The organism is Phreatobacter sp. GW821-FHT04C01 (genome assembly GCF_059420385.1).
Window position 1 is genome coordinate 225,076 of record NZ_JBWKTP010000001.1, and the last position, 113,156, is coordinate 338,231.

At 67.5% G+C, this 113,156-nt stretch carries 101 protein-coding genes and 1 tRNA gene (1 of these 102 running past the window's edge); 52 read left to right on the top strand and 50 right to left on the bottom strand.

The genetic code is table 11. The features are described from left to right. The first annotated feature begins 167 nt into the window (after nt 1-167). The 11 genes from AC07WJ_RS01110 to AC07WJ_RS01160 all read left to right on the top strand — a co-directional run bounded on the left by AC07WJ_RS01110 (nt 168) and on the right by AC07WJ_RS01160 (nt 9,118). Nucleotides 168-335, top strand: a complete 168-nt coding sequence (locus tag AC07WJ_RS01110; protein ID WP_494932686.1) for a Flp family type IVb pilin — start codon at nt 168-170, stop codon at nt 333-335. Nucleotides 336-415: 80 nt separating this feature from the next. Next, nucleotides 416-580: a Flp family type IVb pilin gene (locus AC07WJ_RS01115; protein WP_494932687.1), complete on the top strand. Its 165-nt coding sequence runs from the start codon at nt 416-418 to the stop codon at nt 578-580. Between the two features lie 75 nt (nt 581-655). Then, nucleotides 656-832, top strand: coding sequence for a hypothetical protein (locus tag AC07WJ_RS01120; protein ID WP_494932688.1), 177 nt, complete (start codon nt 656-658; stop codon nt 830-832). 64 nt (nt 833-896) lie between these two features. Beyond that, nucleotides 897-1,403 carry an A24 family peptidase gene (locus AC07WJ_RS01125; protein WP_494932689.1) on the top strand — a complete coding sequence of 169 codons (507 nt, stop codon included), beginning with the start codon at nt 897-899 and terminating at the stop codon, nt 1,401-1,403. 143 nt (nt 1,404-1,546) lie between these two features. After that, complete coding sequence (cpaB, locus tag AC07WJ_RS01130) at nt 1,547-2,404, top strand: Flp pilus assembly protein CpaB (RefSeq protein WP_494932690.1); 858 nt, start codon at nt 1,547-1,549, stop codon at nt 2,402-2,404. A gap of 80 nt (nt 2,405-2,484) precedes the next feature. Beyond that, the gene (locus AC07WJ_RS01135; RefSeq protein ID WP_494932691.1) at nt 2,485-3,894 is read left to right on the top strand and encodes a type II and III secretion system protein family protein; all 1,410 of its coding nucleotides are present in this window, start codon (nt 2,485-2,487) and stop codon (nt 3,892-3,894) included. A gap of 20 nt (nt 3,895-3,914) precedes the next feature. Then, nucleotides 3,915-4,376: a CpaD family pilus assembly lipoprotein gene (locus AC07WJ_RS01140; RefSeq protein ID WP_494932692.1), complete on the top strand. Its 462-nt coding sequence runs from the start codon at nt 3,915-3,917 to the stop codon at nt 4,374-4,376. After that, nucleotides 4,373-5,647: a CpaE/TadZ family protein gene (locus tag AC07WJ_RS01145; RefSeq protein ID WP_494933803.1), complete on the top strand. Its 1,275-nt coding sequence runs from the start codon at nt 4,373-4,375 to the stop codon at nt 5,645-5,647. Before AC07WJ_RS01140 ends, AC07WJ_RS01145 begins: the two co-directional genes overlap by 4 nt. 21 nt (nt 5,648-5,668) lie before the next feature. Then, on the top strand, nt 5,669-7,150 hold the full coding sequence (locus AC07WJ_RS01150) for a TadA family conjugal transfer-associated ATPase (RefSeq protein WP_494932693.1): 1,482 nt from the start codon (nt 5,669-5,671) through the stop codon (nt 7,148-7,150). 4 nt (nt 7,151-7,154) lie between these two features. Further along, nucleotides 7,155-8,132: a type II secretion system F family protein gene (locus AC07WJ_RS01155; protein ID WP_494932694.1), complete on the top strand. Its 978-nt coding sequence runs from the start codon at nt 7,155-7,157 to the stop codon at nt 8,130-8,132. Between the two features lie 14 nt (nt 8,133-8,146). Next, nucleotides 8,147-9,118 carry a type II secretion system F family protein gene (locus AC07WJ_RS01160; RefSeq protein WP_494932695.1) on the top strand — a complete coding sequence of 324 codons (972 nt, stop codon included), beginning with the start codon at nt 8,147-8,149 and terminating at the stop codon, nt 9,116-9,118. Here the strand turns inward: AC07WJ_RS01160 and AC07WJ_RS01165 are convergent. From AC07WJ_RS01165 to AC07WJ_RS01175, 3 genes are all read right to left on the bottom strand, one after another. Continuing rightward, a complete protein-coding gene (locus tag AC07WJ_RS01165; protein ID WP_494932696.1) occupies nt 9,081-9,674 on the bottom strand; it encodes a hypothetical protein in 594 nt (197 codons plus the stop codon). The genes AC07WJ_RS01160 and AC07WJ_RS01165 overlap by 38 nt on opposite strands. Nucleotides 9,675-9,762: 88 nt before the next feature. Continuing rightward, nucleotides 9,763-11,001 carry an MFS transporter gene (locus AC07WJ_RS01170; protein WP_494933804.1) on the bottom strand — a complete coding sequence of 413 codons (1,239 nt, stop codon included), beginning with the start codon at nt 10,999-11,001 and terminating at the stop codon, nt 9,763-9,765. A 136-nt stretch (nt 11,002-11,137) separates the two neighbouring features. Then, nucleotides 11,138-12,223 (bottom strand): citrate synthase/methylcitrate synthase, encoded by a 1,086-nt coding sequence (locus AC07WJ_RS01175; RefSeq protein WP_494932697.1) that lies wholly within the window; start codon nt 12,221-12,223, stop codon nt 11,138-11,140. Nucleotides 12,224-12,309: 86 nt separating this feature from the next. Here AC07WJ_RS01175 and AC07WJ_RS01180 point away from each other — a divergent pair, with 86 nt between their 5' ends. Continuing rightward, nucleotides 12,310-13,482, top strand: coding sequence for a citrate/2-methylcitrate synthase (locus AC07WJ_RS01180; protein ID WP_494932698.1), 1,173 nt, complete (start codon nt 12,310-12,312; stop codon nt 13,480-13,482). Nucleotides 13,483-13,488: 6 nt separating this feature from the next. Here the strand turns inward: AC07WJ_RS01180 and AC07WJ_RS01185 are convergent, their stop codons facing one another. Then, nucleotides 13,489-13,863 carry a DUF423 domain-containing protein gene (locus AC07WJ_RS01185; RefSeq protein WP_494932699.1) on the bottom strand — a complete coding sequence of 125 codons (375 nt, stop codon included), beginning with the start codon at nt 13,861-13,863 and terminating at the stop codon, nt 13,489-13,491. 162 nt (nt 13,864-14,025) lie between these two features. Here AC07WJ_RS01185 and AC07WJ_RS01190 point away from each other — a divergent pair, with 162 nt between their 5' ends. Both AC07WJ_RS01190 and pdeM read left to right on the top strand, forming a co-directional pair. Beyond that, nucleotides 14,026-16,554 carry a ligase-associated DNA damage response DEXH box helicase gene (locus AC07WJ_RS01190; protein ID WP_494932700.1) on the top strand — a complete coding sequence of 843 codons (2,529 nt, stop codon included), beginning with the start codon at nt 14,026-14,028 and terminating at the stop codon, nt 16,552-16,554. A 1-nt stretch (nt 16,555) separates the two neighbouring features. Beyond that, nucleotides 16,556-17,263 (top strand): ligase-associated DNA damage response endonuclease PdeM, encoded by a 708-nt coding sequence (gene pdeM / locus AC07WJ_RS01195; RefSeq protein WP_494932701.1) that lies wholly within the window; start codon nt 16,556-16,558, stop codon nt 17,261-17,263. A 295-nt stretch (nt 17,264-17,558) separates the two neighbouring features. Here the strand turns inward: pdeM and AC07WJ_RS01200 are convergent, their stop codons facing one another. From AC07WJ_RS01200 to AC07WJ_RS01225, 6 genes are all read right to left on the bottom strand, one after another. Continuing rightward, a complete protein-coding gene (locus AC07WJ_RS01200) occupies nt 17,559-18,179 on the bottom strand; it encodes a class I SAM-dependent methyltransferase (RefSeq protein WP_494932702.1) in 621 nt (206 codons plus the stop codon). A 101-nt stretch (nt 18,180-18,280) separates the two neighbouring features. Continuing rightward, nucleotides 18,281-18,988 carry a DNA polymerase III subunit epsilon gene (gene dnaQ / locus AC07WJ_RS01205; protein WP_494932703.1) on the bottom strand — a complete coding sequence of 236 codons (708 nt, stop codon included), beginning with the start codon at nt 18,986-18,988 and terminating at the stop codon, nt 18,281-18,283. After that, nucleotides 18,988-19,584 (bottom strand): dephospho-CoA kinase, encoded by a 597-nt coding sequence (gene coaE, locus AC07WJ_RS01210; protein WP_494932704.1) that lies wholly within the window; start codon nt 19,582-19,584, stop codon nt 18,988-18,990. Before coaE ends, dnaQ begins: the two co-directional genes overlap by 1 nt. A 1-nt stretch (nt 19,585) precedes the next feature. Beyond that, nucleotides 19,586-20,416, bottom strand: coding sequence for a shikimate dehydrogenase (locus AC07WJ_RS01215; protein ID WP_494932705.1), 831 nt, complete (start codon nt 20,414-20,416; stop codon nt 19,586-19,588). Then, on the bottom strand, nt 20,413-21,003 hold the full coding sequence (locus AC07WJ_RS01220; protein WP_494932706.1) for a Maf family protein: 591 nt from the start codon (nt 21,001-21,003) through the stop codon (nt 20,413-20,415). Before AC07WJ_RS01220 ends, AC07WJ_RS01215 begins: the two co-directional genes overlap by 4 nt. A gap of 2 nt (nt 21,004-21,005) precedes the next feature. After that, complete coding sequence (locus tag AC07WJ_RS01225; RefSeq protein ID WP_494932707.1) at nt 21,006-21,857, bottom strand: pyruvate, water dikinase regulatory protein; 852 nt, start codon at nt 21,855-21,857, stop codon at nt 21,006-21,008. Nucleotides 21,858-22,247: 390 nt separating this feature from the next. On the opposite strand from AC07WJ_RS01225, the gene hemE reads away from it, so the two are divergent. The 8 genes from hemE to AC07WJ_RS01265 all read left to right on the top strand — a co-directional run bounded on the left by hemE (nt 22,248) and on the right by AC07WJ_RS01265 (nt 31,304). Next, nucleotides 22,248-23,279 (top strand): uroporphyrinogen decarboxylase, encoded by a 1,032-nt coding sequence (gene hemE / locus AC07WJ_RS01230; protein ID WP_494932708.1) that lies wholly within the window; start codon nt 22,248-22,250, stop codon nt 23,277-23,279. After that, nucleotides 23,279-23,809 carry a protoporphyrinogen oxidase HemJ gene (gene hemJ, locus AC07WJ_RS01235; protein WP_494932709.1) on the top strand — a complete coding sequence of 177 codons (531 nt, stop codon included), beginning with the start codon at nt 23,279-23,281 and terminating at the stop codon, nt 23,807-23,809. The genes hemE and hemJ overlap by 1 nt, the downstream gene beginning before the upstream one ends. A gap of 270 nt (nt 23,810-24,079) precedes the next feature. Beyond that, nucleotides 24,080-25,345 carry a transcription termination factor Rho gene (gene rho, locus AC07WJ_RS01240; RefSeq protein ID WP_494932710.1) on the top strand — a complete coding sequence of 422 codons (1,266 nt, stop codon included), beginning with the start codon at nt 24,080-24,082 and terminating at the stop codon, nt 25,343-25,345. A 128-nt stretch (nt 25,346-25,473) separates the two neighbouring features. After that, nucleotides 25,474-26,805: a tRNA uridine-5-carboxymethylaminomethyl(34) synthesis GTPase MnmE gene (gene mnmE / locus AC07WJ_RS01245; RefSeq protein ID WP_494932711.1), complete on the top strand. Its 1,332-nt coding sequence runs from the start codon at nt 25,474-25,476 to the stop codon at nt 26,803-26,805. Between the two features lie 150 nt (nt 26,806-26,955). Then, entirely contained in the window at nt 26,956-28,845 is a 1,890-nt protein-coding gene (mnmG, locus tag AC07WJ_RS01250; protein ID WP_494932712.1) for a tRNA uridine-5-carboxymethylaminomethyl(34) synthesis enzyme MnmG, read from the top strand. Between the two features lie 8 nt (nt 28,846-28,853). Beyond that, the gene (rsmG, locus tag AC07WJ_RS01255) at nt 28,854-29,513 is read left to right on the top strand and encodes a 16S rRNA (guanine(527)-N(7))-methyltransferase RsmG (protein ID WP_494932713.1); all 660 of its coding nucleotides are present in this window, start codon (nt 28,854-28,856) and stop codon (nt 29,511-29,513) included. A gap of 26 nt (nt 29,514-29,539) precedes the next feature. Continuing rightward, the gene (locus tag AC07WJ_RS01260) at nt 29,540-30,352 is read left to right on the top strand and encodes a ParA family protein (protein WP_494932714.1); all 813 of its coding nucleotides are present in this window, start codon (nt 29,540-29,542) and stop codon (nt 30,350-30,352) included. A gap of 76 nt (nt 30,353-30,428) precedes the next feature. After that, a complete protein-coding gene (locus AC07WJ_RS01265; RefSeq protein ID WP_494933805.1) occupies nt 30,429-31,304 on the top strand; it encodes a ParB/RepB/Spo0J family partition protein in 876 nt (291 codons plus the stop codon). A 320-nt stretch (nt 31,305-31,624) separates the two neighbouring features. On the opposite strand, the gene holA is transcribed toward AC07WJ_RS01265, so the two are convergent. From holA to leuS, 3 genes are read right to left on the bottom strand one after another with little or no spacing between them, the layout of a single operon-like run. After that, complete coding sequence (holA, locus tag AC07WJ_RS01270; RefSeq protein WP_494932715.1) at nt 31,625-32,656, bottom strand: DNA polymerase III subunit delta; 1,032 nt, start codon at nt 32,654-32,656, stop codon at nt 31,625-31,627. A gap of 4 nt (nt 32,657-32,660) precedes the next feature. Next, nucleotides 32,661-33,203 carry a hypothetical protein gene (locus AC07WJ_RS01275; RefSeq protein ID WP_494932716.1) on the bottom strand — a complete coding sequence of 181 codons (543 nt, stop codon included), beginning with the start codon at nt 33,201-33,203 and terminating at the stop codon, nt 32,661-32,663. Beyond that, entirely contained in the window at nt 33,190-35,814 is a 2,625-nt protein-coding gene (leuS, locus tag AC07WJ_RS01280) for a leucine--tRNA ligase (protein ID WP_494932717.1), read from the bottom strand. Before leuS ends, AC07WJ_RS01275 begins: the two co-directional genes overlap by 14 nt. Nucleotides 35,815-35,932: 118 nt before the next feature. On the opposite strand from leuS, the gene AC07WJ_RS01285 reads away from it, so the two are divergent. Then, nucleotides 35,933-36,595 carry a YggS family pyridoxal phosphate-dependent enzyme gene (locus tag AC07WJ_RS01285; protein WP_494932718.1) on the top strand — a complete coding sequence of 221 codons (663 nt, stop codon included), beginning with the start codon at nt 35,933-35,935 and terminating at the stop codon, nt 36,593-36,595. A 146-nt stretch (nt 36,596-36,741) separates the two neighbouring features. After that, nucleotides 36,742-36,963: a hypothetical protein gene (locus AC07WJ_RS01290; RefSeq protein WP_494932719.1), complete on the top strand. Its 222-nt coding sequence runs from the start codon at nt 36,742-36,744 to the stop codon at nt 36,961-36,963. An 85-nt stretch (nt 36,964-37,048) separates the two neighbouring features. On the opposite strand, the gene AC07WJ_RS01295 is transcribed toward AC07WJ_RS01290, so the two are convergent. From AC07WJ_RS01295 to hemC, 5 genes are all read right to left on the bottom strand, one after another. Then, nucleotides 37,049-37,125, bottom strand: a tRNA-Arg gene (locus tag AC07WJ_RS01295). A gap of 82 nt (nt 37,126-37,207) precedes the next feature. Then, complete coding sequence (locus tag AC07WJ_RS01300) at nt 37,208-38,878, bottom strand: heme biosynthesis HemY N-terminal domain-containing protein (RefSeq protein ID WP_494932720.1); 1,671 nt, start codon at nt 38,876-38,878, stop codon at nt 37,208-37,210. Between the two features lie 10 nt (nt 38,879-38,888). Then, the gene (locus AC07WJ_RS01305; protein WP_494932721.1) at nt 38,889-40,406 is read right to left on the bottom strand and encodes a COG4223 family protein; all 1,518 of its coding nucleotides are present in this window, start codon (nt 40,404-40,406) and stop codon (nt 38,889-38,891) included. 68 nt (nt 40,407-40,474) lie between these two features. Then, nucleotides 40,475-41,200 (bottom strand): uroporphyrinogen-III synthase, encoded by a 726-nt coding sequence (locus AC07WJ_RS01310; RefSeq protein WP_494932722.1) that lies wholly within the window; start codon nt 41,198-41,200, stop codon nt 40,475-40,477. After that, nucleotides 41,197-42,126 (bottom strand): hydroxymethylbilane synthase, encoded by a 930-nt coding sequence (gene hemC / locus AC07WJ_RS01315; protein ID WP_494933806.1) that lies wholly within the window; start codon nt 42,124-42,126, stop codon nt 41,197-41,199. Before hemC ends, AC07WJ_RS01310 begins: the two co-directional genes overlap by 4 nt. Before the next feature lie 97 nt (nt 42,127-42,223). Between hemC and tsaD the strand changes: the two genes are divergently transcribed. Genes tsaD through AC07WJ_RS01335 form a run of 4 tightly spaced genes read left to right on the top strand, consistent with a single transcriptional unit; the run spans nt 42,224 to nt 45,037 of the window. Beyond that, nucleotides 42,224-43,306, top strand: a complete 1,083-nt coding sequence (gene tsaD / locus AC07WJ_RS01320; protein ID WP_494932723.1) for a tRNA (adenosine(37)-N6)-threonylcarbamoyltransferase complex transferase subunit TsaD — start codon at nt 42,224-42,226, stop codon at nt 43,304-43,306. Beyond that, a complete protein-coding gene (locus AC07WJ_RS01325) occupies nt 43,303-44,301 on the top strand; it encodes an NAD(P)H-dependent glycerol-3-phosphate dehydrogenase (RefSeq protein ID WP_494932724.1) in 999 nt (332 codons plus the stop codon). The genes tsaD and AC07WJ_RS01325 overlap by 4 nt, the downstream gene beginning before the upstream one ends. A gap of 3 nt (nt 44,302-44,304) precedes the next feature. Next, the gene (locus tag AC07WJ_RS01330) at nt 44,305-44,592 is read left to right on the top strand and encodes a hypothetical protein (protein ID WP_494932725.1); all 288 of its coding nucleotides are present in this window, start codon (nt 44,305-44,307) and stop codon (nt 44,590-44,592) included. A gap of 1 nt (nt 44,593) precedes the next feature. Continuing rightward, nucleotides 44,594-45,037, top strand: coding sequence for an EVE domain-containing protein (locus AC07WJ_RS01335; protein ID WP_494932726.1), 444 nt, complete (start codon nt 44,594-44,596; stop codon nt 45,035-45,037). A 39-nt stretch (nt 45,038-45,076) separates the two neighbouring features. Here the strand turns inward: AC07WJ_RS01335 and AC07WJ_RS01340 are convergent, their stop codons facing one another. Together AC07WJ_RS01340 and AC07WJ_RS01345 are read right to left on the bottom strand one after the other, a co-directional pair. Continuing rightward, nucleotides 45,077-46,243 (bottom strand): serine hydrolase domain-containing protein, encoded by a 1,167-nt coding sequence (locus AC07WJ_RS01340; protein ID WP_494932727.1) that lies wholly within the window; start codon nt 46,241-46,243, stop codon nt 45,077-45,079. A gap of 95 nt (nt 46,244-46,338) precedes the next feature. Then, on the bottom strand, nt 46,339-47,505 hold the full coding sequence (locus AC07WJ_RS01345; RefSeq protein ID WP_494932728.1) for a serine hydrolase domain-containing protein: 1,167 nt from the start codon (nt 47,503-47,505) through the stop codon (nt 46,339-46,341). A 290-nt stretch (nt 47,506-47,795) separates the two neighbouring features. Between AC07WJ_RS01345 and acs the strand changes: the two genes are divergently transcribed. The 3 genes from acs to AC07WJ_RS01360 are packed head-to-tail and all read left to right on the top strand — an operon-like array spanning nt 47,796 to nt 51,961. Then, nucleotides 47,796-49,748 (top strand): acetate--CoA ligase, encoded by a 1,953-nt coding sequence (gene acs / locus AC07WJ_RS01350; RefSeq protein ID WP_494932729.1) that lies wholly within the window; start codon nt 47,796-47,798, stop codon nt 49,746-49,748. Nucleotides 49,749-49,753: 5 nt separating this feature from the next. Then, nucleotides 49,754-50,488, top strand: coding sequence for a hypothetical protein (locus tag AC07WJ_RS01355; RefSeq protein ID WP_494932730.1), 735 nt, complete (start codon nt 49,754-49,756; stop codon nt 50,486-50,488). A 39-nt stretch (nt 50,489-50,527) separates the two neighbouring features. Beyond that, nucleotides 50,528-51,961 carry a M48 family metalloprotease gene (locus AC07WJ_RS01360; protein ID WP_494932731.1) on the top strand — a complete coding sequence of 478 codons (1,434 nt, stop codon included), beginning with the start codon at nt 50,528-50,530 and terminating at the stop codon, nt 51,959-51,961. Nucleotides 51,962-51,992: 31 nt separating this feature from the next. On the opposite strand, the gene AC07WJ_RS01365 is transcribed toward AC07WJ_RS01360, so the two are convergent. After that, complete coding sequence (locus AC07WJ_RS01365; RefSeq protein ID WP_494932732.1) at nt 51,993-52,523, bottom strand: L,D-transpeptidase family protein; 531 nt, start codon at nt 52,521-52,523, stop codon at nt 51,993-51,995. Between the two features lie 133 nt (nt 52,524-52,656). On the opposite strand from AC07WJ_RS01365, the gene AC07WJ_RS01370 reads away from it, so the two are divergent. From AC07WJ_RS01370 to AC07WJ_RS01380, 3 genes are all read left to right on the top strand, one after another. Continuing rightward, nucleotides 52,657-53,343 carry a response regulator transcription factor gene (locus AC07WJ_RS01370; protein WP_494932733.1) on the top strand — a complete coding sequence of 229 codons (687 nt, stop codon included), beginning with the start codon at nt 52,657-52,659 and terminating at the stop codon, nt 53,341-53,343. 18 nt (nt 53,344-53,361) lie between these two features. Beyond that, entirely contained in the window at nt 53,362-53,820 is a 459-nt protein-coding gene (locus AC07WJ_RS01375) for a cyclic nucleotide-binding domain-containing protein (protein ID WP_494932734.1), read from the top strand. A 213-nt stretch (nt 53,821-54,033) separates the two neighbouring features. Next, nucleotides 54,034-56,286, top strand: coding sequence for a PAS domain-containing sensor histidine kinase (locus AC07WJ_RS01380; protein WP_494932735.1), 2,253 nt, complete (start codon nt 54,034-54,036; stop codon nt 56,284-56,286). Between the two features lie 3 nt (nt 56,287-56,289). On the opposite strand, the gene AC07WJ_RS01385 is transcribed toward AC07WJ_RS01380, so the two are convergent. Further along, complete coding sequence (locus AC07WJ_RS01385; RefSeq protein ID WP_494932736.1) at nt 56,290-56,721, bottom strand: globin domain-containing protein; 432 nt, start codon at nt 56,719-56,721, stop codon at nt 56,290-56,292. 276 nt (nt 56,722-56,997) lie between these two features. Then, nucleotides 56,998-57,720 carry a response regulator transcription factor gene (locus tag AC07WJ_RS01390; protein ID WP_494932737.1) on the bottom strand — a complete coding sequence of 241 codons (723 nt, stop codon included), beginning with the start codon at nt 57,718-57,720 and terminating at the stop codon, nt 56,998-57,000. Nucleotides 57,721-57,830: 110 nt separating this feature from the next. On the opposite strand from AC07WJ_RS01390, the gene AC07WJ_RS01395 reads away from it, so the two are divergent. The 6 genes from AC07WJ_RS01395 to metW all read left to right on the top strand — a co-directional run bounded on the left by AC07WJ_RS01395 (nt 57,831) and on the right by metW (nt 66,602). Then, nucleotides 57,831-58,556 carry a response regulator gene (locus AC07WJ_RS01395; RefSeq protein ID WP_494932738.1) on the top strand — a complete coding sequence of 242 codons (726 nt, stop codon included), beginning with the start codon at nt 57,831-57,833 and terminating at the stop codon, nt 58,554-58,556. Between the two features lie 2 nt (nt 58,557-58,558). Further along, on the top strand, nt 58,559-60,538 hold the full coding sequence (locus AC07WJ_RS01400) for a PAS domain S-box protein (RefSeq protein ID WP_494932739.1): 1,980 nt from the start codon (nt 58,559-58,561) through the stop codon (nt 60,536-60,538). 354 nt (nt 60,539-60,892) lie between these two features. Further along, complete coding sequence (locus AC07WJ_RS01405) at nt 60,893-64,264, top strand: helicase-related protein (RefSeq protein WP_494932740.1); 3,372 nt, start codon at nt 60,893-60,895, stop codon at nt 64,262-64,264. A 15-nt stretch (nt 64,265-64,279) separates the two neighbouring features. Beyond that, nucleotides 64,280-64,663, top strand: a complete 384-nt coding sequence (locus tag AC07WJ_RS01410) for an RNA-binding S4 domain-containing protein (protein ID WP_494932741.1) — start codon at nt 64,280-64,282, stop codon at nt 64,661-64,663. A 140-nt stretch (nt 64,664-64,803) separates the two neighbouring features. Next, entirely contained in the window at nt 64,804-65,964 is a 1,161-nt protein-coding gene (gene metX, locus AC07WJ_RS01415; protein WP_494932742.1) for a homoserine O-acetyltransferase MetX, read from the top strand. A 14-nt stretch (nt 65,965-65,978) separates the two neighbouring features. Then, the gene (gene metW / locus AC07WJ_RS01420) at nt 65,979-66,602 is read left to right on the top strand and encodes a methionine biosynthesis protein MetW (RefSeq protein ID WP_494933807.1); all 624 of its coding nucleotides are present in this window, start codon (nt 65,979-65,981) and stop codon (nt 66,600-66,602) included. A gap of 12 nt (nt 66,603-66,614) precedes the next feature. Here metW and AC07WJ_RS01425 read toward each other — a convergent pair whose 3' ends face one another. The 15 genes from AC07WJ_RS01425 to hutI form a co-directional block, all read right to left on the bottom strand. Beyond that, nucleotides 66,615-67,790 carry an aminotransferase class V-fold PLP-dependent enzyme gene (locus AC07WJ_RS01425; protein WP_494933808.1) on the bottom strand — a complete coding sequence of 392 codons (1,176 nt, stop codon included), beginning with the start codon at nt 67,788-67,790 and terminating at the stop codon, nt 66,615-66,617. 30 nt (nt 67,791-67,820) lie between these two features. Next, nucleotides 67,821-68,600, bottom strand: coding sequence for an SDR family oxidoreductase (locus tag AC07WJ_RS01430; RefSeq protein ID WP_494932743.1), 780 nt, complete (start codon nt 68,598-68,600; stop codon nt 67,821-67,823). 52 nt (nt 68,601-68,652) lie between these two features. Continuing rightward, nucleotides 68,653-71,340, bottom strand: coding sequence for a molybdopterin-dependent oxidoreductase (locus AC07WJ_RS01435; RefSeq protein ID WP_494932744.1), 2,688 nt, complete (start codon nt 71,338-71,340; stop codon nt 68,653-68,655). Nucleotide 71,341: 1 nt separating this feature from the next. Continuing rightward, complete coding sequence (locus AC07WJ_RS01440; RefSeq protein ID WP_494932745.1) at nt 71,342-72,550, bottom strand: NAD(P)/FAD-dependent oxidoreductase; 1,209 nt, start codon at nt 72,548-72,550, stop codon at nt 71,342-71,344. A 9-nt stretch (nt 72,551-72,559) separates the two neighbouring features. Beyond that, the gene (locus AC07WJ_RS01445) at nt 72,560-73,363 is read right to left on the bottom strand and encodes an ABC transporter ATP-binding protein (protein WP_494932746.1); all 804 of its coding nucleotides are present in this window, start codon (nt 73,361-73,363) and stop codon (nt 72,560-72,562) included. A gap of 11 nt (nt 73,364-73,374) precedes the next feature. Beyond that, nucleotides 73,375-74,295: a nitrate ABC transporter permease gene (gene ntrB, locus AC07WJ_RS01450; RefSeq protein WP_494932747.1), complete on the bottom strand. Its 921-nt coding sequence runs from the start codon at nt 74,293-74,295 to the stop codon at nt 73,375-73,377. Nucleotides 74,296-74,387: 92 nt separating this feature from the next. After that, the gene (locus tag AC07WJ_RS01455; protein ID WP_494932748.1) at nt 74,388-75,710 is read right to left on the bottom strand and encodes a CmpA/NrtA family ABC transporter substrate-binding protein; all 1,323 of its coding nucleotides are present in this window, start codon (nt 75,708-75,710) and stop codon (nt 74,388-74,390) included. A 391-nt stretch (nt 75,711-76,101) separates the two neighbouring features. Next, the gene (locus AC07WJ_RS01460) at nt 76,102-77,271 is read right to left on the bottom strand and encodes a CmpA/NrtA family ABC transporter substrate-binding protein (protein WP_494932749.1); all 1,170 of its coding nucleotides are present in this window, start codon (nt 77,269-77,271) and stop codon (nt 76,102-76,104) included. Next, nucleotides 77,268-77,855, bottom strand: a complete 588-nt coding sequence (locus AC07WJ_RS01465) for an ANTAR domain-containing response regulator (protein WP_494933809.1) — start codon at nt 77,853-77,855, stop codon at nt 77,268-77,270. Before AC07WJ_RS01465 ends, AC07WJ_RS01460 begins: the two co-directional genes overlap by 4 nt. Nucleotides 77,856-78,317: 462 nt before the next feature. Further along, nucleotides 78,318-79,085: an SDR family NAD(P)-dependent oxidoreductase gene (locus AC07WJ_RS01470; protein ID WP_494932750.1), complete on the bottom strand. Its 768-nt coding sequence runs from the start codon at nt 79,083-79,085 to the stop codon at nt 78,318-78,320. Nucleotides 79,086-79,143: 58 nt separating this feature from the next. Continuing rightward, nucleotides 79,144-79,917, bottom strand: a complete 774-nt coding sequence (gene tam / locus AC07WJ_RS01475) for a trans-aconitate 2-methyltransferase (RefSeq protein WP_494932751.1) — start codon at nt 79,915-79,917, stop codon at nt 79,144-79,146. 102 nt (nt 79,918-80,019) lie between these two features. Next, a complete protein-coding gene (hutU, locus tag AC07WJ_RS01480; protein ID WP_494932752.1) occupies nt 80,020-81,693 on the bottom strand; it encodes a urocanate hydratase in 1,674 nt (557 codons plus the stop codon). A 2-nt stretch (nt 81,694-81,695) separates the two neighbouring features. Next, a complete protein-coding gene (gene hutG, locus AC07WJ_RS01485; protein ID WP_494932753.1) occupies nt 81,696-82,496 on the bottom strand; it encodes an N-formylglutamate deformylase in 801 nt (266 codons plus the stop codon). Continuing rightward, complete coding sequence (gene hutH, locus AC07WJ_RS01490) at nt 82,493-84,031, bottom strand: histidine ammonia-lyase (RefSeq protein ID WP_494932754.1); 1,539 nt, start codon at nt 84,029-84,031, stop codon at nt 82,493-82,495. Before hutH ends, hutG begins: the two co-directional genes overlap by 4 nt. Next, a complete protein-coding gene (gene hutI / locus AC07WJ_RS01495) occupies nt 84,031-85,224 on the bottom strand; it encodes an imidazolonepropionase (RefSeq protein ID WP_494932755.1) in 1,194 nt (397 codons plus the stop codon). Before hutI ends, hutH begins: the two co-directional genes overlap by 1 nt. Nucleotides 85,225-85,295: 71 nt before the next feature. On the opposite strand from hutI, the gene AC07WJ_RS01500 reads away from it, so the two are divergent. Continuing rightward, nucleotides 85,296-86,657: a formimidoylglutamate deiminase gene (locus AC07WJ_RS01500; protein ID WP_494932756.1), complete on the top strand. Its 1,362-nt coding sequence runs from the start codon at nt 85,296-85,298 to the stop codon at nt 86,655-86,657. Between the two features lie 18 nt (nt 86,658-86,675). On the opposite strand, the gene AC07WJ_RS01505 is transcribed toward AC07WJ_RS01500, so the two are convergent. Next, entirely contained in the window at nt 86,676-87,212 is a 537-nt protein-coding gene (locus AC07WJ_RS01505) for an SH3 domain-containing protein (RefSeq protein ID WP_494932757.1), read from the bottom strand. 183 nt (nt 87,213-87,395) lie between these two features. On the opposite strand from AC07WJ_RS01505, the gene AC07WJ_RS01510 reads away from it, so the two are divergent. Further along, nucleotides 87,396-88,394, top strand: coding sequence for a 2-hydroxyacid dehydrogenase (locus AC07WJ_RS01510; RefSeq protein WP_494932758.1), 999 nt, complete (start codon nt 87,396-87,398; stop codon nt 88,392-88,394). Between the two features lie 149 nt (nt 88,395-88,543). Here the strand turns inward: AC07WJ_RS01510 and AC07WJ_RS01515 are convergent, their stop codons facing one another. Further along, entirely contained in the window at nt 88,544-89,194 is a 651-nt protein-coding gene (locus tag AC07WJ_RS01515) for a TetR/AcrR family transcriptional regulator (RefSeq protein WP_494932759.1), read from the bottom strand. A 319-nt stretch (nt 89,195-89,513) separates the two neighbouring features. On the opposite strand from AC07WJ_RS01515, the gene AC07WJ_RS01520 reads away from it, so the two are divergent. The 3 genes from AC07WJ_RS01520 to AC07WJ_RS01530 all read left to right on the top strand — a co-directional run bounded on the left by AC07WJ_RS01520 (nt 89,514) and on the right by AC07WJ_RS01530 (nt 93,389). Further along, nucleotides 89,514-90,113 carry a cupin domain-containing protein gene (locus tag AC07WJ_RS01520; protein WP_494932760.1) on the top strand — a complete coding sequence of 200 codons (600 nt, stop codon included), beginning with the start codon at nt 89,514-89,516 and terminating at the stop codon, nt 90,111-90,113. Then, nucleotides 90,059-91,186, top strand: a complete 1,128-nt coding sequence (locus AC07WJ_RS01525) for an alpha/beta fold hydrolase (RefSeq protein ID WP_494932761.1) — start codon at nt 90,059-90,061, stop codon at nt 91,184-91,186. The genes AC07WJ_RS01520 and AC07WJ_RS01525 overlap by 55 nt, the downstream gene beginning before the upstream one ends. 223 nt (nt 91,187-91,409) lie before the next feature. Next, on the top strand, nt 91,410-93,389 hold the full coding sequence (locus tag AC07WJ_RS01530; protein ID WP_494932762.1) for an acyl-CoA synthetase: 1,980 nt from the start codon (nt 91,410-91,412) through the stop codon (nt 93,387-93,389). A 113-nt stretch (nt 93,390-93,502) separates the two neighbouring features. On the opposite strand, the gene AC07WJ_RS01535 is transcribed toward AC07WJ_RS01530, so the two are convergent. From AC07WJ_RS01535 to AC07WJ_RS01545, 3 genes are read right to left on the bottom strand one after another with little or no spacing between them, the layout of a single operon-like run. Beyond that, a complete protein-coding gene (locus tag AC07WJ_RS01535) occupies nt 93,503-94,327 on the bottom strand; it encodes a HesA/MoeB/ThiF family protein (protein WP_494932763.1) in 825 nt (274 codons plus the stop codon). Then, entirely contained in the window at nt 94,327-94,923 is a 597-nt protein-coding gene (locus AC07WJ_RS01540; RefSeq protein WP_494932764.1) for a thiamine pyrophosphate-dependent enzyme, read from the bottom strand. The genes AC07WJ_RS01535 and AC07WJ_RS01540 overlap by 1 nt, the downstream gene beginning before the upstream one ends. Further along, a complete protein-coding gene (locus tag AC07WJ_RS01545) occupies nt 94,920-95,468 on the bottom strand; it encodes a phosphonopyruvate decarboxylase (protein ID WP_494932765.1) in 549 nt (182 codons plus the stop codon). Before AC07WJ_RS01545 ends, AC07WJ_RS01540 begins: the two co-directional genes overlap by 4 nt. 87 nt (nt 95,469-95,555) lie before the next feature. On the opposite strand from AC07WJ_RS01545, the gene AC07WJ_RS01550 reads away from it, so the two are divergent. From AC07WJ_RS01550 to addA, 3 genes are all read left to right on the top strand, one after another. Next, entirely contained in the window at nt 95,556-96,467 is a 912-nt protein-coding gene (locus AC07WJ_RS01550; RefSeq protein WP_494932766.1) for an NAD(P)-dependent oxidoreductase, read from the top strand. A gap of 240 nt (nt 96,468-96,707) precedes the next feature. Then, the gene (addB, locus tag AC07WJ_RS01555; protein WP_494932767.1) at nt 96,708-99,788 is read left to right on the top strand and encodes a double-strand break repair protein AddB; all 3,081 of its coding nucleotides are present in this window, start codon (nt 96,708-96,710) and stop codon (nt 99,786-99,788) included. Next, nucleotides 99,785-103,219, top strand: a complete 3,435-nt coding sequence (gene addA / locus AC07WJ_RS01560; protein ID WP_494932768.1) for a double-strand break repair helicase AddA — start codon at nt 99,785-99,787, stop codon at nt 103,217-103,219. The genes addB and addA overlap by 4 nt, the downstream gene beginning before the upstream one ends. Here the strand turns inward: addA and olsA are convergent, their stop codons facing one another. The 5 genes from olsA to acuI form a co-directional block, all read right to left on the bottom strand. After that, complete coding sequence (gene olsA, locus AC07WJ_RS01565) at nt 103,220-104,104, bottom strand: lyso-ornithine lipid O-acyltransferase (protein WP_494932769.1); 885 nt, start codon at nt 104,102-104,104, stop codon at nt 103,220-103,222. After that, nucleotides 104,091-104,531: a Fur family transcriptional regulator gene (locus tag AC07WJ_RS01570; RefSeq protein WP_494932770.1), complete on the bottom strand. Its 441-nt coding sequence runs from the start codon at nt 104,529-104,531 to the stop codon at nt 104,091-104,093. The genes olsA and AC07WJ_RS01570 overlap by 14 nt, the downstream gene beginning before the upstream one ends. A 53-nt stretch (nt 104,532-104,584) precedes the next feature. Beyond that, on the bottom strand, nt 104,585-105,952 hold the full coding sequence (locus AC07WJ_RS01575; protein ID WP_494932771.1) for a TAXI family TRAP transporter solute-binding subunit: 1,368 nt from the start codon (nt 105,950-105,952) through the stop codon (nt 104,585-104,587). A gap of 198 nt (nt 105,953-106,150) precedes the next feature. Beyond that, the gene (locus AC07WJ_RS01580; RefSeq protein WP_494932772.1) at nt 106,151-106,705 is read right to left on the bottom strand and encodes a hypothetical protein; all 555 of its coding nucleotides are present in this window, start codon (nt 106,703-106,705) and stop codon (nt 106,151-106,153) included. An 89-nt stretch (nt 106,706-106,794) separates the two neighbouring features. Continuing rightward, a complete protein-coding gene (acuI, locus tag AC07WJ_RS01585; protein ID WP_494932773.1) occupies nt 106,795-107,781 on the bottom strand; it encodes an acrylyl-CoA reductase (NADPH) in 987 nt (328 codons plus the stop codon). Between the two features lie 260 nt (nt 107,782-108,041). Between acuI and AC07WJ_RS01590 the strand changes: the two genes are divergently transcribed. The 3 genes from AC07WJ_RS01590 (at nt 108,042) to radC (ending at nt 110,840) form a co-directional block, all read left to right on the top strand. Beyond that, nucleotides 108,042-108,410: a VOC family protein gene (locus AC07WJ_RS01590; protein WP_494932774.1), complete on the top strand. Its 369-nt coding sequence runs from the start codon at nt 108,042-108,044 to the stop codon at nt 108,408-108,410. A gap of 180 nt (nt 108,411-108,590) precedes the next feature. Further along, nucleotides 108,591-110,045, top strand: coding sequence for an L-lactate permease (locus AC07WJ_RS01595; protein ID WP_494932775.1), 1,455 nt, complete (start codon nt 108,591-108,593; stop codon nt 110,043-110,045). Between the two features lie 81 nt (nt 110,046-110,126). Continuing rightward, nucleotides 110,127-110,840 (top strand): RadC family protein, encoded by a 714-nt coding sequence (gene radC, locus AC07WJ_RS01600; protein WP_494932776.1) that lies wholly within the window; start codon nt 110,127-110,129, stop codon nt 110,838-110,840. 62 nt (nt 110,841-110,902) lie between these two features. On the opposite strand, the gene megL is transcribed toward radC, so the two are convergent. Continuing rightward, nucleotides 110,903-112,102, bottom strand: coding sequence for a methionine gamma-lyase (megL, locus tag AC07WJ_RS01605; protein ID WP_494932777.1), 1,200 nt, complete (start codon nt 112,100-112,102; stop codon nt 110,903-110,905). A gap of 95 nt (nt 112,103-112,197) precedes the next feature. On the opposite strand from megL, the gene AC07WJ_RS01610 reads away from it, so the two are divergent. Then, on the top strand, nt 112,198-112,707 hold the full coding sequence (locus AC07WJ_RS01610) for an Lrp/AsnC family transcriptional regulator (RefSeq protein ID WP_494932778.1): 510 nt from the start codon (nt 112,198-112,200) through the stop codon (nt 112,705-112,707). A 186-nt stretch (nt 112,708-112,893) separates the two neighbouring features. Here the strand turns inward: AC07WJ_RS01610 and AC07WJ_RS01615 are convergent, their stop codons facing one another. Next, a protein-coding gene (locus AC07WJ_RS01615) for a YciI family protein (RefSeq protein ID WP_494932779.1) crosses the window boundary here: on the bottom strand, nt 112,894-113,156 show its 3' portion. It continues 97 nt past the right edge of the window; only the last 263 of its 360 coding nucleotides appear in the window; its start codon lies beyond the right edge, outside the window; its stop codon occupies nt 112,894-112,896.

Genomic DNA, 113,156 nt, shown 5'->3' on the forward strand with positions numbered 1-113,156 from the left:
CCACAATTAACCACGACATAAGCGTTGGGTCATTGGCAGAAATCGGATGTTTGTTTTAACTAAGCCGCAAGGCATCGCTGCTAGGGTCACAATCATTCGAACGGGTCACCAAAAGGCCTGCGAATAGCGCCCCCCTCGGCGCCCAACGTGGACACTAGGAGTCAGTCATGAAGAGCCTTCTCGCCCGCTTCGCCAAGGACCAGTCCGGTGCGACCGCCATCGAATACGGCCTGATCGCCGCCGGCATCGCCGCCGTCATCATCGGTGTCGTCAATGCCATCGGCACCAAAGTCTCGACCGCTTTCGGCAACGTCAACACCAACCTCGGCAAGTAATACACTTCGCCGCCGGAAGAACATCTGCGATCCGCCGGCTCTGGCGGATCGCGACGCCCCTCGATCGCGGAACCACTTCCATGCAAACGACGGTGGTTCGCTTCCTCAAGGACGAATCGGGGGCGACCGCGATGGAGTATGGCCTGCTCATCGCCGGCCTGGCCGGGGCGATCATCGCCCTCGTCAACGCGATCGGGCCGAAGGTCCTGGCCACCTTCAACCAGGCCAACGGCCTGAACAAATGACGGCCCGGGCATCGTCGCATGCCCACGGAATGGCGCGGGCCTGGATCGTCCGCCGCTCTGAGGATCACTTGCCGGATGCCCGCCCCCTACAGCAAGATTGATCTGCGAATGGATCGCCCGGGCGCCTCCGGCCAGGGCTGGGCGACGACCGTGTCGCCGAACGGGAGCGCTCCGATCGTCCCGCTGGTCGTTGCCGTGCTCGTCGCCGGCCTGATGTCCGGATTGCTCGTGATCTGGCGTTCACTGGTCTGAAACCGGCGACGTCCTAGAGATTATCCCGCCCTCGACCGGCGCGAACATGTGCGTGGAGCGAATGATGACCGAACTCGCGATCTTGCTGGTCTTTCCCGCGATGATGGCCTTCGCCGCCGCGAGCGATCTGTTCACCATGACGATTTCCAATCGGGTTTCGCTCATCCTGATCGCCGGCTTCATGGTGATGGCGCTGGTCACCGGCATGAGCTGGCAGGTCATCGGCCTGCATGCCCTGGCCGGCTTCGCCGTCCTGACCATCACTTTCACATTCTTCGCTTTCGGCTGGATCGGTGGCGGCGATGCCAAGCTCGCCGCGGCCACGGCGCTCTGGCTCGGCTGGTCGCAACTGATGGAATATGCGCTGCTGTCGTCGATGCTGGGCGGCGCGCTGACGATCGGCCTGCTGGTGCTGCGCGGCGCGCCGCTGCACCCGGCCTTCCTGATCCGCGAAGGCTGGTATGCGAAGATGACCGACGAGAAGACCGGCATTCCCTACGGCATCGCCCTTGCCACCGCCGGACTGCTGCTTTACCCGGCCAGCGTCTGGATGAGCGGCGCGATTCACTGAGGCTGCGGCCCGCGCTCGGGACGGTTACCTTCTGTTAGGGCAGATTGCTCACATAGAGTTAACCATAAGTTGACCTTTGCCTGATGAAATCCGCGATTGAGCGGGGATCTCAGGGTCCCTCGCCAAGCGTGGGGGTTCGTCTGATGCGTTTGAAGCCTGCCCAGATCGTCGTCATTGCAGTGGCGCTCGGTGCCGGTGGGCTGGCCGCCATGCTGATGGGCGGGCGCAAGGCGCCGGAGCCCGTGGTGCAGCAGGCGCCCACGCCGGCCCCCGAAATGCGCACCGTCGACGTGCTGGTCGCCGGTGCCGAGATCCCGATGGGCAAGGTCCTGTCGCCGGGCGATATCCAATGGCGCCGCTGGCCCGAGGAGGCCGGTTCCGACAATTTCGTCGTCCGACGCGCCGGCGATACCGGCCAGGCGGCGATGGACGAGGCCATCGGTTCGATCGCCCGGACCTCCTTCGCCCAGGGCGAGCCGATCCGGCCGGCCAAGCTGATCAAGGGCGGCCGCGGCTTCATGTCGGCCATCCTGTCGCCCGGCATGCGCGCCATCGCCGCACCGATCGACGACCCCTCGCGCGGCGCCGGCGCCTTCATCCTGCCCAATGACCGGGTCGACGTGATCCTCGCCCGCCGCACCAACAGCGCCGCCGGCCAGGGCGACGGCATGACGCACACGAGCTCGACGGTGCTGCGCAATGTCCGGGTGCTCGCGGTCGATCAGGTGGTGGAAGAGAAGAATGGCGAGAAGACCATTGTCGGCCGCACCGCCACCCTCGAACTGACCCCGGCGCAGGCCGAGACGCTGGCGCTGTCGCGCGAGCTCGGCACCCTGTCGCTGGCGCTGCGCAGCCTCGCCGATTCGATGTCGTCCAATCTCGCCGGCGAAACCGGCGACGATGGCGATCCGCTGTTTTCGTCGCGCCATGGCGGCCGCATGACGATCGTGCGCCACGGCACGGTTCAATCGGTGCCGACCAGCCCGCAGGGGAGCGAATGATGCGGCACGCCATGCGCCAAGCCTGTTCCGACCCGCAAGACAAGCCCTGCCTGCACGGCACATTCGCGAAAGAACTCCCGATGCGCGCCAACGCCGGCACACTGGCCCCGATCCGTCGCCGGCTCCCGGCGCTCCTGTTCGGCGCGCTGTTTGCAGCCACCACGCTCGCCCCGGCTTCGGCGCAGACCAGCACGGTGCCACGCCAACAGGCCGAGTCCTCCGCCAATCGCCCGGTCATGCTCGGTGTCGGCAAATCCTTGTCGATCGACCTGGCACGCGACGCGCGCGACGTCATCGTCGCCAATCCGGCGATCGCCAACGCGGTTGTCCGCTCGGCGCGCCGGGTCTTCCTGATCGGCGTCGCGGTCGGCCAGACCAATGTGTTCTTCCTCGACGCCGAGGGGCGGCAGATCGCCAGCTACGACATCGAGGTCGGCCGCGACCTCGGCGGGCTCAGGCAGACGCTGCGCAGCCTCCTGCCGGGCTCGCCGCTGGCGGTCCAGTCGGTCAACGATTCCGTCGTCGTCTCCGGCCAGGTCGCCAACGCGCTGGAGGCACAGCAGGCCATGGACGTCGCCACGCGCCTCGTCGGCGACGAAAAGAAGGTGGTCAACGCCATCACCATTCGCGGCCGCGACCAGGTGCTGCTGAAGGTCACCGTGTCCGAGGTGCAGCGCACCGTCATCAAGCAGCTCGGTGTCAACCTGCTGGGCACCGGTCTTGGCGGCGGCAGCGGCCTGTCGACCGCCGGCAATTTCAACGCCAATGGCGCGCAGCCGTTGAACAGCCTGACGCTCGGCACGCAAATGGGCGCCGCCGCCCTGTCCGCCACGTTCAGGGCCTATGAAGAACAGGGCCTCGTGCGGACCCTGGCCGAACCGACCCTGACGGCGGTATCGGGCGAACAGGCCCGTTTCCTCGCGGGCGGCGAATTTCCCGTGCCGACGGCCAAGGACATCATGGGCAACGTGACCATGGAGTTCAAACCGTTCGGCGTGGCGCTCGCCTTCACCCCGGTGGTGCTGTCGGAAGGCCGGATCAGCCTGCGCGTCGGTGTCGAGGTCAGCGAGATCGACAACCAGCTCACGGTTCAGGCGGCGGGCATCACCGTCCGCGGCCTGCAGACCCGGCGGGCGGATACCACCGTCGAACTGCCTTCCGGCGGCTCGATCGTCATGGCCGGCCTGCTCAAGGAGACCACCGCCCAGAACATCAACGGTGTTCCCGGCGCGGTCAATCTGCCGATCCTCGGCGCCCTGTTCCGTTCGCGCGACTATCGCCGCGGACAGACCGAACTGGTGATTTCCGTGACACCCTTCATCGCCCGGGCGGTTCCGGCCAATGCCATCGCCCGGCCCGACGACAATTACCAGGATGCATCCGATCCCGCGACCTACCTGATCGGCCGCTTCAACCGGATCTACGGCACCGGACCGGCGCCCGCCACGACCGGCCGCTTCAACGGACCCATCGGGTTCATCCGCGACTGACGCCTGAAAGGATTCGTCCCATGTACCGCGCGTTTCGTCGCTCCCGGGTGGTTCCCCTCGCCGTCATCGGCCTCGCGGCGCTGGCGCTCGGCGGCTGCCAGCGGTCGCGCATCACCGAGATCGAGCAGCAATTTCCCGCGGATTACCGCCAGCGCCACCCCATCATGGTGAGCCCGCAAGGCGCCTATGTCGCAACCCAATGCGGCCAGTGGCCGCACGATATCGGCGTCGCCGACGGCGTGATGGACGCCATGAACCGCCCCCACTGGAATCACGGCTGCGCCACCCAGCAGAATTTGGCCGCCATGGTCGCACAGCCGAGCGATCTTTTGCGCCCGCGCGCCGAAACCCCGGTCGACGCGGCCCGCCGCCAGACCAATCTCACCCGGTATCGCGCGGGTACCGGCCCCGGACCGCAGACCGTTCATCAGCCGATACAACCGCTCACTGACGTGAAAAATGCCGTCAGGGGGGGAGGATAACAGACGTGGAAGACACGCCGCATCAGGACAAGGATCCGAGCGAGCAGATCGCGCCGGTGCCGCGCATCTCGCTGCAGGCTTTCTGCGAGACCGCCGATCTCGCGGAGGTGATCGCCGAAGCCGCCGAGGACCGGCGCATGGACAAGGCGCATCTGCGCGTCCAGATGGGCGGGGCGCCGGCGGCGCTGGAAGCCTACAGGACCTCGCCGACACCGAACGTCGTCGTGCTCGAGACGATCGGCCGCCGCAACGAGATTCTCGACCAGCTGGACGAGCTGGCCGAGGTTTGCGACGCCACCACCAAGGTGATCGTCATCGGCCAGGTCAACGACATCGTGCTCTATCGCGAGCTGGTGGCGCGCGGGGTCAGCGACTACCTGATCGCGCCGATCGGCGTGCTCGACGTCATCCGGGCCGTGTCCTCGCTCTATGGCGCGCCAGGGGCCAAGCCGGTCGGCCGGGTCATCGCGGTGATCGGCGCCAAGGGCGGCGTCGGTGCCTCGACCATCGCGCATAATCTCGGCTGGGCGATCTCCAGGGATATTGGCGTCGACACCTGCATCGCCGACATGGATTTGCCGTTCGGCACCGGCGGCCTCGATTTCAACCAGGACCCGCCGCAGGGCATCGCCGACGCGGTGTTCTCGCCGGACCGTGTCGACACCGCCTTCGTCGACCGGCTGCTGTCGCGCTGCTCGGACAATCTCTCGCTGCTTGCCGCGCCGGCGACGCTGGAGCGTGTCTATGACCTCGGCCACGACGCTTTCGATCCGCTGATCGACATTCTGCGCGCCACCATTCCTTCGATCATCCTGGATCTGCCGCACGGCTGGACCGGCTGGTCGAAACGGGCGCTGACCAATGCCGACGAGATCCTGGTGGTGGCCACGCCGGATCTGGCCAATCTGCGCAACGCCAAGAACATGATGGATCTCTTGCGCGCCTCGCGGCCGAACGATTCGGCGCCACGCTATCTGCTGAACCAGACCGGTGTCGCCAAACGCCCGGAAATCAAGCCCGGCGATTTCGCCAAGGCGCTCGAGGCCGACCCGGTGTCGATCATCGGCTTCGAACCGCAGTTGTTCGGTGCAGCGGCCAATAACGGCCAGATGATCGCTGAGATGGAGCCCGGACATAAGATATCCGGCCAGTTCACCGAGCTCGCGCTGGCCATGACCGGCCGTCACGACACGCGCAAGGCCCGTCCGGGCCTGCTCGCACCGCTGACGCCACTGCTCGAGAAGCTGACGCAACGACGCAAGAAGGCCTGACGGCCGGGGATCTGACGCACCATGTTCGGAAAGCGCAGCACGACGGGATCGGGAAGCGGGCGGCCCCCCTCGCAGGGTACGGCTGCGCTCGAGCGCCCGTCGCCGTCCAGCGCTCCCCGTGGCGCGGAGCCGGCGCCGCGTTTTGCCCCGACCGTCGCCTCGCCGCCGCTCGCGCCGGCGGCCCCACCTCCCGTCATGGAAGACCGGCAGCGTTCGGCGAGCTTTTATGAGACCAAGGGCCAGGTTTTCGGCGCCTTGATCGAAGCGATCGACCTGTCCCAGCTCGCCAAGCTCGACGGCCAGTCGGCGCGCGAGGAAATTCGCGACATCGTCAACGAGATCATCACGATCAAGAACGTCGTGATGTCGATCGCCGAACAGGAAGACCTGCTCGAGGATATCTGCAACGACGTGCTCGGTTATGGGCCGCTCGAGCCGTTGCTGGCGCGCGACGACATTTCCGACGTCATGGTCAACGGTCCGAACACCGTCTATATCGAGGTCGCCGGCAAGATCCAGAGAACCGGGATACGGTTCCGCGACGCCTCGCAGCTGATGAACATCTGCCAGCGCATCGTCAGCCAGGTCGGCCGGCGTGTCGACGAATCCTCACCCATTTGCGACGCCCGCCTGCCCGACGGCTCACGCGTCAACGTCATCGCGCCGCCGCTCGCCATCGACGGCGCGGCGCTGACCATCCGCAAATTCAAGAAGGACAAGCTGACGCTCGAGCAGCTGGTCAAATTCGGCTCGATCTCGCCGGAAGGCGCCGAGGTTCTCAAGATCATCGGGCGCGTCCGCTGCAATATCGTGGTTTCCGGCGGCACCGGCTCGGGCAAGACGACGCTGCTCAACTGCCTGACACGCTATATCGACGCGGACGAACGGATCATCACCTGCGAAGATGCCGCCGAACTGCAATTGCAGCAGCCGCACGTGGTGCGCCTGGAAACCCGGCCGCCCAATCTCGAAGGCGAGGGCCAGGTGACCATGCGCGAGCTGGTCAAGAACTGCCTGCGCATGCGGCCCGAACGGATCATCGTCGGCGAGGTGCGCGGACCGGAGGTGTTCGACCTGCTACAGGCGATGAATACCGGCCATGACGGCTCGATGGGCACGATCCACGCCAACAGCCCGCGCGAATGCCTGAGCCGCATGGAATCGATGATCGCCATGGGCGGATATTCGCTGCCGGCCAAGACCGTGCGCGAGATCATCGTCGGCTCGGTCGACATCATTGTCCAGGCTTCGCGCCTGCGCGACGGTTCGCGGCGCATCACCCACATCACCGAGGTCATGGGCCTGGAAGGCGATACGCCGATCACCCAGGATCTGTTCGTTTATGAGATGCTCGGCGAGGACGAGCACGGCAAGATCAACGGCCGGCACCGGTCGACCGGCATCGGCCGGCCGCGCTTCTGGGACCGTGCGCGCTATTACGGCGAGGACAAGCGGCTCGCCGCCGCGCTCGACGCCTCCGACTATGATGAACCGATAAGGTAGCGCCATGTTCGAGATCGACACCCTCGCGATCGTCGGACTCGCGGTCCTTTGCGCCGGCGGCCTCGCCTATGCGCTGATCTATCCGTTCCTCTCCGGCGAGGTGAAGGCCGACGAGCGACGCCAGGCGGTTGCCGGCACCGTGGCGCGACCGGTGCGCAAGACCGAGGAGGCCTCGGTCAAGCGGCCGAGCATCGAGGAGACGCTGAAGGAGATCGACCGCAAGCGGCTCAACGTCAACCGGCCGCCGCTGTCGGTTCAAATCGCCCAGGCCGGGCTGACCTGGAGCAAGCAGAAGTTCCTGGTCATCTCGGGCGGTCTCGGAGCCGCCGGCTTCCTGGGCGCGATGATCTTCGGGGTCGAACCGCTTTGGGCACTGGCCGCGGGCCTCGCGCTCGGCCTCGGCCTGCCGCGCTGGATCCTCGGCTTCCTGAAGAAGCGGCGCCTGGCGGCCTTCCTCAACGAACTCGCCAACGCCGTCGACGTGATCGTTCGCGGCGTCAAGGCGGGCCTGCCGCTGGGCGACTGCCTGCGCATCGTCGCAACCGAGGCGCAGGAGCCGGTGCGCACCGAGTTCCGCCATATCATCGAACAGACGACGCTCGGCATTCCGCTCTATGAGGCCGTGCTGAAGCTCTATGAACGCATGCCGGTAGCGGAGGCGAATTTCTTCTGCATCGTCGTGTCGATCCAGCAGAAGGCCGGCGGCAACCTGGCGGAGAGCCTCGGCAACCTCTCGAAAGTCCTGCGCGATCGCAAGAAAATGAAATCGAAGATCGTCGCCATGTCCCAGGAAGCCAAATCGTCGGCGGCCATCATCGGCAGCCTGCCGCCGGCGGTGATGGTCTTCGTCTATCTGTCGACGCCGCATTACATCTCGCTGCTGTGGACGAGCGAAATGGGCCGGCTGCTTCTGGCCGGCTGCCTGGTCTGGATGTTCATCGGCGTCATGGTCATGCGCAAACTCATCAATTTCGACTTCTGAGGGGATGAGCAGAGATGCTGAACATCCTCATCGAGAAACTTCACGACCGGGATTTCATGATCCAGCTGCTCATCGCGATCGCGGTGTGCGCAACCGTCCTGACCTTCGCCATGCCATTGCTGGCCGGCGACGACCTCGGCCGGCGCATGAAGGCCGTCTCGGTCGAGCGCAACCGGATGCGCGAGCGTGAACGGGCGCGGCTGGCCAGCGGCGAACGGATCAATGTGCGGCCGACGCCGAAGGCCTGGATGCTGTCGGTCGTCGATACGCTGAAACTGACCAAGCACCTTGCCCAGGACGAGGCGCGCGACAAGCTGATGCAGGCCGGCCACCGCGGCCAGGGTCCCTATGTCGCCTTCCTGTTCTTCCGCCTGGTCGTGCCGATCGTCACCTTCCTCGCCGCGCTCCTTTATGTCTTCGTGCTCAACGACCTGGGGCAGCCGACCATCGTGCGGCTGCTGCTCGCCCTGTTCGCGGCTTATGTCGGCCTGCAATTGCCGATGCTGTTCCTGAAGAACCAGATCACGCGGCGCCAGACCTCGATCCGCCGGGCTTTTCCCGACGCGCTCGACCTGATGCTGATCTGCGTCGAAAGCGGCATGTCGATCGAGGTCGCGTTCAAGCGGGTCAGCGGCGAGATCGGCACCCAATCCGTGCCGCTGGCCGAGGAGCTGACCCTGACCACGGCCGAATTGAGCTACCTGCAGGATCGCCGGCTGGCTTACGAGAATCTGGCCAAACGAACCGACCTCGACGGCGTCCGGGCGGTCTGCATGGCACTGATCCAGTCGGAGCGCTACGGCACGCCGCTGGCCAATACGCTGCGCGTCATGGCCCAGGAAAACCGCGACATGCGCATGTCGGAAGCCGAAAAGAAGGCGGCCGCGCTGCCGCCGAAGCTGACCGTGCCGATGATCGTGTTCTTCCTGCCCTGCCTGTTCGTCGTCATCATGGGACCGGCCGCGATCCGTCTGATGTCGAACTGAGCGATGGTTCGGGCCTGAGCCGGGGCCCGCCGGCCGGCACCACCTCGGCCGCGGCCAGCCGGCGATAGAGGTTGCGCGACCGGCGCACCGGCCACCAGTCGTAGAACAGGATCTCGGCCGGCCGCCAATTGGCGACCCAGCCGAACACCGAAAGGCCGTCGCGCAGGCCTTCGCGCCAGCCGTCCCGGATCGGCGCGGCGTCGACCAGCTGGGCCAGCGCGGTACAGGCGGCCAGCACGCAGAGCCCGATGATCAGCGAGATGACGCCGCGTCGCAGCAGCCGCCGCAGATTCTGATGTTCCGTGGTGGCGAGCCGCCCGAAATGGACGTCGGTCACCTCTTCGAGCTTCATCGTCGCCGCCGGATCGGCCGGCTGGCCGTTCTCCGAGAGCTCGATGACGAAACGATCGCGGCGCGGCGCGTCCCAGGCCTGGGACACGATATATTGCCCGATCGGCCGGTTCAGATTGTGCTCGTGAAACGGCGAGGGATCGAACGTGGTGAACAGCTGTTCGATATGCGGGACGTCGATCCCGATCCGGGTGATGCCCTTCATGCCTGTCTCCCGGCTTCCACACGATCCAGGATGACCATATCGGCGGGCCGCCGTCGAGGCGGCGCGCCGAAGGTCGGGCCATCGACGGTCAGGCGGTCCTGGCGATCCGTTCGCGCCGGAACAGCAGCCAGCCGACGATCGCGACATTGAGCAGGTTCCACAGGATGCCGTTGATGAAGGCCGCCTGGTAGGACTGCGTCAGGTCGAAGATGACGCCCGACATCCAGCCGCCCAGCGCCATGCCGAGCAAGGTCGACATCAGCACCACGCCGACCCGCACCCCGGCCTCGCCCGCCGGGAAATATTCCCTGACGATAATGGCGTAACTCGGCACGATGCCACCCTGGAACAGGCCGAACAGGATCGAGAAGATATAGAGCGGGGTCAGGCCGTCGGAGGTCAGGAACAGCAGCAGGGCCGCGCCCTGCAGGACCGCGCTGAGCAGCAAGGTGGCGAGGCCGCCGATACGGTCGGCGACGAAACCGGAGGCAACCCGGCTGACGATGCCGAAGGCCAGCATCAGCGACAGCATTTCCGCGCCACGCGCCACGCCATAGCCGAGATCCGCGCAATAGGCGACGATATGGACCTGGGGCATGGCCATGGCGACGCAGCAAGCGACGCCGGCCACCGCGAGAAGCCACATCAGCGTGTTCGGGCTGACGCCGAGACCCGCCGCCTTGCGGTGTTGGGGCGAGGCGAGCGACGCCGCGGGTTCCGCCGGCGGGGCCTGGCGCAGCAGCAAGGCGAGCGGCGCCATGGTCAGCGCGACAAAAATGCCGATGGCGATATGGGTCATGCGCCAGCCGACCGATTCGAGCGCGAAACGAACAATCTGCGGCCAGACGGCGCCCGCGATATAGTTGCCGCAGGCGCAAAGCGCGACGGCGATGCCGCGGCGCTTGTTGAACCACAGCGAGATATGCGCCATCAGCGGCCCGAACACCGCCGCCGCGCCCAGCATGCCGATCAGCAGCCCATGGGCGGCGGCGAAAATCCAGACATTGGGCGCAAGTCCGGCGATCACATAACCGAGGCCCATGACCAGGCCACCACCCATGACCGGGAACATGATGCCGAAACGGTCGGTCAGCCGGCCCATCAGCACGCCGCCGACGGCGAAGCCGACCATGGTGAAGGTGTAGGGCAGGGAGGCCTCGCCACGCGCGATGCCGAAATCCGCCTGGACGGCAGGCAGCACCACCACGACCGACCACATGCCGACGCCGCCAATGGTGCCGAGCGCCAGCGCCACCAGAAGACGAATCCAGGCAGCCGGGCCGTCGATTGCCGACGACGCGGCCCGGTTGGGCTCAGGCGATGTGATTTGCAGCACGGTGTTGCCGTCCAATGACAGGGGCGCGGACGCTAACACTCTCCGTCTGCACAAAACAGCGGCAGTCCCGCGCAACGGCCGTGCACCGCCGGGCGGGCTCGGCGGCGCCTGGCCAGCCGATGACCGCTCAAGCCGCGTGGCGCTGGCCCGGCATCGGCCCGGTATAACGCGATTGCGGGCGGATCATCCGGCCGCTCTGTTCCTGCTCGAGCACGTGGGCGGTCCAGCCGGCGACACGGCCGGTCGCGAAGACATTGGTAAAGCTGTCGCGCGGCAGGTCGAGGGCTTCGAGCACCAGCGCGGTATAGAACTCGACATTGGTGTCGAGCGAGCGGCCGCTCTTGTGTTCGCGCAGCAGCGCCAGCGCGGCGGCCTCGACGGCCTCGGCGAAGCCGATCCGGTTGTCGCCGTGGCTGAGATCGGCCGCCACGCCCTTCAGCACGTCGGCGCGCGGATCGCGCACCCGGTAGATGCGGTGGCCGAAACCCATCAGGCGCTCGCCATCGGCCAGCGCCGCGGCGATCCACGGCCGGATATTGTCCGTCGTGCCGATGGCGTCCAGCATGTCGAGGACCGGGCCCGGCGCGCCGCCATGCAGCGGCCCCTTGAGCGCGCAGAGCGCCCCGACCACCGCCGAGAGAAGGCCGGCGCGCGTCGAGCCGATCACCCGTGCGGCAAAGGTCGAGGCGTTCAGGCCGTGATCGGCGACCGTGACGAGATAGGTCTCGAGAGCCCGGGCATGGGCGGCGGGCACGGCGCCGCCACGCATCATGCGGAGAAAATCCTCGGCCTGGCCGCGCTTGGCATCCGGCGCGACCGGCGCCAGGCCGCGCCGGCGCCGGGCAATCGCGGCGCTGAACACGGGCACGGCGGCCACCGCCAAGATATGGTGCGGTGTCGGAGCTGCGTCCGGCAGGGCCGCCAGGAGAAGGCGGAGAGCCTCGACGGCGGAAAGGCCGTCCGTCGTCGCGATCAGCGCGCCCACGGTTTCGAAAGCCGCGACGCGGGCCTGGCCGAGCGCGCTACGGATCGTCGCCTCATCCATCGATTCGGGCACGAAACCGTCCCAGAGCAGCGCCAGGACCGCTTCGAAGCTGCGCCGGCCAGCCAATTCGTCCAGATCGAAGCCGCGCACGATCAGGCGGCCGGCGGCGCCATCGACATGGCTCAGAACGGTTTCAGCGGCGATGACGTCATCGAGACCTGAAGACATGGCAATACCTCGTCATTTTCCCGTCGCCACCTTGCGCTTGAATTTCATGTCGTCAATATTGATTCATATAATCAATATTCGAGCCCATGACCCACGACCGCTTTCTCGACGCCAACACCGCCGCCGCCCAGCTCGGGATTTCCCGCGCCAGCCTCTATGCCTATGTCAGCCGCGGGCTGATTCAGGCCCGCGCCGATGCCGGCGATCCCAGGCGCAGCGTCTACCGGGCCGCCGATATCGAGCGGCTGGCGAAAACCAAGGCGCGCGGCCGCAAGCCCGAAGAGATCGCCGGCGCGACGCTCGACTGGGGACCGCCGGCGCTGTCGTCACGCATCACGCTGATCGACGACAACCGCCTGTTCTATCGCGGCCAGGACGCGGTCGAGCTTGCCGCGCAGGCGTCCGTCGAGGACACGGCCCGTCTGCTCTGGCAATGCGAAACGAACGACCCGTTCGCGGCTCCGGTCGATCTTGCCGGACCACTGGTGCCGACCGGGGCCTTGCCGATCGACCGCTGCCTCGGCCTGCTGGCGGAGCGCGGTGTCTATACGCGGATGATCTGGCAACGCGACGTCAGGCGGCTCTGGCCCGAGGCCGCCACGCTGTTGCGGCTGATGGCGGCAGGCGTCACCGGCGCGGCCCCGAGCCCGCGGCCGATTCACGAACAGGTGGCGCGCGCCTGGCATCTCGGCGCCGAGGGCGCCGAGATCATCCGGGCCGCCATGGTGCTCCTGGCCGATCACGAATCCAATGCTTCGGCCTTCGCCGTCCGGGTGATCGCCTCGACCGGCGCTTCCCTCGCCGCTTGCCTGCTCGGCGGCCTCGGCGCGCTGTCCGGGCCGCTCCATGGCGGCACGACCAGCCTGGTCGAAATCCTGTTCGAGGAAACCGAGCGGGTTGGCGATGCGGTGCGCGTCGTCGAAGAGCGGCTGAGGCGCGGCGACCGGCTGCCCGGCTTCGGCCATCCGCTTTATCCCGGCGGCGATCCCCGCGCCCGCGCGCTTCTGGCGCTTCTGCCCGAGGACCCGGTGCGCCAGGCCTTGCTCACCGCGATGGACGATATCGGGCAACGCGATCCGAACATCGATTTCGCCCTGGTCTCGGCCAGCCGGGCGCTGCGGCTCGCCGCCGGCGCATCTTTCGCGCTGTTCGCGCTCGGCCGCACCGTCGGCTGGATCGCCCATGCGCTGGAACAGCAACAGGACGGCACGTTGATCCGGCCGCGGGCTCGCTATGTCGGGCCGCAGCCCGTCGGCTAACCGGCTTCAGCTCCGGCTCGCCGAGCCAATCAGTCCCGACAGTGCGGCGCCAAGCCAGCCGACGATCAGCAGCACGCCGCCGGATGGCGCCGCCATGGGAAACAGCGCCACGCCGAAAAAGGCACGCCAGGCCAGGTCGCCGGAGAACAACAGGATGCCGGCGATCAGTCCCCAGGCGGCCATTTGGGCGATCCGACCGTTCAGCACGCCGGTCCGGCCGCCAATGGCAATGGCGAGAATGGCCGGCGCATGCAGCGACAGCATGCTGGCCGCGACATTCAGGCTGGTGCCGGCATAGGCATGGGTCGAAAGCGCGGCGAGCACCACGCCACCGGCGCCGATCAGGCCGGCGAGACAGGTGATCAGGCGAATGGCGGTCATGAACGGCTCCGGCGGGGTAACGGGGGCTGGGTCGCGGCGATCGTTCGTTCTCAGAGCACCTGGCACGGGCGGAGGCAAATCAATCCTCGCATGCGGGTTTCGCCGACACGGTCATGCGCCGCGCCTCTCGACCTCGCCGCTGTTCGCGTTTAGTTCTTGGCCATGTCCGCGCGCTCGACCGAGACCCTGAAGGACGCCAATGTGCTGCCGGAGCGTTTCGGCAGCTGGTTCGCCAGTCGCGGCTGGACGCCGCGCGCGCATCAGCTGGAGCTGCTGGCGCTCGGCCGGACCGGCCGCTCGGCGCTGCTGGTGGCACCGACCGGCGCCGGCAAGACGCTGGCCGGCTTCCTGCCGAGCCTTGTCGAGCTGAGCGCGATCAAGCCGCGCGAGCGCGCCGGCCTGCACACCCTCTATATTTCGCCCTTGAAGGCGCTGGCCGTCGACGTCGCCCGCAATCTCTACAAGCCGGTCGCCGAAATGGGCCTGGCGATGCGGATCGAAACACGTACCGGCGACACGCCGGCGGCCAAGCGGCTGCGCCAGCGCGCCGATCCGCCGCAGATCCTGCTGACCACGCCCGAGCAGTTGGCGCTGCTGATCGCCAGCGCCGACGCTCCCTTCCTGTTCGGCGGCCTCAAACGTATCGTGCTCGACGAACTTCATGCCCTGGTGACCTCCAAGCGCGGCGACCTGCTGTCGCTCGGCCTCGCCCGGCTGTTCGCGCTCGCGCCCGATCTGCAGATGGTCGGCCTGTCGGCGACCGTCGCCGATCCCGGCGATCTCGCGCGCTTCCTGGTGCCGCAGCATCAGGCCCGGCCGCCGGCCGAGATCGTCGTGGCGGAGGGCGGCGCGCGCGCCGAGGTCACGATGCTGGAGACACGCGCGCATCTGCCCTGGTCCGGCCATTCGGCCAAACATGCGATCAATGAGATCTACGAGGCGATCAAGACCCATCGCACCACGCTGATCTTCGTCAACACGCGTTCGCAGGCCGAACTGGTGTTTCAGTCGCTGTGGGCGATCAACGACGACGGCCTTGCCATTGCGCTCCATCACGGTTCGCTCGACGTCGCCCAGCGCCGGCGTGTCGAGGACGCCATGGCGGCGGGCCGGCTGAAGGCGGTGGTCTGCACCTCCTCGCTCGATCTGGGGGTCGACTGGGGCGACGTCGATCTGGTGCTGAATGTCGGCGCACCCAAAGGCGCCAGCCGCCTGATGCAGCGGATCGGCCGGGCCAATCACCGGCTCGACGAGGCCTCGCAAGCCGTGCTGGTGCCGGCGAACCGCTTCGAAGTGCTGGAGTGCCGGGCAGCACTCGAGGCCGTGCGCGACGGCGCGCAGGACACGCCGCCGCTGAGGACCGGCGCCTTCGACGTGCTGGCGCAGCATATTCTGGGCACCGCCTGCGCCGGCCCTTTCGCGGCGGCGGCGCTTTATGACGAAGTCCGCACGGCTGCGCCTTATGCCGATCTCGCCCAGGCCGATTTCGACGACGCCCTGGCCTTCGTCGCGACCGGCGGCTACGCGCTCAAGAGCTACGAGCGCTTCGCCAAGATCCGGCTCAACCGGAACGGCCTCTGGTCGATCGCCCATCCCAAGGTCGCCACCCAGTACCGGATGAATATCGGCACGATCGTCGAATCGACCATGCTGAAGGTGCGGCTGGTGCGGGCGGCGCGTCAGCCGAAACACGGCTATGCCGGACCGATCGCGCGGGGCGGCCGGGTTCTCGGCGAAATCGAGGAATATTTCATCGAAGGCCTGGTGCCGGGCGACACTTTCCTGTTCGCCGGCGAGGTCCTGCAATATGACGCGCTGGTCGAGGACGAGGTCTATGCATCGCGTTCGGCGGCGCGCGAACCGAAAATTCCGGCCTATTCCGGCGGCAAGTTCCCGCTCTCGACCTTCCTGGCCGAAGGCGTCCGGCGCATGCTGTCGGACCGGGCATCGTGGAAAGACTTGCCACGGCCGGTGGCCGACTGGCTGGAACTGCAGCGCCGGAGCTCGGTCATTCCCGCCAGGGACGAATTGCTGATCGAAACCTTTCCGCGCGGCGGCAAATATTATCTCGTGGCCTATCCCTTCGAAGGCAGGCTCGCCCACCAGACCCTGGGAATGCTGCTGACCCGCCGGCTCGAGCGGGCCGGCATGAAACCGATGGGTTTTGTCGCCACCGATTATTCGCTCTCGGTCTGGGGCCTTGTCGACCTCGGCGCCGCGATCGACCGCGGGAAGCTGTCGACGGCGGCTTTGTTCGACCAGGACATGCTGGGCGACGACCTGGAAGCCTGGCTCGCCGAAAGCCAGCTGATGAAGCGGATGTTCCGCGCCTGCGCGGTGATTTCCGGCCTGATCGAGCGACGCCACCCGGGCAAGGAGAAGACCGGCCGGCAGGTCACCTTGTCGACCGATCTCGTCTATGACGTGCTGCGCCGGCACGAGCCGGGCCATATCCTGCTCAGGGCGGCGCGCGCCGACGCGGCGACCGGGCTTCTCGACATCGCCCGCCTCGGCCAGATGCTCTCGCGCATCAAGGGGCGAATCGTGCACAAGCGTCTCGACCGGATCTCGCCGCTGGCCGTGCCGGTCATGCTGGAGATCGGCCGCGAACCAGTGCATGGCGAGGCGGCCGACGCGATCCTGGCCGAAGCGGAAGCCGGCATTCTGGCCGAAGCCGGCATCGGAGCATGAGATGACGACAGCCGCGCAGGCCCGGGTGACGACGGAAACCATTGTCGGCGTCGCCGGCCAGGCCTTCGTTGCCGACCGTTCGGGCGCGCTCTGGTGGGACGACACGCAGACGCTGGTCGTCTCCGACCTGCATCTGGAGAAGGGCTCGAGCTTCGCGGCGCGCGGGGTGCTGCTGCCGCCCTATGACACGGCGGCGACGCTCGCCATGCTGGATCTGGCTCTCGCCCGGTTCCGGCCGCGCCGGGTGATCGCGCTCGGCGACAGTTTCCACGACGGCGGGGCGCTGGAACGCATCGCCGAGAGCGATCGCGCGGCGCTGAGCGCCATGCAGCGCGGTCTCGCCTGGATCTGGATCGAAGGCAATCACGACGAGGCGCTGAGCGGCATCTTGCCGGGCGAACACGCGGCGAGGATCGAAGAGGCCGGGCTCACCTTTGTTCATGAGCCGGGCGCCATGCCGGCGGCGGGCGAGATCGCCGGTCATTTCCACCCTTGCGCCAAGGTGCGCGGACGCGGGCGGGGCATCAGGCGACGCGCCTTCGCCGGCGACGGGTCGCGCCTGGTGATGCCGGCCTTCGGTGCCTATACCGGCGGCCTGAATGTCCGGCATGCCGCGATCGAGGCCCTGTTTCCGCGCAGCTTTTCGGCCTTCGTGCTCGGCGACGAGCGCATCTACACGTTCCCGCAGGCCCATTGCTTGCCGGATTAGATCGGCGGCACGGTGATCATGGCCGGCTCATTTTGATCCAAACAATTCGTGGATATCAGGGACAAGCCCGGGCAGGACGATGTGTTGACCTCATTGTGCGCAGGGCCACGGCGGGGGTTCTGCGCTCGGTCGATCCAGCACCCGTCGCTCCAAGAGCAATTCTCGTCTTGGCCGGGCTTGTCCCGGCCATCCACGACTTGTTCGCGCTGAACGCGACCGATCAGACCACCCCGTGCAGCCGGACCCGCCGGCCGGCAAGCCGGGTCAAATCCCGAAGTGTTTCACGTGAATCAATTCACGAGCCGCCACGCCGATAGACCCAGACGCGCGCCGGCGGAATATTGCGCCAGACCCGGTCCGACGGCTCGGCGGCAAAATCGGCGCCCTTCAGCGGCACCGGCGACACCACGGCATAGGTGAACTGGATAAACGGTGCCGCGGCCTTCATCAGGCCGAAGGCCTCGTTCAGCAGTTTCAGCCGCACGGGCTCGGGCCGGGTGACCAGCGGCAGGCCCGATACGACGGCGTCGGCCGGCGCGGTGAGCCTGCCGGCAAGGGTCCGGCCGAGCGCATAGGCGTCGCCATGGACAACGGTCGCCTGCGGAAGGCGCTCCCGCAGCAAGCGGCAGAACTCGGCGGAATATTCGACCAGCACCAGGCGGGCCGGATTGACCCCGCGTTCGACCAGGGCAGCCGTCACCGGGCCCGTGCCGGGGCCAAGCTCGATGACCGGGCCGGTGCCGGCCGGATCGACATAACCGGCCATCCGGCGCGCAAGAACCGGGCCGGACGGCGTTACTGCGCCCATCCGAAGCGGATTCTTGAGCCAGTTTCGAAGAAAACGAGCTTCGTCATCGTGCCGCTGTTCCGAGCGGTTGCGCACGACGGCCCTGCTCGTGGGCGTGCGATCGACCATTGAAAGGTCCGACGAAAAAGGGTCCGTCGCGGACCCTGTCATGGTTCGGTCATTCGTATCGAGATGTCTCCGGAGGGTCAAGAACCGCTCCGCCATGCCGATCATCCTGGTTCAGGCTTCGCCAACGTGTCGTACCAGATCGCTTTTTCGCCCATTTCGGCAATAAAGGCGGCATGTCGCGCCACGGCATCCGCCGACAGGCGGGGGGCGAGAGGCTGTTCCCTTTGCCGGATCGTATTGTGTGCCGTGGTCGTACGCGTAGCCGCCCTGCGCGAATCAGCCAGCACGAGCGACCCCTGGCGGCCGCCGATGAGCTCGATATAGACCTCGGCCAGCAATTCGGCGTCGAGCAGCGCGCCGTGCTTGGTCCGCTTCGAATTGTCGATGCCGAAACGCGAGCAAAGCGCATCGAGACTGGCGGCGGCGCCGGGAAATTTGCGGCGCGCCATGGTCAGCGTGTCGAGCACACGGTCCATGCTGATCGCTTCGCGGCCGGTGCGCTTCAGTTCGGCATTGATGAAGCCCATGTCGAAGGAGGCATTGTGGATGACCAGCCGCGCACCCTCGGCGAAGGCGACGAACTCCTCGACGACATCGGCGAAGACAGGCTTTTCCTTCAGAAACTCAGCGGAGAGGCCGTGAACGCGAAACGCCTCTTCCGGCATGTCGCGCTCTGGATTGATATAGACGTGGAAGGTCCGGCCGGTCGGATATTGATTGACCATTTCGATGCCGCCGATCTCGACCAGCCGGTCGCCGCGCAGCGGGTCGAGCCCGGTGGTTTCGGTGTCGAGAATGATCTCGCGCATCAGGTTCTCCCACGGCTGCCGGCAAAGGCCCGGATGATCGCCTCGACCTGGCGGCGGGCCGCATCAAAGCCAAGCCCGGTATCGATCACCATATGGGCCCGCCGGCGCTTTTCGGCATCAGGCATCTGCCGGGCCAGGATGGCATCGAGCTTGTCCGGCGTCATCCCGGGGCGGGCGAGCACGCGCGCGCGCTGGGTCTCGGCCGGCGCCGACGTCACGATCACCGCATCGACCTGGGCCTGGCCTTCGGTTTCCAGCAGCAAGGGAATGTCGAGCACGACCAGCGAGCGGCCGTCGGTCCGGCATCGGGCGAGAAAGCCCTGCTTGGCCTGCTGCACCAGGGGATGGACGATGGCCTCGAGCTGGCGCAACGCCTCCGGCTTGCCGAGCACCGCCGCGCCGAGCTTCGCCCGGTCGACGATGCCGTCCACGACGACGCCCGGAAAGGCCGCCTCGATCAGCGGGGCTGCTTCACCGCGATAAAGCCGGTGGACGACGGCGTCGGCATCATGCACGGGGATCCCCGCCGCGCGGAAGAAGCCCGAGGTCGTCGATTTGCCCATGCCGATCGAGCCGGTCAGTCCGAGCACTAGCATTTCAGGATCCTCTGACGTCGGCGGCGATCAGATCATAGAGAGCAGGCGTCACTTCCGGCGCAACACCGAACCAGCGGGTGAAGCCGGGTATCGCCTGGTAGAGCAACATGCCGAGGCCGCCGACCGTGCGATGGCCGCGCGCCGCGGCCTGGACGATCAGATCGGTTTCCAGCGGCACGTAGACGATATCGCTGACGATCGCGGTCGCCTTGAGACCGTCGAGGTTCAGCTCCAGCGGGGGCTGGCCGGTCATGCCCAGCGCCGTCGTATTGATCAGGAGGTCGACCGAGGGCAGGGCCGATCCAATCTCGCCCAAGCCGGCGGCATGGACCCGCGCGCCGAATGCGGTGGCCATCGCCTCGGCCTTGCCCAGCGATCGATTCGCCACCGTAATCCTCGGCACTCCGCGCGACAGCAGGCCGTGAACGATGCCGCGCGCCGCGCCGCCGGCACCGAGCACCAGGCTATGATCCGTTTCCCCGGCCCAGCCGGGCTGTTCGGCGTCCAGGCTTGCCAGGAAACCCGCGACATCGCTGTTGGTGCCGTGCAGCCGGCCGCCGTCGAGCCAGATCGTATTGGCGGCGCCAAGTGCCGCGGCCGCCGGTTCGATCTCGTCCAGCAGCGCAAAGGCCATTTCCTTGTGGGGTAAGGTCACGTTGCAGCCGACATAACCGCGGTCGGCCAGGCCGCGCAGGAATCGTTCGAAATCGGCCGGCGCGACGCCCTCCTGGACGTAGTCGCCGGAAATGCCGTGCTGAGCCAGCCAATAGCGGTGAATCATCGGCGATCGGCTGTGCCGGACCGGCCAGCCGACAATGCAGGCGCGTTTCATGATGCGATGAGACCTTGCTTCCTGAGCGCCGCCAGGAGCGGCAGGAGCGGCATGCCCAGGATGGTGAAATAATTGCCCTCGACGCGATCGAACAGCTGAATGCCGAGGCCTTCATAGTGATAGCAGCCGACCGAGCTCAGGACCTGGTCGCCCATCGCGGCGAGGTAGCCGTCCAGGAAATCGTCGGAGAAATGGCGCACATGCATGGCGGCCGAAGCGACGGTCGCGAAGATCAGTTCACCATCGCGCGCCAGGGCCACGCCCGAATGGAGATGGTGGATTCGCCCGCGAAACGACGCGAGCTGGATCCGCGCCGCGGCGACCGTCTGCGGTTTCGAATAACGCTGATTGCCGAGCGCCAGGGTCTGGTCGGCACCGATCACCACCCGCCCGGGCATCAACAGGCTGACCGCTTTGGCCTTGGCCTCCGCCAGGAGCCGGGCCACCTCGGCCGGTCCATGGCCGGCGGCGCTCCAGGTTTCGTCGAGCCCGCGTTCGTCGATATCGGCGGGCACGAGTTCCGCCGTGATGCCGGCATCGGCCAGCATGGCACCTCGCGCCTTCGATTTCGAAGCCAGGACAAGCATGGTCAGTCGGCGCTCCGATCCGCCAGCGCGCGGCGGTGATCCTTCAGATAATTGATGATGGCGGCGGCGGTCTCTTCGATCGAGCGTCGCGTCACATCGATCATCGGCCAGCTCTTGGCGGCGAAAAGCCGACGCGACAGGGTGATCTCCTCGGCGACCGCAACACGATCGACATAGCTCGATTTGTCCTGGGTCGCGTTCAGGCTGAGAATCCTGTTCTCGCGGATCTGCACGATCCGCTCCGGGCTGGCGAACAGCCCGACCACGAGCGGCTTTTTCAGCGCCTCGATATTGGGGGGCAGGGGAATGCCCGGCACCATCGGAATATTCGCCGTCTTGACGCCACGGTTGGCGAGATAGATCGAGGTCGGTGTCTTCGAGGTCCTGGACACGCCGACCAGCAGCACGTCGGCCTCTTCCCAGTTCTCCGGCAATTGGCCGTCATCATGCATCATCGTGTAGTTCAAAGCGTCGATGCGCAGGAAATATTCGGCGTTGAGCACGTGCTGGGCGCCGACCCGCGGGGTCGAGGCCGCGCCGAGGTAGTTCTGGAACATGGCGAGCACCGGCGCCAGGACCGACATGCAGGGGCAGCCGAATTCGCGGCATTTTCCCTCGAGCCGGTCGGACAATTCGCGATCGACCAGGGTGTAGAGCACGATGCCCGGGTTGTTTTCGATCTCGGAAATGACCCGGTCGAGCTGCTTTTGCGAGCGGACCAGGGGATAGACGTGCTCGATCGCCGAAACGGTGGCGTATTGCACCGCTGCCGCCCGGCCGACGGTCATCAGCGTTTCGCCGGTCGCGTCCGAGACGAGGTGCAGGTGGAAGTAGCTTTCGTGTCGCTGGGTCATCAGCCTCGCCCGGGGACCCGCGTTGTATGCGGCTGTGGATGATTGCGGACAAGGCCATGCCGAACGGAAGACGGCAAGACTTTTCATGTGAAACAGCGCTCAGCCGTCCCCAGCTTGTCAAAACGGGATATCGAATCCGACCCGGTCCGGGATGACCGGGAGACCGACCGTGAAAGCCCGTCGGCGCGGCCGCGCAAAGCGCAGCGATGCCAGAGGCTTGAGGACCCCGCAGCGATCGCTTGGGCCGGCCCCGCCGGCCATCGCCGATGGCTGAACAGCCTTTGGATAGCTTGTGGACGACTTTGGCTTCCCCTAATCCAAGGCCAAGGAATCATAAAAGACTCTCTTTAAGAATAGTCTTGAAGGGAATGAAGGAAGACAGGCGCCCTGGTGACAAAGTCCCTCCTCTCCGTCCTGAAAGGCGACCGGCAGCCGAGCCCTCCCATCTGGATGATGCGTCAGGCCGGACGCTACCTGCCGGAATATCGCGCGGTCAGGGCCGAGGCGGGATCGTTCCTCAACCTCTGCTTCAACCCGGACAGGGCGGCCGAGGTCACCTTGCAGCCGATCCGCCGATTCGGCTTCGACGGAGCGATCCTGTTCTCCGATATTCTGGTCGTGCCGCACGCACTCGGACAACAGGTCACTTTCGAAGCCGGAGAAGGCCCCAGGCTCGATCCGATCGGCGACCGCGAGGGTTTGAAGAGGCTCTCCGATGATCTCGATCCGGCCGTGGTGGAGCCGGTCTACGAGACCGTCCGGCGGGTCAAGGCGAGCTTGCCCCAGGAGGTGACCTTTCTCGGCTTCTGCGGGGCGCCCTGGACGGTGGCGACCTATATGATCGCCGGTCGAGGCGGCGAGGATCAGGCCGCGGCGCGGCTGTTTGCCTATCGGGACCCGGACGGTTTCGGTTTGCTGATGGATCGGCTGGTCGAGGCTTCCATCGCTTATCTCGTCGGGCAGATCCGTGCGGGCGTCGATGCCGTGCAGATCTTCGATACCTGGGCCGGGATCCTGCCGGCGCCGGAATTTCGCCGCTGGTGCGTCGAGCCGGTCGCCCGCATCATCGCCGGCGTCCGGCAGGCGGTCCCTGGCGTGCCGGTTATCGTCTTCCCGAAAGGCGCGGGCTTCCGGCTGAAAATGACGGCCGAGCACAGCGGTGCCGATGCCGTCGGGCTGGACTGGACGGCGGATGCCGATTTCGTCCGGCGTGAGATCCAGCCGACCGTGGCGGTGCAGGGCAATATCGACCCGCTGGCGCTGCTTGCCGGCGGGGCCGCTCTCGACCGTGCCGTCGACCAGGCCCTGACCGACTATGCCGGCGGTCGATATGTGTTCAATCTCGGCCATGGCATCCTGCCGCCGACGCCGATCGGCCATGTCGAGCAAATGGTCGCGCGCGTCCGCGCCTGGAGGTCGTGATGGCGGGACCGCGCCTGTCCGGCGCCGACCGGGCGAGGCGGGCGGTGACCGCGCTCGCCATCACCGCGGCGCTGGTCGTGGCTCTCGGCTGGCTCGCGCCGGCGAGCGGCATGCTCTGGATCAAGGCGTTTCACGTGATCGCGGTGATCTCGTGGATGGCCGGCATGCTCTATCTGCCGCGCCTGTTCGTTTATCACTGCGCGGCGGCACCGGGCTCGGAAAGCTCCGAGACGTTCAAGGCAATGGAAGCCAGGCTGCTCGAATATATCATCAATCCCGCGATGATCGTGACCTGGGCTCTCGGTCTCTGGCTCGCCTGGACCAGCTTCCGCTTTCATGGCGGCTGGCTGCACGCCAAGATCGGCCTGGTTTTCCTGCTGTCTGGCGTTCACGGATATTTCGCCGGCGCGACCCGGGCTTTCGCGGAGGATCGAAACACCAGGAGCGCCCGGCACTGGCGGCTGATGAACGAGGTGCCGACGCTGATCATGATCGCCGTGGTGATCCTGGTCATCGTCAAGCCGTTCTAGGCCGGCCGCCGCGTCATCGGGACGCGCCGCGAACCGGCCCCGGCGGGGCTTGCAATTGCCGGGCGCAGCGCTTATTCCAAATGCGCCTCCCCAAACGCAGACAGGGTCATCTGCAGTAGCACCGTCGCGTGCCGCTCCTTGATCCGGATAGAGGCCTCCCCGGCCCCGCATTCCCTCGCGATCTGCGACTTTCATTCCCCCCTTGTTACGGTGCGGTTCCGGTTCATTTTTGTTCCGCGCCCTCGGCCGTCCCACACCTTTGCGGTTCCGATGCAGCAGATCAAACTCCAAGACATCAAATCTAAATCACCCACCGAACTCCTGGCTTTCGCAGAAGAGCTGCAGGTCGAAAACGCCTCGACGCTCCGCAAGCAGGAGATGATGTTCGCCTGCCTCAAGCAGCTGGCGGCGCAGGACATCGAAATCATCGGCGAGGGCGTCGTCGAAGTGCTGCAGGACGGCTTCGGTTTCCTGCGCTCGCCCGACGCCAATTATCTCGCCGGCCCCGACGATATCTACGTCTCGCCCTCGCAGATCCGCCGCTTCGGCCTGCGCACCGGCGACACGATCGAAGGCCAGATCCGGTCGCCTAAGGAAGGCGAGCGCTATTTCGCCCTGCTCAAGGTCAACCTCATCAATTTCGAGGAGCCGGAGAAGGCGCGCCATAAGGTCAATTTCGACAACCTGACGCCGCTCTATCAGAATCAGCGCATCAAGCTCGAAAACGAAGACCTGACCAAAAAGGACTTCTCGGCCCGCGTCATGGACGTGGTCGTGCCGATCGGCAAAGGCCAGCGCGCACTGATCGTCGCACCGCCGCGGACGGGTAAGACCGTGCTGCTGCAGAACATCGCCCAGTCGATCACCCGCAACCACCCGGAATGCTATCTGATCGTTCTGCTGATCGACGAACGGCCGGAAGAAGTCACCGACATGCAGCGCTCGGTGAATGGCGAGGTGATTTCCTCGACCTTCGACGAGCCGGCGACCCGCCACGTCCAGGTTGCGGAAATGGTCATCGAAAAGGCCAAGCGCCTGGTCGAGCACGGCCGCGACGTCGTCATCCTGCTCGATTCGATCACCCGTCTCGGCCGCGCCTACAACACGGTGGTGCCGTCTTCCGGCAAGGTGCTGACCGGTGGTGTCGACGCCAATGCGCTGCAGCGCCCGAAGCGCTTCTTCGGCGCCGCCCGCAATATCGAAGAGGGCGGCTCTCTGACCATCATCGCCACCGCGCTGATCGACACCGGCAGCCGCATGGACGAAGTGATCTTCGAAGAGTTCAAGGGCACCGGCAACTCGGAAATCATCCTGGACCGCAAGGTCGCCGACAAGCGCACCTTCCCCTCGATCGACATCACTCGCTCCGGCACCCGTAAGGAAGAGCTACTGGTGGCACCCGACATCCTCAAGAAGATGTATGTGCTGCGCCGGATCCTCAATCCGATGGGCACGGTCGACGCGATCGAGTTCTTGCTCGACAAGCTGCGCCAGACCAAGACCAATGGCGACTTCTTCGATTCGATGAACACGTAACGCCTTTCGATTCGCCGGCGTAACAACCTCCGCGAGTCCGATCGGTCCACCACAGCCATCGATTCGTATACGGAACGACCTCCACGGCGATGAACGCCGTGGGCGATTGCCACGGGAGATGACTTCCGGTGAAGACAATCGCGGCAATTTCGACCGCACCCGGTATGGCCGGCGTCGCGGTCCTGCGCATTTCCGGGCCTGCGGCCGGCGACGTCCTGCGCAAGCTTTCCGGCCGACTGCCGCGGCCGCGTTTTGCCACCTATTGCACGCTTCATCACCCACACGACGCCGAGCCGATCGATTCGGCCCTGGTCCTCTGGTTTCCGGCGCCGCATAGCTTTACCGGCGAAGACGTGGCCGAGCTGCAGGTTCACGGCGGCCGGGCGGTTACTGCGTCGGTCTTGCGTGCCGTTCTGGCTGTCGACGGCGTTCGCGCCGCGGAACCAGGAGAGTTTACCCGCCGGGCCTTCGAAAACGGCAAGCTCGACCTGGCCGCTGTGGAGGGCCTGGCGGATCTGATCGCCGCGGAGACCGAGGCGCAGCGCCGGCAGGCCTATGCGCAATATGGCGGCAAGATCGCCGACGTCGGCGAGAAGCTGCGCAGTGCGCTGGTCAATGCCTTGGCTTTGGTCGAGGCGACGATCGATTTTCCGGATGAGGACGACGTCGGCGCTTCTGCTTTGGCCGACGCGCGCGGGCAGGTGGAGGATCTGCACCGGCAGGTCCTGGAGCTTTTGAGCGATAGTGACCGCGGCGAGCGCATCCGCGATGGCCTCCGCATCGCAATCGCGGGGCCGCCGAATGCCGGCAAATCGACCTTGCTGAATACGCTGGCTGGCCGAGATGTCGCGATCGTTTCGCCCATTGCCGGAACGACCAGGGACGCCTTGGAGGTTCACCTCGATCTCGATGGCGTTGCCTTTGTCCTGACCGATACGGCGGGCCTGCGCAGCGGTGCCGATCCGATCGAGCTCGAGGGAATCAGGCGGGCGCGCTCGCGCATCCGTTCGTCGGATCTGGTCCTGTTTCTGCAATCGGCCGAAGCCGAAGCCGTTATCGATCCCGATTGGGACGCTGGCCAGGCGGTCAAGATCTGGCATGTCCAGACGCAGGTCGATCGATTCGGTGCCGATATGCCGCCCGATTCGTTTTTCCGGCACCGCATTTCGGCGGTGGAGGGCATTGGCATTCGCCAACTCCTGTCGGATCTGGCCCAGTATGGCCGGGATCACGCGGGCGGTGAGCCGGCGGTTCTGGTGCGCGAACGGCATCGTATGGTCTTTGGCGATCTTCACCGCGCTTTGGCGGAGAGCCTGGGCATCGCCAATTGGGCGAGCGAGACCGAGCTGGTGGCCGAAAGCCTGCGCGCAGGTTTGACGGCGTTGGGACGTGCGACCGGCCGGGTTGATGTCGAGGCCGTTCTCGACGTGGTCTTCTCGTCGTTCTGTATCGGTAAATGAAATGCCTCGCAGCTGTTTCACGTGAAACGACGCGATCCGATTCGGACCCGATCCGACTTGGGTTGACGCTTTTTTCGACAGAGACGGCCTTCGAACAACCTTTCTCTTTTGACCCGCCATGCCGGTCCAGATAGGAAGGCGACAGGATCAATGGACGTGCGCGATATGGCAGATCTTCGAGCCGAATTTGACGTCGTGGTGATCGGTGGCGGGCATGCCGGCTGCGAGGCCGCCGCGGCCGCGGCTCGCATGGGCGCCCGTACGGCCCTCGTCACCCATCGCTTTGAGACGGTCGGCGCCATGTCCTGCAATCCGGCGATCGGCGGCCTGGGCAAGGGCCACCTCGTGCGTGAGGTGGATGCGCTGGATGGCCTGATGGGTCGGGTGGCGGATGCCGGCGGCATTCAGTTTCGCCTCCTCAACCGACGGAAAGGACCCGCCGTTCGCGGGCCGCGCACGCAAGCCGATCGCGCGCTCTACGCGGCGGCCATGCAGGATGCCATTCGCAATCAACCCGGATTGGTGGTGATCGAAGGCGAAGCCAGTGTCATCGATGTCGAGGCAGGGCGGGTTACCGGCCTGCGGCTTGGCGATGGCCGGTCGTTGATTTGCGGTGCACTGGTCATCACCACCGGAACGTTTCTGCGCGGCATGATCCATATTGGCCAGAAACAGATCCCGGCCGGGCGCGCCGGCGAGGATCCGAGCCTGGGTCTTGCGGCTAGCTTGCTCGATCATGGCTTTGCCCTCGGGCGGCTGAAGACCGGGACGCCGGCACGCCTGGACGGCCGGACGATCGACTGGCAAAGCCTGGAGAGTCAGGAGGCCGATTCGGACCCGGAACCGTTTTCAGCTTTGACCGACCGGATCACCAACCCGCAGATCGCTTGCGGCATCACGCGAACCACCGACGCGACGCACCGCCTGATTCGTGACAACCTGGCGCGTTCCGCCATGTATGGCGGACGGATCGAGGGCGTTGGGCCACGCTATTGCCCGTCGATCGAGGACAAGGTCGTTCGCTTCGGCGATCGGGACGGCCATCAGATTTTCCTGGAACCGGAAGGGCTCAACGATCACACGGTCTATCCGAACGGTCTGTCGACCTCGCTTCCGGAAGATGTGCAGGAGGCCTTCCTGCGGACGATTCCAGGTCTGGAGCGGGTGGCGATTCAGCGGTTCGGTTACGCGATCGAGTATGACCATGTCGACCCGCGCGAACTTCATCCGACGCTTGAAGCGAGGCGCCTTCGCGGTCTGTTCCTGGCCGGACAGATCAACGGCACCACGGGTTATGAGGAGGCGGCCGGCCAGGGATTGGTGGCGGGCCTCAACGCGGCGCGGTCTGCTGGTGGCGGCGACGGCATTACCTTCGGGCGGGAGGAATCCTATCTGGGGGTGATGATCGACGATCTGACCACGCGGGGCGTCAGCGAGCCCTACCGCATGTTCACGTCACGAGCGGAGTTCCGGCTGACGTTGCGCGCCGACAATGCCGATCAGCGCCTGACGGGCAAGGGTCTGGCGATCGGCTGTGTCGGCCACGAGCGATCGATTCGGTTCCGGACCAAACAAGCCAAGCTCGACGGTCTGCGGGAGCAGGTTCGGGGCTTGAGCCTGACGCCGAATGAAGCTGCCAAACATGGCATTGCACTCAACCATGATGGCATCAGGCGCAGTGGTTTCGAGCTGCTGTCACGCCCGGATCTCGGCTGGACGGATCTCGCAAGGGTCTGGCCACAGCTGTCGACGGCCGACCCACGGCTGAGCGAGCAGGTCGAAACCGATGCGCGTTATGCGGTCTATCTGGACCGGCAGGCGGCGGAAGCGGAAATTTACCGCCGCGACGAGGAACTGGCGCTTCCGCAGGATTGGGACGTCGAAGCGATTCCGGGCCTGTCGAATGAGGTGCGAACCAAGCTGGCGCTGGTTCGGCCGAAAACGCTGGGCCAGGCGAGCCGCATGGATGGCATGACGCCGGCAGCGCTGACGCTCATTGCGGTATGGGCGCGCCGGGCACGCGCGCTGGACGCGGCGTGAAGGACTGAATGATGGCAGCGCAGCAAGAGATGGGTGAGGCCGAGCGGGCCGCGCAGACCGCTGGTGTCGCGGTTTCACGTGAAACGATGGAGCGGCTCGTCCTCTATGTCGAACTGCTGCGCCGGTGGAACCCCACCAAGAACCTGGTGGCGCCGGCCACCCTGGCGCAGGTCTGGACACGCCACATCGCCGACTGTCTTCAATTGGTGTCACTGGTTCCGCCTGGCCGCATCTGGGTCGATCTGGGATCCGGTGCCGGATTGCCGGGGCTTGTGATCGCGGCCGTGCTCGCGGAACAGCCGGGCGCCCGCATTCATTGCGTCGAGAGCAAGCTGGGCAAGGCCGCCTTTCTGCGCGAGGCGGCGCGAATCATGAACGTTCCGGCCACCATTCATGCGGCCCGTGTCGAGGATGTGGTCGCCGATTGGTCGGGTCCGGTCGACGTCGTCACCGCCCGCGCGCTCGCACCGCTCAGCCAGCTCGTCGCCATGAGCCATGACCTGTTGAAAACTGGAGCAATTGGACTCTTCCTCAAGGGACAAGATGTAGCGCGCGAATTGACGGAAGCCGCTAAATATTGGAAACTCGATCCGGTATTGACGCCCAGCGCGACGGATCCTCAGGCGCGTATCGTCACGCTCCGAAGCGCGGCTCCAGTTTCTTCCTGACCACATCCAACGTCGGACGGTTCGTCATGGCGACGCTTTCTTCGTCTCTTCCGTTGACCGGCCCCAGGGTCCTCGCGCTTGCCAATCAGAAGGGCGGGGTGGGCAAGACGACCACCGCGATCAATCTGGGCACGGCGCTTGCCGCCATTGGCGAGCGAGTCCTGATCGTCGATCTCGATCCGCAGGGCAATGCCTCCACCGGTCTCGGCATCGACCGGCGTGCACGCAACCGCTCGACCTATCATGTGCTGGTCGGCGAACTGACCTTGCTGCAGGCCGCGCAGGAAACCTCGGTGCCCAGGCTTTCGATCGCGCCGTCGACCATGGACCTGTCCGGCGTCGAGCTGGAGATTTCCAGGGAGAAGGACCGCGCCTACCGGCTCCGGCATGCGATCCAGAGCCTCGGCAACGAATATTCCTATGTGCTGATCGACTGCCCGCCGTCGCTGAATCTGCTGACCATCAACGCCATGTCGGCAGCCAATGCCATCCTGGTGCCGCTGCAATGCGAGTTTTTCGCGCTCGAGGGTTTGTCGCAGCTGATCAAGACGGTTGAACAGGTCAAGACCATGTTCAATCCCGGGCTGACCATCCATGGCATCGTGCTGACCATGTATGATGCGCGCAACAACCTGTCGGCCCAGGTGGTCGACGATGTCCGCCAGTTCATGGGCGACAAGGTTTACCAGACGATCATCCCGCGCAATGTGCGGGTGTCGGAAGCGCCGAGCTATGGCAAGCCGGTGCTGCTCTACGATTTGAAATGCGTCGGAAGCCAAGCCTATCTCAGGCTCGCCTCCGAGATCATCCAGCGCGAAAAGCATTTGCGCGCGGCCTGATCCGAGATCGATTCGGACCCGCATCGATTCATATGTGGCGCTTCGTTTCGAAGCCGAGTTGAAGGAGAGTAAGACCATGGCGGAAGAGGCGGCGAGATCGCGTCTGGGCCGGGGCCTGGCGGCCCTGATCGGCGATGTTGGCGAGGAAACCGCCGCCATCGACCGCGTCAGGGCGACCCGCAAGGTCCCGATCGAATTCATCCGGGCCAATCCGCGCAATCCGCGCCGGATGTTCAAGGATGAAGAGCTGCAGGAATTGGCGGATTCGATCCGCGAGCGCGGAATCATCCAGCCGATCGTCGTCCGATCGGTGGCCGGTACCGTGGATGCCTTCGAGATCGTCGCCGGCGAGCGCCGCTGGCGTGCGTCGCAATTGGCGGGTCTCCACGAAGTGCCGATCCACTTGGTCGAGGTCGGCGACCGCGAAGCGCTCGAACTGGCGATCATCGAGAACGTCCAGCGCGCCGATCTCAATCCGCTCGAAGAGGCGCTCGGCTACAACGAATTGATCGAGCAGTTCGGTTATAGCCAGACCGATATGGCCAAGGTGATCGGCAAGAGCCGCAGCCATGTGGCCAATACGCTCAGGCTGTTGAAGCTGTCGGACCGGGTGCAGAACTATCTGCGTGACGGCCAGCTCACCGCCGGCCACGCGCGCGCCTTGCTGGCGCATGACGACCCCGAGCGGGTGGCGGCCGACATCGTCGAGCAGGGCTTGAACGTCCGCCAGGTCGAAGCCCTGGCGCAGGAACAGGCCGAGCGATCGGGCCGGGCGCCGAAACAGCGCGAACGGGTCGAAAAGGACACCGACACCAAGGCGCTCGAAAAGGCATTGTCGGATGCCCTGGGCATGATCGTCACGGTCGATCATCGCGGTTCAGGCGGCGAATTGAAGATCCGCTACAAGTCGCTGGAACAGCTCGACGATATCTGCCGGCGCCTGCAGCGGTAGGGCGAGGTGAGCCCGGTCCGCGCTGTGTTGGCGGATTGGGGAGTGAACGGATTGAATTCGTGGATGGCCGGGACAAGCCCGGCCAAGACGACGTGTGGACCTTGCGGCGCGCTGCGCAACCGCGCCGGCGCGATCCCGTATCGAGGGAGACACCCTCGTCCTGCCCGGGCTTGTCCCGGCCATCCACGAATTGGTTACGCGGCAATCAACCAGCCGCGACGCTTGCGGGTTTGCCCCGAGCCGCCCGAAAAATCGGCCAGAATGCGCGGCTGAGGCGCCTTTCGATCGGCGGATCGGGAGGCTCTTTTGCTTGGGCCGGTTCAGTTCCGGCCGGCGCGGGCGGTCATGGCGATGGCCATCAGCGTCCGGTTGACGATGGCCTCCGCGAGCACCGCCTTGACGCGGGTTTCGAAGGTGGCCTCGGCGACGCGCGTCATCATGCGTTCGAGGCGGGCGCTGGTCCACAGACCGAGCTGACGCTCGACCACGGGCCGACGCCGAAAGAAGACCGGCGGCTCGAAGCGATCGGTGGCGGCGCTGATGGCGGTGCCCTTTTCGATCGCGACCCGTGCCTTGTGCAGGGATGACAGGTGTCGGCCCATGGCGATCATGATTTGCGGGACGGCGACGCCTGAGGCCGAGGCGCGCAACAGCAGCCGGTCGAGCGCGGCGGGGTCGCCCGAAGCCGCGGCATCGACGATCTCGTCGACCCCCAGGGCAAGGCTGTCGCCGGCGAGCGCTTCGATATCGGCGAGGGTAATGCGGCCCTGGCCGTGGGCATAAAGACAGATTTTCTGGATTTCGGCGCGCGAAGCCGCCCGGTCGCCGCCCAGAAACGACAAGAGCGCGGCTATGGCCGGCGGTTCCATGGTCAGGCCGGCGGCGGCGGTTTCCTCGGCGATCAGCCGCTTCAGATCGGCCTCGCCGTCGGAATAGCAGGGAATGACGGCGGCGTGGCCGGAGCGTTCGGCCTCGACGCGCAGGGCGGCGTTTTTCTTCAGGTCGCCGGCCTCGATCAGCACGAAGGCGCCGGTCGGCGGGTCGGCGAGCAGCGGGGTCAGGGCGGCGGCGATCGGCTTTTCGCCGGCGCGCACCCAGATCAGCCGCTTGGCGCCGAACAGGGCCATGGTATTGGCCTCGTCGGCGAGCCTGACGGGGTCGCCGGCCAGGACGTCGCCGTCCAGCCGGATGACGGCGAAGGGATCGTCGAGATCGGCGACGGTGGTTTTGGCGATGGCGCGCGCCCGCTCGGAAACCAGCCCCGAATCCGGCCCATAAACCAGGGCGATGGCGCGGCGGGATTCCGGGTTCTTCAGGAACCGGTCGATCTCGCCGCCCTTCAATACGGTCACGGCGTCACCGGGGCTGGGTGACGAACCATCCCGCCACCTGCGTGACGATCGTCTCGGCAAGCAATTTGGCGGCGCGCTCCTGTGCTTCGATGACGGCACGGTCGGAGGCAAGCCGCTGGGCGGTGCGGTCGAAGGAGGCGGTGGCAACCGCCTGGCCGCGGTGCAGCACCTGCTGGCTGCCGACCGGTGTGATCGTATAATTGCCGATCAGCGAGATCGACTGCGCCGAGGGGCGGCCGGCCGCGGTGTTGAGCAGCAGCGGCACGCTGTCGGTGGAGAGCGCGATGCGGAGCACATGGGTGGGCGCCTGCGCCCGGCCGCCGCCGCCCTGGGTCAGATAGATCAGCTCGTTGCGCAGGACGACACCCGAGCGCCCCGGGATCTCCGGGACTTCCAGGTTCTGCAGGTAGGCCTGCGCGCCACGCGCTCCGGGCACGACGGTGGGGTCGCCGTAAAGCGGGGTGAAGCAGCCGGCAAGCGCACCGGCGCCGGCGGTGACTGCAAGGGCGCGAATGATCGCGCGCCGCGAGATGTTAGCCGACGACATTCACGATCCTCTGCGGCACAACGATGATCTTTTTCACCGGCCGGCCCTCCAGCGCCTTGCTGACCTGCTCGAGCGCGAGCACGGCGGCCTCAATGTCTTTCTGGGCCGCGTCGCGCGCGATCGTCAAGTCCGCCCGCTTCTTGCCATTGACCTGCACCGGCAATGTGACGGTGTCGACGACCAGAACGGCGCGGTCGATGGCGGGCCATGATTTTTCCGCGACCAGGCCCTGATGGCCGAGGGCGGTCCAGCATTCCTCCGCCAGATGCGGCATCATCGGCGCGACGAGCTGCACCAGGATATCGCCGGCCTCGCGCAACGCCGCCGCAAGATCGGCCGGCGGCTGCTCGCCGCTCCTGACGCCGTCCAGGGCGCGGCCGAGCGCGTTGGCGAGCGTGTAGATATGGGCAACGCAGCGGTTGAAGGCGAGACGCTCGACATCGGTCTCGACCGCCGCCAGCGCGGTATGGGCAGCACGGCGCACGGCGGTCGCCGCCTCGCCGATCATGCCGTCGGCGGCGGGCTGGCTGGTCTTGTCGGTGATGTCGCCGACCAGGCGCCAGACGCGCTGGACGAAACGGCTGGCGCCTTCGACGCCGGCTTCGGTCCAGATCACGTCGCGCTCGGGCGGCGAGTCCGACAGCATGAACCAGCGTGCGGTATCGGCACCATAGGTGTCGATGATGTCGTCGGGGTCGACGACGTTCTTCTTCGACTTCGACATCTTCTCGATCGAGCCGATCTCGACCGGATTGTTGGTGCCGGTCAGCACCGCGCGGCGCTGGTCGCCCTCGCCCGAGATCGTGACCTCGGCCGGCGTGACATAGGCGCCGTCGAGGCCGCGATAGGTCTCGTGCACCACCATGCCCTGGGTGAACAGGCCGCGGAACGGCTCGTCCAGTCCGGCATGGCCGGTGGCCTTCATCGCGCGGGTGAAGAAGCGGCTGTAGAGCAGATGCAGGATCGCATGCTCGATGCCGCCGATATATTGGTCGACCGGCAGCCAGTCATTGACCACGGCGGGATCGGTCGGCGTATCGGTGCGCCAGGGATCGGTGAAGCGGGCGAAATACCAGGAACTGTCGACAAAGGTGTCCATGGTGTCGGTTTCGCGTCGCGCCGGCTGGCCGCAGCGCGGGCAGGCGACATGTTTCCAGGTCGGGTGCCGGTCCAGCGGATTGCCGGGCTTGGAGAAATCGGCGTCGTCGGGCAGCCGCACCGGCAGATCCGCGTCAGGCACGGCGACCGGCCCGCAGGCGTCGCAGTGAACCACCGGGATCGGACAGCCCCAGTAGCGTTGACGCGAGATCAGCCAGTCGCGCAGGCGGAAATTCACCTTGCGCGCGGCGACCGGCTTGTTGCCGAGCGCGGCGCTCTCCAGCCGCGAGGCGACCTCCTGGAAGGCGGCGGCGCTCGGCAGGCCGTTCAGAAAGCGCGAATTGATCATCACGCCGTCGCCGTCGAACGAGGTGTCGCCCACCTCGAAATCATCCGCCGCCTCGGCCGGACGGACCACGGTCACGACCGGCAGCTGGTATTTGCGGGCGAAGTCGAGATCGCGCTGGTCGCCGGAGGGGCAGCCGAAAATGGCGCCGGTGCCATAGTCCATCAGGACGAAATTGGCGACATAGACCGGCACTTCCCAATCGGGGTCGAAGGGATGCACGGCCTTGATGCCGGTATCGAAACCCAGTTTCTCGGCGGTCTCCAGCGCCGCGACCGACGTGCCCATGCGGCGGCATTCGTCGCTGAAGGCGGCGAGCTTCGGATTGGCCGCCGCTGCCGCCTTGGCCAGCGGATGATCGGGGGCGATCGCCATGAAGCTCGCGCCGAACAGCGTGTCCGGGCGGGTGGTGTAGATCTCGAGCTCGGTCTCGCCGGCCGGCGCGGTGCCGGCCTTCAGGGCCCAGCGCACCATCAGGCCCTCGGAGCGGCCGATCCAGTTCTTCTGCATCAGCCGGACCTTGTCCGGCCAGCGCTCGAGCCCGTCCAGGGCGTCGAGCAGGTCCTGGTTATAGGCGGTGATCTTGAGGAACCACTGGGTCAGCTCACGCTGCTCGACCAGCTCGCCCGAACGCCAGCCGCGGCCGTCGATGACCTGCTCGTTGGCCAGCACGGTCTGGTCGACCGGATCCCAGTTGACCCGCGCCGATCGGCGCTCGACCAGGCCGGCGCGCATGAAATCGTTGAACAATTTCTGCTGGTGGCGGTAGTAGCTGGGGTCGCAGGTCGCCAGCTCGCGCGACCAGTCGAGTGACAGGCCCATGTTCTTCAGCTGGGCCTTCATGGTCTCGATATTCTTGTAGGTCCATTCCTTCGGGTGGACCTTGGAGGCCATGGCGGCGTTCTCGGCCGGCAGGCCGAAGGCGTCCCAGCCCATCGGATGCAGCACGTTGAAGCCCTTGGCGCGCTTGTAGCGGGCCACCACGTCGCCCATGGTGTAGTTGCGCACATGGCCCATGTGGATGCGCCCGGACGGATAGGGGAACATCTCGAGCACGTAATATTTCGGCCGCGGATCCGCGTTCTTCGTTTCGAAGATCTTGTTCTGGTCCCAGATGCCGCGCCATTTCGGCTCGGCGACACGGGCATTGTAGCGTTCAATGGACATGATTGGCGGTTCGGCAGTCGAAAAAGTGAGCGAATAAGCGAGGCCGGACAACACACGAAAGGTCTGGACCGGTCAACCATTTACAGGTTAGCGCAAGGCCAACCTGCGGAGTGCCTCCATGTCTGACATCGTCGATCGCCTCGCCCATGTGAATGCCGCCATCGCCGCGGCGGCGACCGCGGCCAAGCGGCCGGCGGACGCGGTAACCCTGGTCGCCGTCTCGAAAACCTTTCCGGCCGAAGCGATCGAACCGGTGCTGGCGGCCGGCCAGCGTGTCTTCGGCGAGAATTATGTCCAGGAAGCCAAGGACAAATGGCCCGATCTGCGCGCCCGCTATCCCGATGCCGAGCTGCATATGATCGGGCCGCTGCAGTCCAACAAGGCCAAGGACGCGGTCCAATTGTTCGATGTGATCGAGAGCCTCGACCGGACATCGCTCGCCAAGGAACTGGCCAAGGAGATGGCGAAGCAAGGGCGCCGGCCGAAGCTGCTGGTCCAGGTCAATACCGGTGCCGAGCCGCAGAAGGGCGGGATTTTGCCCGAAGCGGTCGATGCCTTCCTGGCCGAATGCCGCGACGTGCACGGCCTGGCGATCGCTGGGCTGATGGCCATACCGCCGGCCGACGACCCGCCGGCGCCGCATTTCGCGCTGCTCGTCACGATCGCCCGGCGCAACCAGCTCGGCGTCGTCTCGATGGGCATGAGCGCCGACTATCCGGCAGCCATCGCCATGGGGGCCACCCATGTGCGGGTGGGCAGCGCCATTTTCGGGGCGCGCTGACGGCCAGCGAGTGCCGGCGCGGGCTGCCGGTGGCGCGGCAAGACCACAAATCCGGTCATCAAACCGATGCCGATCCTTCGCATGGCTGTCGCGGGCCGGGCCGATCCTTCGTCTCGCGCAAACCCGCGCAATGACGGGGATTTGTCATGGAACACGCCCACAAAGCCGCCGAGCATCACGAAAACGCTGCCAAGCACCACGAGGAAGCAGCGAAGCATCATCGCCATGCCGCCGAGGCCCACAAGGACGGCGAGCACGAAAAGGCGGCGCATCACGCTCACCTCGCCCATGCGCATCACACCCACGCCGAAGACCATCACGAAGAAGCCGCCAAGGCGCATGCCGACCATCACGCCGACGCGGCCTGACGGCGCCCGTCCCCCGACATTCGCCGGCGGGCCGCATCGGCCGGCCGGCGGACAATTCTTTAAGTCATTGATATTAAAAAGAAAATGGCGATCCCGAAGGGATTCGAACCCCTGACCTCCGGTTTAGGAAACCGCTGCTCTATCCTGCTGAGCTACGGGACCGACGCGTTCTCTATCTCACAGCCGGGTCCGGCCCGGCAAGTCATCGCCGCCAAGCCCTATGCGATTAAGTTCGGGCCCGGCCTCAGCCGCCGAAAAACGACATGCGCTTCTTCGGCTCGGCCGTGCCGTCCGGTCCCGGATCATCGGGGGCCCGGGCGATCGGGAACACCGTTTCGCCACGGACGGCCCGCGGCTTCGTGCCGTTTTCGGGAGCGGTTTCGGCCAGAGGCGCCGGGGGCGTCTCGACCCGCGGCGCGGTATCGGCTGCCGCCGGCAGCGTGATGGGCTGCGGTAGCTCGGGTTCGGGTTGCACGGCGGGCTCCGGCCTGGTTTCGGCCTCCGGTCCGGGCTCCGGCTGCGATTTGGCTTCGACCGCGACGAGCTCGACGAGCTCGACGATCGGTGCGGCCGGAACCACGGGTTCGGAGGCATCGGCGAGCACGTCGTCGACATGCAGCATGGGGCCGCCAAGTTCGGCCACCGGCACCTTCCATTGAAAGGCATCAAGCTTGCCGGTCACCGGGGACGCCGGCAGCCAGACATCGCTCGCTTGGCCGTCCGCGGTCCAGGCGGGGTCGCGCGGTGCGCGCAGCGCCCGCGCCATCCATTCGCGGGCCCGGCCCTGGTCATTGCTTTCCTTGGCGCTCAGCTCGGCCATCAGCAGACACAGGCGCTGGGTCGGCGCGCCGGCCGCCAGTTCGTCCAGGGCCCGGTGGGCGGCGGCAAAATCGCTGGCGTCGATCGCGGCGCGGCCGACGGCGAGAAGCGCCTCCGGATGCGACGGGGTCAGCCGCGCCAGCGTCTCGACCCGCTTCAGCTGGTCGCCGCGCGAATCGCCATGCCGGGCGTGGGCATAGGCTTCGGCGAGGTCCGGATGCGGCGAGATCTTCCAGGCCGCCTCGATCACCCGCGAGGCCTTCTTGATATCGCCATCGGCGGCGGCGAGGCGGCCGACAATGGCGGCCGCCGGCACCAGGTCGGGCGCTAGTCCGACCGCCTCGACGGCCAGGGCCTTGGCAGCGGCCGGATCGCGCTCCTCGAGCGCCGCCGCCTTGGCGGTCAACAGCACCGCCCGCTGGCGCCTGGCGGTGTCCTTGTCGATGACGCGCGCGGCATATTGCCGTTCGATGCTGGTCAGCGCGCCGTCCCAGTCGCCGGCGCTGCCTTGCTGCTCGAGCACGGCTTGCGCCGCCCAGGTCGCCGAGGGCGAGGCCTTGACCGCTTCCTCGGCAATGGCGCGCGCCGCCACGGCGTCGCTGCGGCGCTGGGCCTCGACATAGAGGCCGCGCAGGCCCAGCACCTTGGTGTCGGGCCGTTCGAGCATGGCGCGGAAGGCCTTTTCGGCCCCCGGGCGATCGCCAGCGAGCTGGGCGGCCTGGGCCTTCAACAGCAATGTCAGCGGTGCGTTGGGAACAAGGCGGTCGGCGTCATAGGCATGTTTCTCGGCGGCGCGGCGGTCACCGGCGCCGATCGCGACGATGCCGCGGGTGATCGCCTCCTGACCCTTTTCGATCTTGCGCCGCTGCATCACCCGGGCCGCGATGCGCGGGCTGGCGATCAGCCATTTGGCCAGCGCGATCAAGGCCATGACCGCGGCGGCGGCAACCAGCACGGCGATCAGGCCGGTCAGGACCTCGAATTCGATCTGACGCCCGAGCCAGACCACGGTGACCGTGCCGGGCTGGTCGGCGATCCAGGCGCCGCCGGTGGCGAGCGCTGCGAGCAGCAGCAGGAAGAGGATGACGCCGACCATGATCTTCTCCTCAACGCGTCGCGAGTGCGCCGATGGCTTCGTCCGCCATCCGCTTCAGCGCAGCTTCACTGGCCAGGCGGGCACGCGCATCCCGTTCCCAATCCTTCGCGACCACCTTGGCGGCCTCCGGAAGCCGGTCGAAATCGGCGAGCGCGCCGGAAAGATCGCCACGGTTGAGTTTTGCCTCGATACGGCCGACGACGATCGGCGTGTCGTCACCGGCCGCTTCGCCGACCGGCCGAATGCGAATCAGCGACTGGGCATTGGCGGCCAGCCGGTCGAACAGGCTGCCGTCGGTCGGCCGAGGCGCGGCCTTGACCAGGGTGGCGGCCATGTCGGTGAACCGCCGGGCGAGCAGCGCCGTCGGTGTGAGGCCGCGCTCGGAGCTGGCCTCCAGCGGCTGGAGCCCGGCCGCATTGGCGCCGAGCGCCTTCAGGGCGCGCAACTCGGTGGCGTATGGCGTGCCGCGATCGACCGCCGAGCGGAGCATTTCAATGCCGACCAGCAGGGCCGCCCGTTGTCCGGCGCCATTGGCCTGGGCGCGGGCGCTGTCGAGCGCGGTGATACGCGTCGCCAGGGTCTGGGTCGCCTCGACGGCTGTCTTGACCTCGGCGCCGAGGTTTTGCACCCGCGTCTCGACATCGCCGATCCGCCCCGTTTGCGGGGCGAGCAGGGACTGGATGCGGCTGTCGACCGCGGCCAGATCGACCGTCGGTGCCGCGGCGGCGGGTCCGGGCTCGCCCCGGCTCTGGGCCGTGACGACGGTGGCGAGCGCTGCTTTCAGCGCCTCGACATCCCGGGTCAGCGGCGCCAGGTCGATGGATGTGCCTGCCGCCGCGGCGCCGGCCGCCGAATCGGCCGGGCGGCCCTCGACCGCGGCGAGGCGGGTTTCCAGGGCGGCGCGGGCGGTGTCGACGGCCTCGACGCGACGGGCCAGCGGCGCCAGGTCCGGCGCCGGCTGAATCCGCGCGGAGGTCTCGCGGACGGCCCGGTCGAGATCGGCGACGCGACGTTCCAGGCTGGCGACGGCCGCGCGATCGGCACCGGGCAACAGGCCGGCGAGCGATCCGGCATAACCGAGGCCGCCGGTGACAAGCGCGCCGATCAGGCCGGCGGCGGCCAATCGCCCGAAGCCGGACTGGGCTTGCGGCGGAACGGGTTCCGGTCGAGAGGCGACGGGCGGCGGCTCGGGAATGGCCTTCGGCGAGGCTTCGGGACTTGGCTCCGGCGCCGGCTCCGAGGGGGGCTCGGCATGCTGGCCGACACGGGCTTCGGCCGGCATTGCCGTCGGCCCGGCCGGTGTTTCGGTTCGAGCCGCAGCGGGCGCGTCGACAACGGCTTCGGTGACCGGTTCAGGCACCGCGGCAGCCTCGGTGGTCTCGACCGGCGCAGCATTCGCCGCGGTTTCAGCCACATCAGCCGATGCTGTCCCGGGCGGCGTGACCTCGGTCGCCTCCAAGGTGATCACCGGCGCCCTGCCGCGGCGCTTCAGCTTGGCGTCGTTATCCGGGCGCTCGTCATTGGCCATGCGTCGCGTCTCCGTGTCCACCGCATGAGATGAAGGTCTATCCCCAGGGCCCAGCACCCGCAACCGAATCAGTGCCGGAGGAGGTCGAGCAGCGCGGCTTCATCCGGTCGTGCGGCGACCCGGATATCGGCATATCCGGACCGGCGGAGCGGCCCTGCCACGGCTTCCGACAGGCAAAGATGCACCAGGCCGCCCGCCTTGGCCTGCAAGCCGGCCGTGGCGACGAGCCGCACGAAGGTTGCGGCCGAGCGCGGCGAATAGTGCAGCGCCGCGCCCGGACCTGCGGCGTCCAAGGCTTCGACCAGGATGGCGGGGAGGGCCGGTGCCGGGATCATGCGATAGAGCGCGTGCTCGACGACATGAAGGCCGGCCCCGGAGACGAGGCCGGCGAGGTCGCCGGCGCGCTCCTCGCCGCCGAGACTCAGGATCGAGGCGCCGGGGGCAAGACCGGCCGCGACGATCAGCCGGCCGAGCGCCCGGACGTCGCCCGCCGCCGAGCGGACGTCGTGGAAACCAGCGTCGCGCATGGCGGCGGCCGTCCGATCGCCGACCGAAAAGACCGGCAGCCCGGCCCAGGCCGCGCGATGCTCCGGCCCGATCAGGGCGGCGGTGCGCGGACTGGTCACGGCCAGTGCCGCGATCCCGCCGGGCGGGATTTCGCCGGCCGCGGCTTGCATGCCGAGCGCCTCGACCAGGAGCAGGGGGGCGACGACGGGATGGTGACCGCGCCGCGCCAGCTCTTCGGCCGTGCGCGCGGCGTCCGGCGCCGGCCGCGTCACCAGGACACGCATCATGGGCTCGCGAAGAATCCGGCCGGCGCGCGCGCCTTCAGTTCGGCGCCCGCGTCGCGGCCGAGCGTTTCCGCCTCGGCGGTCGTGCCGTGCCGGTGGGTGCGGAAGCTCTCGCCGCCATCCGGACGCAGGATCTCGCCGTCGAAATGCAAGGCGCCGGCGCGCACCACCGCAAGACCGGCGATCGGTGTCCGGCAGGAACCGTCGAGGACGGCGAGGAAAGCGCGCTCGCAGCGCAGTGCGATTTCGGTCGCGGCGTCGTTGAGCGGCGCGATCAGGTCACGGGTCCGGGTGTCGTCGAGCCGCGTCTCGATGCCGATGGCGCCCTGGCCGACCGCCGGCAGGAACCGGTCGGCGTCGATGATCTCGGTTGCCGCCGCGGCAAGGCCCAGGCGCTTCAGCCCGGCCAAGGCCAGGAGCGTGCCGGCGACCTCGCCGCGGCGGACCTTGTCGAGCCGGGTCGGTACATTGCCGCGGAACAGCACGGCCGAAAGGTCGGGCCGCTCCCGCCGGATCTGGGCCTGACGGCGCAACGATGCCGAGCCGATGACCGCGCCCTGCGGCAAATCGACCAGCTTCGCCACGGCATGGCCGATAAAGGCGTCGCGGACGTCCTCGCGCGCCAGGAAGGCGGTCAGCCCGAGGCCGGCGGGCAATTGCGTCGGCATGTCCTTGGAGGAATGCACGGCAAGATCAATGGCGCCCGATGCCAGGGCCTCTTCGATCTCCTTGGTGAACAAGCCTTTGCCGCCGGCCTCCGACAGCGGCCGGTCCTGGATCATGTCGCCGCTGGTCTTGATGATCTCGACGTCGATCTCCGTCTCGGCGACGCCATGGGCGCGCGCCAGCAGCGTCCGGACTTCGTGGGCCTGGGCGAGCGCGAGGGCCGAGCCGCGCGTGCCGATGCGAAGGAAGGGCGATTGCACCATATCGAGGTCCGATGTTAGGCCGTGGGCCGGGAGCGGATCATAGCGACCGATCCCGCGAAACGGAAAACTCCGTAGCCGCAAAGCGAAGACGATCCAAATGCTTGTTCTCGGCATCGAAACGACCTGCGACGAAACGGCGGCCGCCGTGGTGCGCGTCGATGCGGCCGGCAAGGGCGAAATCCTGTCCAATGTGGTGCGGTCGCAAATCGACGAGCACGCGCCTTATGGCGGCGTCGTGCCGGAAATCGCCGCGCGGGCCCATGTCGACATTGTCGACCTGGTCGTCGGCCAGGCGCTCCGGCAGGCCGATATCGGTGTCGACGACCTCGATGCGGTGGCCGCCGCCGGCGGCCCCGGCCTGGTCGGCGGCGTGCTGGTCGGGTTGACCACCGCCAAGGCCATCGCCCTGGTCGCCGGCAAGCCGCTGATCGCGGTCAATCACCTGGAGGCCCATGCGCTGACGGCGCGGCTGACCGATCAGGTGGCCTTTCCCTATTTGCTGTTTCTGGCGTCCGGCGGCCACACCCAGTTGCTCGCGGTGACCGGTGTCGGGTCCTATACCAAGCTCGGAACGACCATTGACGATGCCATCGGCGAGGCCTTCGACAAGGTGGCGAAGCTCCTGGACCTGCCCTATCCGGGGGGGCCGGAGGTGGAAAAACGGGCCCAGGATGGCGATTCCAAACGATTTGCCTTCCCGCGGCCGCTGACCGGCCGCCCCACCCCGGATTTTTCGCTGTCCGGGCTGAAGACGGCGGTCCGCCAGGAGGCCGAACGCCTCGCCGGCCGCGAAGCCGGGCTGTCGGCGCGCGATATCGCCGACCTCTGCGCCTCGTTCCAGATGGCGGTGGCCGATATGGTGGCCGATCGCTGCCGGGTCGCGATCAAGCTGTTCCGGGCCCGTTTCGGCGAGCCCTCGGCCCTGGTGGTGGCGGGCGGTGTCGGCGCCAACCAGACCTTGAAACGGGTGCTCGGCGCGACCGCCGAATCGGTCGGGCTCAGGCTGGTGGTGCCGCCGCCCCGGCTCTGCACCGACAATGGCGCGATGATCGCCTGGGCCGGGGCCGAGCGCTTGGCGCTCGGGCTGACCGATCCGCTCGACATCGCGCCGCGCGCCCGCTGGCCCCTGGACGCCGAGGCGGCTACGGTCGGATCGGGCCGACTGGGAGCCAAGGCATGACATCGCACGCGATTCCGTCCGTCGCCGTTCTCGGCGCGGGCGCCTGGGGGACCGCGCTCGCCAATGCCGCGGCGCGGGCCGGCCGGACCACCATCATCTGGGCCCGGGAACCGGCGATATCGGCCGAAATCAACGAACGGCGCACCAACGAGACCCGTCTGCCCGGCGCCCGCATCCAGGATCGCGTGCGCGCAACCGCCTCGCTCGCCGAAGCCGCCCGCGCGGACATGGTTCTGGCGGTGGTGCCGGCCCAGTCGCTGCGCGCCGTCTCGGAAGTGGTCGAGACCGTCATTCGCCCCGGCACGCCGCTGATCGTCTGTTCCAAAGGCATCGAGCGCGGCACCGGCCGGTTCATGACCGAGGTGGTCGAGGACGCCGCGCCGAGCGCGGTGCCGGCGATCCTGTCCGGCCCGAGCTTCGCCTCCGACGTGGAAAAGGGCCTGCCGACCGCGGTGACGGTGGCGGCCAAGGACGAGGCGCTCGCCAAACGCATTGCCGATACGCTGGGATCGCCGTCGTTCCGGCTCTATCACACGACCGATGTCAGGGGCGTCGAGATCGGCGGCGCGGCGAAGAACGTGCTGGCGATCGCCGCCGGCATCGTCGCGGGCCGCCGGCTCGGGGCCAGTGCCGCGGCCGCGATCACGGCCAGGGGCTTTGCCGAGCTGAGCCGTTTCGGCCGTGCCTTCGGGGCCAGGCCGGAAACCCTGATGGGCCTGTCCGGCCTCGGCGATCTGATCCTGACCTGTTCGGGCCCGCAATCGCGCAATTTCGCGCTTGGTTTCGCGCTCGGCGAGGGCAAGGGGCTCGACCTGATCACCGGCCGCGGGGCGCTTGCCGAAGGCGCGCTGACGGCCGAGATATTGGTGGAGACGGCAAGGGCGCGCAGCATCGACATGCCGATCGCCGAGGCGATCGATGCGGTGCTGGGCGGTTTGATCGATGTGAACCAGGCGATCGCGCAACTGATGGCCCGGCCCCAGAGAGCGGAGTGAGGCATGACCAACTTCTTCGATAAACTGGCGCGCGGCGTCGAAGCGGCCCAGAAGGCGATGGGTGCCGACCTGGTGGCGGAGACCCACCCGTTCGACCTGAGCCATTCGGTGGTGTTTCCGGTCGCCAAGCTGATGAAGCGGCGCGGCAATGGCGAGCCGATCGTGGTGATCGAACTGTCCGACGGCAAGACCACCATGACCCTGGCCGAATTCGACCGCTTCGTCACCGAACTGGACGCATTTCGCAAATTGATCCCGGTCGCGGGGCAGAAGAGCCAGGGTGAGGGCTGACGTGGCGCATTGGTTGTATAAATCCGAACCGTTCAAGTGGTCGTGGGACGCCCAGGTGGCGGCCGGAGCGAAGGGCACCTTCTGGGACGGGGTGCGCAATCACACCGCCAAGCTCAACCTGATGAAGATGAAGGCCGGCGATCGCGGCTTCTTCTACCATTCCAACGAGGGCAAGGAGATCGTCGGGGTGGTCGAGGTGATCCGCGAATCCTATCCCGATCCGGGGATTCAGCCGGGCGAGCCCTGGGTGGTCGTCGACATCAAGGCGGTGATGCCGCTGAAGACGCCGGTGTCGCTCGCCACCATCAAGGGCGAGCCGCGGCTGTCCGAGATGGCGCTGATGAAATATTCCAGGCTCTCGGTGCAGCCGGTCACCGAGGCCGAATGGGACCTGATCTGCGTCATGGGCGGGATCGACCCGAAACAGGCGGCCGGCAAGTCCTGAGGCGCGATCGCCGGGCGGAGGCCTTGGCCGCCGCCCGGATCAGAGGCTTCGATAGACCTCGGTCTCGAAAGCCTTGAACAGAGCGATGACCTTCGGATCGAAGAACGGCACGACCTGGGCCAGCAGAATGCCGGCAATGCCGTTCTCGCGGTCGATCCAGTAGAGCGTATTGGCGAAACCGCCCCAGGCGAGCGAGCCGGCGGGCCGGCCTTCCGGCGAGGTTTCGCGGTTGATCAGGAAGCCAAGGCCCCAGCCCTGGCTCATGCCGGGCCAGAAATTGGCGTCACGAATACCGGTCGGCGAACCGAGTTTCATCGACGGCATGGCGAGGTGGGGGATCTGGTCGACGGCCATGGCGGCGACGGTTTCGGCCTTGAGGATGCGCCGGCCGTTGCCGAGCCCGTCGTTGAGCAGCATGGTCAGGAAGGTCAGATAGTCGCCGGCGGTCGAATAGAGCCCGCCGCCGCCACCGAAAAACTCCGGCTGCTGCAGCACGACCATGTCGGTCGCGACCAGGGAAGCGTCCTCCTTGATGGCGTGCACCGTGGCGCGGCGCGCGTGCTGGTCCGGGCCCAGGACGAAGCCGGTGTCGGTCATCCCGAGGGGCTCGAGGATGTGTCCGGCGAAATAGGCCTCCAGGTCCTGGCCGCTGATCGCCTCGACGATCTGGCCGGCCCAGTCGGTGCTGATGCCATAGCAAAAGGCTTCGCCGGGATCGAACAGCAGCGGGATCGCGAGCGAGATCTTCTTGCCGCTGGTGGTCGACGGCGTGCCGGTCGCCTTGAGATATTGCCGGAGGAGGGGGCTGGCGAAGTCATAGCCGTAACCCGCGGTGTGGGTGAGCAGATGACGTGTCGTCACCGGCCGTTTCGGCGCGCGCAGCTTCGGCGCGGCCGCCGCGTCGAACCCCTCGAGCACCCTGACCTCGCCAATGCCCGCGACGTAGCGGCTCGCCGGCTGGTCGAGGTCGAGCCGGCCCTGTTCGACCAGCTGCATCACGGCAACCGTGGTGATCGCCTTGGTCATCGAGGCGATCCAGACGACGGTATCCGGCGTCATCGGGGCCGGCTTGCCGATGTCGCGTCGCCCGAAGGCGCCCTGATAAAGCGTGCCCTGCTTCGAGCCGACGACGGCGACGACCCCGGGCATGTCGCCACGATCGATCGATTCCTTGAAAATGCGGTCCAGGCCAGCCAGCTTGCTCACACCATCCCCCAATGCGCCGGCTCCGGAGCGGCGCCGACCGGAACCATGGTCAGCCGCCCCGGGCAGGTCAATCGGTTGCGGGATCCGCCGATCGGCTATGCGGCCTGCCGATAGACCTCGCCTTCAAACGCGCGGAACAGCTTGATCGCCTCGACATCGAAGAAGGGCAGGATCTGGGTCAGGAAGATGCCGGTGACCTTGGTCTTCGGGTCGATCCAGTAGAAGGTATTGGCAAGGCCCGCCCAGGCCAGCGAACCGGCGGGCCGGCCCTCGGGCGAGCGGTCGCGGTTGATCAGGAAGCTCAAGCCCCAGCCCTGGCTGACCTCGGGGAAGAAATTGGCGTCATTGGTCACCGGCGGCATGGCCGTCGCCAGGGTGCCGATATTGATGGCCGGGATCTGGTCCCTGGACATTTCGGCGATGGTTTCGGCTTTCAACACGCGGTTGCCGTTGCCCGTGCCGCCATTGAGAACCATGCGGGTGAAGGCGAGGTAGTCGCGGGCGGTCGAATAAAGCCCGCCGCCGCCCATGAAGAATTCCGGCTCCTGCGGGATCATCATCTCGGTGGCCACCAGCCCGTCGGGCGTGCGGGCGTGGATCGGAGCGTGCCTGGCCAGCTGGGCGGCGCCCATCCTGAACATGGTGTCGCTCATGCCGAGCGGAGCGAACAGGTTGTCGGCGAAATAGGCTTCCAGGCGCTGGCCGGACACGGCCTCGACCATCTTGCCGGCCCAGTCGATCGAAATGCCATATTCGAAGACCTCGCCGGGATCGGCGACCAGCGGGGTGGTGAGCGCCGCGTTCTGGCAGCCGGTCACGCTGGGCGTGCCGGTTGCCGCCATGTAGCGGCCGATCTCCGGGTTCCACATGTCGTAGCTGTAGCCGGCGGTATGGGTCAGCAGGTCGCGCAGCGTGATCGCCCGTCTCGGCGCGCGCAGGCGCGGCTTGCCGTCGGCGTCGAAGCCGTCGAGCACCTGGGCCCGGCCGATCTCGGCGACGTGGCGGGCGGCGGGCTCATCGAGGTCGATCCGGCCCTGTTCGACCAGCTGCATCGCCGCGGCACCGGTCACCGCCTTGGTCATCGAGGCGATCCAGACCACGGTGTCGATGGTCATGGCCTGCGGCTTGCCGATGTCGCGCTTGCCGAAGGCGCCCTCGTAGAGGGTGCCGTCGGGGCCTCCGACCAGGCCGATCACGCCCGGCACCTCGCCGCGTTCGGCCGCGCCGCGCAGAATCCCGTCCAATGCCGCGAATGCCGTCATCGTCTTCCTCCCTGTGGCGCTCGGCCTTGTTGTTGGGAGAAAATCTAGGGTACGGGCCGTCGGGGTCAATTCGATCGCAAGGCTGGCCTGCGTGTAAAGACGCTAAGCCGAAAGGCGAACGACCAAAGTGTGACGCCCGCTCTCTTGAGCCGCGGGCCGCCGCCGACGTATTGTCCGCGCGGAACGGAGAGGCGATCCGCATTCCAAGATCGCCCACGAGGAAACCATGCCTGCCGCAACAGCGCGTCGACGGACGCAGCCTGCGGCTGCCATCGAGGAAGGGATACCTGATGTCGGCGGAAAAGCTCTATCCGGTCAGCGCTGATTGGGCCGCGCGGGCCTATGTCGACAACGCCAAATACCAGGCGATGTACGAGGCGTCGATGAAGGCGCCCGAAGCCTTCTGGGGCGAGCACGGCAAGCGGATCGAGTGGTTCAAGCCCTATACCAAGGTCAAGAACACCTCGTTTGCGCCCGACAACGTCTCGATCAAGTGGTTCGAGGACGGTACCACCAACGTCTCGCACAACTGCGTCGACCGGCACCTGGCCACCCGCGGCGACCAGGTCGCGATCATCTGGGAGGGCGACGACCCGAAGGACGACGCGCGCATCACCTATCGCGAGCTGCATCGCCACGTGATGAAATGGGCGAATGTGCTGAAGTCGCAGGGCGTCAAGAAGGGTGACCGGGTCACGCTCTACCTGCCGATGGTGCCGGAAGCGGCCTATGCGATGCTCGCCTGCACCCGGATCGGCGCGGTCCATTCCATCGTCTTCGGCGGCTTCTCGCCCGACAGCCTCGCCGGCCGGATCGAGGACGCGTCGACCAGCGTGGTGATCACCGCCGACGAAGGCCTGCGCGGCGGCCGCAAGGTGCCGCTCAAGGTCAATGTCGACGCCGCCTGCGACAAGGCGCCGGGCGTGGTCAGAAGCGTCATCGTGGTGAAGCGCACCGGCAGCGCGGTGGCCATGACCGAGGGCCGCGATCACTATTTCGACGACCTGGCGGCCAAGGTGCCGGACGAATGCCCGGCCGAGGAGATGAGCGCGGAGGATCCGCTGTTCATCCTCTATACCTCGGGCTCGACCGGCAAGCCGAAGGGCGTGCTGCACACCACCGGCGGCTACCTCGTCTATGCCGCGATGACCCACCAATATGTCTTCGACTACAAGGACGGCGACATCTACTGGTGCACGGCGGATGTCGGCTGGGTCACCGGCCACAGCTATATCGTCTACGGTCCGCTCGCCAACGGCGCGACCACGCTGATGTTCGAGGGCATCCCGACCTATCCGTCGATCTCCCGGTTCTGGGATGTGGTCGACAAGCACAAGGTCAACACGTTCTACACCGCGCCGACCGCCATCCGGTCGCTGATGGGCGCCGGCGAGGATCCGGTGAAGCGGACCCAGCGGACCTCGCTGCGGCTGCTCGGTTCGGTCGGCGAGCCGATCAATCCGGAAGCCTGGGAATGGTATTATCGGGTGGTCGGCGAAAGCCGCTGCCCGATCGTCGACACCTGGTGGCAGACCGAGACCGGCGGCATCCTGATCACGCCGCTGCCCGGCGCGACCAACCTGAAGCCGGGCTCGGCGACCCGGCCGTTCTTCGGCGTCAAGCCGGAGATCGTCGATGCCGACGGCAAGGTCCTCGACGGCGCGGCCGAAGGCAATCTGGTGATCGCCGATTCGTGGCCGGGACAGATGCGCACCGTCTTCGGCGACCACGAGCGCTTCGTGCAGACCTATTTCTCGACCTACAAGAACAAATATTTCACCGGCGACGGCTGCCGGCGCGACGCCGACGGCTATTACTGGATCACCGGCCGCGTCGACGACGTCATCAATGTCTCGGGCCACCGCATGGGGACGGCCGAGGTCGAGAGCGCGCTGGTGGCGCATGCCAAGGTGTCGGAAGCCGCGGTCGTCGGTTATCCTCACGACATCAAGGGGCAGGGCATCTATGCCTATGTCACCCTGATGACGGGCGAGGAGCCGAGCGAGGCGCTGCGCAAGGAGCTGGTCTCATGGGTGCGCAAGGAGATCGGTCCGATCGCTTCGCCCGACCTGCTCCAGTTCGCGCCGGGCCTGCCGAAGACCCGCTCCGGCAAGATCATGCGCCGCATCCTGCGCAAGATCGCCGAGGACGAATTCGGCGCGCTGGGCGATACCTCGACGCTCGCCGATCCGGCGGTGGTCGACGATCTCATCAACAACCGGCAGAACCGGAAGGGCGCCTGAGACGCATGGCGGGCCAGCGCCTCGCGCTTGCCTTGACGATCAGCCTCGCGGCGGCCCTTCCGGCCGCCGCTTGCATTTCGGATACCGGTTTCGACGTGCCAGGCCTGCGCGCCGACACGCCGCTGGTGCTGGCCGCCCCGGATGGCCGGCGATTCCGGCTGGTGGCGCTGTCGGGCGAATCAGTTGTCGCGGCCGAGGGGCCGATGCGGGTCGTGTCGCTCGGCGTCACCGATCGCCATGGCCGGGTCCCGGCCCAGGTTTTCGGCCCGGCGGGCCCGATCGAGGTGGCACTGCTGCGCGAGGGCCGGGCCCGCCTGACCCCGACGCGCCTGGTTCCGCGCGACTGCTGGCGGCTGTTCGAGCGGGCCGAAACCGAGGCCATTCGCGCCAGGCGTGGCCTTTGGGCCGGTGAGGGCGCCCCCATCGGGGCAGCCGATGCCGAGGCTCTGGCCCGGGCGGAGGGCCGCTTCGCCATTGCCGAAGGCCGGGTCCGCAGTGCCCGAACCCAGGGCCGGATCACCTATATCAACTTCGGAGCGCCCAATTCCGGGGCGCTCACGGTAACCATCTCGGATCGTGACATGGCCGCTTTCCGCGACAACGGGCTTGAACCTGCCGCAATCCGTGGGCACATGCTGCGCGTGCGCGGGATCGTGACGATCCGGCGCGGCCCCTCTATCGCGGCGGCGATACCGGAGGCCATCACCATCGCGGAGCCGCCTTCCGGCGGTGCTAGGTAGCGGCGGACCGTGACTCGGTTCGGACGAGTACAGGAGCATTTGCGCCGGGCGGCTTACCCGGCGACGCTGGTGCTCGCCCTTTTGCTGGCGGGTTGCGCGACCACGCCCGATCCCTCCGCCAATGTGCCGGTGCCGGTGCCGGCACCGACCGAAGCCCGCCTGCCACCGCTGACGACACGCGATCATTCGCGCATTCTGGCGGCCTTCGGCGGCGAATATGACGCCAGCGCGATCGAGCGTCTGGCCAGCGAAATTCTCGATCGGCTGGGCGCGGCCTCCGATCGTCCGGACCAGCGCTATCGCCTGACCGTGCTCAATTCGCCCTCGGTCAACGCTTTCGCGCTGCCCTCGGGCCATCTCTACATCACCCGGGGCATGCTCGGGCTGATCAACGATGTCAGCGAATTCGCCGCCGTTCTCGGCCATGAAATGGCGCATGTCTCGGCGCGCCATGCCAATCAGCGCGAGGACCAGGTGCGGACCAGCGAGCTGGTCGCGGTGATGCGCGCGCGCCTGCTGAACGACCTCGCCGGTGCCGAACAGCGCCGCGAAGCCGCGCGGGTGTCGCTTGCGAGCTTCTCGCGCGGCCAGGAGCTCGAGGCCGATGCGATCGGCGTCAAGCTCTTGGCCAAGGCGGGTTTCGACCCCTATGGCGCCTCGCGCTTCCTGCAATCGATGGAGCGCAATGCCGCCATGCGCAGCCAGGCCCAGGCGGCAAGCGGCGGACCGGACTTCCTCGCCTCCCATCCCTCGACGCCCGAGCGGATCCGCCAGGCCATCCTGGTGGCGCGGCAATATTCCGGGCCGGATGGCGTGCCGCGCGACAAGGAACGTTATCTGCGCGCCCTCGAAGGGCTGACCTATGGCGAGGATCCGCGGCAGGGCTTTGTGCGCGGCCGCAGCTTCATCCACCCGCGCCTCGGTTTCACGGTGACCGCGCCGGAGGGCTTCACGCTGGAGAATTCGCGCTCGGCGGTGACCGGCCTCGGCCCGAACGACATGGCGATCCGGCTCGACGTGGTGCGGGTGCCGGCGAACCAGACATTGCAGAGCTATCTGGCCTCGGGCTGGATCGACGGCCTGACGGAGAGCTCGGTCGAAGCGGTGACGGTCAACGGCTTCCAGGCGGCGACCGCGCTCGCCCGCGGGCCGGACTGGTCGTTCCGCATCTTCGTCGTGCGTTTCGGCGGCGAGGTCTACCGCCTGATCTATGCCGCGCGCGATCTCAATGCCGAGGTCGACCAGATGTTCCGCAGCTCGATGGAGAGTTTCCGCCGCCTGACGCCGGCGGAAGCGGCGGTGCGCCAGGTGCGGATCCGCATGGTCCGGGCCGGCGAGGGCGATACGGTCGACAGCTTCTTGTCGCGCATGCAGGTCGCCGATCGCGCCGAGGAGCGTTTCCGCGTGCTGAACGGGCTCGGCCCGGGCGAACAGCCGCGCGGCGGTGAACTGGTCAAGATCATTCAGGAATGATCGAAGCGTTGCCGGGCACTGTCGCGAGCCGTCAGCGAATCACCATCACGGCGTCGCGGGCAAGCCGCGGCAGGATCTTGCCAAAGGCCTCGCGCCGGATCGCCACGCAGCCGGCGGTCGGGGTGAAACCGTCGCGCGCGCCGTGCCAGAAGATGGCGCTGCCGCGGTGACGGCGCACCGGGCGGTCGTTCCAGCCGAGTTCGACAATGACGTCATAGAGATGGTCCGCGCGGGTCAGGCACTCCTCGGCGGTTCCGGGGGGACGGCGGATCAGCCGGTTGTAGCGGCGATCACCGGCGTCGTCGCACCAGGCGTCATCGGGGCGAATCGGCCGGGCCGGCTGCAGGCTGCCGGGTTTGGCCAGCCGGTCGCGGCGGTAGAACAGCCGCCGCAACGGCAGGACGGCGCGCGGTGTCGCACCGTCGCCTTCGCGCTTGGCGTTGCGAATGCCGGAGCGGCCGAGCGCGCAGGGGAAGGCGGCGAGCCCGACATGCACCACGCCGCGGGCCGGCCGGCCCGGCAGAGCGTGGACAAAAATACGGCTAACCAGGCGTTTCGCCATTATATCGACATCCAGATCGCTAGGAGGCGTGTATGGGTTTGTAACCTCCACCTGCGTTTGCGCGTAATGCTGTTCTGTGTCCTAGTCAAAGTGCCGCAACCACGGCCGCCCCTTCCCTTTTTCGGGTGATTCGATGAGCCAAGTGCGAAAGATTCTGCTTTGCGACGACGATGCCGACATGCGCGAGGCGCTGGCGGAACAACTGGCGCTCCACGAGGAGTTCGAGACGATCACGGCTGATTCGGCCGCCAAGGCTATCCAGGCGACCAAGGGCGAGCACCTGGACCTCCTGATCATGGATGTCGGGCTGCCCGACATGGATGGTCGCGAGGCTGTCAAGATCATGCGCAAGGGCGGCTTCAAGAGCCCGGTGATCATGCTGACCGGCCACGATACCGATTCGGACACCATCCTCGGGCTCGAGGCGGGCGCCAACGACTATGTCGTCAAGCCGTTCCGGTTCGCCGTGCTGCTGGCCCGCATCCGCGCCCAGCTGCGCCAGCACGAAGCCAGCGAAGACGCGGTTTTTCAGATCGGGCTCTATAGCTTTCGCCCGTCGTCCAAGCTGTTGATCACCGAGAAGAACAGCAAGATCCGGCTGACCGAAAAGGAAACCGCGATCCTGCGCTATCTCTATCGGCAGGGACTGAAGCCAGTCTCCCGTGAGGTCCTGCTCTCCGAAGTCTGGGGCTACAACTCGGGCGTCACCACCCATACGCTCGAAACCCATATCTATCGGCTGCGGCAGAAGATCGAGAAAGATCCAGCCAACGCCGCATTGCTGGTCACCGAAGCCGGCGGGTACAAGCTCGTCCCTTGAGGGGCAAAACGGCATTCGATGGCTCTCGACGATGATATCGCCCTGCTCGCGCGCGTTCCGCTCTTCGCTTCCCTTGGCCAGGAGCCCTTGCGGCTGCTCGCCTTTTCAGCGGAGACGCGGTTCCTGCGCGGCGGTGACACCCTGTTCCGCGAAGGCCAGGCCGCCGATGCCGGCTTTGTCGTGGTCGAGGGCGGATTTCTCCTGACCAGTTCGAGCGGCATCGCCGAGCGCAATGTCGGTCCGGGAGCGCTGCTCGGCGAAATAGCCCTGATCGTCGAGACGCTCAGGCCGGCAACCGCCACCGCGCGGGAGCCGTCGACGGCCATGCGGGTTCCGCGCAGCCTGTTCCGGCGGATCCTGACCGAATTTCCGCAGGCCGCGCGACGGGTTCACGGCGAATTTCGCGAGAAGATGCGGGCGACCACCGCCGAGCTCAACCGTATCGGCGGCATTTTCGCCTCGATCGACAATCGCTGAGCGCACACGCGGGCCGGCGCTTGCTGGCCGTGCTTGACGAAGCGTCAACGGCCGACCAATGTCCCGGGTCTGAGCCCCATCCCCGTCGAGTTTGGATCCAAGGGTCCAATGCTGCGGCCGCCAGGCGGCGATGCCTGCCGCCGGCGCACCGGAGAATGAGCCATGGTCCAGTCCGGTGGACGGAACAGCCCCGCCCCGCAAAGCCGTTCGGAGATGTCCCGACGCTTCACCGGGCTCTTGATCCTGTGCGGCCTGCCGCTGCTGCTGCTGGTGCTCTATCTCGGCTGGTCGACCTATGGCCGGGCCGAAATCACCGCCCAGGCCCGCGAGCACGTGGTCGAGCATGTCACGCTGGTCACCGGCATCGTCGCGACGTTCACGGTGCTGGCGGTGCTGATCTGGCGGCAGTTCGTGGCACCCGCCGTGGCGCTTGCCCGTTATGGCATCGAGGCCGCCAAGGGCGGCGGTCAACTGCCGGCGCCACAGGTGCCGGCGCCCTGGGCGCCGCTGCGCCAGCAGGTCGAAGCGGCGGTCGGCGAACGCACCGCGCAGATCCACCAGCTGCGCGCCATGATCGACGGCATCCCGCTGCGCACCGTCTATGTCGATCACAACCTGGTCTATCGCGACGCCAACAAGGAATTCCTCGAATTCCTCGGCAAGACCTCGTCCGAGGTGATCGGCCACACGGTCGGCGAGGTGCTCGGCCCCAACGTCGTCGCGCAATACCAGGCCATGGGCGACCGGGTGCGCTCCGGCGAGACCATGCGCTGGGAAGGCTGGATCGATTTCATCGAGAAGGGCGGGCGCTACCTGCAGGTCTCGCTGATCCCCTACGTGCCGGTCGGTGAAACCGAGGTCGGGTTCCTGACCTTCACCCGGGATCTGACCGAACTGAAACTCGGCGAACAGGAGCTGGCACGCAACATCGATGCGCTCGCCCGCAGCGAAGCCCTGAACAAGGCGGTGGTGCAATCGTCGCTCGACGCCATCATCGTCGCCGACGAGGATTGGCGGGTCATCGAGTTCAATCCGGCGGCGGAGGCGATGTTCGGCTTCAGCCGGGCCGAGGCGATCGGCCAGATGTCGTGGGACCTGGTGGTCCCCACCGCCCAGCGCGCCCTGCAGATCGGCACGATGGAGCGCTACAAGGCCAAGGCCGATGTCGGCAGCCTGGCGCGCCGTTTCGAGACCGAGGGGCAGCGCAAGGACGGCTCGATCATCCCGGTCGAATATTCGGTCAACACCGTGCGTTTCGCCGATCACCGGCTGTTCATGGCCCATGTGCGCGACCTCACCGAAGCCCAGCACATGGCCAATGAGGCGCAGGCCAGCCGCGAGCGGCTGCATCAGGTCGAGAAATTGTCGGCCATGGGCTCGCTTCTGGCCGGCGTCGCCCACGAGCTGAACAATCCGCTGGCCATCGTCATCGCCCAATCCTCTCTGCTGGTGGCGAAAGCCGGCACCGACGAGGTCAAGCGCCGGGGCGAACGCATCCATGCGGCGGCGGAGCGCTGCGGGCGCATCGTCAAGAGTTTCCTCGCCATGGCGCGGCAGAAGCCGCCGCAGCGCGAGGCCGTCGATATCAATAGCGTCGTCTCCGGCTCGCTCGACATGGTGGCCTATGGGTTGCGGAGTTCGGACATCGCGGTCGAAACCAGGATCGATCCCGGCCTGCCGGCGATCACGGGCGACCGGGATCTGCTGTCCCAGGTGATCGCCAACCTGATCATCAACGCCCAGCAGGCACTGATGGACCGTCCGGCACCGCGGCTGATCCGGGTCGAAACCGGACTTTCCGGCGATCGTGTCACGGTGGCGGTCAGCGACAACGGACCGGGCGTGCCGGAGGATCTCGTCCGGCGTGTCTTCGACCCCTATTTCACCACCAAGCCGGCGGGGGTGGGCACCGGCATCGGCCTGTCGATCTGCCGCAATGTGGTCGAGGCCCATGGCGGCACGATCGCGCTGACCAACCGGCCGGAAGGCGGCGCCCGTTTCGACATCAGCCTGCCGCGCAGCGATCGGACGACGGTTGCGCCGGCAGCCGAGGACCAGACCGCCGGGCGGGCCGGGCTGGCGGTGTTGATCGTCGACGACGAGGCCGACGTGGCACGCAGCCTCGCCGAAATCATCGAGGGGCTCGGCCATCGCCCGAGCGTCGTCGATCGCTCCATCCTGGCGCTGGAGCAGATCGATCGGACGGCGTTCGACGTGGTCTTCGCCGACCTGCGCATGCCCGGGCTCGATGGCATCGATTTCCGCGACCGCATCCACGACAAGGATCCCAAGCTCGCCGAGCGGACCATCATCGTCACCGGCGACACGGTGGCCGGGCCGGACCGGCTGGCGCGTGCCCGGGGCAGCGAGGTCGTGGTTCTGGAAAAGCCCTTCACCCTCGACGACGTCAGGTTGGTGCTGGCCAAGGTCGCGACCAACGGACTGGCGGCCCGGCTCAAGGCCTGAGCGCTATTCGGCGGCCTGAAGATGGCCCTTGCCGGCGCCGGCTTCGATCATGACATCGGCGATGGTGCCGTAGGCGAGCGCCCAGGCACTCTCGGCGGCGGCGTCGAAGACCTCGCCGAGCGTTTCGGCGAGTGCCGCGAGCAACGCCTCGCCGACGGTATTGTAGTGGTCGGGCTCGACGCCGTAGCCGACATGCCGGAGGCCAAGGATGCGCACGTCGTCCAGGACGGCGCCGAGGTCGTCGAGCGACAGGATCACATGGGCCAGGGCCTGGACCAGCTTGGCGCGCTGCGGCTTCATATCGGCCGGAAACAGCGGCCGGAGTGTCGGATCGGTGACGAACAGGGCCTCGTAGAACGCCGCGGCGAACAGGTCCTTGCGCGCCGCGACGATGCCGAACTGCGAACGGATGAGGGCGATCTGCTGGGGGGTCATGGAACCGTCCGGGGGCAAGGGTGCGTTTTCATGCCGCCAGTCTGGATGTGGCGTCCTTCATGCCGGTGCCGGACGGGTCTTGCCGCTGTTTCGATTATTTCCGGCTTGCCCGCGGGGTGACGACCCAACCACGCCGCTGAAACATAAGCGCCGCCGACACGACATCGTCCGATGCGCCGGGCCGGCGCAAGCTGCCCTGGTCGACGGGGCGGGAATTGGCCGATGGCGCTGAAGCGCGCAGACGAAATCAACGGGCGAAGATGGGCCGGCCCATGCTCACAGGGGTTCGTGCGCCTCGGGCGTCACCACCTGGCTGCCACCGCCGTGGCTCGGCAGGTCGAAGACGTAACCATGGCCGCGCACGGTGCGGATTGCATCGGTATCGAGCTTGCGCCGGAGCCGCGCGATCCGGGAATCGATGGCGCGGTCGAAAGCCTCCTCGTCTTCGGCCGGCGCGCGTTCCATGATCTCCTCGCGCGTCAGCACCTTGCCGGGGCTGTCGGCGAAAGCGCGGATCAGCGCGACTTCGCCGGCGGACAGCCGCTCGGTCGAACCGTCCGCCTTCAGGACGCGCGCCGCGACGAGGTCGACGGAAGCGGTCTCGAACACCACCAGATTGCGCCGCCGCCCCAGGCGGCGCTGCAGGATGCCGGCGACGCGGGCCGCCAGCTCGCGCAGTTCGACCGGTTTTTGAACATAGTCGTCGGCGCCGAGTTCCAGCCCGAGGACGCGATCGATCGGGTCGGGATTGCCGGTCAGCACGAGCACCGCGATGTCGCTCGCCAGATCGGTGCGGATCAGGATGTCGATGCCGCTCTCGCCGGGCAGGCCAATATCGAGAATCAGCAGGTCCGGCCGCTCGCGCGCCAGATAAGGTTCCAGTTCCCAGGCGGCGCCCAGCCGATCGACGTCGTAACCGAGGTCGACCAGGTACTCATGGACCGCTTCGACCCAGTCGGGTTCATCGTCGAGGATCGCGATGCGTCCGCGTCGCGCCATGTCAGGACCTCTTTGCGTCGATCACGAAGGTTGCATACCCGCAGGACATTCCATCCTAATGCGGAGCGGTATGCGCTGTCATCATGGCTCAAACAGCAAGGGCATAGCGAATGAAAACGACCGTCGCCATCGTCGACGACGAGGAGCACCTGCGCGAGGCGGTTGCCGAGTATCTCGACCTGCAGGGTTTCGAGGTGCTGAGCTTCCGCAATGCGCAGGCCTTCCGGCAGGATTCGGTCGGCAAGGCCATCGATGTCGCCATTCTCGACATTGCGATGCCCGGCGAAGACGGGCTGTCGCTGGCCCGCTTCATCCGCAAGTCCGGCAGCACCGGGATCATCATGGCGACCGCCGCCGGGCGCCCGATCGACCGGATCGTCGGGCTGGAAATCGGCGCCGACGACTACCTGGTCAAGCCTTACGAGCTGCGTGAGCTGCTGGCGCGAATCAAGAGCGTGCTGCGGCGGGTGAAGGCAACGCCGGGCGGCACGGCGCCGTCAACCACCCCGGCCGTGCCGGAGGGGCGCCAGCTGAAATTCGGATCGATGACGCTCGATCTCGATGCGCGCCGCCTGGCCGATGCCGACGGCGCCGCCATCGACCTGACCGCCATGGAGTTCGACCTGCTCCAGGCGCTCGCCACCCGGCCCAACCGGGTCTTGTCGCGCGGCCAGCTGCAGGAATTCGCCCATGGCCGCAGCGCCGAGGAAAGCGACCGGTCGATCGACATCCGGGTGACCCGCTTGCGCAAGAAGATCGAGCCGGATGCCGAACATCCGCGTTTCATCAAGACGGTGCGCGGCGAGGGTTATGTCTTCGTGCCGGGCGGAGCCTGATGATGCCCCGGCCCGTCGACGTCGCCCCGGCGGAAGGTCAGCGGCGAGAGTTCGACCGGCTGTTCGACGATGCGGTGATCGCGCCGGGCGGCAGGCTCGATCCTTCGATGCTGGCCCGCCTGTTCGACGCCCTGCCGGCGCGGGTGACGGCCATCGATGCCGAGCGGCGCTATGTCTATGCCAACCGGGAAGCGCTCGGCCTTTTCGGCTTCCGGCTCGAGGATGTCACCGGCCGGACCATGCGCGATCTGCTCGGTGAAGCCTTCGCCGCGCGGGCCGAGCCGCTTTTCGCCGACCTGGACCAAGGTCTGGCCCGCAGCTGGAGCGACTGGATCGTCTATGGCGACGGGCAGCGGCGCTATGTCGAGCAAACCTATTCGCCCTGCATGGGCCGCGACGGCAAACCGATCGGTTATCTCGCCTTTCTGCGCGATATCACCGAGTTGAAGCTGCGCGAGGATGGGCTGGCGGCCCGTGTCGCGGCACTCGACGCGCGCGAAGCGATCAGCAGCGCCATCATCGCCACCTCGATCGATCCGATCGTGGTGATCGACGAAGGCGGCCAGGTGATCGATTTCAATCCCGCGGCCGTGGTCACCTTCGGTTATCAGAGGGCGGCGGCGGTCGGCCGGCCCTTTGCCGACCTGATCCTGTCGCCCGCGCCGATCGAGGCGGCCGCCGGCATGGCGCGCTATCGGCAGAGCGGGGCCGGCCGGCCGGCGGACCGGCGCATGCAGGTCGAGGCGATGACCGCCGAGGGCGGCGTCTTTCCCGTCGAAATGACCATTTCGGAGATCGCGCTGCCGGAGCGGCGGGTGTTCACCGCCCATATCCGCGACTTGACCCAGGCGCGCCGCACCGAAATGCAGCTCGAGACCCAGCGCGAACGCCTGCATCAGGCCGAGAAGCTTTCCGCCATGGGGTCGCTGCTCGCCGGCGTCGCCCATGAACTGAACAATCCGCTGGCGATCCTGGTCGCGCAATCGACCTTACTGGTGGAGACGTCGCCGAGCCCGGAACTGAAGCGCCGGGCCGAACGGATCCATGCCGCGGCGGAGCGGGCGGGGCGGATCGTCAAGAGCTTTCTCGCCATGGCCCGCCAGCGTCCCGAGCGGCGCGAGCCGGCCAAGCTCAATCTGCTCGCCAAGGCGGCTGTCGACATGCTCGGCTATGGCCTCAGGTCGCATGGCGTCGAGCCGGTTCTGGACCTCGACGCCGAACTGCCCGACGTTCTGGCCGACCACGACTTCCTCGGCCAGGTCATCGCCAATCTCGTCATCAATGCCCAGCAGGCCCTGACCGATCAGCCCGGGCCGCGGCGCATCTTTCTCTCGACGCGCCAGGACCGGGGGCAGGTGCTGCTCGAGGTCGCCGACAACGGCCCGGGCGTCCCGCCGGGCCTGTCGCCACGGATCTTCGAACCCTATTTCACCACCAAGCCTGCGGGCGTCGGCACCGGTATCGGCCTGTCGATCTGCAAGACCGTGGTGGAGGCCCATGGCGGCACGATCGCGCTCGAGATGCGCGAAGGCGGCGGGGCTCGCTTCATCGTCGCGCTGCCGGTGGCGGCCGACGCCGATCTGGCCGAGGCGCAGGCGCCGCCGGAGGCGATCGGGGGCTTCTCGATCCTGGTGATCGATGACGAAACCGATGTCCGAGACAGCCTCGCGGAGATGCTGGAGCTGCTGGGACATCGGGTGCTGCCGGCGCAAACCGCCGGCGAAGCGCTCGAGGGCCAGGCGGCAAGCGCGGCCAACCTGGCCTTTGTCGACCTGCGCATGCCCGGCATGGATGGGCTCAGCGTCCGCGACGCCCTGGTCGCGCGCAACCCCGCGCTCGCCCGGCGGGTCGTGATCATGACCGGCGATGCCGTGGAAGGGCCGGCAACGATACGGCGCCACGCCGGCACGGCCGATATCCCGATGCTCGACAAGCCGTTCGGCCTGGCCGATGTCCGTCGGGTGCTGGCGGCCATGATGTGACGGCCGGGCGGGGGTGGCGGCGCGAGTCTTGCCCGCTCCGAAACCAGCCTCCGCCCGTATGCCGCAAGTCTCGTTAAGCATTCATAAGCCATGACATCGCTGGCCCATGGTCATTTGAATCAGTTTTATAAATGAGTGATTCAGCTTGTAGGCGCCAAGACTCAGGCACACCACATATGGCCGTGAACGAATCATGACTCATCGGAAGTCAGCGATTCGGCCCTGATTCGTTCCGGACTCGTTCTTCCACGGATCCTGCGCGCGAGCGGTACCGAAATGTCACTCATTTCGACTGCCGGCGTGCTACAACCATTCGCCGCCGGGGCCACCCGTGCGGCGTCTTTTGAGCACTGCATGACGTTATCTTTGCCGCCACTGCCCCCTGCCCTGCGTGGGCGCGGGGTCACCGCAGTCCTGGGGCCCACCAATACGGGCAAGACCACGCTCGCCATCGAGCGCATGATCGCCCACCCCTCGGGCATGATCGGGCTGCCGTTGCGGCTGCTCGCGCGCGAGGTCTATGGCAAGCTCGTCGCGCGGGTCGGCGAGAGCCAGGTCGCGCTCATCACCGGTGAAGAAAAGATCAAGCCGGCGGGCGCGCGCTTCTGGGTCTCGACCGTCGAGGCCATGCCGCTCGACCTGGACGTCTCGTTCCTGGCCATCGACGAGGTGCAGATCGCCTCCGATCTCGATCGCGGCCACATCTTTACCGACCGGCTGCTGAACCGCCGCGGCCGCGACGAGACCATGCTGCTGGGCGCCGCCACCATGCGCGGCCTGATCGAAAAGCTGATCCCCGGCACCAATATCGTGACGCGGCCGCGCTTCTCCAACCTGACCTTTGCCGGCGAAAAGAAGATCACCCGCCTGCCCAGGCGCTCGGCGATCGTGGCGTTCTCGGCCGACGAGGTCTATGCCATCGCCGAATTGATCCGGCGCCAGCGCGGCGGCGCCGCCGTGGTGCTGGGCGCGCTGTCGCCGCGCACCCGCAATGCCCAGGTCGAAATGTACCAGTCGGGCGACGTCGACTACCTGATCGCGACCGATGCCATCGGCATGGGGCTCAATCTCGACGTCGAGCATGTGGCCTTCGCGGCCGACCGGAAGTTCGACGGTTACCAGTTCCGCCGGCTCAACCCGGTGGAGTTCGCCCAGGTCGCCGGGCGCGCCGGTCGATCGAGCCGCGACGGCACGTTCGGCACGACGGGACGCTGTCCGCCATTCGAGCCGGAACTGATCCAGGCGCTCGAAGCGCACTCCTTCGACAGCGTGAAAGTGCTGCAATGGCGCAACACCGAGCTCAATTTCTCATCGCTCGACACCCTGCGTGAGAGCCTCGACCGGGTGCCCACCGAGCCCGGTCTGACCCGTTCGCCCATTGCCGAGGACCAGCGCGTGCTGGAACTGGCGGTGCGCGACGACGACGTTCGCGAGCGTGCCAAGGGCAGGGCCGCGGTGTCGAAATTGTGGGACGCCTGCCTCATGCCGGATTATCGCAAGATATCGCTGGCGAGCCATGCGGACCTCGTAACCACCATTTTCGGCTTCCTGACGGGGCGATCCGGGCGAATTCCGTCCGATTGGATCGCCTCCCAGGTGGCCTTCGCCGACCGGATCGATGGCGATATCGACACCCTGTCCAATCGCATCGCCCATATCCGCACCTGGACCTTCGCCGCCAACCGTCCGGACTGGGTCGACGACCCCGTTCATTGGGAAGCGGAAACGCGACGGGTGGAAGACAAATTGTCAGATGCACTGCACGAACGCTTGACGCAGCGCTTCGTCGACCGCAGGACGAGCGTGCTCATGCGGCGCCTAAGGGAAAACACAATGCTTGAGGCCGAGATTACCCGGACCGGAGACGTTACCGTCGAAGGCCAACATGTCGGACGGCTGGACGGCTTCCGCTTCACGCCGGATCCGTCGGCCGGCGACGGCGAGGCCGGCAAGGCATTGCGCGCTGCTGCCTCCAAGGCGCTCGGCGGCGAGATCGATGCGCGGGCCGAAAAGCTCAACAGCTCGGGCGACGAGGCCTTCATCCTGTCGAATGACGGAACCGTGCGCTGGCACGGCGAGGCCGTCGCCAAGCTGGTCGGCGGCGACAGGGTCCTGGCGCCGCGCGTCCGCATCCTGGCCGATGAGCAGCTGAGCGGAACGCCGCGCGACCATGTGCAGGCGCGGCTCGACCTGTGGGTCCATGCCCAGATCGAGAAGCTGCTCGGGCCGGTCACGGCGCTCGAGCGTTCCGAGGAATTGCAGGGGCTGGCCCGCGGCGTCGCCTTCCAGCTCGCCGAGGCGCTCGGCGTGGTCGAGCGGGCGAAGATCTCCGAGGACGTCAAGCAGCTCGACCAGGAAGCCCGCGCTGCCCTACGCAAGCTCGGCGTCCGATTCGGCGCCTATCACATCTACCTGCCGGCGACACTGAAGCCGGCGCCGCGCGGGCTGGCGCTGCAGCTCTATATGCTGAAGGCCGACAAGCTCGAAGCCAAGGGCCTGACCGAACTGCCGGCGCTGGCCGCCTCGGGCCGGACCTCGATCGCGGTCGACCCGGAAATCGACAAGGATCTCTACCGTTTCGTCGGCTTCCGGGCGCTCGGGCCGCGTGCCGTGCGCGTCGACATTCTGGAGCGCCTGGCGGACCTGATCCGTCCGGCACTCGCCTGGCGGCCGGGCACGGCAACGCCGGAGCCGGCTGGCCATTTCCCGGGCGGTGGCTTTACCGCGACGGTCGGGATGACCTCGCTCGTCGGTTGCTCGGGCGAGGATTTCGCCTCGATCCTGAAGGGTCTGGGCTATCGCGTCGACAAACGCCCGGCGCCGGCGCCGAAGGTCGAGGCGGCTCCCGCGGCCGCCGAGCCGGTTGCCGCGGCCGAGCCGGATGAGGCCGTGACGCCCCAGGCGACGGACACTGCTGCCGAGGCAGCGGAGACCGAGACGGTTGCCGATGTCGCCGAGCCGGCCGCAGCCGACCAGGCGGAAACGGCCATCGTGGCCGAGCCGGTCGTCGCGCCGGCTCCGGCCGCCGAGGAACCTGCGCCGGTCGCGGCCTCGGGGCTCGAGGAAGCAGCCACGGCCTATGTTCCCGACACGGCCGAGGCAGCCTCGACGCCCGAGCCGGTGGTTGTTGCCGAGCCTGCGGAAGCGGCAGATGTCACGGCGCCCGTGGCGGTCGAAGCCAAGGCGGCCGAGCCGGTGATGATCGAAGTCTGGCGGCCGGGCGGCCGCATGGACGGCGAGCGGCCGGCGCGTCGCGATTTTCGCAGGGGCGGCGAACGGGGTGGTGAACGTGGCGAGCGCGGCGGCGACAAGCCGGGCGAGCAGGGTCAGCGCCGCGACTTCCGTTCGCGCCATAATGGCCAGCCCCGTGACGGCCAGCCCCGCGACGGCAAGGCGCGCGATGGTCAGCCGCGGGAAGGCCAACCGGCCGGGGCCGAGAAGCGCGAGGGTGGCCCGAATCGCCGGCCGTTCCCGCCGCGTGAAGGTGGTGGCGAAGGTGAACAGCGCGCCGGCGGCCGTCCGCCGCGCCGCGACTTCTCCAAGTTCAAGGACTTCCGCGGCAAGGGTGGCGACGGTGAGCGTCGCGACCGGCCCCAGCGCGACGATCGCCCGGATCATCGCGCCATGCGGCCCGAGCAGGCGCCGCGCAAGGAGCGTGAACCCGATCCGAATTCGCCTTTCGCCAAGCTCCTGGCGCTGAAAGAGGCGATGCAGAAGAAGACCTGACCAAAGGCTTCCCGTTTGAGCGACACGGACAAGCTGCGCATCGACAAATGGTTGTGGTTCGCCCGCGTCGTGAAGACGCGGGCGGCGGCTTCCGCGCTTTGCGAAGACGGCTCGGTGCGGCTGAACGGGGTCCGGGTCGATCAGGCGCACAAGGCGGTCAGGATCGGCGACGTCCTGACCATCGGGCTGCACAACCAGGTCAAGGTGCTGAAGGTGGTGTCGCTCGCCGAGCGGCGCGGCCCCTATAGCGAAGCGCAGCATATCTATGAGGACCAGTCGCCCGAACCGCCGCCGCGCGCGGAATTGCCGTCGCCGGTGGCCGAGCGCGAGACCGGTTCCGGCCGGCCGACGAAGTCCGAACGCCGGGCACTCGATCGTCTGAGGGACGGGGACGATTGAGCGCCGGTAGCGAGCAGATGCCTCTGGTCATCGCCGCGGCTGCTCGCTATTGTTCGGAATAACGAACGAAACGACTGACTTTCAAAACGCCCGCCGAAGCACCCATGGCCCGTGCCGCTCCACGCCCGCCCGTTGACGACATGGCTCGCCGCCAGGCGGACGAGCCGGCGGGCCTGCGCGCCCTGTTCGGGGCCGACGAGCCGCTGGTGCTCGATGCCGGCGTCGCGCTGAGCCCGTTCCAGATCGCCTATCAGACCTACGGCACGCTCAATGCCGAGAAGTCGAATGCCGTGCTGGTCTGCCACGCCCTGACCGGCGATCAGCATGTGGCGAGCGACAATCCGGTCACCGGCAAGCCGGGTTGGTGGGAAATCATGATCGGCCCGGGCAAGCCGATCGATACCAACCGCTATTTCGTCATCTGCTCCAACGTGCTGGGCGGTTGCATGGGCACGACCGGCCCGGCCTCGACCGACCCGACGACCGGCGAGGCCTATGGCCTGACCCTGCCGCTCATCACCATTCCCGACATGGTGCGGGCCCAGGCCATGCTGGTGAAACGGCTCGGCATCGACAATCTGTTCTGCGTGCTGGGTGGCTCGATGGGCGGCATGCAGGTGCTGCAATGGGCCGCCGAATACAAGGACATGGTGTTTTCCGCCTTGCCGATCGCCACCTCGGCCAAGCATTCGGCGCAAAACATCGCGTTTCACGAGGTCGGCCGCCAGGCCATCATGGCCGATCCGCAATGGCGCGGCGGCCGCTACCTGGCCGAGGCGACCCGGCCCGCCGCGGGCCTCGCGGTGGCGCGCATGGCTGCCCACATCACCTATCTCTCCGACATGGCGCTGCACCGGAAATTCGGCCGCCGGTTCCAGGACCGGGACGCGCCGACCTTTTCGTTCGACGCGGATTTCCAGGTCGAAAGCTACCTGCGTTACCAGGGTGAAGCTTTCGTCGAGCGTTTCGATGCCAACAGCTATCTCTACGTGACCCGGGCGATGGATTATTTCGACATCGCCGCCGACCATGGCGGCTCGCTCGCCAAGGCCTTTGCCGGCACCAGGACACGGTTCTGCATCGTCTCGTTCACCTCCGACTGGCTGTTTCCGACCGCCGATTCGCGCCAGGTCGTGCATGCCCTGAACGCCGCGGGCGCCTCAGTCTCGTTTGCCGAGATCGCGTCCGACAAGGGCCATGACGCCTTCCTGCTCGACGAGCCGGAGCTGTTCGCCATCACCCGCGGCTTTCTGGAGGCGGCGGCGCGTGCCCGCGGCCTGGAGGACCCGAGCCGCCGATGAGTGCCGATCTCACCATGACCGCCAAGGCCGATGGCATTCGGCCGGATTACCTGCATGTCGCCAGCATGATCGAGCCTGGCTCCAAGGTGCTGGACGTCGGCTGCGGCGACGGCGGCCTGCTGAAGCTCTTGCGCGATCAGAAAGGCGTCGACGGCCGCGGCATCGAATTGTCGCGCGAGGGCGTCAATGACTGCGTCGCCGCCGGCCTCGCGGTGATCCAGGGCGATGCCGATACCGATCTCGCCTTCTACCCTGACGCCTCCTTCGACGTGGTGATCCTGTCGCAGACCATTCAGGCGACACGGGCGCCGCGCGTGGTGCTCGAGCACATGCTGCGCATCGGCAAGCGGGTGATCATCTCGTTTCCGAATTTCGGCCATTGGCGCCTGCGCCTGCAGCTGCTGACGCGCGGGCGCATGCCGGCCAGTGAAAACCTGCCTTATCGCTGGTACGACACGCCCAATATCCATTTCTGCACGATCCGCGACTTCGTCGACCTGGTGCGCGAGGTCGACGCGATCATCGAACGTTCGACGGCGCTCGACTGGCATGGCCGTGAGGTCAGGGTGAACGCGCCCTGGTGGTTCTGGAACCTGTTCGGCGAGCAGGGCGTGTTCAAGCTCCGGCGCAAGGACTGACGGAGCGGCCGGTCACGCCGCCAGGCTCCGGCAGAGGCCGATCAGCCGGTCGACCTCGTCCTCGGTGTTGTAATAGTGCGGCGAGGCGCGCACCACCGGCGGCAGATGCCGCGCCTCGGCGTCGAGCCGCGTGCTGGACGGGTTGGAGACGCCAATGGTGATGCCGGCAGCCTCGGCCGCCTTGACCACGGCAACCGCGTCCTGGCCCTCGACGGTGAAGCTGACAATGGCCGAGGGATTGCGGCCGAGATCGCGAATGACGACGCCGGGGATCGCGGCGAGACCTGCGCGCAACTGCCCGGACAACAGGCGGGCGCGCGCCTCGATCCGGTCGAGGCCGAGGGCCAGCGCATAGTCGACGGCGACGCCGAGGCCCATGCGCGCCGCGTAATTGTTTTCCCAGCTCTCGAAGCGGCGGGCATCGCTGCGCAGTTCATAGCGATCGCGCGCCACCCAGACCGCGGCGAAATGGTCGATCATCGGCGGCTCGATGCGCGCGATCAGGTCTTTCCGGACATAAAGGAAACCGGTGCCGCGCGGGCCGCGCAGGAACTTGCGGCCGGTGGCGGCGAGCAGGTCGCAGCCGATGGCCTCGACATCGACGGGCATCTGGCCGACGGCCTGGCAGGCGTCGAGCAAATAGGTGATGCCATGAGCACGCGCGATGCGGCCGACCGCGGCGGCAGGATTGGTCAGGCCGCCATTGGTCGGCACCCAGGTGATGGCGATCAGCTTGACCCGGTCGTCGATCATTCGCTCGAGCGCGGCGACATCGAGCTCGCCGGTCGCGTCGCTCGGCACGACGTCGATGACCGCGCCGGTGCGGCGGGCGACCTGGAGATAGGCGACATAGTTCGCCGCATATTCGGCTTCCGCGGTCAGGATCCGGTCGCCGGCCCGGAAGCTCAGGCCGTAGAAGGCCATTTGCCAGGCAACGGTGGCGTTTTCCATCAAGGCGATTTCGACCGGCGACGCGTTGATGAGCCGGGCTACCGAGCCATAGACCGCGTCGAGCCGTTCGGCCTCACGTTCGGCCGCCGCATAACCGCCGATCTCGGCTTCGAGGTCGAGATGGCGCTTCTGCGCTTCGACCACGGGGATCGGCATGAGCGCGGCGCCGGCATTGTGGAAATAGACCCGGCGGCTGGCCGCCGGCGTGTCGGCGCGGATCTTGTCGATGTCCAGCAATGACATGGGCCAAGCTCCTCGGAGATCGGATCAATAAGTTCCAGGATATTGGCCGCCATCGACCAGAATGCTCTGGCCGGTGATGAAGCCGGCATGGGCGGAGCAGAGGAAGGCGATGGTGGCGCCGATTTCGGAGGCCTCGCCGTAGCGCCCGGCCGGGTTCTGCGCGCCCCGCTCGGCCCAGATGTCGTCGAAGGAGCGGCCGGTCATTTCGGTCAGCTTCTCGACATGATGTTTCTGCGCATCGGTGGCGATGATGCCGGGCAGGACATTGTTGATGGTCACGCCCTTGGCCACCGTCTGGCGGGCGAGGCCGCCGACGAAGCCGACCAGGCCGGAGCGCGCGCCGTTGGACAGGCCCATCTCGGCCTGCGGGATCTTGACCGAACGCGATACGATATTGACGACCCGGCCGAAGCCGCGCGCCATCATGCCGTCGACGGTCGCCTTCATCAGCTCGATCGGCGCCAGCATCATCGAATCGATCGCCGCGATCCAGTCGGCGCGGGTCCAGTCGCGGAAATCGCCGGGCGCCATGCCGTCGGCATTGTTGATCAGAATGTCCGGGGCCGGGCAGGCGGCGAGCAATGCGGCGCGGCCGGCCTCGCTGGTCACGTCGCCCGAGACGGCGGTCACCGGCACGCCGAATCGGGCGCGGATCGCGGCGGCGGCGGTTTCAAGTCTTTGCGGATTGCGCGCCAGGATGGTCAGCGCCACCCCTTCGGCGGCCAGAAATTCCGCGGCGGCGCGACCCATGCCGCGGCTGCCGCCGCAGACGATCGCCGATTTGCCCTGCAATCCAAGATCCATGGCTGCAAGTCATAAAGCGGGCTTGGCGAAATGTCTCGCCGGCGGGCGCGGATCAGCTCGGCATTATTGGTGTCAAAGCACTGATCTCGATGAGTTTCTTGATCTCCGGTCGGCACGAGCCGCAATTGGTGCCGGCCTTCAGCGCCCGGCCGACCGCATCGACGTCGCAGGCACCGCCCGCGATCGCCGCCTTGATGGCGGTCAGGCCGACGGCAAAACAGGCGCAGACGGTCGGGCCGCTATCGGCCAGACCGTCGGGCGAGCGTCCCGACAGCAGCGCCTTGCGCGCCAGGGGCGACAGTTCGGTTGCGCCGAACTGCGCTGAGATCCAGGACCAGGCCGGCCGGCCGCCGGCGGCGACGAAGATGACGGCCTCCAACCGGGCTTCGTCGAAGATCGCCGCGCGATAGATCCCGCGGGCCAGGTCATGCATTTCGCTGACGATGCCGCCGGAAGGTTTCAAGCGGGCGGCGACCACCGCCCCGTCCAGGCCTTCCGGCGCCGAGAACACGGTTCCAAACCCGCCGGCGACGGCCGCGCGCGCCCAGCGCGTGCCCTCGGGCAGGGTGACGGCGCGGCGCGACAGGATAAAACCTTCGAGACCCGAGGCCACGCGCCTGACGGCGGCCGGCGTCGCCTTCATTTCCGGCTGGCCGGAGAACGGGTCGACGGCGGGCTGGACCAGGGCGCCGATCCGGCCATGACTGGCGGTCTCGGCGGTCCAGTGGATCGGCGCGAAGAGCGACCCTCGCGCCTGGCCCGGGTCGATCGCGACGCGCAGGGTCACCGTGCCGTGGGCTGTCGAAATCTCGGCGAAATCACTTGCCGCCAGACCGGCCGCCGCGGCGTCCGCGGGGTGGATCTCGACACAGGGCTCGACGGCATGACGGCTAAGCGTCGGCGCCTTGCCGGTGCGCGTCATCGTGTGCCAATGGTCGCGCATCCGGCCGGTATTGAGGAGATAGGGCCGGGCGGCATCCGGTTCGGCCGTCAGGCCGGGCGCCGCGATGGCGACGAAGCGGGCCTTGCCGTCGGGCGTGAAGAAGCCGCCATTGGCGAAGAAGCGTTTATCGGCGGTATCCTCGGGGCGGCGTACCGGCCATTGCACCGGCTGGAGCGTTTCGAATTCCGCGTCCGAGATGCGGGCGAGGCCGCCAATGTCGAAATCGCGGCTGCCATGATTCTCGAAGCCGGACAGCGCGGCATGTTCGCGAAAGATGCTGGCGACGTCGGGCCAGGCGAAGGCCTCGCCGAAACCGAGGCGCCGGGCAACCTCGGCGACGATCCACCAGTCGGGCCTGGCTTCGCCGGGCAAGGGCAGGAACGGCCGCTGCCGGCTGATCCGGCGCTCCGAATTGGTGACGGTGCCGTCCTTTTCGCCCCAGGCCGCTGCCGGCAGCAGGATCTGCGCGCCGGAATTGACCGTGTCGTTGGACAGCACATTCTCGGAAACGACGAAATGGTCGAGGCCGGCCATGGCCCGGCGCATGGCATCGGCGCGCGGCAGGCTGGCCGCCGGATTGGTCGCCATGACCCAGAGCGCCTTGACCGAGCCCCTTTCGATGGCATCGAACAGGGCGACCGCCTTCAGGCCTTCGCGCTCGGCCATGCGCGGGGCGCCCCAGAAGCGACGGACGCGATCGATCTCGACGCCGGAAAAGCCCATATGGGCGGCGAGCATATTGGCGAGGCCGCCGACCTCCCGGCCGCCCATGGCATTGGGCTGGCCGGTCAGCGAGAACGGCCCCATGCCGGCACGGCCGATCCGGCCGGTGGCGAGATGGCAATTGAGGATGGCGCTGACCTTGTCGGTGCCCTGGGCCGACTGGTTGACGCCCTGGCTGTAGAGCGTGACCGTGCGTTCGGTGGTGCGGAACCAATCGAACAGCCGGCGGACATCGTCATCGGCGAGACCGCAGGCTCTGGCGGTGGCTGCGATGGTCGGGGCAAGTTCACGCGCCCGCTCCAGCGCGGCATCGAAACCGGTCGTGTGGGCGGCCATATAGGCCCGGTCGAGCGCGCCGGTGTCGGCGAGGTGCACCAGCAGGCCGGAGAACAGGGTTCCGTCGGTGCCTGGCCGGATCGCCAGCATCAGGTCGGCTTCCGCCGAGGTCGCGGTGCGCCGCGGGTCGATCACGACGATGCGGGCGCCCCGCTCCTGTTTGCCGGCGACCATGCGCTGCCAGAGGATCGGGTGGCACCAGGCGGCATTGGAGCCGACCAGCACCAGGAGATCGGCCTGGTCGAGGTCTTCATAGCTGCCCGGCACCGTGTCCGAACCGAAACCGCGCCGGTGGCCGGCGACCGAGGAGGCCATGCAGAGGCGGGAATTGGTGTCGACATTGGCGGTGCCGACAAAACCCTTCATCAGCTTGTTGGCGACGTAATAGTCCTCGGTCAGCAATTGGCCGGAGATATAAAAGGCGGTCGCATCGGGACCGTGGCGCTGGCTGATACGGGCGAAACCTTCAGCGACCGCGTCGAGCGCGGTGGCCCAGGAGACGCGTTCCAGAGCGCCGGAACGGGCGCGAATCATCGGGTGCAGCAGCCGGCCGTCCAGGGCGAGCGTTTCACCGAGCGTCGAGCCCTTGACGCAGAGCCGGCCGCGATTGGCGGGATGGTCGGGATCCCCCGAGACGGTCACGCGGTCGCTTGCCGTCCGGGCGAGGACGCCGCAGCCGACGCCGCAATAGGGGCAGGCGCTGGCGACCGGCGGCGGATCCTCGACATGGGCGGTCATGTCAGGCCGCTTCCGCCAGCGCGCGGCCGAAGACCACGGCCTCGCGCAGCCGGCCGAGCCTTTCGCCACGGCGGATCAGGTCGAGATACCAGAGCCCGTCACCGGCCTCGCCGAACAGCACGGCGCCGACCAGGACATCGTCCTTGAGCACCAGCTTGCGATAGCTGCCGAGGCCCGGATCGCGCCAGACCACGTTTTCGGTGCCGGCGGCGCCGATGAAGTCACCGGCGGAGAAGACCGGCACGCCCGAGACCTTGAGATTGGTCGCCAGCACCGTGCCGGCATAGGTCGCGGCGCGGCCGGCGAGATGGCGGGCCAGCACGTGACCCTGTTCATAGGCCGGTTCGACCAGGCCGTAACAGGTGCCGCGATGTTCGGCGCATTCGCCGATGGCGTGAATATCCGGGTGCGAGGTGGCCATCCGGTCGTCGACGACGACGCCGCGGCCAAGCGCCAGCCCGGCCGCGCGGGCGAGATCGGCATTGGGACGAATGCCGACGGCGGAGACCACCATGTCGGCGGCGAGCACGCGGCCATCGGCCAGCCGGACCGCCTCGACGCGGCCCTCGCCTTCGATCGCGGCTGTATCGGCGCCGAGCAGGACGGTGATGCCGCGCTGTTCCAGGGCCTGCTTCAGGAGCCCCGCGGCCTCGGCATCGAGCTGGCGCTCCATCAGCCGGTCCATCAGGTGGATCAAGGTGACATGGGCGCCGGTGCGGGCAAGGCCATAGGCGGCCTCGATGCCGAGCAGGCCGCCGCCGATGACCACCGCCCGGGCCGCCGGTCCGGTCGCCGCCAGCATGGCGGCGACATCGTCATGGTCGCGAAAGGTCAGGACGCCGGGCAGGTCCATGCCGGGTTTCGGCAGGCGGACCGGCAGGGACCCGGTGGCCAGCACCAGCTTGGCGAAGGGAATCTGCGCGCCGTTTTCCAGCGTGACGGTCTTGGCGGCCGGATCGATCGCCTGGGCGCGCCGGCCATAGACCAGGGTGACGCCCTGGTCCTGCCACCAGGCCCTGGATTTCAGCTGGATATCGCCGGCCTCGACCTCGCCGGCGAGCAGGGAGGACAGCAGGACGCGGTTATAGGCGAGCGTCGGCTCGGCGCCGATCACCATGACGGAATAACGCCCGAGCCCCTGCTTGCCCAACTCCTCGACGAAGCGGGCCGAGGCCATGCCGTTGCCGATGACGACGAGAGGTTCGGACATCCCTGAGCCTCAGGCCGCCTCGACGAATTTGTGGCGCTCGTAGAGGAATTTGAGGACCGCCTCGCGCGCCTTGATATAGGTCGGGTTGGCGACCAGCTCGAGGCGTTTCCTCGGCCGCGCCAGGGTGACCTCGAGGATCTCGCCAATGGTCGCCGAGGGTCCGTTGGTCATCATGATGATCCGGTCGGACAGCAGGACCGCCTCGTCGACGTCATGGGTGATCATGATCATGGTGTTCTTGAGCGTCGCGTGGATCTGCATGACCGAGTCCTGCAAGTGGGCGCGGGTCAGCGCGTCGAGCGCGCCGAAGGGCTCGTCGAGCAGCAGGATCTTCGGCTCCATGGCGAGCGCGCGGGCAATGCCGACGCGCTGCTTCATGCCGCCGGAAATCTCGCCCGGACGGCGATCGCGGGCGTGGCCCATATGCACGAGGTCGAGCGTATGCATGGTCCAGTCATGCCGCTCGGCCTTGGATTTCCGGCCGGAAAAGACCTTGTCCACGGCCATGCGGACATTGTCGTAGACGGTGAGCCAGGGCAGCAGCGAATGGTTCTGGAACACCACGGCGCGGTCCGGCCCGGGCGCGTTGACTTCGCGGTTCTCCAGCAACACGCCGCCCGAGGTCGCCGGTGTCAGGCCGGCGATGATGTTGAGCAGGGTCGACTTGCCGCAGCCGGAATGGCCGATAATCGAGACATATTCGCCCTTGTCGATGGCGAGCGACACATTGTTCAGCACATTGTTGGCACTGCCGCCGCGGCTATAGGTTTTCTCGACGCCTTCGATGAGGAGATAGGGGACCTGTCTGGCCATGGGGCTTCTCCTCAGTTCGCGGCCGTGCCGTGGGTGACGATGGTGGCGAGGCCGGAAATCAGGCGATCGAGGACGAAGCCGATCAGGCCGATATAGACGAGCGCCACGATGATGTCGGGCAGCTTGGACGAGTTCCAGGCGTCCCAGATGAAGAAGCCGATGCCGACGCCGCCGGTGAGCATTTCGGCGGCGACGATGGCAAGCCAGGCAAGCCCGACGCCGATGCGCAGGCCGGTGAAGATGTAGGGCGCCGCCGAGGGCAGCATGATCTTCCAGAAATATTCGAAATGGTTCAGCCGCAGCACGGCCGCGACGTTGCGGTAGTCCTGGGGGATGTTGCGGATGCCGACCGAGGTGTTGATCAGGATCGGCCAGATCGCGGTGATGAAGATGACGAAAATGGCGCTCGGATTGGCGTCGCGGAAGGCGGCGAGCGAGATCGGCAGCCAGGCGAGCGGCGGCACGGTGCGCAGCACCTGGAAGATCGGGTCGAGCCCGCGCATGGCCCAGGTCGACTGTCCGACGATGGCGCCGACGACGATGCCGACCACCGCCGACAGGCCGAAACCGATCGCGACCCGCTGCAGCGAGGTCAGGACGCGCCAGCCGAGCCCGATATCCTGGCTGCCATTGACGAAGAACGGGTCGAGAATGAGATCGCTCGCCTCCCGCCAGACCTGGGACGGCGGTGGCAAGGTCGCGCCGCGCCCGGAGCAGAGGATCTCCCAGATGAGCATGATCAGCGCCAGCATGATCAGCGGCGGCAGGACGGCGCTGGCGAAGCCGACGGCCTTGGGTTTCAGCCAGGCGGCAAGGCCTGGCCGCTTGGGAAGGCTCAGCGTGATCACCTCGGCGCTGCCATCGGTGCCGCTCTTGGGGCCGGCATCGGCTGGCGGCATCGTCTCGACGGCTTTCAATGCGGGACGCGGCATGAGAAGCGATCTCCGGGAGAACAAGCCGGCCGGATCCGTCCGGGCCGGCGATGCATCAGGCCGGCGCGGCGGGCCCGCGCCAAAGAACGGGCTCAGACCAGGGCGCGCTTGATCTTCAGCGATCTGAGATAGGCCGAGGGGTCGGCCGGATCGAATTTCACGCCGTCGAAAAAGGTCTCGACGCCGCGCGAATCGGAGGTCGGCACGCCGGCGACGCCGAGCGTCCTGGCCGCCTGCAGCCAGAGATCGGAGCGATTGGTACGGTCGACCAGCGCCTTGATGTCGGTGGTCGGCTCGAATTTGCCCCAGCGGATGTTCTCGGTGACGAACCAGGTGTCCAGGCTCTTCCACGGATAGGACACGGCGCCGCCGTCGCCCCAGAACTTCATGCGCAGATTGGAGCCCGCGACGGTGCGGCCATTGCCGTAATTGATGTCGCCGCGCAGCCGGCCGTTGATGTCGCCGACCGGCACGTTGAACCACTGGCGGCGGCCGACGATCTCGGCCAGTTCCTGCTTGTTGGCGAGCTGGTCGCACCACATCTGCGCTTCCATGACCGCCATCATGATGGCCTGGGTCGCCTTGGGATTGGCGTCGACCCAGTCGGCGCGCATGCCGAGGATCTTTTCCGGGTGCCTGAACCAGAGTTCGCCGGTGGTCAGCGCGCTGTAGCCGATATTCTGGTTGACCAGCTGTTCGTTCCAGGGCTCGCCGACACAGAAGCAGTCCATGTTGCCGACCTTCATGTTCGCCACCATCTGCGGCGGCGGCACGGTGATCACCTTGATGTCGGTGTCGGGATCGATGCCGCCGGCGGCGAGCCAGTAGCGGATCCACAGGTCGTGGGTGCCGCCCGGAAAGGTCATGGCGGCGGTCAGTTCCTTGCCTTGCGCCTTCTTGCGCTCGAAGGCGGCCTTCAACGGCGAGGCATCCTTCTGGACGTTCAGGTCCTTGTATTCGTTGGAGACTGAGATCGCCTGGCCGTCCTCATTGAGGTTGAGCAGCGTGTACATCGGCAAGGGCTGATTGTTCTGCATGACCTTGCCGGTCGTGTAGAGATGCGTCTTCGGCCGGAGGATGTGGCCGCCATCGATGCCGTTGGCCTTGGTGCCGAGCGCCATGTTGTCGCGGGTGGCGCCCCAAGAGGCCTGTTTGGCGATATCCATGTCGGGCACGCCATGCTTGGCGTAGAGGCCCTTTTCCTTGGCGATGATCAGGGCGGCGGCGTCGGTCAGCGCGATATAGCCGAGCTTGGTGCCTTTGACCTCGGGCCCGGACCCTTGAGCGAAGGCGCCGGCGGGAAGGGCGGCCCTGGCGGCGGCGAACAGGGCCGCGGTCGCCGCCGCCGACTTCAGCAGTGCGCGACGGTCGAGCCGGGAGGAACCGAAGCGGGATTTCGTCGAGGTCTCGGTCATTCTTTCGTTCCTGGTCCTGCGGCCGTTCGCCAGATGATGCAGTCTCGAATTCCATCCCTTGCGCGCCGCCCGGTTGGCTCCGGGCATAAAAAAACCGCTGACTCGGCCCGACACCTCGCCGGCGACGCTCTCGCGTGCGGGCCGAAGGATCGAACGTCTGCCAGCGGCGTTGCTGATGGCCCTGCGCTGGGCCGGTCCGGCCGCGACCAAGGCCGCGTCCGGACATTTTAATGAATACAAAGATCGTGCCATTCCGCGGGCGTCCGGATTAGCGGATATTTTTCAATGCCTTGGGTGATCTGGACAGGGGGTTGCTCGGGTGGCGCCGGCACGCGACAGCTGCCGCACGGCTTCGCACCGTGCCACTTCATTGTGCAGTGCACATTTCCGGTCAGGCCGTGGTGGCGGCCAGTCCATGCCGGTCGAAGCGGCGGAGATAGGCCTCGATGCCAGCCGGATCGAAGGCCCCTTCGATGCGGCTGCCGACGGGATCGCCCGTCGGTTCGGCGCCCCGGGCCGCGCCGCTCGCCTCGTAGGGCCCGGCATCGGCAAAGGCGCCGATCCGTGCCAGCGTCGCCCGGTCGAAGCTTGTCTGGCCCCAGCGCACCATCTGGGCATAAAGCCAGGTGAAGCGCCCGACGCTTGGGCGCACGGCCTCAGGCGCGTCGAACCGCAGGTAGTCGGCGATCGCGACGGGCCGGCCGCCGGGCGCGAAGACCAGGCCGCCGTCGAAGCTGCGGCGCACCAGGTCGGCGGGAATGTCGAGATAGGGCGGCGCCGACAGCATGCGGGCGAGCGCCGTGATATTGGCCGGGTCGGCGCACCAGGCGGCGCCGCGGACGGTCGCGGCGACCAGGGCCGTGGCCGCGGCGCCATGCTGGCCGGAAAAGGCGTCGCCGATCGCCAGGACCTTGTCCGGCAGGGACGAAAACAACGAAGCTCCGGCCGCGACGATCCGGCCGACCGTCGTTTCGACGGCGACCGAGTTCCAGGGTGAGCCGACGCAGAAGCCGTCGATCAGGCCCTTTTCCAGCGACCCGACCATCAGGGATGGCGGGATGACCACCAGCTGGACATCCCGGTCCGGATCGATGCCGCCGGCCGCGAGATAGGTGCGCAGGAGGTAGTTGTGGGTGGAGAAGGGGAAAACCACGCCGAAGGCCGGCGGTGCCAGACCAGCGCCGGCACGCCGCTTGAGGGCCGCCGCGATCGGGCCGAGCGCAGCCAAGGGGTCGTCGGTCGCCGGACCCGGCCCATTGCCCATTTCTTGGGCGAAGCGGCTGGACACGGTGATCGCCGCGCCATTCAGGCCGAGCGCCAGCGGCGCGCTCAGCGGCACGCGGACATGGCCGATGCCGAGCGCGCTCGCCAGCGCCATGGGCGCCAGCATATGGGCCGCGTCGAACAGGCCGACCGACAGCTTGTCGCGGATATTGGCCCAGGACACCTCGCGCACGAGGTTGAGCTCGAGGCCTGCCGCGGCGGCGAAACCGCATTCGTGAGCGGCGATCAGCGGGGCGGCGTCGGTGAGCGGAATGAAGCCGACTGTGACCTGTTTCATCCGAGCATCTCCAGGCCGGTGACGACCGCGGCGGCGATCTCGGCGATCTTCTTCTTCTCGTTCATGGCGCGCTTGCGCAGCTGGGCATAAGCCTCCTCCTCGGAGATGGCCTTATGCTTCATCAAGAGGCCCTTGGCGCGCTCGACGACCTTGCGTTCCTCCAGCGCCGATTTGGCCTGGTCGAGTTCGTTCTGCAGCCGGGCATAGGCGTGGAACCGGGCGATGCACATGTCGAGAATGGCCTTGACCCGTTCCTTCTTCATGCCGTCGACGACATAGGCCGAGACGCCGGCCTCGATCGCCTTGACGATCATGCCGGTGTCGGACTGGTCGACGAACATGGCGACCGGCCGCTTGACCAGTTTCGACACCTGGAAGAGCTGCTCGAGCACGTCGCGCGACGGGTTTTCCAGGTCGATCACCACCACGTCGGGATCAATCCGGTAGAGCCCGGCCAGGAGGTTGGTCATTTCCTCGATATGGACGATGCGGGAATAGCCCGCCTCGCGCAGACCATCCTCGATGATCGCCGCCCGCGAGCGGCTCTCGTCGACAATCGCGATGGTCAGGCTGAGATCGGTCAGGGTCGTCTCCGAGATCGCGGCCCGAACACGCCGGCGCGGTTCGGGACCTCACCGGGGCGATTGCCTCACCGCCGGTCCAGCCGGGACAAGCAGGTTTCGGGCCAGCGTGCGCCGCGACGTCTCATGCGGCCTGTACTGCTGAACGGCGGCCGTGACTGGTTGATTTCGTCGCGAACAAGTCGTGGATGCCCGGGACAAGCCCGGGCAAGACGAGAAGTGCCTTCGAGCCGGCGCGCTGCATCGACCGTCCCGCGACGCGTCGCCGTGGCCCAGCGCACCGCAAGGCTCACACATCGTCTTGCCCGGGCTTGTCCCGGGCGTCCACGAATTCAGTCCGATTGTTCTCAAAGGACGGTCATTCGGCTTGCGCGGCACGCCCACCTGGCCTGGATCGACCGGGTGGTCGCCCGCGAAAAACCTCGCCGTGCCGCTTCGGCCCCAGGCCCCCGCCAGGCGGCCGGCCTAATAGACCGCGCGGCCGCCGGAAATGTCGAACACGGCGCCCGTGGAAAAGGCGCAGTCCTCCGATGCCAGCCAGGCGATCATGGCGGCGGCCTCGTCGACCTGCAGGAAGCGGCTCATCGGGATCTTCGACAGCATGAAGTCGATATGTTCCTGCTTCATCTGGTCGAAGATCTCGGTCTTTGCGGCGGCCGGCGTGATGCAATTGACCAGGATATTGCTGGTCGCCAGTTCCTTGCCCAGCGATTTGGTCAGACCGATCAGGCCGGCCTTGGACGCCGAATAATGCGAGGCGTTGGGATTGCCTTCCTTGCCGGCGATCGAGGCGATGTTGACGATGCGGCCATAACCCTTTTTCAGCATGACCGGCACGATCGACCGGCAGGTCAGGAAGGGGCCGACCAGATTGACGTCGACGACCCGGCGCCAGACGTCCGGCGCCAGCTCCCACAGCTTGCCATTGCCGCCGGTAATGCCGGCATTGTTGACGAGGATATCGATGCCGCCATGGCTTGCGAGGGTCGCCTGCGTCGCCGCCTCGATCGAAGCTTCGTCGGTCAGTTCGACGACATGGGTGGAGACCCGCGCGGGCGAGACGCCTTCCTTCGCCGACAGGGTCCTGGCGGCGTCGGCCAGCTTGGCCTCATCGATATCCCAGAGCGCGACGGCCGCGCCGGAGGCCAGCATGCGGTCGGCCGCGGCATAACCGATGCCGCGCGCGCCGCCGGTGACGACAGCGGTGCGTCCGGCCAGATCGATGCGATTCATAAGACGTTTCCTCGGGTGCTGCGCCGTCCCGTCTGCGCGGGCCCGGCCGGTATGGATTTCAGCGGGTCGCGACGATGAACAGGCGCGGGAAGGGCAGCAGCACCTTGCCGTCGGCGGTCAGTGGATAGTGCGGCGTGATCGCCGCCTCATAGGCGGTCAGATAGGCCGTGCGCTCGGCCGGATCGAGGGCGGACAGGAAGGGTCTCAGGCCCGAGCCCTTGAACCATTCGACGATCGCGCCGATGCCGTCGAGCGGGTGATGGTAGACGGTGCGCCAGATGTCGACGCGCGCCGCATGGGGCTTCAGAAGGCCGTAATAGAAGGCGGGCGAGCCGATGCCCGTGCGGGTGCCCTCGGCGGCGGCGAGCTTGGCTGCCCAGGGCCCGGAGCGTGCGACCTCGCGCATGGCGACATGGCTCGGCTGTTCGAGCGTGTCGGGCATCTGGATGGCCAGGCTGCCGCCCGCCGGCAGCAGGCCGGCGAGGCGTGGCAGGATCGTGTCATGGCCGGCGATCCACTGGAACACCGCATTGGAATAGATGATGTCGACGGGCGCCGCGGGATTGGGCCGCCAGGTGGTCAGGTCGGCCACCTCGAAGGCGATATTGCGCAGCCGCGCCCGGGCATTGGTGACCATGTCGGGCGAGGAATCGATGCCGACGATCTCGGCCTTGGGAAAGCGCGCGAGCAAGAGCTCCGTGGTATTGCCCGGGCCGCAGCCGAGATCGACCACCCGGCGCGGGTCATGGGTCGGCACCGCGCCGAGCAGGTCGCGCGCGGGCCGCGTGCGCTCGTCCTCGAACTTCACATATTGCTTGGCCGACCAGTCCATGGGCGCCGCCTCCGGAGGCTCAGTCGAGCATCCGTCGGCCGGCTCCGCAAGCCCGCCGGCCGCATCGGAGCCGCCGCGATTTGGCGGGCCGGCCCGTGGATGTCAGACGCCGATGCCGAGGGAGGGCAATTTCAGGCCCTTTTCCTTGGCGCAGTCGATGGCGATGTCGTAGCCGGCGTCGGCATGGCGCATGACGCCGGTGGCCGGATCGTTCCACAGGACGCGGCCGAGGCGGGCGGCGGCTTCGGGCGTGCCGTCGGCCAGGATGACCATGCCGGAATGCTGCGAATAGCCCATGCCGACGCCGCCGCCGTGATGCAGCGACACCCAGGTGGCGCCGGACGCGGTGTTGAGCAGGGCGTTGAGCAGCGGCCAGTCGGAGACCGCGTCCGAGCCGTCCTTCATCGCCTCGGTCTCGCGATTGGGCGAGGCGACCGAGCCGGAATCGAGATGGTCGCGGCCGATGACGATCGGTCCGATCTCACCCTTGGCGACCATTTCGTTGAAGGCGAGGCCCAGGCGGTGCCGGTCGCCGAGGCCGACCCAGCAGATGCGCGCCGGCAGGCCCTGGAACTGGATGCGCTCCCGGGCCATGTCGAGCCAGTTGTGCAGATGCGCGTCGTCCGGGATCAGCTCCTTCACCTTGGCGTCGGTGCGGGCGATGTCCTCGGGGTTGCCTGATAGCGCCGCCCAGCGGAACGGCCCGATGCCGCGGCAGAACAGCGGCCGGATATAGGCCGGCACGAAGCCGGGGAAGTCGAAGGCGTCGGCAACCCCCATGTCCTTGGCCACCTGGCGGATATTGTTGCCGTAGTCGAGGGTCGGCACGCCCTGGCGGTGGAAATCCAGCATGGCGCGGACATGCACGGCCATGCTCTCCTTGGCCGCCTTTTCGACCGCCTTGGGGTCGCGCACCCGGCGGTCCTCCCATTCGCCGAGCGTCCAGCCGGCCGGCAGATAGCCGTTGATGGGGTCATGCGCCGAGGTCTGGTCGGTGACCACGTCCGGCCGGATGCCGCGCCGGACCATGTCCGGGAAGACCTCGGCGGCATTGCCGTGAACGCCGACCGAGATCGGCTTGCCGTCCCGGTGCGAGCGCTCGATGATCTCGAGCGCCTCGTCGACACTGCCGGCCTGGGTGTCGAGATAACGGGTGCGCAGCCGCATTTCGATGCGGCTCGGCTGGCATTCCACCGCGATCATCGAGGCGCCGGCCATGGTGGCGGCCAGCGGCTGGGCGCCGCCCATGCCGCCGAGGCCGCCGGTCAGGATCCATTTGCCCTTGAACGAGCCGCCGAAATGCTGGCGCGCCACCTCGACGAAGGTCTCGTAGGTGCCCTGAACGATGCCCTGGGTGCCGATATAGATCCAGGAACCGGCGGTCATCTGGCCGTACATCATCAGGCCGAGGCGATCGAGGTGGTGGAAATGATCCCAGGTGGCCCAGTGGGGCACCAGATTGGAATTGGCGATCAGCACGCGCGGCGCGTCGGCATGGGTGCGGAAGACGGCGACCGGCTTGCCCGACTGGACCAGCAGCGTCTCGTCCGGCTCAAGCGAACGCAGCGAGGCGACGATCCGGTCGAAGCTCTCCCAGTCGCGCGCGGCGCGGCCGATGCCGCCATAGACGACCAGCTCGTTCGGCCGCTCGGCGACGTCGGGGTCGAGATTGTTCATCAGCATGCGCAGGGCGGCTTCCGCGCCCCAGGTCTTGCAGCTGATATCGAGGCCGTGCGGGCTGCGGATGACGCGGGCGTTGTCGAGACGAGTGGCCATGATCAGGCTTCCAGCTTGGCGGCGGCTTCGAGAATTGCCGAGACGATGCGGTCGAGAATGCGTTCGGTCGGTGCCGCGACCTTGTCGTCGAAGGTCCAGGGCGGCCCTTCCAGCATATAGGCCGATTGCGCCAGTTCCATCTGGATCGCCTGGACCCGGCGCTCGGGCGCGCCGTAATGGCGGGTGATCCAGCCGCCCTTGAACCGGCCGTTGGCGACGAAGCTCAGGCCCGAGGCCTCGGCCTCGCGCACCGCCGCCGCGGTGATCGCGGGATGGCAGGAGCGGTCGTCATTGCTGCCGATATTGAACACCGGCAAGGTGCCGGGGAAGAGGTTGGGCACCACCGAGCGGATCGAGTGGCAGTCATAGACCACGCAATAGCCGTGGCGGATGCGCTTGGCTTCGATGGCGGCGGCCATGGCGGCGTGAAACGGCTCGAAATAGAGCCGCCGCCGGCGATCGATCTCGGCGGGGCCGGGCTCGGATCCGTCGCGGTAGATCGGCTCGGCGTCGAAAGTCGTGGTCGGGCAGAGCGTCGTGGTGTTCTGGCCGGGATAGAGCGAAGCCCCGGAGGGATCACGGTTCACGTCGATGACGAAACGCGACAATTCCTGACGCACGACGGTGGCGCCGGTGCGTTTGGCGATCTGCTGGTAGAGTTCGCCGATCCACCAGTCGGTATCGGGCACGGCGCGGCCGAGATCGTTCAGCGTGACCGAGACTTCGGGCGGAATCATCGTGCCGACATGCGGCTGGCCGAGCACCAGCGGGCCATCGCCCGGGATGACGGTGACCGGGATCATGGCGCATCTCCGAACAGGGGGGCGACGAGCTGGTCGAAAGGTGAGGCGAGCCGGCCGGAGGCGACCAGCCGGGCGGCGGCGGTCATTTCGGCCGAGAGCGGCCGGTCGCGGTCGAGCACCGGCGCGACCGTGCGGATCGCGGCATGGGCCTCGGCGAGCCTGGGACTGGTCTTCAGGGGCTGGCGCATGTCGACGCCCTGGGCCGCCATCAGCGCTTCGATGCCGATGATATGGCTCAGATTCTCGGCCATGGGCGTCAGCCGGCGCGCGCCATGGGTCGCCATTGAGACATGGTCTTCCTGGTTGGCCGAGGTCGGGATGGTGTCGGTTACCGCCGGCGCCGCGCGCTGGCGGTTTTCGGACGCGAGCGCGGCGCTCGCCACCTCTGATATCATGAAGCCGGAATTGAGCCCGGGTGCTGCGACCAGGAAGGCCGGCAGCCCGGACAGCACCGGGTCGACCAGCATGGCGCAGCGCCGCTGCGCCAGGTTGCCGATCTCGCAGGCGGCGAGCGCCAGCATGTCGGCGGCGAAGGCCACGGGCTCGGCGTGGAAATTGCCGCCGGAGAGCACTTCTCCGGTATCGCGCATGACCAGGGGATTGTCGGTGACGCCGCTCGCCTCGTGGCGCAGCATGGTGGCGGCCGAGCGGATGACGTCGAGGGCTGCGCCCATCACCTGGGGCTGGCAGCGGATCGAATAGGGGTCCTGGACGCGCGGATCATCGGCCAGATGCGAGCGGCGAATGGCGCTGTCGGCCATCAGCTCCCGCAGCACGCCGGCGACCGCGATCTGGCCAGGCTGGCCGCGCAGCGTATGGATGCGTGCGTCGAAAGGCGTGTCGGAGCCGGCGATGGCGTCGGTCGAAAGCGCGCCGGTGACCAGCGCCGCGGCAAAGCAGCGTTCGATCGCGAACAGGCCGTGCAGCGCCAGCGCGGTCGAGACCTGGGTGCCGTTGAGCAGCGCCAGGCCCTCCTTGGGGCCGAGCGTCACGGGCGCGAGCCCGGCTTTGGCGAGCGCCTCGCCGCCGGTCATGCGGATGCCGCCGAGCGTCGCTTCGCCTTCGCCGATCAGGACCGCGGCGAGATGGGCGAGCGGGGCGAGATCGCCCGAGGCGCCGACCGAGCCCTGCGCCGGGATGACCGGCAGGACGCCCTTGGCCAGCATGGCGGCGAGCAGGTCGATGGTGGCCGGCTGCACGCCGGAGGCACCATGGGCGAGGCTTGCGACCTTCAGCGCGATGGTCAGGCGCACCACCGGGTCGGTCAGCGGCTCGCCGATACCGGCCTGGTGCGAGCGGACGATATTGACCTGCAATTCGGCCAGCTTGTCGGCGGGAATGCGGACGCTGGCGAGCTTGCCGAAGCCGGTATTGACGCCATAGACCGCGTCATTGCCGCGCGCTGCCGCGCTCAGCAGCCGGTGACCTTCCAAAATGGCCGGGCCGGTCGCCGGATCGAGTGCCGGCGTGGGGCCGGCCGCGACCGCGCGCCACAGTGAAAGCGGGTTGCCGCCTGCGCGGATATGGTCGGTCATCAGGCTCCTCGATGGCGGGCGTGCAACGGATTGAAGCCGATCCGATAGACGAGTTCGGCCGGTCTTTCGATCGACCAGATGGCGAGATCGGCGCGTTTTCCCGCCTCGAGCGTGCCGATGTCGGTTCGCCCGAGCGCCTTGGCGGCATTGCGGGTGAAGCCGGCCAGGCATTCCTCGACGGTCAGGCGGAACAGCGTCGCGCCCATGTTCATGGTGATCAGCGGCGAGGTCAGCGGCGAGGTGCCCGGGTTCGAATCGGTGGCGAGTGCGATCGTCGTGCCGCATTTGCGCAGGAGATCCACGGGGGGAACCTTGGTCTCGCGGATGAAATAGAAGGCGCCCGGCAGCAGCACCGCGACCGTGCCGGCCGCGGTCATGGCCGCGGCGCCGTCCTCGTCGGTATATTCCAGATGGTCGGCCGAAAGCGCGCCATGGTCGGCCGCCAATCGCGCGCCATGCAGGTTGGACAGCTGGTCGGCATGCAGCTTCACCGGCAGTCCATGCTGTTTGGCCGCGGCGAAAACCCTGGCGATCTGCTCGGGCGAGAAAGCGATGCCTTCGCAGAAGGCGTCGACCGCGTCGGCGAGGCCGCTCGCCGCCACCGCCGGCATCATCTCGCGGCAAACCAGGTCGATATAGCGGTCCTTGTCGCCTTCGGCCTCGGCCGGCAGGGCATGGGCGCCGAGAAAGGTGGTGACCACGCCGACGTCGCGCAATTTGCCGAGGCCGCGGGCGGCGACCAGCTGGCGGGTCTCGGTCGCGGTGTCCAGGCCATAGCCGGATTTGATCTCGACCGTGGTCACGCCCTCGGCGATCAGCGCGTCGAGACGCGGCAGGCTCTGGCGCGTCAGGTCCTCAATGCCGGCCGCGCGGGTCGCCTTGACGGTCGAGACGATGCCGCCGCCGGCGCGCGCGATTTCCTCATAACTCGCGCCTTCCAGGCGCAATTCGAATTCGCGGGCCCGGTCGCCGCCATAGACCAGATGGGTATGGCAATCGATCAGGCCCGGGGTCATCCAGCGCCCGTCGCAATCGGTCTCGTCGGCCGCTTCGACGGCGGGCATGTCGGTGCGGCGCCCGGCGAAGACGATGTGGCCGTCCCGGGTGGCGAGTACGCCATCCTCCACCAGGCCGAGCCCGGGACCGGCCATGGTGGCAAGCCGCGCGTTCCGAAACAGATGATCAACGCGCATGAAAGCCTCGCGGCACGTCGTATTCCTCGAACAGGGGTGCTAGGTGAAAAACCCTAAGCATGGAGGCGGCAATGGACAAGCTCCATCTGGACAAGGCTCTGACCCCGTCGGGCTGGCGCGACGACCTGACACTGACGATCGCCGGTGACGGGCGGATCGCGCAGATCGCGCAAGGACCGGCGCCCGCCGGCGCGGCGCGGCTCAAGGGGACGACCTTGCCGGGCCTGCCCAACCTGCATTCCCACGCGTTCCAGCGCGGCATGGCCGGGCTGACCGAAGTGGCCGGCAATAGCGATGATTCGTTCTGGACTTGGCGCGACTGGATGTACCGGTTCGTCGGCGCGCTCGATCCCGACGATGTCGAGGCGATCGCGGCGCTCGCTTATGTCGAAATGGCGGAGGCGGGCTATAGCACCGTCGGCGAGTTTCATTACCTGCACAATGACCGCGACGGACGCCCCTATGCCGACCCGGCCGAGCTCAGCCGCCGCCATGTCGCCGCGGCGAGCGAGACCGGCATCGGCATCACTCTGCTGCCGGTGTTCTACGCCCATTCGGGTTTCGGCGGCGCGGCCCCGAATCACGGCCAGCGCCGTTTCATCAGCGATCTCGATGGTTTCGCCCGGTTGACCGAAGGCGCTGCCGCCGCGGCGCGGGCCTATGCCCGGGGTGGCTTCGGCATCGCGCCGCACTCGATGCGCGCGGTGACCCGGGACGAACTGACCCGGCTGGTCGGCCTGTTCCCCGAAGGCCCGATCCATATTCACGTCTCCGAACAGGTGAAAGAGGTCGAGGACTGTCTCGCCGCCCATGGCCGGCGGCCGATCGAGCTGCTCGGCGATACCGTTGCGCTCGATGCGCGCTGGTGCCTGATCCACGCGACCCACGCCGATGCCGGCGAACGGGCAGCCATAGCGAAGGCGGGCGCGGTGGTCGGGCTTTGTCCGGTCACCGAGGCCAATCTCGGCGACGGGCTGTTCGATGGCGTCGATTTTTGCGCCCAGGCCGGCCGGATCGGCATCGGTACCGATTCGAACGTGGCGATTTCGGTTTCGGCCGAGATCGCCATGCTGGAATATGCCCAGCGCTTCGGCTCGCGCCGGCGCAATGCCCTGGCGCCGCGCGGCGCCTCCACCGGGCGGACCCTGTTCGATGTCTGTCTCGCCGGCGGCGGCCAGGCCCTGGGGCTGGGCGCGCAGGGCATCGCGGTCGGTGCGCCGGCCGACCTGGTGGTGCTCGACACCGACGGCATCGCGTTTGCGGCGCGCAAGGACGATGCCATCCTCGACAGCTGGGTGTTCGGGCCGAGCCGCGATGCGGTCCGCGAGGTCTATGTCTCGGGCCGGCGGGTGGTCGATGGCGGCCGGCACGTCAAACGGCCGGCGATCGAGGCGAGGGCACGCAAGGTGCTGGAGCGGGTGATCGGCGCCTGACGGCCGTCGTCAGGCCGGTCAGTCGATCTGTTCGTTCGGATAGACGCCCCACAGGCGGTTCTGCTCGATCCAGCCGTCGAACCCTTCGCCGGTGAAACGGCACCAGGTGCGGTTGCAGGAGCGGACCAGGCCCTGCACGCGGGGCTCCAGGCGGGCGACGATCCGGCTACCGGCGGCCTTGTCCATCAGCGATACCAGCTCGTTTTCATGGCCGCGCTGCGGCTGCACCATGCCGGTGCGCCGGCCCGACAACATGGAGTGGAACACCCATGTCTCCGTGCCGTCGCGGTCGCGGATGCGCCGCCAGTTCTCGAATTCGGCGGTGACCTCCACCGGCAGGCCGGAGCGCTGATAGATCCAGACGACCTCGTGATCGCGGGTCGGGCCCATGCGGGCATTGACCCGTTCCGACTTCAGGCTGACGAAACGCGGCACCGGCAAGCGGGTCTGCGAGCCCAGCGATCCCGTGATCTCGGCGGCCTCGACGCGAGACGGACCGGCGAGAACGATCGAAACGAGTGCGGCCAGGGCCGCGGCAACGATACGATGACGCATACGCAACTCACACAGGGCTAATGCCGCCGGACCCGTCCGAAAGACAGGGCGATACGAGGATCCGACCGCTTTGTCTGGCGCGGGCCTTCTGATAGAGAGGGCCCGACGGACCGCAGTCTGGCCCAACAGGGTTAAGACTGGTTTGACGATGCGGTTCCGACAGGTCGAATCGAGGGTTCAAGGATGGCGAACCGCAAGAAGCCGCTCGTCGTCGTGACGCGCAAGCTGCCGGATATGGTCGAGACGCGCATGCGCGAGCTGTTCGAGACCCGGCTGAACGTCGACGACAAGCCGATGAGCCAGGAGGAACTGGCCGCCGCGGTCAAGGTCGCCGACGTGATCGTGCCGACCGTCACCGACCGGATCGACGCCGCCCTGCTGTCGCAGGCCGGGCCGCAATTGCGGCTGATCGCCCAGTTCGGCAATGGCGTCGACAATATCGACGTCGCCACCGCCGTGCAGCGCGGCATCACCGTCACCAATACGCCGGGGGTCCTGACCGAGGACACCGCCGACATGACCATGGCGCTGATCCTGGCCGTGCCGCGCCGGCTGGCCGAAGGGTTCGAGGTGCTGGAACATGGCGACTGGGGCGGCTGGTCGCCGACCTGGATGCTCGGCAAGCGCATTCACGGCAAACGGCTCGGCATTATCGGCATGGGCCGGATCGGCCAGGCGCTGGCCCGCCGCGCCGCCGCCTTCGGCATGCAGATCCACTATCACAACCGCCGCCGGCTGACCGAAAAGGTCGAGCGCGAGCTGGAGGCCACCTATTGGGAGAGCCTCGACCAGATGCTCGCCCGCATGGACATCGTGTCGGTGAACTGTCCGCACACGCCGGCGACCTATCACCTGCTGTCGGCGCGCCGGCTGAAGCTGCTCAAGAAGGAAGCCTTCATCGTCAACACCGCGCGCGGCGAGATCATCGACGAGGTCGCGCTGACCCGCATGATCGAGGCGGGCGACCTGGCCGGCGCCGGTCTCGACGTGTTCGAGCATGAGCCGGCGGTCAATCCGCGCCTTTTGAAGCTCGCCAAGGCCGGCAAGGTGGTGCTGCTGCCGCATATGGGCTCGGCCACCATCGAAGGCCGCGTCGACATGGGCGAGAAGGTGATCGTCAACATCAAGGCCTTCATGGACGGCCACAAGCCGCCGGACCGGGTGCTGCCCAGCATGCTCTGAGGCGGAGCTCCGGCGCATAGGCATGATGGAAGCGCCGGAGTTCGTGCCTCCCGGTCAAGGCGGTGCTCCCGCGTCGTGACCTTTCCGCAATGGCGCCGCCGGTCACGGGGCTCGCCTCAGTGGGAGCGGGTTGGCGGCGCACCGGGCCGCTAACCTTCGGCTCTCGCCATGACCCGCTCGATTCCGCCGCAAATGAAATCCAGCATGAAGGGATAGGCGGCGTTGAAATCGGTGCTGGAGAACCGATCGCACGACAGCGATTCCACGCGCCGGATGGGTGAGAAGACGCTCAGCATCACCGATATGCCGAAGACGAGCGCCCTGACCGCCTGCTCGGATTTCCCCATGCCGAAAAGCCGATCCAGCTCTTCGACGAACTGCCTTGCCGTATCGTCATAATATTTGGTCACCATCGCGGCTTGCTTCGGAGATTGCGCGGCTTGCGCGACCAATTCACCGTAGTTCTTCCAGCCGGCGTCGCCCGACGTCATATAGTGGAGAAAGGGCCTGGTGAAGGCTTCGACGAACGCGCGCAGATCCTTGCTGCCGGAACGGGAGAACTCACCCAGGAGCTGTCGCCGCATGGCGCCGAGATCATCCGAGCGCCGCGCGAATACCTCTTCGAAAAGCTGCTCCTTCGATGCGAAGTGATAGGTCACCAGACTGAGGCCCACATCGGCGCGTTTGGCGATTTCCCGTACAGGGACGCCATCGAAGCCGGACTTTGCGAAGAGCTCCTCCGCCGCGTCCAGCACCGCGGCCCGTGCTCCGCCGGACGCCTTTTCCGATGATCTGGCCATGACAATCTTCCGCTTATGCTCTTTACAAAAGAACTGGACGTACGTACAGTCCAATTGTGGGTCAGGAGTATATATACCAAGGAGGCGGCGATGACGAAAACAATGGCGCCGACGGCGCGGACGCCGTCCTCGCGACGCCGCCGTCTCATCCGCGCTCCCGGCTTGCCCGCCCAAGGGCCGGCGCGGACGCGGCATTCCCCTGAACAAGATCGCGACGCCTGATCGGCCGGTCAGAGCTTTGGTGCGCAATCCCGGCGCGTGGCGATGCGGCGACGCGTCGTGGTCTCGCTCAACTTCAACGTCCGAGAGAGGTGTCGCCATGAATGCGATGAAGAACCAGAAGAAAGCCGATGAGAAATCGCCGGGCGCAGGGGCGTTTCGGCGCATCGTCACCGGGCATGACGACCAGGGACGCTCCATCGTCGTGACGGCGGGGCCGGCGCCGTCCGTTCTCGACGTCGGCGGCGAACTCGGGGCCGTCTTCCACGAGGTGTGGAACACCGCGGCTTCGCCGGCGCCGATCCGGCGCGGCGCGGAAGAACCCGTCGGGACGGCAATCACGCTCAATCCGCCGCCGAACGGGACCAGGCTTCGCGTCATCGAATTCCGGCCGGGCCATCGCGACATGACGGCGGAAGAAGCACGAAAGGCATTCGCTGCTTTCGGCGGCAGCCATTCGCTCGAATCGGAAGGCGCCGGCAAGCGTCACCCCCTCATGCACCGCACCGAAACCGTCGATTACGGCATCGTTCTGGACGGCGAGATCGTGATGTTGCTGGACGAGGGAGAGGTCGTCGCGCGGGCCGGCGACATCGTTGTTCAGCGCGGCACCAATCACGCCTGGGTCAATCGCTCGGACAGGCCATGCCGCATGGCGTTCATTTTGATCGACGGCCGCTTTGCGGACGATCTCCTCTGACACACGAAAGGACCGCAGACATGTCTTATGAATGGCCTATCGACCCAGCGGACCTGTTCTTCGAGCGGCGCCCGCAAATGCTGAGCGCGGGTTTGCCGGCCGCCGATGTCGACGCCGTGCAGTCGGTCGTCACGGAGATGTGGGCCGACGCCAGGGGCGGATGGTCGCATGAATGGTCAACGCTGGCGAAGCGCTATGCCGATGGCGGCCAGCCTCGCATGGCGGCCATGGCCTATGGCTGGGCCAAGTTTCCGACCCTTGCCAATGATGCGATGCGCAAAGCGCTCGCCAACCAGCGCGATCAGTATCTGCTGGCGGCGCCCGATTTCCCGGTCGGCTTCGAACGGCGGGTTCTCGATCTGCCCTATCGCGGCGGCGGCACGCCGCTGCCGGTTCATATCTTCGCCGCCGAGGGGCTACCCGCCGACGCGCCGACGATTCTGGTGAGCGGTGGCGTCGATAGCTGGAAGATGGATATCCATGGCGTGCTGGTTGGGCTGGCCCAGATGCGGATCGGCCGCATCATGGCTTTCGACATCGCGGGAACCGGCGAGTCGCGCGTTCCCATGACCCATGACGGGGGCGCCGAGATCGTCGACGGACTGATTGCGGAAGCCCGCCGCACGGGCGCTAGCAAGGTGGCGCATGTCGGCATTTCGATGGGCGGCTATTATTCGGCGAAATCTGGCCTGGCTGGAAAGGTCGATGCCGCCGTCGTGCTCGGCGGCCCGGTCGAGGCGGCTTTCGCTCCGGGACGAACGTTCCAATTCGGCATGTTCGACATCGTGTCCAATGCGCGCGGTTTCGACAGCCGCCCCACGGCCGAGGCGCTTTCCGACGACAACCAAGCCTATTCGCTGCGGCCATTGCTGGATCAGGATCTGAACGCGCCCATGCTGATCGTGAACGGCGCCGACGACGTTCACGTCCCTCAGCACGATACGCTCGTGTTCGAGGGACGCCGCGATACGGTGGTCCGCCTGATCCCCGGCACCGGGCATTGCGGCACGAGCAAATTCCCCGAAGTCATGGCTGCGATCATGGGCTGGCTGCCGCCAGCGCTCGGCAAATAGCCGCCGGTCCGCTTCGGAGCGTTGCGTTCCGGAGCGGACGGAGGTTTACGGTTGAAACTGGCTTGCACCCCCCGCCACCGTGTCCGCGGGAGGGGCGGCGAAGAAGGCGATCGCGCGCCAACGATCAACAGGAATCCGCCGTGGATGCGGCGATCGCGGCCCGCGCCCCGTTCAAGCCGATCCCGTTCTGCCGCCCACCAACACTGAGAGTTACGGGAGAGGAATGGTGGAAAAGCCGTCCGCGATTGAAGGTGCGATTGTCGGGATCGGCAATGCCGAGGCGGGATTCACGCGCCCGCCGACCATCCTCACGCTGAATGACGTGATCGAAGCCGGACGCGAAGGCCTTCCCGCCGACCTGCCCTCGAGCAGTTATGATCTGCTGCGGCGGTCGGCCGAGCGCCACGGCGGCAAGACGGCACTTGCCAGTTTCCGCGACGTGGCCACCCATCGGGACGTGCGCCGCATGTCATACCGCGAGCTCTTCGCGGATGTGACACGGACGGCCAATCTTTTCGCGAGCCTGGGCGTCGGCTCGCGGGACGTGGTGGCGATGCTGCTGCCCAATCTGCCCGAAACACACCTTGTCCTGTGGGGCGCCGAAGCGGCGGGCGTCGTGATGCCGCTGAACCCCATGCTCGAACCAGGTCCGCTTGTCTCGCTGCTGAACGCTGCCGGTGCCAAGGTCCTGGTCACGCTCGGGAGTGGCTCCGAGCTCTTCGTCAAGGCGGTCTCGGCGGTGTCTGAAGCCGTCGCGATCGAGCATATGATCGTGATCGGGGAGACTACGGAGGCCGGGACGACGGGCACTCCGGCCTCGCTGCGTGCAGGCGTGGAAATCCACGATTTTGCCGGCGCGCTGCAGTCGATGCCGGCCGACCATCTGGTCAGCGGCCGCCGCATCGTTCCCGATGATACCGCTTCCTATTTCTGTACCGGCGGCACGACCGGACTCCCGAAAATCGCGGTTCGGACCCACGCGCAGGTCATCGCCAATGCCTGGATGGCGGCTCGGATGATCGGCCCGGCGCTGACCCATGAGTCGATCCTGTTCTGCGGACTGCCGTTGTTCCATGTCAACGCGGCGGTGGTGACGGGGTTGATGCCCTTCCTCCAGGGCGCGTCGGTTGTTCTCGGCACTCCGGCTGGCTTCCGCACCCCAGGGCTCATTCCGCGCTTCTGGGAGATTGTCCAAGACCATCGCATCACCGCGTTCAGCGGCGTCCCGACGCTGCTCGCGGCACTTCTGGAACATCCGAGCGACGGTTTCGACCTGTCGTCGTTCCGCTTCGCGATCTGCGGGGCGGCGCCCTTGTCGGCTGAATTGCTGCAGCGCTTCGAGGAAACCTGCGGCGTCGCGATTTCAGAAGGATACGGCCTGACCGAGAGCGCCTGCGGCGCCTCGCTCAATCCGATCGATGGCGACCGCCGGCCCGGATCGGTCGGTCTCCCACTGCCGTGCCAGGAGATCCGCACGCTCGTTCTCGACGCGAACGGCGCTTTCCTGCGTGACGCTGATGTCGATGAGATCGGTGTCGTGGCGATCGCAGGGCCAAATGTGTTTTCCGGCTACCTGACCGATCGCCACAATATCGGCCTTTGGATCGACCGGGCCGATGGCCGCAAATGGCTCAACACCGGCGATCTCGGACGCCTCGACGGCGACGGTTATCTGTGGCTGACCGGTCGCGCCAAGGATCTCATCATCCGTGGCGGGCACAATATCGATCCCTCGGTGATCGAGGAAGCGCTCTACGCCCATCCCGATGTCGCTCTCGCCGCGGCCGTAGGCCGGCCCGACATCCACGCGGGCGAGGTGCCAATGGCCTTCGTCCAGCTTCGTGCCGGCGCCGGGGCGGACGGGCCGGCGCTCCTGGCGCATGCCGCCGCGCTGATCGGCGAGCGCGCGGCGGTCCCCAAAGAGGTGGTCGTGCTTCAGTCGATGCCACTGACCACCGTCGGAAAGATACACAAGCCGAGCTTGAGGCTGATCGAAGTCACCCGGGTGGTGCGTGACACCCTCGATCGCGCGGGAATAAGATTCGTCGATGCGACCGCCCATGACGACCCGCGGCGCGGCACGGTCGTTCACATCGTGGCGGCTGCCGACAGCAAGGTCGCCGCTCGCGCTGCCCTTGCGGCCTTCACATTCCAAATTGACCTGGATCAGGTGACGGGTCCGCTGGCCGAAAGGCCAAAGTGAGCCGACGCCCGGCTTGCTCCCCTTGCAGATCTCGCGCCGGAACCGCGATGCCCATCTCTGCCCGGCGGGGAGAGGTGAAGAGGACGTTCCCGTGCGAGATTTCGACGGCGGGCTCAGGTCCCTCCCAGCGGCGAGCGCGAGTGCTCCCCGCGATCGCCGGGTGTCAGCCCGCCGGTCCCGCTCAGCGGATTGTCGGGGTCCCAGCGGTAGCGGATCGTCTCGAAACGCATGTCGCGCAGGTCGAGCATCATCAGGCGGCCGACCAGGCCTTCGCCGAAACCGACGATTTCCCGGATCACCTCGAGCGCCATCATCGAACCGACAATGCCGGTGAGCGCGCCGAGCACCCCGACTTCGGAACAGGTCGGCACGGTGCCGGGCGGTGGCGCATCCGGAAACAGGCAGCGATAGGTCGGATTGGGTGCGCCGTCAGGGGCTTTCTCGTGGCCCCGGATGGTGGTGAGCGTCGCGTCGAACGTGCCGACGGCGGCCGTGATCAGCGGCTTGCCCTCGTGGAAACAGGCGTCCGAGACGGCGTAGCGGGTGGCGAAATTGTCCGAGCCGTCGGCGACCAGGTCATAACCGCGCACCAGTTCGCGGGCGTTCGTCGGCGTCAGCCGGGTGATATGGGCGACGACCTCGACATGGGGGTTGAGCCGGCGGATGGCACCGGCCGCGCTTTCGGTTTTCAGCACGCCGAGATCGGGCGTCCCATGGATGACCTGGCGCTGCAGATTGGACAGCGACACCGCGTCGTCGTCGACGATGCCGAGGGTGCCGAGGCCGGAAGCGGCGAGATAAAGCAGCAGCGGCGCGCCGAGCCCACCGGCGCCGATGACCAGGACCTTGGCGCGGCCGAGCTTCTGCTGCCCGGGGCCGCCGACCTCGCGCAGCACGATGTGGCGCGCATAGCGCTCGAGTTCATCCGCTGACAGCATCAGTCGACCGACAGGCCGAGGGCCTGCCGCACCCTGATCCGTACCGCGTGGCCGTCACGGGTCGGCAAGACGCGTTCGGTCTCCGCGCTGTCGATCTTGACCACGGCGACACAGGGGCCTTGGCCCGATGTCCGGACCCGGGCGGCGAGGTTCTCGACCGCATCCATGGTCGTGACCACCCTGATATCGGCGATGCCCGAGGCCCGGGCGATCGCGGCGAGATCGGCGATCGCCGTATGGCTCGCCTGGCCGCCGGTCTCGCCATAAAGGCCGTTGTCGAGGATGACGACGGTCAGGTTTTTCGGCTGCTGCATGGCGATGGTGGCGAAGGAGCCCATGCCCATCAGCATTTCACCGTCGCCGGTGACCGCGACGACCGGCGTCTCGGGCCTCGCCAGCGCCAGGCCGAGAGCACAGACGGCGGCGCCGCCCATGGCGCCCCAGAGATAGACATTGCGGTGATGGTCGCCGGCGGCGGCGACGTCATAGGTCGGCGAACCCAGGCCGGTGACGACGACCAGGTCGCCGCGATCGGCCATCAGGCGGGCCACCACCGCGCGGCGGTCGAGCCGGCCGGGACTGCGGTTGTCGCTCATTTCACGAACACCTTGGCGCCGATCAGTTGCTGGGACAGCAGGACGGCGACCGCGCTGCCGCCCTCATAGGCCATGCGGATGGCGGCGGCGGCCGTCGGTCCGACCTCGTGCGGCTCAGAGGCGCGCAGCACGTGAATGCCCATCAGCCGGAAGGCCTCCGGCGTCGCCGTGCCCATCGGCACCTGCCACGGATTGAACTCGCCCCATTCGCCGCGCATGGTCACGAAGGTCAGGAACGGGCCGCCCATGTTGCGGATCAGCGAGAACATGTTGACGCAATTGCCGACGCCGGAGGACTGCATGAGCAGGCAGGCGCGGTCGCCGCCGAGCCAGGCGCCGGACATCAGCGCGACGCCCTCTTCCTCCGTGGTCAGGGGAATGCCGATCATCGCGGTATCGGCATGGACCGCGCGGATCAGTTCGGCATGGCCGCCATCGGGCACATAGGCGACCTGGCGCACGCCCGCGGCCTTCAGCGCGGCGAAGATGTCGCCCGGCCAGCCGGCGGGCGAGACATGCGTCGGTTGGGGGTGCAAGGCGTTCATGCGCTGGATAGGCTCCGCTCGACGTCGAGGCGGCTCACGATGGCGTCCGCCGCGATCGGAAACAAGAGTTCCCTTGGGAGGACAGGCATGACGATCGGATTCATCGGGCTCGGACGGATGGGGCGGGGCATGGCCTCCAACCTGCAGACCAAGGGCTTTTCGCTCATGGTGCACGACGTCGCCGAGGCGCCGGTGACGGCGCTCGAAACGCTGGGCGCCCGGCACGGCACACCGGCCGAGATCGCGGCCGTGTCCGACATCGTCGTCACCATGCTGCCGACCGGCAAGGAGGTCGGCGAGGTCGTGCTGGCGCCCGGCGGCGTGCTCGACCATGCCAAGCCCGGCACCATGATCCTCGACATGTCGACGATCGACCCGGAGACCACCGACAAGCTGCATGCCGAAACGCGCGCGCGCGGCATGACCGCGGTCGATGCGCCGGTCGGCCGGCTCGCCTGGCACGCCGATCGCGGCCAGAGCCTGTTCATGGTCGGCGCCGACGACGCCGACTATGCTCGCGCGCTGCCTTTGCTGCAGGCCATGGGCACGACCATTCATCACAGCGGCGGACCCGGCGCCGGCACGCGCATGAAGCTCGTCAACAACTACCTGGCGATCATCCTGTGCCAACTCAATGCCGAGGCGCTGTCGCTGTCGCAGCGCTTCGGGCTGGATCTCGCCAAGACGCTCGACGTGCTCTACGGCACCACCGCGACCAATGGCCAGCTCAAGGTCAACTGGCCGAACAAGGTGCTGGCGGGTGATACCGATCCGGGCTTCACCATCGATCTCGCGCACAAGGACCTGTCGCTGATCGTCCAGGCCGCCAATAGCGCGCGGGTGCCGCTGCCGGTGGCGGCCGCCGCGCGCGAAGCCTTCTCGACGGCCCGCGCCCGCGGCTACGGCCAGAACGATTTCTCGGCGATGGTCGACGTGCTCTGCGACATGGCCCAGATCGAACGGGCGCGGCTGCCGAAAGGCTATACGCCGCCGGCGTGAAAACGGGCGAATCGTGACGAGCGAGTGGCGAATGGGGAAAGTGTCGGTGCTTCCGAATTCGCTGTTCGGTTTCTCCCGCGGACGGACATCAACCCGCGGCATCAACCCTCTCCCGCGCGTTCGCGGGAGAGGCTTTGCGCGCACCGCGCGTTTCGCTTCATCCCCATTCGCTTTTCCCGATCGACGCCGTCGACGTCGTGAAGGCTTGCCCTGGACGCTTCGAAGCGGCACCACTGAACCATGCCGTCGAAACCTCACGTCCTGACGATTCCCGCCTCCAGGCCGCATCTGGCGACCCTGGCGCGGGCGATCATCGAGGGTGCCGTCATCACCGGCTGGCCGGACCGGGGCGATCCCCTGTCGCTTGCCGCCGGCACCATCCTGCTGCCGAACCGGCGTGCCTGCCGGGCCATGCGTGACGCCTTTCTCGACGTCGCAACCGACCACGCCCTGCTGCTGCCGCGCATCGCGCCGATCGGCGACATCGACGAGGACGAATGGGATTTCGCCGATCCCGACCCGCTCGAAACCCTGGGCCTGGCGGCGATCGGGCCGGCCATGGCGTCGCTCGACCGGCGCCTGACGCTGGCCGGCCTGGTGCGCGCCTGGGCGGCCAGCGTCGACCGGGCGGTGATGAAATTGTCGCCGGCCGATCCGCTGATCGTCTCGGCCTCGACCGGCGATGCCCTGGCGCTGGCCGCCGACCTGATGCGGCTGATGGACCAGGTCGAAACGGAGCGGGTGCCCTGGTCCAATCTCGACCGGATCGTCGAGACCGGCCTCGACACGTTCTGGACCATGACGCGCAGTTTCCTCGCCATTGCCACGGAAGCCTGGCCGGCGCATCTCGCCGCCAACGGGCTGGAGGAGCCGGCGGTCAGGCGCGACCGGCTGATCGCCGCCGAAACCGTCCGGCTGGCCGCCCTGCCCGGACCGATCATCGCCGCCGGCTCGACCGGCTCGATCCTGGCGACCCGCGATCTCCTGAAGGCGATCGCCCATCATCGCAACGGCGCGCTGATCCTGCCGGGCCTCGACCGCGGGCTGGATGCCGCCTCCTGGGACGCCATTGGCGGGAGCAGGGGCCCGGCCTCGCACGGCCATCCGCAATTCGGCCTGAAGCGGCTGATCGAGCATGTCGGCGTGACGCGGGACGAGGTGCGGGACCTCGCGGCGCCAGGTGCGCATGGCCGCGAGACGCTGCTCTCGGAAGCGATGCGGCCGGCCGCGACCACCGAATTGTGGGGGGCGGGCATTCACGCGCCGAACGCGGCCATGCTCGAGGGCCTGAGCGTGATGGAAGCGGCCAATGAACGCGACGAGGCCCTCGGCGTGGCGCTGGTGCTGCGCGAGATCGCCGAAAACCCGGACTCGACCGCCGCCCTGGTGACGCCGGACCGGGCCCTGGCGCGGCGTGTGCTCGCCGAGCTGTCGCGCTGGAACGTCGTGGTCGATGATTCCGGCGGCCGGCCGCTCGCGGGAACGCCGGTCGCGGCGGTCGCCCGGCTGGTCGCGGCGCTGGTCTTCGACGATCCCGCGCCGGCAACCCTGCTGGCGCTGATCGGTCACCCGGCGCTCGACCAAGGGCTCGATCCGCTGCGCCGCGAGCGGGCGATCGCGGCGATCGAATTGACCACGCTGCGCGGGCTGCGGCCCTCGGGCGGGCTTGCCGGCTATCTCGCCAAGCTCGGCAAGGTCATGCCTTCGGCGTCACCGAGGCCGAGCGATCCGGCGAGCCGGGTCGGCGCCGAAGCGCTCGCCGACGGCCACGGGCTGCTCGGCCGTATCACCACGGCGCTGGCGCCGCTGATGGCGCTGAGCGAGGCCGAGGCGGCGCCGCTTGCAGCCTTCGCCGCGGCTCATGGCGCGGCGCTCGATGCGCTCGGCCTCGACGCCGAGGCCGAAGGTGGCGACGAGATCGCTTCGGTGCTCGCCAAGGCGGGCGGGCCGACGGCTGCGGCCTTCGCCCTGCCGCCACGCGACTATTGCAGCGTCTTCGATGCCTTGATCGCCACCGAGACGGTACGGGTTCCGGCGCGCCCCGGCGCCCGCATTCGGGTGCTCGGCTTGCCGGAGGCCCGCCTGCTCGATGCCGACACGGTCATCCTGGCCGGACTGGTCGAGGGCTCCTGGCCGGGCGAGGCCAAGCTCGACCCCTGGCTGAACCGGGCCATGCGCACGGCTTTCGGCATCGATCCGCCGGAGCGGCGCATCGGGCTCGCCGCCCACGACTTCTGCCAGCTCATGGGCAATCGCCGGGTCGTGCTGTCGCGCGCGGCCAAAAGCGGCGGCGTGCCGACGGTGCGGTCGCGCTGGCTGCAGCGGCTCGCCGCGGTGCTCGGGCCCGACATCTGGCGCGGGTTGGTCGCCAAGGGCGACCGCATGCTCGGCCTGACCCATGGTCTCGACCGGCCGGCCGCGATCCGGCCTGTGCTCCGGCCCTCGCCCGCGCCACCTCTGGAATTGCGGCCGGCGCGCCTGCCGGTCACCGCGATCGAGACCTGGCTGCGCGATCCCTATGCCATCTATGCGCAACATGTCCTGAGGCTCAGCGCGCTCGACGGCCTCGACGAGGTTCCCGGCGCCGCCGAGCGCGGCACGGTGATCCACGGTGTGCTGGCGGCCTTTACCCAGGAGGTGCGGACCGATGGTTTCCCCGCCGATCCGGTCGAGCGGCTGCTGGCGCTCGGACGCACGCATTTCCTGCCCTATTGGGACGATCCTTCGGTCCGGGCGATCTGGTGGCCGCGCTTCGTCCGCATCGCCCAATGGTTCGCGGTGGAAGACCGGTCGCGCCGCGCCGACCTGCTCGACGTTCACGCCGAGATCAAGGGCCGGCTGGAATGGGAGACGCCGGCCGGTCGCCGCTTCGTGCTGACCACCTCGGCCGACCGCATCGACATCCGCAAGGACGGCATGGCTGAAATCGTCGACTACAAGACCGGCCAGCCGCCCAGTGCCGCCCAGGTCCAATCCGGGCTTTCGCCGCAGCTGGCATTGGAGGCGGCGGTGCTGAAGGGCGGCGGTTTCCACGAGGTGCCGGCCGAGACGCCGATCGGCGCACTGGTCTATGCCAAGCTCGGCGGCCGCGATCCGGCCGGCGAATTCCTGCCCGTGCGGATGACCGACGGCAGTGCCGACGAACTGGTGGCGGAGACTTTCGCCAAGCTGCGCGAACTGGTCGCGGCCTTCGAGAACCCGGCGCAGGGCTATCTGTCCTGGGCCATCCCGCAATTCGTCGGCGGCCGTTCCAACGACTATGCCCATCTGGCGCGGGTCAAGGAATGGTCGGCGGCCGGCGGTGGCGGAGGTGGCGAATGAGCCGCCCGCTCGTTGCTCCGCCCGAGGCGGCGCTCGCCCAGCGCAAGGCCTCGGATCCGCAGATCTCGGCCTGGGTCGCCGCCAATGCCGGCTCCGGCAAGACCTATGTGCTGGCGCGCCGGGTGGTGCGGCTGATGCTGGAGGGGACGCCGCCCGGCGCCATCCTCTGCCTGACCTTCACCAAGGCCGCCGCCGCCACCATGGCCAACCGGGTCTTCGCCATGCTCGGCGAATGGACCGGCTTCGACGACGAGCGGCTCGGCGCCGTGCTGCGCGATCTCGACGGTGTCAGGCCGGACAGCCGGCGGATCATCCGCGCCCGGCGATTGTTCGCCGAGGCGCTGGAAACCCCCGGCGGCCTGAAGGTCCAGACCATTCACGCCTTTTGCGAAAGGGTGCTGCACCAGTTTCCCTTCGAGGCCAATGTCGCCTCGCAATTCACCGTCATGGACGATCGCGGCAAGGCCGAGACGGTCGAGCGCGCCAAGCTCGCCGTGCTGCTGAAGGCGGCGGCCGATCCGCAAGGCCGGCTCGGCCGGGCGCTGGCGTCGCTCTCGGTCGCCGCCGCCGACCAGACGGTGGCCGACCTCCTGTCGGAAGCGGTCAATGCGCGCGACGTGCTGCTCGGCCAGGTGCGCACCGAGGCCGATCTCGACCGGGCCATGGCCGCGCTCGGGGTGGCGCTCGGCGTGGCGCCCGAAGACAACGAAGAAAGCCTGGCCGCCGAGGCGCTCGGTGCGGCGATCGTGCCGCCGTCGGAATGGCTGTCGGTCGCCGCGACCCTCGAACATCTGTCGACCAAGGCGACCGAACGCGATATCGCGGCGCGCCTGCGGCTGGCGGCGCGCGACCCGGCGCTGTTCATCGAGCAGTACCGGGCGATCTTCTTCACGCGGGAAGGCGATCTCCGCAAGACCATCCTGACCAAGGCGGTCCGCGACGCCGAGCCGGCGCTCGCCGCCCGTTTCGACCGGGAACAGGAGCGGCTCGGGGCCCTGCTGCGCCGCCAGAAGGCCGCGGCGCTGCGCGACCGCACCGCCGCCCTGCTGACGCTGGCCGAGGCGGTGCTGACCCGGGTGGAGGCGGAAAAGGCGGCGCGCGGCGCGCTCGACTTCGACGACCTGGTCGGCAAGACACGGGCCCTGTTCGCGCGGGTCGACGCGCGCTGGATCCTCTACAAACTCGACCAGGGCATCGACCATATCCTGGTCGACGAAGCCCAGGACACCAGTCCCGGCCAATGGGAGCTGGTCAGCGCGCTGGTCGCCGAGTTCACCGATGGCGAGGGCGCGCGCGAGACGGCGCGCACCCTGTTTGTCGTCGGCGACGAGAAGCAGTCGATCTATTCGTTCCAGGGCGCCGATCCCGCCTGGTTCACCGACATGCGGCTGAAATTCGCCAGGGCCTTCGGTCAGGCCGGCAAGCCGTTCGAACAGGTCAGGCTGAATTTCTCGTTCCGCTCGACATCCGCGGTGCTGGGCGCGGTCGACCGGGTTTTCGACGATCCGGCGACGCGCCGCGGCCTGTCGGCCGATCAGGGGCCGCTCGCACCGCACGAGGCGGCGCGCCGCACCGCGCCCGGCATCGTCGAGCTCTGGCCGCCGATCGAGAAACAGGAGGCCGAGGAGCGGTCCCCCTGGACCGCGCCGCTCGACGCGGTGGAGATCTCCGATCCGGTGGCACGGCTTGCCGGCCGCATCGCCGGTCATATCCGCATCTGGCTCGATCGCCGCGAGCACCTGCCGGACAAGGACCGCGCCATCGCGCCGGGCGACATCCTGATCCTGGTGCGCCGGCGCGGCGCCCTGTTCGAACAGGTGATCCGGGCCCTGAAGAACCGCAACGTGCCGGTGGCGGGCGCCGATCGCCTGGTTCTCGGCGAGCACATCGCGGTCATGGACCTGATGGCGCTCGCCGACTGCATGCTGACGCCGGATGACGACCTGTCGCTGGCCGCCGTGCTGACGAGCCCGCTGGTCGGTCTTGGCGAGGACGAACTCCTGGCGCTCGCGGCGCGCCGGCCCGGCTCGCTCTGGGATGCGGTCCAGGCCACCGGCAAAGCCCATGCCCAGAGGCTCCGGCGCTGGCGCGACGAAGCGCTGGCGCTGACGCCGGCGAGCTTCTTCGCCCAGGTGCTGTCGCGCGACGGCGGCCGGGCGCAGATCCTGGCCCGGCTGGGTTTCGAGGCGGCCGACGCGATCGACGAATTCCTGTCGCTGGCGCTGGCTTTCGAGGCAAGCGAGATTCCGACGCTGCGCGGCTTCCTGAGCATGATGCGGGCAAGCGCCACGGAAGTGAAACGCGACATGGACCTCGGCCGCGACGAGGTGCGTGTCATGACCGTCCATGGCGCCAAGGGGCTGGAGGCGGATATCGTCTTCCTGGCCGATACGATGAGCAAGCCGGGCGGCCAGTTCGACCCGAAACTGTTCAAGATCGCCGCCGGCGACGTGCCTGACGGCACCTTGCCGCATCTGGTCTGGTCGCCGTCGAAAAAGGCCGATGTCGACATGGTCGCCGACGCGCGCGAGCACCACCGCGACCGCCAGGCCCAGGAATATCGCCGGCTGCTTTATGTCGCGATGACGCGCGCCGCCGACAAGCTGATCATTTGCGGCGCCAGGCCGGGCAGGGGCGCGAGCGACGCCTGGTACGACATGATCGCCCAGGCGTTCGACGGGAAAGCCGTGGAAGAGCCCGCCGATGACGGTGACGGCACCGTCCGGCGCTGGCGCGAGGGCCAATCGGAAGGGGTCGGCAGCGCGCCGGCCGAGGCCGATGGTCCGGCGGTGGTGGCGGAACCCGGCTGGCTTCGGCGACCGGCCCCCGATGTCGCGATCCCGCCGCGCCCGGTGACGCCGTCCGGATTGGGCAAGGGCCGGCGCCTGCCGTTCTCGCCGGAGGCGACGGCTGCGCGCGAGGCGGCGCTGCAGCGCGGCACCTTGACGCACCGGCTGCTGCAGTCCCTGCCCGATGTTGCCCTCGACAAGCGCGAGGAGGCGACGTGGCGCTTCCTGGCCCGCCAGGCGGTTCTCGACGACGAGACGCGCGAGACGATCGCGGCAAGTGTCGCGGCCATCCTGGCCGACCCGCGTTTCGCCCCCCTGTTCGCCGCCGCGAGCCGCGCCGAGGTGCCGATCGCCGGCAGCCTGAACGGCCGGCCGGTGTCCGGGCAGATCGACCGGCTGATCATCGAGCCGGGCCGGATCATCATTGCCGATTTCAAGACCAACGACCCGGCGCCGCGCCATCCGGCCGAGGTGCCCGAAGCCTATGTGACGCAGCTGGCGCTTTACCGCGCGCTCCTGGCGCGTATCCACGCCGACCGCCCGATCGAGGCCTGGCTGGTTTGGACCGCCGTGCCCGACATCATGGCCGTCCCCGAAGGCGCGCTCGCGGCGGCGCTGGCGGCGGAGGGCTTCGGCCCCTGATCAGAGCGAGGAGAGCGGCGGCAGGCTGTCTTCCTTGCCGGTCAGCGCCGCCGAATGCAGGCTGCGCACGCGCGCCTCGAGGTAATGGGCGATGGCCTTGCGGTCGGCGCTCGGATCGAAGGGCACGGGATTGCCGAAGATCACGTCGACGTCGACGGCGCCGTCCTTGAGCATGGCCCAGGCATGCGGGATCATGGCGATGTCGCCGGCCCAGGACATGCGCGGCCGATGCTGGCGGCCGGCCGGCAGGCCGTTGATGCGTCGGTAGGCGAGCGCGATCGGCTGGATCCAGACGCTTTCGCCGGTGGCCCTGGCCAGGCTTTCGGCGGCGCCGATCAGCGCGCCGCGGAATTTCAGGACGCGATTGCCGTCGGACGAGGTGCCTTCGGCGAACAGCACGACCGGCTCGCCCTCGCGCATCCGCTCGATCATCTCATCGGCGGTCTTGGGCGTCGCATGGCGCCTTTCGCGATCGACGAAGATCGAACGCTGCAGCTTGGCGAGATAACCGAAGACCGGCCAGGTCGCGACTTCCGACTTGGCGACGAAGGACACCGGCGCCAGCGAGCCGAGCACCACGATGTCCATCCAGCTGACATGGTTCGGCACATAAAGCACCGGGCGGTGGGTGGTCGGTTCGCCGCGCACCGTCACCTTGGTGCCGAGCGCGGCGAGCGCCACCCGGTGGAACAGCATGGGCACGGTGTGCCGCACCGGCAGCTTCAGCGCGTGGGCGATCATCTGGACCGGCAGCAGGACGAGGGCCGCGACGATCAGGACGGCGAGCCAGAAGATCGCGCGCACCGTGTCGAACGGGCTCGAGCCCTCGCGGCCGAACTCCTCGACCGGTGGCTCCTCGGCGGCCGGCAGTTCAGTGCTCGTCATCGAGGGGCACGCAATAGAGTTCGAGGCGATGATCGACCAGCTTGTAACCCAGCTTGCGCGCCACCTCGGCTTGCAGGCGCTCGATCTCCTCCGACTGGAACTCGACCACCCGGCCGGTCCGCAGGTCGATCAGGTGATCGTGGTGCTCTTCCGGGATGGTCTCGTAGCGGGCGCGGCCGTCACCGAAGGCGTGGCGGGTGATGATGCCGGAATCCTCGAACAGCTTGACCGTCCGATAGACCGTCGACAGCGAGATATTGGTGTCGATCGCATTGGCGCGCCGGTGCAGCTCCTCGACGTCGGGGTGATCTGCGGCCGAGGCGATGACCCGCGCGATGACCCGCCGCTGATCGGTCATCCGCATGCCCTTGGCGATGCAGGCTTCCTCGATCGAATTGAGCGATGTGTCTGTCTTCGCCGATGCCACGGAGGCGCTCCTTCCACGATGGCCCGAACCTATAGCGCCACCGGTCTGGTCCGTCACCCCCGTGACGCGACCGGCCGGTCGATCACCGGGCTGTCGCCGGCGCGGTGATCGTCCTCGCCGTCCTCGTCGCTTTGCATGGCGAGCGCCCGGCGGCGGTCGGCAAGCGCAGCGTTGAGCCGGTCGAGCGCCAGGGTCAAGGTGGCGAAACGTCCCTCGTCGAAACCCGGCTCCTTCGATTTCTCGATCGATTCGACAAAGATGTCGTCGGCGACCTGGGCGATCCGGTCGAGCGTGTCGGGATCGTCGGTGGCGCGGACCTCGCGCAGCAGCTGCAGCACATCCGGCAGCCGGCCGGGATCGGGCTCGCGCCGGCCGACGCCGAAATAGCCGATCACGCCGGCAATGGCCGAGCCGCCGAGCGAGAGGCCGAAGATCAGCAGATAGAGATAGTCGCTATATTGCTCGAGAAAGGTCTTCTGCTCGCCGGTGAGATAGCCGCGCGCGCCCGGATGAACCTGCACCGACGAGCCCTTTTCGGTCTCCGGCACTTCGATGCGGAAGGCGACCGGGTGCTGGGTCGCGAGCGAGGGCCGGAGCGTGAACAGCTGCTGGGTGAACTCGGAGACCGCGGCGTCGGGCAGGTTACGGCTGGCGACGAGGTAGTGCACGACGCCGAGGGTCGGAAATCCCTCCGGCGGCCGCGGCGGGTTGGAGCCGAAGGAGCCGGCGACCACGTCGATCGATTCGAGGAAGAACACCCGTTCGGCCATGGCCTCGGCCTCGCGGATCGGCACCAGGGTGATCTTACCCTCGGGGGCCTCGCGGATCAGGCCGGCCATGGCGTCGGCGACCGGCTTGGCGGACGCCGGGCCGATCGTCACGAGCGCCTGGATTTTGCCCTTCTTGAAGGCGTCGCCGGTTTCCCAGGGCAGGATGTCGACGAGCCGCACGCTCGACGGCTGAATGCCGTGTTCCCGCAGGATGGTCTCGACCAGCCGGACATTGAAGCCGGTGCCGCGTCCCATGACGCCGACGGTCTTGCCGGGCAGGTCGGTCCAGCGCTCGATGCCTGATGTAGCCGGCGCGCCGAGCACCACCGGATTGCGCTGCCAGATCGCCACCGCCAGGGCCGAGGGTGGGAAGGCGATATCCGCCCGCACGATCGCCAGGTCGGCGTCGCCGCGGTCGATCTTGGCGGCGCTGTCGCTGGGCGAATCGGAGGATACCAGCCTCAGGCGGACGCTCGAGCGCTCGCGCACCAGCGACAGCCTGAGGGCGTCGACCAGCTTGGCTGCCTCGGATCCGGCCGGGCCAATCGCAAAAGTCAGCGTCGTCGGCCGGTTGACCCAATAGGTGGCAAGTGCCGAGCAGCCGATCAGGGCGCTCAGAACACCAAAAATGACAAGGCGCGTTCGGGTCATACGGGGCTCACATCGGGTGTCCATGATGGCCGTTTTGCGCCGCAACGGCCATAGCGCGCTTTGCGGACCCGGGCGGGGCCGCGCGGGCGCGACAATCGGCCGCCGCGCCGGCGTCAGCGCAGCCGACGGGGCACCGCCCGGCGGGGCCGGTCGAGCGCTTCGACGCGCATGTCATGGCCTCGAAGCACCGTGTCGGCATCAGCGCATCGGGCGAGACACCACCCGGCAGCGTGGACCACGCGCCTCGACGAGGACGCCGTAATCCTCAATGGCGGAATTGCAGATCCGGCATTCCTGCCGCTGCACCACCCGGCCGCCGCGCAGGCGGCGCTCGACGACCCGGCAACTGGCGGCGTCGGCGGGCGGTACCCGCTGGGGCGCGGTGACCGGCGGGGACGGCCGCCGCCCCTGGACCGGCTCCGGCACGAACCAGCGCTGCACCCGGCGGTCCGGCTCCTGCCGTCGCAGATCGTTCTGCCATCGCTGCTGATCCTGGATCTGCCGCTGCTGGATCTGCTGCTGCTGCAACTGTTGGGAATCGCGCTGCTGCTGTTGCAGCTGTTGCTGTTGCTGCTGCTGGTAGATCTGCTGCTGGGGATCGCCGAGCGGCAGGCCGAGAGGGCCGCCCGAGGTCGCGGGATCGCCGGGGATGCGGATCTGCGCCGCGGCCGGCGAGGACGACAGCGAGCCCAGGCCGGCGACAAGGCCCGCGAGCAGCAGCAGGGACATCAAGGGCCGGTGAATCTGCGTCATGGTACTGTCCTCACCCAGGCAAGCGCTGCGAGCCGGGCCGGCTCGCATCAGCAACGCCTAATATAGGACTTGGATCCACCCGGGCCGGTTCAATCGATGGTGATGACCACCCGGCCGCGAATCCGGCCCTCGATGATCGCCCGGCCGGCCTCGATGACGCCTTCCAGCGGGATGGTCGAGGTGATGGTCGCGAGCTTCTTCCGATCGAGATCTTGGGCCAGCCGCGACCAGGCCTCCAGCCTGAGCGGCTTCGGCGCCATCACCGAATCGACGCCGAGCAGAGACACGCCGCGCAGGATGAACGGCGCCACCGTGGTCGGCAGGTCCATGCCCTGGGCCAGGCCGCAGGCGGCGACCGCGCCGCCGTAGCGGGTCATGGCGAGGACATTGGCGAGCGTATGGGAACCGACCGAATCGATGCCGCCGGCCCAGCGCTCGCGGGCGAGCGGCTTGGCCGGGCTGGACAATTCGGCACGGTCGATGATCTCGGCGGCGCCCAGCGCGGTGAGATAGGCCGCCTCCTGCGGCCGGCCCGTGGAGGCGACGACATGATAGCCGAGCCTGGCGAGCAGCGCGGTCGCCACCGAACCGACGCCGCCGGCGGCACCGGTCACCACCACGGGTCCGCGCTCCGGCCGGATGCCGTGCCGCTCCAGCGCCATGACGCAGAGCATGGCGGTATAGCCGGCGGTGCCGATGGCCATGGCTTCGGCGGCCGATAGGCCGGCGGGCAGCGGTACCAGCCAGTCGCCCTTGACGCGGGTTTTTTCGGCGAAGGCGCCGAGATGGGTCTCGCCGGTGCCCCAGCCATTAAGAATGACCGCATCGCCCGGCTTGAAGTCGGCATGTCCGGAGCTCTCGACCACGCCGGCGAAGTCGATTCCAGGGATCATCGGGAAGCGGCGGACCACCGGCGCCTTGCCGGTCAGCGCCAGCCCGTCCTTGTAGTTGAGCGTCGAATGCGAGACGCGGACGGTGACGTCGCCATCCATCAGGTCGTTTTCGTCGAAGCGCGACAATGCGGCCGTTGTGCCGGTCTCGCCCTTGGTCACCACCACCGCCTTGAAGGTCGCCATCGCGTCGTCTCCTGATCGTGTCGGCGCCAAGGTCGTCCGCCGGCGCGGCCAGGGCAAGGGGCTTCGGCCCCGGCCAATGGGCTGAGCAGCCGCCACGGGCGCCGGCGCGCCGAAACGGCGGGGGTGCGACGTTGCCTGACCTTTACACCCCGGCGCTCGGACGCTTGGATGCGACGCCGGGTGGTGGCGTCGTCGCGCGTTTCGGTGGGGCGGCGGACCGCCATGCGTCGATGTCGCGGCCTCTGGCGGAGGGACCGAACATGACCAAGGTGACCGGCATAGGCGGCCTGTTCTTCCGGGCCCGCGATCCGAAAGCACTGGCGGCCTGGTACGAGACGCATCTCGGCATCGACGATATCGCCAGGCTCGCCTGGCAGCAGCAGGCCGGTCCGACGGTTTTCGCGCCATTTGCCGCGGATACGGCCTATTTCGGCCGACCGACCCAGCAATGGATGGTCAATTTCCGGGTCGACGACCTCGATCGCATGATGGCCGACCTGAAGGCGGCCGATATCGCGGTGGAGACCCGCGCGGAATGGGATTCAGAGGTCGGCCGGTTCTGTCGCATCCATGATCCCGAGGGCAATCCGATCGAATTGTGGGAGCCGGCGGTACCGATGCCGCGCTGACCGCCGGGCTCGTCCGGGCAACGGGAGCGCGGCCGGCCTTGCCGTCGGCCCGCGAAAACGCCGCGCCTGTCCGTCGCCGGCGGCCCTGCCGGGCGCGCCGGCTCGGCGATAACGTCCCGCGACACCAGGGATTTCACCGCCGCCGCGGCATGGTCTCTGCGGCCGTGCCTGGATTCGCCAATGATCTATCTGTTCTGGTCGCTGCCGCTGGTCGCCATTGGCGTTCTCATGGCCTCGGGCCGCGTCAGCTCGGTCGGCGCCGGCCTCTGCGGCGCCGTGCTCGCGAGCCTGGTCGCGCTCGCGGCGGCGCCGATACCGATGACGCTTTTCGATGTCGCGACGGCGGCCGCGAAGGGCCTGTGGCTGTCCTGGCTGGTCGCGGCGGTGATTCTCGCCGGCTTGTTCTTTCGTGAAATCGTCTCCGGCGGCGACGACGAGCAGACCCGGTCGCAGGCGACAGGCGTGCCGGACCGGCGGCGCCGGGCCTTCGCCGCCTGCTTTCTGGTGGGACCTTTCGCCGAGGCGGCCACCGGCTTCGGCGTCGGCCAGGTCGCCACCATCGCCATGTTGCGCGGCCTCGGCCTGGCGCCGGTCCATGTCGTGGTGCTGGCGCTGTTCAGCCAGATCCTGGTGCCGTGGGGAGCCATGGCCAACGGCACGCTCGTCGGCGCCGAATTCGCCGGCCTGGCGCCGCGCGACCTCGGCACGTCCAGCGCCATCCTGAGCATGCCGCTCCTGGCGATCTGGCTCGCCCTGTTCTGGCGGCTGGCCGCGGCGGCTGGCCTTGAAGGTTCGGGCCGGGATCTGGCGATTGAATTTGCATGGGTGCTCGCCGCGGCGCTGCTGCTGATCCTGGCCAATCAACGGCTCGGGCCGGAGATCGCGGCGCTGGCGGCGCTGGGGCCGCTGATCGTTCTGCAGTTCTGGCGTGACGAGCGCCCGGATCGCGCGAGATGGCTGTCGACGCTGCGGGTCGGCCTGCCCTATGTCGCGCTGATCGCCGGCCTGGCGGCGAGCCGGGGCATTCCGGCCTTGACGGACTGGCTCGGCCACACGGTCGCGCTGCGGCCTTTCGCCGACAGCCCGGCCTGGCTGCCGCTGCTTCATCCGGGATCCTGGCTGCTTGCCGTCGGCGTGGCCACGGCGCTCGCAACGGGCCGTCCGCGGGCGATCGGCCGGGCCGCCGGGACGCTATGGCTGCATGGCCGGAACTCGGTGCTGACCATAGCCGTCTATCTGGTCGTCGCCCGGATCATGGCCGATTCAGGCATCGCCGCCACGCTTGCCCAGGGTCTGCGACAGGTGCTCGGTCCCTTTGCCGCCGTGGCGACGCCCTGGCTCGCCGGCGCATTCGGCTTTCTGACCGGCAGCAGCAACGCATCCAACGGTCTGTTGATGACCTCGCAGGCAAATATCGCCGCGGATGGCAGGATTCCGCTTGGCTGGATCGCCGCGATCCAGAACACGGCCGCGGCCGCGCTGACGATGCTTTCGCCGGCGCGGGTCGCGATGGGATGCGCATTGGTCGGACACCGGGAGCTCGAGCGTGTCGTCTACCGCAAGGCCTGGATGCTCGGCGCGGCGCCGCTCCTTGCCTTGTCGATCGTCGCCGCCTGTTTCGTCGTCGGCCGGTGACGGCGCGACCATCCGTATTCGACCGGAAACGCAGCGACGGCCCGGTGTCGATTAGCGTTCGGTCAGCAGGGCTGGGCGCCGATGACCGACAAGACCGATAGCATTTCGTCCGATGCGGCCGGGATGCCGCATTTCCACGGCCATCGCGAGCGGTTGCGCAAGCGCTTCCGCGAGGCCGGCGCCGGGGCGCTGGCCGATTACGAGCTGATCGAACTGGTGCTGTTCAGGGCCATCCCGCGGCGCGACGTCAAGCCGCTGGCCAAGGCCTTGCTGAAACGGTTCGGATCCTTCGCCGACGTGGTCGCCGCGCCCGCGTTGCGGCTCGCCGAGATCGACGGCATGAGCGCCGCGGCGATCACCGAGCTGAAGGTGGTTCAGGCCGCCGCGATCCGTTTCGGCCAGAGCCGGATCGAGCGCCGGGCGGTCCTGTCGTCCTGGTCCGCCGTCATCGACTATTGCCGCTCCGCCATGGCTTTCGCCGAACGCGAGCAGTTCCGCGTGCTCTATCTCGACAAGAAGAACGCGCTGATCGCCGACGAGGTGCAGGGCGAAGGCACGGTCGACCACACCCCGGTCTATCCACGCGAGGTGGTCAAGCGCGCCCTCGAACTGTCGGCGACCGCCTTGATCCTGGTCCACAACCACCCCTCCGGCGACCCGACACCGTCGCGCGCCGACATCCTGATGACCCAGCAGATCGTCGACATCGCCAAGCCCCTGGGCGTCGCGGTGCACGACCACATCATCGTCGGCCGCGACGGCCATGTCAGCTTCAAGGGGCTGCAGCTGTTCTGACGGGGGCGTCCGGCTGGCGATCGCCGCTATCGGACGCCGGATCCGATAGATGCCTGCATTTGCTAGCGCCGGAGCTGGTCGAGGGCGCCCATGAGGTCGTTCCGCAGATCCTCGTAATCTTCCAGCCCGACCGACAGCCGGACCAGCCCGTCGGTGAAACCGTGGCGGATCCGCTCCTCGGCCGCGTAGGCCGCGTGCGTCATGCTGGCGGGGTGCTGGATCAGGGTCTCGGCATCGCCCAGGCTCACGGCGCGTGTCGCGAGTTGAACGGCATCCATGAACAGGCGTCCGGCAGCGAGGCCGCCGGTCAGCTCCATGGCGATCATGCCGCCAAACGCGCGCATCTGCCGGCCCGCCAGGCGGTTCTGTGGATGGCGGTCGAGGCCCGGATAGTAGACGTGCTCGACGGCCGGGTGGGCTTCCAGATCATGGGCGAGCTTCACGGCGGTCTGGCAATGCCGGTCCATCCGTAGCGTCAGGGTCTTCAGTCCGCGAAGGACCAGGAAGGCGTCGAACGCCGATATGCAGGCGCCGTTCATTTCCTTGATTCCGACGAGACGGAACTGCTCGACATGCTCCTTGCGCGCGATGATCGCGCCGGCCAGGAGATCGCCATGGCCGCTGAGATATTTGGTGGCCGAATGCACGACGATATCGGCGCCGAGCGGGATCGGCCTTTGCAGGTAAGGCGTGCAATAGGTGTTGTCGACCAGCAGCAGCGCTCCGGTCCGGTGACAAAGCGCGGCGATCGCGGCGATATCCACCACGCGCATATTGGGATTCGAGGGCGTCTCGGTGATCACGAGGCGGGTCTTTGACGTCAGCGCGGCGGCCAATTCAGCCGGCTGGGTCAGATCGACGAAGCGCGTGACGATGCCGAACCGCGCGATCTGATGATGCAGCAGGGCGAAGGTGCAGCCGTAGAGCGTCATATCGGCAATGATCTCGTCGCCAGCGTTCAGAAGCGTCCAGATGACCGCGGTCAACGCGCCCATTCCGGACGAGGTCGCCAGCGCTGCCTCTCCCTCTTCGAGGGCCGCGAGCCGGCTCTCCAGGATGCTCGTCGTCGGATTGCCGACGCGGCCATAGATATAGCCCTCCGCCGTGCCCGCGAAACGCTCGCTGCCGGTGTCGGACCGATCGAAGGCGTAGGTCGAGGTCAGAAAGACCGGCGGGTTGAGCGCCCCCTGATATTCCAGCGGATCGTACCCATGGTGAATGGCGCGGGTCGCAAAGCCCTGATCGAACATTGTGTCTGGCATCGGTGCCTCCTCGCGGAGAATCTATGCCAAAACGCCCCCTCGATTGTGCCAAAGTCACTATTTCAGCAGCCTATTATTGATATGATCGGCCCAATATGGGCCTCGTCATGATGAGTTGTGCCAATATGTCGCTCGATGCGATCGACTTGAAAATTCTGCGTGAGCTGCAAGCCGATGCCCGGCTGCCAAATGTCACCTTGGCCGATCGCGTCGGGCTGTCGCCCTCGCCATGCTTGCGGCGGGTCAAACTGATGGAGGCAGCCGGCATCATCGAAGGCTACAGAACCGTGCTCGGTCGGGCCGCGATCGGCCTGGGGCTGACGGTCTTCGCCGGCATTCGCGTCGAGCGCCATTCACATGAGAATGCTGATACCTTCGTCGACGCGGTTCTCGCGATGTCGGAAGTTGTCGCCTGCCACCTGGTCTCGGGTGACGTTGATTTCCTGATCGAGGTCGTCGTGCCCGACATGGCCACCTACGAGTCGGTCGTTCTCCAGCGATTGCTCTCGCTACCGGCGGTCCGGGATATTCGCTCGAGCTTTGCCATGCGCAGCCACAAGGCTGGTGGCGCCTTGCCCGTGCCCGTGCATTTCAAAAGCAAATGATGTTTCAGGCCGGCGACCGACGTGAACCGGCCGATCGCCAATCCGAAGCCGGCGGAATGGCACCGCGGCAGGGGATGATATCGCGCTACCGGACAGTCTCGCGCCCTCTTCATCCGCAAGACGGGCACCACCACGGCCCGGCCGGATCGAGAGCCATGGACGGACGTCCCCCGCACCACGCAACCCTCAGCGGCTCTCGGAGCCGGCGAGCCCGCGAACCTCACAGGTTCCTTCCCAGCCCGGCATGAATTCGGTGTGAAGCTGCATGAACTCGACGGCGGACGCGATGGCCGCCTCCTTGCTGGGCAGCTCGAAGATCGCATAGCCGCCGACGACTTCCTTGGCCTCGGCGAACGGCCCGTCGATGACCTTGACCTGGCCGTCGACGACATTGACCTGCGCGCCCATGGCGAGCGGCATCAGGCCGCCATCGTCGAGCATGCGGCCGG

What these genes read in the sequence shown, in the direction of transcription:
- AC07WJ_RS01110 (WP_494932686.1), top strand. Translation starts at nt 168, where the DNA reads ATGAAGAGCCTTCTCGCCCGCTTCGCCAAGGACCAGTCCGGTGCGACC.
- AC07WJ_RS01115 (WP_494932687.1), top strand. Translation starts at nt 416, where the DNA reads ATGCAAACGACGGTGGTTCGCTTCCTCAAGGACGAATCGGGGGCGACC.
- AC07WJ_RS01120 (WP_494932688.1), top strand. Translation starts at nt 656, where the DNA reads ATGCCCGCCCCCTACAGCAAGATTGATCTGCGAATGGATCGCCCGGGC.
- AC07WJ_RS01125 (WP_494932689.1), top strand. Translation starts at nt 897, where the DNA reads ATGACCGAACTCGCGATCTTGCTGGTCTTTCCCGCGATGATGGCCTTC.
- cpaB (WP_494932690.1), top strand. Translation starts at nt 1,547, where the DNA reads ATGCGTTTGAAGCCTGCCCAGATCGTCGTCATTGCAGTGGCGCTCGGT.
- AC07WJ_RS01135 (WP_494932691.1), top strand. Translation starts at nt 2,485, where the DNA reads ATGCGCGCCAACGCCGGCACACTGGCCCCGATCCGTCGCCGGCTCCCG.
- AC07WJ_RS01140 (WP_494932692.1), top strand. Translation starts at nt 3,915, where the DNA reads ATGTACCGCGCGTTTCGTCGCTCCCGGGTGGTTCCCCTCGCCGTCATC.
- AC07WJ_RS01150 (WP_494932693.1), top strand. Translation starts at nt 5,669, where the DNA reads ATGTTCGGAAAGCGCAGCACGACGGGATCGGGAAGCGGGCGGCCCCCC.
- AC07WJ_RS01155 (WP_494932694.1), top strand. Translation starts at nt 7,155, where the DNA reads ATGTTCGAGATCGACACCCTCGCGATCGTCGGACTCGCGGTCCTTTGC.
- AC07WJ_RS01160 (WP_494932695.1), top strand. Translation starts at nt 8,147, where the DNA reads ATGCTGAACATCCTCATCGAGAAACTTCACGACCGGGATTTCATGATC.
- AC07WJ_RS01165 (WP_494932696.1), bottom strand. Translation starts at nt 9,674, where the DNA reads ATGAAGGGCATCACCCGGATCGGGATCGACGTCCCGCATATCGAACAG.
- AC07WJ_RS01175 (WP_494932697.1), bottom strand. Translation starts at nt 12,223, where the DNA reads ATGTCTTCAGGTCTCGATGACGTCATCGCCGCTGAAACCGTTCTGAGC.
- AC07WJ_RS01180 (WP_494932698.1), top strand. Translation starts at nt 12,310, where the DNA reads ATGACCCACGACCGCTTTCTCGACGCCAACACCGCCGCCGCCCAGCTC.
- AC07WJ_RS01185 (WP_494932699.1), bottom strand. Translation starts at nt 13,863, where the DNA reads ATGACCGCCATTCGCCTGATCACCTGTCTCGCCGGCCTGATCGGCGCC.
- AC07WJ_RS01190 (WP_494932700.1), top strand. Translation starts at nt 14,026, where the DNA reads ATGTCCGCGCGCTCGACCGAGACCCTGAAGGACGCCAATGTGCTGCCG.
- pdeM (WP_494932701.1), top strand. Translation starts at nt 16,556, where the DNA reads ATGACGACAGCCGCGCAGGCCCGGGTGACGACGGAAACCATTGTCGGC.
- AC07WJ_RS01200 (WP_494932702.1), bottom strand. Translation starts at nt 18,179, where the DNA reads ATGGTCGATCGCACGCCCACGAGCAGGGCCGTCGTGCGCAACCGCTCG.
- dnaQ (WP_494932703.1), bottom strand. Translation starts at nt 18,988, where the DNA reads ATGCGCGAGATCATTCTCGACACCGAAACCACCGGGCTCGACCCGCTG.
- coaE (WP_494932704.1), bottom strand. Translation starts at nt 19,584, where the DNA reads ATGCTAGTGCTCGGACTGACCGGCTCGATCGGCATGGGCAAATCGACG.
- AC07WJ_RS01215 (WP_494932705.1), bottom strand. Translation starts at nt 20,416, where the DNA reads ATGAAACGCGCCTGCATTGTCGGCTGGCCGGTCCGGCACAGCCGATCG.
- AC07WJ_RS01220 (WP_494932706.1), bottom strand. Translation starts at nt 21,003, where the DNA reads ATGCTTGTCCTGGCTTCGAAATCGAAGGCGCGAGGTGCCATGCTGGCC.
- AC07WJ_RS01225 (WP_494932707.1), bottom strand. Translation starts at nt 21,857, where the DNA reads ATGACCCAGCGACACGAAAGCTACTTCCACCTGCACCTCGTCTCGGAC.
- hemJ (WP_494932709.1), top strand. Translation starts at nt 23,279, where the DNA reads ATGGCGGGACCGCGCCTGTCCGGCGCCGACCGGGCGAGGCGGGCGGTG.
- rho (WP_494932710.1), top strand. Translation starts at nt 24,080, where the DNA reads ATGCAGCAGATCAAACTCCAAGACATCAAATCTAAATCACCCACCGAA.
- mnmG (WP_494932712.1), top strand. Translation starts at nt 26,956, where the DNA reads ATGGACGTGCGCGATATGGCAGATCTTCGAGCCGAATTTGACGTCGTG.
- rsmG (WP_494932713.1), top strand. Translation starts at nt 28,854, where the DNA reads ATGATGGCAGCGCAGCAAGAGATGGGTGAGGCCGAGCGGGCCGCGCAG.
- AC07WJ_RS01260 (WP_494932714.1), top strand. Translation starts at nt 29,540, where the DNA reads ATGGCGACGCTTTCTTCGTCTCTTCCGTTGACCGGCCCCAGGGTCCTC.
- AC07WJ_RS01265 (WP_494933805.1), top strand. Translation starts at nt 30,429, where the DNA reads ATGGCGGAAGAGGCGGCGAGATCGCGTCTGGGCCGGGGCCTGGCGGCC.
- AC07WJ_RS01275 (WP_494932716.1), bottom strand. Translation starts at nt 33,203, where the DNA reads ATGTCGTCGGCTAACATCTCGCGGCGCGCGATCATTCGCGCCCTTGCA.
- leuS (WP_494932717.1), bottom strand. Translation starts at nt 35,814, where the DNA reads ATGTCCATTGAACGCTACAATGCCCGTGTCGCCGAGCCGAAATGGCGC.
- AC07WJ_RS01285 (WP_494932718.1), top strand. Translation starts at nt 35,933, where the DNA reads ATGTCTGACATCGTCGATCGCCTCGCCCATGTGAATGCCGCCATCGCC.
- AC07WJ_RS01290 (WP_494932719.1), top strand. Translation starts at nt 36,742, where the DNA reads ATGGAACACGCCCACAAAGCCGCCGAGCATCACGAAAACGCTGCCAAG.
- AC07WJ_RS01300 (WP_494932720.1), bottom strand. Translation starts at nt 38,878, where the DNA reads ATGGTCGGCGTCATCCTCTTCCTGCTGCTGCTCGCAGCGCTCGCCACC.
- AC07WJ_RS01305 (WP_494932721.1), bottom strand. Translation starts at nt 40,406, where the DNA reads ATGGCCAATGACGAGCGCCCGGATAACGACGCCAAGCTGAAGCGCCGC.
- AC07WJ_RS01310 (WP_494932722.1), bottom strand. Translation starts at nt 41,200, where the DNA reads ATGATGCGTGTCCTGGTGACGCGGCCGGCGCCGGACGCCGCGCGCACG.
- hemC (WP_494933806.1), bottom strand. Translation starts at nt 42,126, where the DNA reads ATGGTGCAATCGCCCTTCCTTCGCATCGGCACGCGCGGCTCGGCCCTC.
- tsaD (WP_494932723.1), top strand. Translation starts at nt 42,224, where the DNA reads ATGCTTGTTCTCGGCATCGAAACGACCTGCGACGAAACGGCGGCCGCC.
- AC07WJ_RS01325 (WP_494932724.1), top strand. Translation starts at nt 43,303, where the DNA reads ATGACATCGCACGCGATTCCGTCCGTCGCCGTTCTCGGCGCGGGCGCC.
- AC07WJ_RS01330 (WP_494932725.1), top strand. Translation starts at nt 44,305, where the DNA reads ATGACCAACTTCTTCGATAAACTGGCGCGCGGCGTCGAAGCGGCCCAG.
- AC07WJ_RS01345 (WP_494932728.1), bottom strand. Translation starts at nt 47,505, where the DNA reads ATGACGGCATTCGCGGCATTGGACGGGATTCTGCGCGGCGCGGCCGAA.
- acs (WP_494932729.1), top strand. Translation starts at nt 47,796, where the DNA reads ATGTCGGCGGAAAAGCTCTATCCGGTCAGCGCTGATTGGGCCGCGCGG.
- AC07WJ_RS01355 (WP_494932730.1), top strand. Translation starts at nt 49,754, where the DNA reads ATGGCGGGCCAGCGCCTCGCGCTTGCCTTGACGATCAGCCTCGCGGCG.
- AC07WJ_RS01365 (WP_494932732.1), bottom strand. Translation starts at nt 52,523, where the DNA reads ATGGCGAAACGCCTGGTTAGCCGTATTTTTGTCCACGCTCTGCCGGGC.
- AC07WJ_RS01370 (WP_494932733.1), top strand. Translation starts at nt 52,657, where the DNA reads ATGAGCCAAGTGCGAAAGATTCTGCTTTGCGACGACGATGCCGACATG.
- AC07WJ_RS01375 (WP_494932734.1), top strand. Translation starts at nt 53,362, where the DNA reads ATGGCTCTCGACGATGATATCGCCCTGCTCGCGCGCGTTCCGCTCTTC.
- AC07WJ_RS01380 (WP_494932735.1), top strand. Translation starts at nt 54,034, where the DNA reads ATGTCCCGACGCTTCACCGGGCTCTTGATCCTGTGCGGCCTGCCGCTG.
- AC07WJ_RS01385 (WP_494932736.1), bottom strand. Translation starts at nt 56,721, where the DNA reads ATGACCCCCCAGCAGATCGCCCTCATCCGTTCGCAGTTCGGCATCGTC.
- AC07WJ_RS01390 (WP_494932737.1), bottom strand. Translation starts at nt 57,720, where the DNA reads ATGGCGCGACGCGGACGCATCGCGATCCTCGACGATGAACCCGACTGG.
- AC07WJ_RS01395 (WP_494932738.1), top strand. Translation starts at nt 57,831, where the DNA reads ATGAAAACGACCGTCGCCATCGTCGACGACGAGGAGCACCTGCGCGAG.
- AC07WJ_RS01400 (WP_494932739.1), top strand. Translation starts at nt 58,559, where the DNA reads ATGCCCCGGCCCGTCGACGTCGCCCCGGCGGAAGGTCAGCGGCGAGAG.
- AC07WJ_RS01405 (WP_494932740.1), top strand. Translation starts at nt 60,893, where the DNA reads ATGACGTTATCTTTGCCGCCACTGCCCCCTGCCCTGCGTGGGCGCGGG.
- metX (WP_494932742.1), top strand. Translation starts at nt 64,804, where the DNA reads ATGGCTCGCCGCCAGGCGGACGAGCCGGCGGGCCTGCGCGCCCTGTTC.
- metW (WP_494933807.1), top strand. Translation starts at nt 65,979, where the DNA reads ATGACCGCCAAGGCCGATGGCATTCGGCCGGATTACCTGCATGTCGCC.
- AC07WJ_RS01430 (WP_494932743.1), bottom strand. Translation starts at nt 68,600, where the DNA reads ATGGATCTTGGATTGCAGGGCAAATCGGCGATCGTCTGCGGCGGCAGC.
- AC07WJ_RS01435 (WP_494932744.1), bottom strand. Translation starts at nt 71,340, where the DNA reads ATGACCGCCCATGTCGAGGATCCGCCGCCGGTCGCCAGCGCCTGCCCC.
- AC07WJ_RS01440 (WP_494932745.1), bottom strand. Translation starts at nt 72,550, where the DNA reads ATGTCCGAACCTCTCGTCGTCATCGGCAACGGCATGGCCTCGGCCCGC.
- AC07WJ_RS01445 (WP_494932746.1), bottom strand. Translation starts at nt 73,363, where the DNA reads ATGGCCAGACAGGTCCCCTATCTCCTCATCGAAGGCGTCGAGAAAACC.
- ntrB (WP_494932747.1), bottom strand. Translation starts at nt 74,295, where the DNA reads ATGCCGCGTCCCGCATTGAAAGCCGTCGAGACGATGCCGCCAGCCGAT.
- AC07WJ_RS01455 (WP_494932748.1), bottom strand. Translation starts at nt 75,710, where the DNA reads ATGACCGAGACCTCGACGAAATCCCGCTTCGGTTCCTCCCGGCTCGAC.
- AC07WJ_RS01460 (WP_494932749.1), bottom strand. Translation starts at nt 77,271, where the DNA reads ATGAAACAGGTCACAGTCGGCTTCATTCCGCTCACCGACGCCGCCCCG.
- AC07WJ_RS01470 (WP_494932750.1), bottom strand. Translation starts at nt 79,085, where the DNA reads ATGAATCGCATCGATCTGGCCGGACGCACCGCTGTCGTCACCGGCGGC.
- tam (WP_494932751.1), bottom strand. Translation starts at nt 79,917, where the DNA reads ATGGACTGGTCGGCCAAGCAATATGTGAAGTTCGAGGACGAGCGCACG.
- hutU (WP_494932752.1), bottom strand. Translation starts at nt 81,693, where the DNA reads ATGGCCACTCGTCTCGACAACGCCCGCGTCATCCGCAGCCCGCACGGC.
- hutG (WP_494932753.1), bottom strand. Translation starts at nt 82,496, where the DNA reads ATGATCCCGGTCACCGTCATCCCGGGCGATGGCCCGCTGGTGCTCGGC.
- hutH (WP_494932754.1), bottom strand. Translation starts at nt 84,031, where the DNA reads ATGACCGACCATATCCGCGCAGGCGGCAACCCGCTTTCACTGTGGCGC.
- hutI (WP_494932755.1), bottom strand. Translation starts at nt 85,224, where the DNA reads ATGCGCGTTGATCATCTGTTTCGGAACGCGCGGCTTGCCACCATGGCC.
- AC07WJ_RS01500 (WP_494932756.1), top strand. Translation starts at nt 85,296, where the DNA reads ATGGACAAGCTCCATCTGGACAAGGCTCTGACCCCGTCGGGCTGGCGC.
- AC07WJ_RS01505 (WP_494932757.1), bottom strand. Translation starts at nt 87,212, where the DNA reads ATGCGTCATCGTATCGTTGCCGCGGCCCTGGCCGCACTCGTTTCGATC.
- AC07WJ_RS01510 (WP_494932758.1), top strand. Translation starts at nt 87,396, where the DNA reads ATGGCGAACCGCAAGAAGCCGCTCGTCGTCGTGACGCGCAAGCTGCCG.
- AC07WJ_RS01515 (WP_494932759.1), bottom strand. Translation starts at nt 89,194, where the DNA reads ATGGCCAGATCATCGGAAAAGGCGTCCGGCGGAGCACGGGCCGCGGTG.
- AC07WJ_RS01520 (WP_494932760.1), top strand. Translation starts at nt 89,514, where the DNA reads ATGAATGCGATGAAGAACCAGAAGAAAGCCGATGAGAAATCGCCGGGC.
- AC07WJ_RS01525 (WP_494932761.1), top strand. Translation starts at nt 90,059, where the DNA reads ATGCCGCATGGCGTTCATTTTGATCGACGGCCGCTTTGCGGACGATCT.
- AC07WJ_RS01530 (WP_494932762.1), top strand. Translation starts at nt 91,410, where the DNA reads ATGGTGGAAAAGCCGTCCGCGATTGAAGGTGCGATTGTCGGGATCGGC.
- AC07WJ_RS01535 (WP_494932763.1), bottom strand. Translation starts at nt 94,327, where the DNA reads ATGCTGTCAGCGGATGAACTCGAGCGCTATGCGCGCCACATCGTGCTG.
- AC07WJ_RS01540 (WP_494932764.1), bottom strand. Translation starts at nt 94,923, where the DNA reads ATGAGCGACAACCGCAGTCCCGGCCGGCTCGACCGCCGCGCGGTGGTG.
- AC07WJ_RS01545 (WP_494932765.1), bottom strand. Translation starts at nt 95,468, where the DNA reads ATGAACGCCTTGCACCCCCAACCGACGCATGTCTCGCCCGCCGGCTGG.
- AC07WJ_RS01550 (WP_494932766.1), top strand. Translation starts at nt 95,556, where the DNA reads ATGACGATCGGATTCATCGGGCTCGGACGGATGGGGCGGGGCATGGCC.
- addB (WP_494932767.1), top strand. Translation starts at nt 96,708, where the DNA reads ATGCCGTCGAAACCTCACGTCCTGACGATTCCCGCCTCCAGGCCGCAT.
- addA (WP_494932768.1), top strand. Translation starts at nt 99,785, where the DNA reads ATGAGCCGCCCGCTCGTTGCTCCGCCCGAGGCGGCGCTCGCCCAGCGC.
- olsA (WP_494932769.1), bottom strand. Translation starts at nt 104,104, where the DNA reads ATGACGAGCACTGAACTGCCGGCCGCCGAGGAGCCACCGGTCGAGGAG.
- AC07WJ_RS01575 (WP_494932771.1), bottom strand. Translation starts at nt 105,952, where the DNA reads ATGACCCGAACGCGCCTTGTCATTTTTGGTGTTCTGAGCGCCCTGATC.
- AC07WJ_RS01580 (WP_494932772.1), bottom strand. Translation starts at nt 106,705, where the DNA reads ATGACGCAGATTCACCGGCCCTTGATGTCCCTGCTGCTGCTCGCGGGC.
- acuI (WP_494932773.1), bottom strand. Translation starts at nt 107,781, where the DNA reads ATGGCGACCTTCAAGGCGGTGGTGGTGACCAAGGGCGAGACCGGCACA.
- AC07WJ_RS01590 (WP_494932774.1), top strand. Translation starts at nt 108,042, where the DNA reads ATGACCAAGGTGACCGGCATAGGCGGCCTGTTCTTCCGGGCCCGCGAT.
- AC07WJ_RS01595 (WP_494932775.1), top strand. Translation starts at nt 108,591, where the DNA reads ATGATCTATCTGTTCTGGTCGCTGCCGCTGGTCGCCATTGGCGTTCTC.
- radC (WP_494932776.1), top strand. Translation starts at nt 110,127, where the DNA reads ATGACCGACAAGACCGATAGCATTTCGTCCGATGCGGCCGGGATGCCG.
- megL (WP_494932777.1), bottom strand. Translation starts at nt 112,102, where the DNA reads ATGCCAGACACAATGTTCGATCAGGGCTTTGCGACCCGCGCCATTCAC.
- AC07WJ_RS01610 (WP_494932778.1), top strand. Translation starts at nt 112,198, where the DNA reads ATGGGCCTCGTCATGATGAGTTGTGCCAATATGTCGCTCGATGCGATC.